At 57.3% G+C, this 115343-nt stretch carries 99 protein-coding genes, 1 tRNA gene, 1 pseudogene and 1 riboswitch (1 of these 102 running past the window's edge); of the genes and pseudogenes, 56 read left to right on the forward strand and 45 right to left on the reverse strand.

The features are described from left to right. The coding region (locus tag PH5382_RS20130) for a hypothetical protein (RefSeq protein ID WP_231751862.1) at positions 1-359 on the reverse strand (359 nt) is incomplete at its 3' end. Between PH5382_RS20130 and lepA the strand changes: the two genes are divergently transcribed. From lepA to PH5382_RS11875, 7 genes are all read left to right on the forward strand, one after another. Then, positions 315-2114 carry a translation elongation factor 4 gene (gene lepA, locus PH5382_RS11850; RefSeq protein ID WP_058334606.1) on the forward strand — a complete coding sequence of 600 codons (1800 nt, stop codon included), beginning with the start codon at positions 315-317 and terminating at the stop codon, positions 2112-2114. The genes PH5382_RS20130 and lepA overlap by 45 nt on opposite strands. Before the next feature lie 269 nt (positions 2115-2383). Beyond that, complete coding sequence (locus PH5382_RS11855; protein WP_058334607.1) at positions 2384-2698, forward strand: TraR/DksA family transcriptional regulator; 315 nt, start codon at positions 2384-2386, stop codon at positions 2696-2698. A 134-nt stretch (positions 2699-2832) separates the two neighbouring features. Continuing rightward, positions 2833-3366, forward strand: a complete 534-nt coding sequence (locus PH5382_RS11860; RefSeq protein WP_058334608.1) for a PhnA domain-containing protein — start codon at positions 2833-2835, stop codon at positions 3364-3366. A 103-nt stretch (positions 3367-3469) separates the two neighbouring features. Continuing rightward, positions 3470-4123, forward strand: coding sequence for a protein-L-isoaspartate O-methyltransferase family protein (locus tag PH5382_RS11865; protein WP_058334609.1), 654 nt, complete (start codon positions 3470-3472; stop codon positions 4121-4123). A 6-nt stretch (positions 4124-4129) separates the two neighbouring features. Further along, a complete protein-coding gene (locus tag PH5382_RS19750) occupies positions 4130-4318 on the forward strand; it encodes a hypothetical protein (RefSeq protein ID WP_156414895.1) in 189 nt (62 codons plus the stop codon). Further along, positions 4287-5690, forward strand: coding sequence for a TolC family outer membrane protein (locus PH5382_RS11870; protein WP_058334729.1), 1404 nt, complete (start codon positions 4287-4289; stop codon positions 5688-5690). The genes PH5382_RS19750 and PH5382_RS11870 overlap by 32 nt, the downstream gene beginning before the upstream one ends. Before the next feature lie 145 nt (positions 5691-5835). Continuing rightward, positions 5836-7011 (forward strand): hypothetical protein, encoded by a 1176-nt coding sequence (locus tag PH5382_RS11875; protein WP_156414896.1) that lies wholly within the window; start codon positions 5836-5838, stop codon positions 7009-7011. Positions 7012-7330: 319 nt separating this feature from the next. On the opposite strand, the gene PH5382_RS11880 is transcribed toward PH5382_RS11875, so the two are convergent. Both PH5382_RS11880 and PH5382_RS11885 read right to left on the reverse strand, forming a co-directional pair. Next, positions 7331-8794 carry a cobyric acid synthase gene (locus PH5382_RS11880; RefSeq protein ID WP_058334611.1) on the reverse strand — a complete coding sequence of 488 codons (1464 nt, stop codon included), beginning with the start codon at positions 8792-8794 and terminating at the stop codon, positions 7331-7333. 260 nt (positions 8795-9054) lie between these two features. Beyond that, complete coding sequence (locus PH5382_RS11885) at positions 9055-9372, reverse strand: DUF6280 family protein (RefSeq protein ID WP_008207990.1); 318 nt, start codon at positions 9370-9372, stop codon at positions 9055-9057. A gap of 218 nt (positions 9373-9590) precedes the next feature. Here PH5382_RS11885 and efp point away from each other — a divergent pair, with 218 nt between their 5' ends. Next, entirely contained in the window at positions 9591-10154 is a 564-nt protein-coding gene (efp, locus tag PH5382_RS11890; RefSeq protein ID WP_058334612.1) for an elongation factor P, read from the forward strand. A gap of 104 nt (positions 10155-10258) precedes the next feature. Here the strand turns inward: efp and PH5382_RS11895 are convergent, their stop codons facing one another. Next, the gene (locus PH5382_RS11895) at positions 10259-10828 is read right to left on the reverse strand and encodes an invasion associated locus B family protein (RefSeq protein ID WP_058334613.1); all 570 of its coding nucleotides are present in this window, start codon (positions 10826-10828) and stop codon (positions 10259-10261) included. A gap of 126 nt (positions 10829-10954) precedes the next feature. Between PH5382_RS11895 and PH5382_RS11900 the strand changes: the two genes are divergently transcribed. After that, positions 10955-11440 (forward strand): hypothetical protein, encoded by a 486-nt coding sequence (locus PH5382_RS11900; protein WP_058334614.1) that lies wholly within the window; start codon positions 10955-10957, stop codon positions 11438-11440. Positions 11441-11495: 55 nt separating this feature from the next. Here PH5382_RS11900 and PH5382_RS11905 read toward each other — a convergent pair whose 3' ends face one another. Continuing rightward, the gene (locus PH5382_RS11905; RefSeq protein ID WP_058334615.1) at positions 11496-12227 is read right to left on the reverse strand and encodes a CAF17-like 4Fe-4S cluster assembly/insertion protein YgfZ; all 732 of its coding nucleotides are present in this window, start codon (positions 12225-12227) and stop codon (positions 11496-11498) included. Positions 12228-12356: 129 nt separating this feature from the next. Between PH5382_RS11905 and PH5382_RS11910 the strand changes: the two genes are divergently transcribed. Then, entirely contained in the window at positions 12357-13052 is a 696-nt protein-coding gene (locus PH5382_RS11910; protein WP_058334616.1) for a TIGR04283 family arsenosugar biosynthesis glycosyltransferase, read from the forward strand. Positions 13053-13097: 45 nt separating this feature from the next. On the opposite strand, the gene PH5382_RS11915 is transcribed toward PH5382_RS11910, so the two are convergent. After that, positions 13098-14957 (reverse strand): ABC transporter ATP-binding protein, encoded by a 1860-nt coding sequence (locus PH5382_RS11915; protein ID WP_058334617.1) that lies wholly within the window; start codon positions 14955-14957, stop codon positions 13098-13100. Positions 14958-15224: 267 nt separating this feature from the next. On the opposite strand from PH5382_RS11915, the gene PH5382_RS11920 reads away from it, so the two are divergent. Then, positions 15225-16484 (forward strand): pyridoxal-phosphate-dependent aminotransferase family protein, encoded by a 1260-nt coding sequence (locus PH5382_RS11920; RefSeq protein WP_058334618.1) that lies wholly within the window; start codon positions 15225-15227, stop codon positions 16482-16484. A gap of 70 nt (positions 16485-16554) precedes the next feature. Here the strand turns inward: PH5382_RS11920 and PH5382_RS11925 are convergent, their stop codons facing one another. Both PH5382_RS11925 and PH5382_RS11930 read right to left on the reverse strand, forming a co-directional pair. After that, a complete protein-coding gene (locus tag PH5382_RS11925) occupies positions 16555-16773 on the reverse strand; it encodes a hypothetical protein (protein ID WP_058334619.1) in 219 nt (72 codons plus the stop codon). Between the two features lie 181 nt (positions 16774-16954). Next, positions 16955-18085, reverse strand: a complete 1131-nt coding sequence (locus PH5382_RS11930) for a pyridoxal phosphate-dependent aminotransferase (RefSeq protein WP_058334730.1) — start codon at positions 18083-18085, stop codon at positions 16955-16957. Between the two features lie 168 nt (positions 18086-18253). On the opposite strand from PH5382_RS11930, the gene PH5382_RS11935 reads away from it, so the two are divergent. Both PH5382_RS11935 and PH5382_RS11940 read left to right on the forward strand, forming a co-directional pair. Then, complete coding sequence (locus PH5382_RS11935; protein ID WP_058334620.1) at positions 18254-19339, forward strand: SMP-30/gluconolactonase/LRE family protein; 1086 nt, start codon at positions 18254-18256, stop codon at positions 19337-19339. A 145-nt stretch (positions 19340-19484) separates the two neighbouring features. Next, the gene (locus PH5382_RS11940) at positions 19485-20270 is read left to right on the forward strand and encodes a crotonase/enoyl-CoA hydratase family protein (RefSeq protein ID WP_058334621.1); all 786 of its coding nucleotides are present in this window, start codon (positions 19485-19487) and stop codon (positions 20268-20270) included. 152 nt (positions 20271-20422) lie between these two features. Here the strand turns inward: PH5382_RS11940 and PH5382_RS11945 are convergent, their stop codons facing one another. Beyond that, positions 20423-21382 carry an NAD(P)-dependent oxidoreductase gene (locus PH5382_RS11945; RefSeq protein ID WP_058334622.1) on the reverse strand — a complete coding sequence of 320 codons (960 nt, stop codon included), beginning with the start codon at positions 21380-21382 and terminating at the stop codon, positions 20423-20425. A 140-nt stretch (positions 21383-21522) separates the two neighbouring features. On the opposite strand from PH5382_RS11945, the gene PH5382_RS11950 reads away from it, so the two are divergent. Then, positions 21523-22428 carry a LysR substrate-binding domain-containing protein gene (locus PH5382_RS11950; protein ID WP_058334623.1) on the forward strand — a complete coding sequence of 302 codons (906 nt, stop codon included), beginning with the start codon at positions 21523-21525 and terminating at the stop codon, positions 22426-22428. A gap of 85 nt (positions 22429-22513) precedes the next feature. On the opposite strand, the gene PH5382_RS11955 is transcribed toward PH5382_RS11950, so the two are convergent. The 3 genes from PH5382_RS11955 to secG form a co-directional block, all read right to left on the reverse strand. Beyond that, entirely contained in the window at positions 22514-23410 is an 897-nt protein-coding gene (locus PH5382_RS11955) for a fructose bisphosphate aldolase (RefSeq protein ID WP_058334624.1), read from the reverse strand. Between the two features lie 237 nt (positions 23411-23647). Beyond that, positions 23648-25291: a CTP synthase gene (locus PH5382_RS11960; protein ID WP_058334625.1), complete on the reverse strand. Its 1644-nt coding sequence runs from the start codon at positions 25289-25291 to the stop codon at positions 23648-23650. A 165-nt stretch (positions 25292-25456) separates the two neighbouring features. After that, positions 25457-25831 (reverse strand): preprotein translocase subunit SecG, encoded by a 375-nt coding sequence (gene secG / locus PH5382_RS11965; protein ID WP_058334731.1) that lies wholly within the window; start codon positions 25829-25831, stop codon positions 25457-25459. Between the two features lie 206 nt (positions 25832-26037). On the opposite strand from secG, the gene nthA reads away from it, so the two are divergent. The 5 genes from nthA to PH5382_RS11990 all read left to right on the forward strand — a co-directional run bounded on the left by nthA (position 26038) and on the right by PH5382_RS11990 (position 29404). Next, positions 26038-26673: a nitrile hydratase subunit alpha gene (gene nthA / locus PH5382_RS11970; protein ID WP_058334626.1), complete on the forward strand. Its 636-nt coding sequence runs from the start codon at positions 26038-26040 to the stop codon at positions 26671-26673. Further along, entirely contained in the window at positions 26670-27371 is a 702-nt protein-coding gene (nthB, locus tag PH5382_RS11975) for a nitrile hydratase subunit beta (protein WP_058334627.1), read from the forward strand. The genes nthA and nthB overlap by 4 nt, the downstream gene beginning before the upstream one ends. Before the next feature lie 2 nt (positions 27372-27373). Further along, the gene (locus PH5382_RS11980) at positions 27374-27706 is read left to right on the forward strand and encodes a nitrile hydratase accessory protein (protein ID WP_058334628.1); all 333 of its coding nucleotides are present in this window, start codon (positions 27374-27376) and stop codon (positions 27704-27706) included. A 148-nt stretch (positions 27707-27854) separates the two neighbouring features. Then, complete coding sequence (locus PH5382_RS11985; protein WP_058334629.1) at positions 27855-29168, forward strand: adenylosuccinate synthase; 1314 nt, start codon at positions 27855-27857, stop codon at positions 29166-29168. After that, positions 29168-29404, forward strand: coding sequence for a DUF2842 domain-containing protein (locus PH5382_RS11990; RefSeq protein ID WP_058334630.1), 237 nt, complete (start codon positions 29168-29170; stop codon positions 29402-29404). The genes PH5382_RS11985 and PH5382_RS11990 overlap by 1 nt, the downstream gene beginning before the upstream one ends. A gap of 180 nt (positions 29405-29584) precedes the next feature. Here the strand turns inward: PH5382_RS11990 and PH5382_RS11995 are convergent, their stop codons facing one another. After that, on the reverse strand, positions 29585-32062 hold the full coding sequence (locus PH5382_RS11995) for a hypothetical protein (RefSeq protein WP_058334631.1): 2478 nt from the start codon (positions 32060-32062) through the stop codon (positions 29585-29587). Positions 32063-32201: 139 nt separating this feature from the next. Between PH5382_RS11995 and PH5382_RS12000 the strand changes: the two genes are divergently transcribed. Continuing rightward, positions 32202-32867 (forward strand): thiamine diphosphokinase, encoded by a 666-nt coding sequence (locus PH5382_RS12000; RefSeq protein ID WP_058334632.1) that lies wholly within the window; start codon positions 32202-32204, stop codon positions 32865-32867. Here the strand turns inward: PH5382_RS12000 and PH5382_RS12005 are convergent. From PH5382_RS12005 to PH5382_RS12015, 3 genes are all read right to left on the reverse strand, one after another. Beyond that, positions 32839-33819 carry a DMT family transporter gene (locus tag PH5382_RS12005; RefSeq protein ID WP_231751863.1) on the reverse strand — a complete coding sequence of 327 codons (981 nt, stop codon included), beginning with the start codon at positions 33817-33819 and terminating at the stop codon, positions 32839-32841. The genes PH5382_RS12000 and PH5382_RS12005 overlap by 29 nt on opposite strands. 94 nt (positions 33820-33913) lie before the next feature. Then, on the reverse strand, positions 33914-35287 hold the full coding sequence (locus PH5382_RS12010; RefSeq protein ID WP_058334634.1) for an L-serine ammonia-lyase: 1374 nt from the start codon (positions 35285-35287) through the stop codon (positions 33914-33916). After that, the gene (locus PH5382_RS12015) at positions 35287-35994 is read right to left on the reverse strand and encodes a glutathione S-transferase family protein (protein ID WP_058334732.1); all 708 of its coding nucleotides are present in this window, start codon (positions 35992-35994) and stop codon (positions 35287-35289) included. The genes PH5382_RS12010 and PH5382_RS12015 overlap by 1 nt, the downstream gene beginning before the upstream one ends. A 325-nt stretch (positions 35995-36319) precedes the next feature. On the opposite strand from PH5382_RS12015, the gene rpiA reads away from it, so the two are divergent. The 5 genes from rpiA to PH5382_RS12040 all read left to right on the forward strand — a co-directional run bounded on the left by rpiA (position 36320) and on the right by PH5382_RS12040 (position 42792). Beyond that, on the forward strand, positions 36320-37108 hold the full coding sequence (rpiA, locus tag PH5382_RS12020; RefSeq protein ID WP_058334635.1) for a ribose-5-phosphate isomerase RpiA: 789 nt from the start codon (positions 36320-36322) through the stop codon (positions 37106-37108). Positions 37109-37121: 13 nt separating this feature from the next. Beyond that, positions 37122-38477: a glutathione-disulfide reductase gene (gene gor, locus PH5382_RS12025; protein WP_058334636.1), complete on the forward strand. Its 1356-nt coding sequence runs from the start codon at positions 37122-37124 to the stop codon at positions 38475-38477. A gap of 73 nt (positions 38478-38550) precedes the next feature. Continuing rightward, entirely contained in the window at positions 38551-39708 is a 1158-nt protein-coding gene (gene hflK, locus PH5382_RS12030) for an FtsH protease activity modulator HflK (RefSeq protein ID WP_058334637.1), read from the forward strand. Beyond that, on the forward strand, positions 39708-40589 hold the full coding sequence (hflC, locus tag PH5382_RS12035) for a protease modulator HflC (protein ID WP_058334638.1): 882 nt from the start codon (positions 39708-39710) through the stop codon (positions 40587-40589). The genes hflK and hflC overlap by 1 nt, the downstream gene beginning before the upstream one ends. A gap of 766 nt (positions 40590-41355) precedes the next feature. Beyond that, complete coding sequence (locus tag PH5382_RS12040; protein ID WP_156414903.1) at positions 41356-42792, forward strand: Do family serine endopeptidase; 1437 nt, start codon at positions 41356-41358, stop codon at positions 42790-42792. An 826-nt stretch (positions 42793-43618) separates the two neighbouring features. On the opposite strand, the gene PH5382_RS12050 is transcribed toward PH5382_RS12040, so the two are convergent. From PH5382_RS12050 to PH5382_RS12060, 3 genes are all read right to left on the reverse strand, one after another. After that, a complete protein-coding gene (locus tag PH5382_RS12050; protein ID WP_058334640.1) occupies positions 43619-44287 on the reverse strand; it encodes a Crp/Fnr family transcriptional regulator in 669 nt (222 codons plus the stop codon). 175 nt (positions 44288-44462) lie between these two features. Further along, positions 44463-44909, reverse strand: coding sequence for a peptidoglycan-binding domain-containing protein (locus tag PH5382_RS12055; protein WP_231751864.1), 447 nt, complete (start codon positions 44907-44909; stop codon positions 44463-44465). Positions 44910-45024: 115 nt separating this feature from the next. Continuing rightward, complete coding sequence (locus PH5382_RS12060; protein ID WP_082645647.1) at positions 45025-45513, reverse strand: OB-fold nucleic acid binding domain-containing protein; 489 nt, start codon at positions 45511-45513, stop codon at positions 45025-45027. A gap of 232 nt (positions 45514-45745) precedes the next feature. On the opposite strand from PH5382_RS12060, the gene PH5382_RS12065 reads away from it, so the two are divergent. Both PH5382_RS12065 and PH5382_RS12070 read left to right on the forward strand, forming a co-directional pair. After that, positions 45746-46069 carry a 2Fe-2S iron-sulfur cluster-binding protein gene (locus PH5382_RS12065; RefSeq protein ID WP_058334642.1) on the forward strand — a complete coding sequence of 108 codons (324 nt, stop codon included), beginning with the start codon at positions 45746-45748 and terminating at the stop codon, positions 46067-46069. Then, positions 46069-46905: an FG-GAP repeat domain-containing protein gene (locus PH5382_RS12070; RefSeq protein WP_058334643.1), complete on the forward strand. Its 837-nt coding sequence runs from the start codon at positions 46069-46071 to the stop codon at positions 46903-46905. The genes PH5382_RS12065 and PH5382_RS12070 overlap by 1 nt, the downstream gene beginning before the upstream one ends. A 231-nt stretch (positions 46906-47136) precedes the next feature. On the opposite strand, the gene PH5382_RS12075 is transcribed toward PH5382_RS12070, so the two are convergent. From PH5382_RS12075 to purD, 3 genes are all read right to left on the reverse strand, one after another. After that, positions 47137-47754 carry a LuxR C-terminal-related transcriptional regulator gene (locus PH5382_RS12075; protein ID WP_058334644.1) on the reverse strand — a complete coding sequence of 206 codons (618 nt, stop codon included), beginning with the start codon at positions 47752-47754 and terminating at the stop codon, positions 47137-47139. A 98-nt stretch (positions 47755-47852) separates the two neighbouring features. Then, a complete protein-coding gene (locus tag PH5382_RS12080; RefSeq protein ID WP_058334645.1) occupies positions 47853-48734 on the reverse strand; it encodes a bestrophin family protein in 882 nt (293 codons plus the stop codon). 222 nt (positions 48735-48956) lie between these two features. Next, on the reverse strand, positions 48957-50222 hold the full coding sequence (gene purD / locus PH5382_RS12085) for a phosphoribosylamine--glycine ligase (RefSeq protein WP_058334735.1): 1266 nt from the start codon (positions 50220-50222) through the stop codon (positions 48957-48959). A 190-nt stretch (positions 50223-50412) separates the two neighbouring features. Between purD and xseA the strand changes: the two genes are divergently transcribed. Then, positions 50413-51960, forward strand: coding sequence for an exodeoxyribonuclease VII large subunit (gene xseA / locus PH5382_RS12090; RefSeq protein WP_058334646.1), 1548 nt, complete (start codon positions 50413-50415; stop codon positions 51958-51960). 35 nt (positions 51961-51995) lie between these two features. Here xseA and PH5382_RS12095 read toward each other — a convergent pair whose 3' ends face one another. Continuing rightward, a complete protein-coding gene (locus PH5382_RS12095) occupies positions 51996-52397 on the reverse strand; it encodes a hypothetical protein (RefSeq protein WP_058334647.1) in 402 nt (133 codons plus the stop codon). 50 nt (positions 52398-52447) lie between these two features. Continuing rightward, entirely contained in the window at positions 52448-53491 is a 1044-nt protein-coding gene (locus tag PH5382_RS12100) for an alkane 1-monooxygenase (protein ID WP_058334736.1), read from the reverse strand. Positions 53492-53622: 131 nt separating this feature from the next. Here PH5382_RS12100 and PH5382_RS12105 point away from each other — a divergent pair, with 131 nt between their 5' ends. The 4 genes from PH5382_RS12105 to PH5382_RS12120 all read left to right on the forward strand — a co-directional run bounded on the left by PH5382_RS12105 (position 53623) and on the right by PH5382_RS12120 (position 57139). Then, positions 53623-54270 (forward strand): lysoplasmalogenase, encoded by a 648-nt coding sequence (locus PH5382_RS12105; RefSeq protein WP_058334648.1) that lies wholly within the window; start codon positions 53623-53625, stop codon positions 54268-54270. 76 nt (positions 54271-54346) lie between these two features. Then, positions 54347-55498: a signal recognition particle-docking protein FtsY gene (gene ftsY, locus PH5382_RS12110; RefSeq protein WP_058334649.1), complete on the forward strand. Its 1152-nt coding sequence runs from the start codon at positions 54347-54349 to the stop codon at positions 55496-55498. Between the two features lie 46 nt (positions 55499-55544). Beyond that, a complete protein-coding gene (locus tag PH5382_RS12115) occupies positions 55545-56447 on the forward strand; it encodes an EamA family transporter (RefSeq protein ID WP_058334650.1) in 903 nt (300 codons plus the stop codon). Positions 56448-56503: 56 nt separating this feature from the next. Then, the gene (locus PH5382_RS12120) at positions 56504-57139 is read left to right on the forward strand and encodes an inner membrane-spanning protein YciB (RefSeq protein WP_058334651.1); all 636 of its coding nucleotides are present in this window, start codon (positions 56504-56506) and stop codon (positions 57137-57139) included. Between the two features lie 31 nt (positions 57140-57170). On the opposite strand, the gene PH5382_RS12125 is transcribed toward PH5382_RS12120, so the two are convergent. Beyond that, the gene (locus tag PH5382_RS12125) at positions 57171-57869 is read right to left on the reverse strand and encodes a glutathione S-transferase N-terminal domain-containing protein (RefSeq protein ID WP_058334652.1); all 699 of its coding nucleotides are present in this window, start codon (positions 57867-57869) and stop codon (positions 57171-57173) included. 160 nt (positions 57870-58029) lie between these two features. Here PH5382_RS12125 and PH5382_RS12130 point away from each other — a divergent pair, with 160 nt between their 5' ends. Then, positions 58030-59259 carry an MFS transporter gene (locus PH5382_RS12130; protein ID WP_156414897.1) on the forward strand — a complete coding sequence of 410 codons (1230 nt, stop codon included), beginning with the start codon at positions 58030-58032 and terminating at the stop codon, positions 59257-59259. 753 nt (positions 59260-60012) lie between these two features. Here the strand turns inward: PH5382_RS12130 and PH5382_RS12135 are convergent. Then, on the reverse strand, positions 60013-61872 hold the full coding sequence (locus tag PH5382_RS12135; RefSeq protein WP_058334654.1) for an amidohydrolase: 1860 nt from the start codon (positions 61870-61872) through the stop codon (positions 60013-60015). A 465-nt stretch (positions 61873-62337) separates the two neighbouring features. Here PH5382_RS12135 and PH5382_RS12140 point away from each other — a divergent pair, with 465 nt between their 5' ends. Further along, positions 62338-63252, forward strand: a complete 915-nt coding sequence (locus PH5382_RS12140) for a hypothetical protein (protein WP_058334655.1) — start codon at positions 62338-62340, stop codon at positions 63250-63252. A gap of 163 nt (positions 63253-63415) precedes the next feature. On the opposite strand, the gene PH5382_RS12145 is transcribed toward PH5382_RS12140, so the two are convergent. Beyond that, positions 63416-64348 (reverse strand): SMI1/KNR4 family protein, encoded by a 933-nt coding sequence (locus PH5382_RS12145; protein ID WP_058334656.1) that lies wholly within the window; start codon positions 64346-64348, stop codon positions 63416-63418. Further along, entirely contained in the window at positions 64332-64649 is a 318-nt protein-coding gene (locus tag PH5382_RS12150) for a hypothetical protein (RefSeq protein ID WP_058334657.1), read from the reverse strand. Before PH5382_RS12150 ends, PH5382_RS12145 begins: the two co-directional genes overlap by 17 nt. Positions 64650-64853: 204 nt before the next feature. Next, a riboswitch (SAM riboswitch) is annotated at positions 64854-64932 on the forward strand. Between the two features lie 60 nt (positions 64933-64992). Here PH5382_RS12150 and metZ point away from each other — a divergent pair. From metZ to PH5382_RS12205, 11 genes are all read left to right on the forward strand, one after another. Then, complete coding sequence (metZ, locus tag PH5382_RS12155; RefSeq protein ID WP_058334658.1) at positions 64993-66183, forward strand: O-succinylhomoserine sulfhydrylase; 1191 nt, start codon at positions 64993-64995, stop codon at positions 66181-66183. A 162-nt stretch (positions 66184-66345) separates the two neighbouring features. Beyond that, positions 66346-67449 (forward strand): GTP cyclohydrolase FolE2, encoded by a 1104-nt coding sequence (folE2, locus tag PH5382_RS12160; RefSeq protein ID WP_058334659.1) that lies wholly within the window; start codon positions 66346-66348, stop codon positions 67447-67449. Between the two features lie 111 nt (positions 67450-67560). Next, positions 67561-69009 (forward strand): TrkH family potassium uptake protein, encoded by a 1449-nt coding sequence (locus PH5382_RS12165; protein ID WP_058334660.1) that lies wholly within the window; start codon positions 67561-67563, stop codon positions 69007-69009. A gap of 160 nt (positions 69010-69169) precedes the next feature. Further along, positions 69170-70408, forward strand: coding sequence for an aspartate kinase (locus tag PH5382_RS12170; RefSeq protein ID WP_058334661.1), 1239 nt, complete (start codon positions 69170-69172; stop codon positions 70406-70408). A 44-nt stretch (positions 70409-70452) separates the two neighbouring features. Next, positions 70453-72693, forward strand: a complete 2241-nt coding sequence (gene ptsP / locus PH5382_RS12175) for a phosphoenolpyruvate--protein phosphotransferase (RefSeq protein ID WP_058334662.1) — start codon at positions 70453-70455, stop codon at positions 72691-72693. A 711-nt stretch (positions 72694-73404) separates the two neighbouring features. Next, a complete protein-coding gene (locus PH5382_RS12180) occupies positions 73405-75699 on the forward strand; it encodes a bifunctional salicylyl-CoA 5-hydroxylase/oxidoreductase (RefSeq protein ID WP_058334663.1) in 2295 nt (764 codons plus the stop codon). Further along, positions 75696-76451, forward strand: a complete 756-nt coding sequence (locus PH5382_RS12185; RefSeq protein WP_058334664.1) for an SDR family NAD(P)-dependent oxidoreductase — start codon at positions 75696-75698, stop codon at positions 76449-76451. The genes PH5382_RS12180 and PH5382_RS12185 overlap by 4 nt, the downstream gene beginning before the upstream one ends. Further along, positions 76448-76939, forward strand: a complete 492-nt coding sequence (locus tag PH5382_RS12190) for a MarR family winged helix-turn-helix transcriptional regulator (protein WP_231751865.1) — start codon at positions 76448-76450, stop codon at positions 76937-76939. Before PH5382_RS12185 ends, PH5382_RS12190 begins: the two co-directional genes overlap by 4 nt. Continuing rightward, positions 76936-77739 carry an enoyl-CoA hydratase family protein gene (locus tag PH5382_RS12195; RefSeq protein ID WP_058334665.1) on the forward strand — a complete coding sequence of 268 codons (804 nt, stop codon included), beginning with the start codon at positions 76936-76938 and terminating at the stop codon, positions 77737-77739. The genes PH5382_RS12190 and PH5382_RS12195 overlap by 4 nt, the downstream gene beginning before the upstream one ends. A 93-nt stretch (positions 77740-77832) precedes the next feature. Then, on the forward strand, positions 77833-79005 hold the full coding sequence (locus tag PH5382_RS12200; RefSeq protein WP_058334666.1) for an acyl-CoA dehydrogenase family protein: 1173 nt from the start codon (positions 77833-77835) through the stop codon (positions 79003-79005). Positions 79006-79007: 2 nt separating this feature from the next. Further along, a complete protein-coding gene (locus PH5382_RS12205) occupies positions 79008-80621 on the forward strand; it encodes an AMP-binding protein (protein WP_058334667.1) in 1614 nt (537 codons plus the stop codon). Positions 80622-80736: 115 nt separating this feature from the next. On the opposite strand, the gene PH5382_RS12210 is transcribed toward PH5382_RS12205, so the two are convergent. Beyond that, positions 80737-81321: an NAD(P)H-dependent oxidoreductase gene (locus tag PH5382_RS12210; protein WP_058334668.1), complete on the reverse strand. Its 585-nt coding sequence runs from the start codon at positions 81319-81321 to the stop codon at positions 80737-80739. Between the two features lie 141 nt (positions 81322-81462). On the opposite strand from PH5382_RS12210, the gene PH5382_RS12215 reads away from it, so the two are divergent. Next, entirely contained in the window at positions 81463-82041 is a 579-nt protein-coding gene (locus tag PH5382_RS12215; RefSeq protein WP_058334738.1) for a TetR/AcrR family transcriptional regulator, read from the forward strand. A 101-nt stretch (positions 82042-82142) separates the two neighbouring features. On the opposite strand, the gene PH5382_RS12220 is transcribed toward PH5382_RS12215, so the two are convergent. Further along, positions 82143-82850, reverse strand: a complete 708-nt coding sequence (locus PH5382_RS12220) for an SDR family oxidoreductase (RefSeq protein WP_058334669.1) — start codon at positions 82848-82850, stop codon at positions 82143-82145. A 120-nt stretch (positions 82851-82970) separates the two neighbouring features. On the opposite strand from PH5382_RS12220, the gene gcvA reads away from it, so the two are divergent. Both gcvA and PH5382_RS12230 read left to right on the forward strand, forming a co-directional pair. Beyond that, positions 82971-83843: a transcriptional regulator GcvA gene (gene gcvA, locus PH5382_RS12225; RefSeq protein WP_058334670.1), complete on the forward strand. Its 873-nt coding sequence runs from the start codon at positions 82971-82973 to the stop codon at positions 83841-83843. 172 nt (positions 83844-84015) lie between these two features. Beyond that, a complete protein-coding gene (locus PH5382_RS12230) occupies positions 84016-84858 on the forward strand; it encodes a fumarylacetoacetate hydrolase family protein (protein ID WP_058334671.1) in 843 nt (280 codons plus the stop codon). A gap of 28 nt (positions 84859-84886) precedes the next feature. On the opposite strand, the gene cobA is transcribed toward PH5382_RS12230, so the two are convergent. From cobA to PH5382_RS12280, 10 genes and pseudogenes are all read right to left on the reverse strand, one after another. Beyond that, on the reverse strand, positions 84887-85750 hold the full coding sequence (cobA, locus tag PH5382_RS12235; RefSeq protein ID WP_082645649.1) for a uroporphyrinogen-III C-methyltransferase: 864 nt from the start codon (positions 85748-85750) through the stop codon (positions 84887-84889). Further along, positions 85747-88446: a nitrate reductase gene (locus tag PH5382_RS12240; protein WP_058334672.1), complete on the reverse strand. Its 2700-nt coding sequence runs from the start codon at positions 88444-88446 to the stop codon at positions 85747-85749. The genes cobA and PH5382_RS12240 overlap by 4 nt, the downstream gene beginning before the upstream one ends. Continuing rightward, a complete protein-coding gene (nirD, locus tag PH5382_RS12245) occupies positions 88446-88778 on the reverse strand; it encodes a nitrite reductase small subunit NirD (RefSeq protein ID WP_058334673.1) in 333 nt (110 codons plus the stop codon). Before nirD ends, PH5382_RS12240 begins: the two co-directional genes overlap by 1 nt. Continuing rightward, complete coding sequence (gene nirB / locus PH5382_RS12250) at positions 88775-91216, reverse strand: nitrite reductase large subunit NirB (protein WP_058334674.1); 2442 nt, start codon at positions 91214-91216, stop codon at positions 88775-88777. The genes nirD and nirB overlap by 4 nt, the downstream gene beginning before the upstream one ends. Before the next feature lie 4 nt (positions 91217-91220). Next, positions 91221-92903: an ABC transporter ATP-binding protein gene (locus PH5382_RS12255; RefSeq protein WP_058334675.1), complete on the reverse strand. Its 1683-nt coding sequence runs from the start codon at positions 92901-92903 to the stop codon at positions 91221-91223. 5 nt (positions 92904-92908) lie between these two features. Further along, positions 92909-93988, reverse strand: a pseudogene (locus PH5382_RS12260) (ABC transporter permease). Between the two features lie 134 nt (positions 93989-94122). Beyond that, positions 94123-95490 (reverse strand): CmpA/NrtA family ABC transporter substrate-binding protein, encoded by a 1368-nt coding sequence (locus PH5382_RS12265; RefSeq protein WP_058334676.1) that lies wholly within the window; start codon positions 95488-95490, stop codon positions 94123-94125. 277 nt (positions 95491-95767) lie between these two features. After that, positions 95768-96946, reverse strand: coding sequence for a CmpA/NrtA family ABC transporter substrate-binding protein (locus PH5382_RS12270; RefSeq protein ID WP_058334677.1), 1179 nt, complete (start codon positions 96944-96946; stop codon positions 95768-95770). After that, positions 96943-97527, reverse strand: coding sequence for an ANTAR domain-containing response regulator (locus PH5382_RS12275; RefSeq protein WP_058334678.1), 585 nt, complete (start codon positions 97525-97527; stop codon positions 96943-96945). The genes PH5382_RS12270 and PH5382_RS12275 overlap by 4 nt, the downstream gene beginning before the upstream one ends. A 263-nt stretch (positions 97528-97790) precedes the next feature. Continuing rightward, positions 97791-98276 (reverse strand): DUF995 domain-containing protein, encoded by a 486-nt coding sequence (locus PH5382_RS12280; RefSeq protein WP_058334679.1) that lies wholly within the window; start codon positions 98274-98276, stop codon positions 97791-97793. A 580-nt stretch (positions 98277-98856) separates the two neighbouring features. Here PH5382_RS12280 and PH5382_RS12285 point away from each other — a divergent pair. Both PH5382_RS12285 and PH5382_RS12290 read left to right on the forward strand, forming a co-directional pair. Further along, a complete protein-coding gene (locus PH5382_RS12285; protein WP_058334680.1) occupies positions 98857-102387 on the forward strand; it encodes a glycosyltransferase in 3531 nt (1176 codons plus the stop codon). A gap of 50 nt (positions 102388-102437) precedes the next feature. Further along, entirely contained in the window at positions 102438-105011 is a 2574-nt protein-coding gene (locus PH5382_RS12290) for a DUF3131 domain-containing protein (RefSeq protein WP_231751866.1), read from the forward strand. Positions 105012-105027: 16 nt separating this feature from the next. On the opposite strand, the gene PH5382_RS12295 is transcribed toward PH5382_RS12290, so the two are convergent. Both PH5382_RS12295 and PH5382_RS12300 read right to left on the reverse strand, forming a co-directional pair. Beyond that, positions 105028-105669 carry a hypothetical protein gene (locus PH5382_RS12295; RefSeq protein ID WP_082645650.1) on the reverse strand — a complete coding sequence of 214 codons (642 nt, stop codon included), beginning with the start codon at positions 105667-105669 and terminating at the stop codon, positions 105028-105030. Between the two features lie 600 nt (positions 105670-106269). Next, positions 106270-106929, reverse strand: coding sequence for a glutathione S-transferase (locus PH5382_RS12300; protein WP_058334682.1), 660 nt, complete (start codon positions 106927-106929; stop codon positions 106270-106272). Between the two features lie 249 nt (positions 106930-107178). Between PH5382_RS12300 and PH5382_RS12305 the strand changes: the two genes are divergently transcribed. Both PH5382_RS12305 and PH5382_RS12310 read left to right on the forward strand, forming a co-directional pair. After that, positions 107179-107751 carry a histidine phosphatase family protein gene (locus tag PH5382_RS12305; RefSeq protein ID WP_058334683.1) on the forward strand — a complete coding sequence of 191 codons (573 nt, stop codon included), beginning with the start codon at positions 107179-107181 and terminating at the stop codon, positions 107749-107751. A 73-nt stretch (positions 107752-107824) separates the two neighbouring features. Then, a tRNA-Val gene (locus tag PH5382_RS12310) sits at positions 107825-107900 on the forward strand. Positions 107901-107965: 65 nt separating this feature from the next. On the opposite strand, the gene PH5382_RS12315 is transcribed toward PH5382_RS12310, so the two are convergent. Next, entirely contained in the window at positions 107966-108505 is a 540-nt protein-coding gene (locus PH5382_RS12315; RefSeq protein ID WP_058334684.1) for a tyrosine-type recombinase/integrase, read from the reverse strand. 6 nt (positions 108506-108511) lie between these two features. Continuing rightward, positions 108512-108730 (reverse strand): hypothetical protein, encoded by a 219-nt coding sequence (locus PH5382_RS12320; protein ID WP_058334685.1) that lies wholly within the window; start codon positions 108728-108730, stop codon positions 108512-108514. Between the two features lie 1515 nt (positions 108731-110245). On the opposite strand from PH5382_RS12320, the gene PH5382_RS12325 reads away from it, so the two are divergent. Next, complete coding sequence (locus PH5382_RS12325; RefSeq protein ID WP_156414898.1) at positions 110246-110479, forward strand: hypothetical protein; 234 nt, start codon at positions 110246-110248, stop codon at positions 110477-110479. 188 nt (positions 110480-110667) lie between these two features. Here the strand turns inward: PH5382_RS12325 and PH5382_RS12330 are convergent, their stop codons facing one another. Beyond that, entirely contained in the window at positions 110668-112302 is a 1635-nt protein-coding gene (locus PH5382_RS12330; RefSeq protein WP_231751867.1) for a putative bifunctional diguanylate cyclase/phosphodiesterase, read from the reverse strand. A gap of 561 nt (positions 112303-112863) precedes the next feature. Between PH5382_RS12330 and PH5382_RS12340 the strand changes: the two genes are divergently transcribed. From PH5382_RS12340 to PH5382_RS12350, 3 genes are all read left to right on the forward strand, one after another. Further along, positions 112864-113235 (forward strand): hypothetical protein, encoded by a 372-nt coding sequence (locus PH5382_RS12340; protein WP_156414900.1) that lies wholly within the window; start codon positions 112864-112866, stop codon positions 113233-113235. Positions 113236-113314: 79 nt separating this feature from the next. Continuing rightward, positions 113315-114433, forward strand: coding sequence for an ABC transporter substrate-binding protein (locus tag PH5382_RS12345; protein ID WP_058334690.1), 1119 nt, complete (start codon positions 113315-113317; stop codon positions 114431-114433). Continuing rightward, positions 114433-115343 carry the 5' portion of a FecCD family ABC transporter permease gene (locus tag PH5382_RS12350; RefSeq protein ID WP_058334691.1) on the forward strand. It continues 190 nt past the right edge of the window, so 911 of the gene's 1101 nt are visible here — the first part of the coding sequence; its start codon is at positions 114433-114435; its stop codon lies off the right edge, out of view. The genes PH5382_RS12345 and PH5382_RS12350 overlap by 1 nt, the downstream gene beginning before the upstream one ends.

A 115343-nucleotide genomic window follows, 5' to 3' on the forward strand; every position in this document is an offset into this window, starting at 1 on the left:
ATTCCGTCCGGGGAAAGGGGAAGTCCCCTCAGAAACCGATTTGTGCAACAAAGCCGGTCGTCGGGCGAATGGTCACTTTGAGATGTCCAAATTGAGAGGATAAGTTTTAGGCAGTTCAGAGTTACTTCGTCTGAAATTGCAGGAGAAGTGTTACGTTCAAAAAGGGAAAGTGCACGAAGGAACACCCTTCCCGTCATGGTTCCACGTTGCTTGCTGTCTAAAGAGCGAAACTTGAGAAGTTCTTCTTCAAATGAATAGCCCAAATTGGCTGTCCCTTCTTGACCAATCTCTGATTCCAAATCATACGCCTGAGCATGACTGATCTCGCCAAAATCCGCAATTTCTCCATCGTCGCCCATATCGACCATGGCAAATCCACCCTCGCAGACCGGCTCATCCAAGAGACCGGCACGGTGGAGGTGCGCGATATGAAGGCGCAGCTGCTTGATAGTATGGACATCGAGCGCGAGCGCGGCATCACCATCAAGGCCAACACGGTCCGGATTGATTACAAGGCGGACGATGGTGAGAATTATGTTCTCAACCTGATCGACACCCCCGGCCACGTCGATTTCGCCTATGAGGTCTCCCGCTCAATGCGTGCGGTTGAAGGCTCATTGCTGGTGGTCGACAGCACGCAAGGGGTTGAAGCGCAGACCCTGGCAAATGTCTATCACGCCATGGAGGCCGACCACGAGATCGTGCCGGTGCTGAACAAGATCGACCTTCCAGCTTCGGATTGTGATCGGGTTGCGGAACAGATCGAAGATGTTATTGGCATTGAGGCGACTGGCGCCATTCGGGTTTCGGCCAAGACCGGCGAAGGCATTCATGAGACACTCGAGGCCATCGTCAATGAATTGCCTGCCCCCAAAGGCACCCGCGATGCACCGCTGAAGGCGATGCTGGTGGACAGCTGGTATGATGCCTATCTTGGCGTGATCGTACTCGTGCGCATCATGGACGGCGTTCTAAAAAAGGGCGAACGGATCAAGATGCTCTCTAACGGTTCGGTGCACCATGTGGATCGCATCGGTGTTTTCCGTCCTGAGATGGAAGTGATTGATGAGCTGGGCCCCGGCGAGATCGGCTTCCTCACCGCTTCGATCAAGCAGGTGCGCGATACCCGTGTGGGCGATACAATCACCCATGAGAAAAAGGGCACCACCGACGCGCTACCGGGCTTTAAGCCCGCGCAGCCAGTGGTGTTCTGTGGGTTGTTCCCGGTCGACAGTGCCGAATTCGAAGACCTGCGCGATGCCATCGACAAGCTGGCGCTGAATGATGCGTCTTTCAGCTTTGAAATGGAGACTTCGGCGGCGCTGGGCTTTGGCTTCCGTTGTGGTTTCCTGGGTCTGTTGCACCTTGAGGTGATCCGGGACCGGGTGGAGCGCGAATATAACATCGAGCTGATCACCACAGCACCCTCGGTGGTCTATCATATCCACATGCGCGACGGCACCATGACCGAGCTGCACAACCCTGCCGACATGCCCGACTTGACCATCGTTGATCACCTGGAAGAGCCGCGCATCAAGGCGACCATTCTGGTGCCGGACGAATATCTTGGCGATGTGTTGAAGCTGTGCCAGGATCGTCGTGGCATCCAGCTGGACCTCACCTATGCAGGCAGCCGTGCCATGGCAGTTTACGATCTGCCGCTGAACGAGGTGGTGTTTGATTTTTATGACCGGTTGAAATCGGTGACCAAGGGATACGCGTCGTTTGACTATCAGATGACCGGCTATCAGACCGACAATCTGGTCAAGATGTCGGTGCTGGTGAATGACGAGCCGGTGGATGCGCTGTCGATGATGGTGCACCGCGACCGCGCCGAAGCCCGTGGCCGTGCCATGGTTGAAAAGCTGAAAGACCTGATCCCGCGCCACATGTTCAAGATCCCGATTCAGGCCGCCATCGGTGGCAAGGTGATCGCGCGCGAGACCCTGTCGGCTATGCGCAAGGATGTGACCGCCAAATGTTATGGTGGTGATGCCTCGCGTAAGAAGAAACTGCTGGAGAAGCAGAAAAAGGGGAAAAAGAAGATGCGCCAGTTCGGCAAAGTCGACATCCCGCAGGAAGCCTTTATTTCGGCCCTGAAAATGGACAGCTAAGCAGCGCAGAATTTTTGACACTTTCAAGACGGGGCTTCGGCCCCGTTTTTTGTTGCAAGGTTTTGCGGCTCCTCCCCGATGCTCTGGTCAGAAATGGGTGCGTTTGAGGCGGTCTTTCGGATTTGAGGCAGTTTTTCTTTGACCTCCGGGCTTTCTACCGTGAAATTTCCGCAACACTCCCCAAATCTCGCGAGTATGTTGATACGGGTCAATGACGTAGGCTGAACTTTGGGGATGGTGGTCTTAGGCCAAAAATTGGGAGGTAACGCATGGATTTTGCAGCGCGAAAGCAGTCACTCGAAGCCCGTCGCAAGGCGCTGACGGGGCATCTGCTGGAAGTCGAGCACGCGCTTGACGCTCCTATGTCAAAGGATTGGGAGGATCGATCCTCTGAGCGTCAGGGGGATGAGGTGCTTGAAACCTTGGGGCTCAACGAGTTGGAAGAGGTGCGCCAGATTGATGCTGCGCTGGCCCGGTTGAGTGACGGATCCTATGGCTATTGCCTGATCTGCGGCGACGCCATTGCGCCGAAACGACTGGACCTGCTGCCGGCCACTCCGTTTTGCAGCGGTTGCGCCCAATAAGGTGATCTCTTCTGGGCAGACTCTTTGGTTGAAAGAGGGGGCCTTTATGGGGTGGTTTTGGCGCGGCGCGACAGGCTTTTCATTCCTGTTGGAAGGGGCTAAGGCGAGGCAGTGCTGTTTTCTGGAGATCTGCCATGACCTGTGCCCTGTGTTCTGCCGATGCAGCGACCCGTTTTTTTGCCGTCAGCGGTGGCCCCGATGACGCCGGAGTCGAGATTTGTGCCACCTGTCAGGGCCAGATCGAAGGTGACCTTGAGCCGAACCACTGGCGTTGTCTGGCATCTTCCATGTGGTCGCAAGAGACCGCCGTGCAGGTGCTAGCGGCACGCCTTTTAGGGCGTCTTTCCGGTCCCGATGGGGGGCAGGACGGTGGGCAGCAGTGGGCGCGCGATCTTGCCGACCAGCTTTGGCTTGATGATGAGGCCCGGGCCTGGGCTGACAACCAGCCGCAGTCCGGAGGGCATGTCGATAGCAATGGCGCTGTGCTTGTTGCCGGAGATAATGTGGTGCTGATCAAGGATTTACCGGTCAAAGGCGCGGGGTTTACCGCCAAGCGCGGCACCGCGGTACGGGGAATTTCACTGGTGCAGGACAATCCCGAACATATCGAAGGGCGGGTCGAAGGGCAGCGCATTGTCATTTTGACCAAGTTTGTAAAAAAGAAATAGGCTCTGGTGCATCATGGCGCGCAAATCGCCATTGGCCCCGTTGCTGTGTCGGCGGGGATATGGCACAACCTTTCGTAACTGACTGAACAAAAGAGTTTAGCATATGACCGATTTCGCCGAACGCCGCCGTATGATGGTGGACACTCAGGTCCGCCCATCAGATGTGACAAAATATCCGATCATCGAGGCTTTGCTGGCTGTCCCGCGGGAAGAATTTGTTCCTGATGCACAGCGCGAAGGCGCCTATGCTGACCGCAACATGGATCTGGGTGGCAATCGCACTTTGATTGAGGCGCGCACACTGGCCAAGATGCTGGACGCACTGGATATTCAAAGCGATGAGCTGGTATTGGATGTCGGCTGCGGCCTTGGCTATTCGACGGCTGTCGCCGCGCGTCTGGCTGTCATGGTGATTGGCGTCGAAGAAGACGAGACCATGTCGGTGGATGCTCAGAGCCAGCTTTCCGAGGTCGGAGCAGACAATGCCATTGTGCATGTCGGGCCTTTGACTGACGGCGCGGCAGAGCACGGCCCCTATGATGTGATCCTGGTACAGGGCGGTGTCGAGGAGCTTCCGGACAGTCTTTTGGCCCAACTGAAAGATGGCGGGCGGATTGCTGTGATCTTCATGACGGGGGCTCTGGGCGAGGTGAAAATCGGCTATAAACGTGGTGAGCAGATCTCCTGGCGCTTTGCATTCAACGCGGGCGCTGCAGTGCTGCCGGGTTTTGCACGCAAACCAGAGTTTGCGCTTTAACCCGGTTTGGATGATACTCTTGGGACAGGAGTAGCAAGAATTTTGGCCCAGGACGCAAAGACCACGACGGAAAAAAACAATGGAATACTCGGGTCGCATTTTTCTTTGCGGCTTGATCCCCAACCTACCGCGGCTGGCGGCGCGGCAAACGATAAGGCTACCGATGCGAAAGAAATTTTCGGCGAGTTTGTTTAAAACGTTTGTATTTGCGGGCAGTGTTGCCCTTGCATTTGCCATGCCAAAGGGCGCGCAGGCAGACAACCTGTCGGACGCCCTGATCGGCGCCTATAAAAACAGCGGACTGTTGGAACAGAACCGCGCGCTGTTGCGGGCCACGGACGAGGATGTCGCCGCAACGGTTGCGCTGCTGCGGCCGGTGATCGATTGGACCATTACAGCCAGCAACAGCTATTCCAGCGTGACACCCGGTCTGCGTAGCAATCAGCTGTCGACAGGGCTCACCTTTGGTTTGTTGCTCTATGACGGTGGCGTGTCACGCATGCGCCAACTTGCAGCGCAGCAGGTGGTTCTGGCCACACGTCAATCCCTGCTCAACATTGAACAGCAGGTTCTGTTCTCGGCGGTGCAGGCCTATGTCAATGTGCTGCTCCAGCAAGATACAGTGCAGCTTCAAAGCAACAACCTGCGCCTATTGCAAGAAGAGTTGAAGGCCTCTCAGGATCGATTTGAGGTTGGCGAAGTGACGCGGACGGATGTTGCTCTGGCGCAAAGCCGGGTTGCTTCAGCACGTGCATCTCTGATTGAAAGCCGCGGTAACCTTCTGGAGGCAAAAGCCTCCTACGTAGAGGCGGTTGGCCATCCGATCGGCACCATTGCCGGACAGCCGCCTTTGCCCAAGCGGGCGTCTTCCTTGCAGGCCGCTGAAGCGGTGGCTGCGCGTAATCACCCCAGTCTTCTGGCGCAGCAACACACCGTAAAGGCTTCGGACTATTCGGTGCAGTCGGCACAAAAAGGTCTGGGTCCAACTGTTACTCTGAATGCCGAAGTCAGTGATACACTGGGTGTCAGCAATTCCGTTGATTTCGACAGTTCCGGTGCCAGCATCGTATTCCGGCAAAACCTCTATACAGGTGGATCAAAGGCTTCCGGTATACGGGCCAGTATTGCCAGCAGGGATGCGAACAAAGGCCAGTTGATTACAATCCAGCGCGCTGTGACCCAAGATGTCGCGGCTGCCTATGTTACACTGGAAGCGGCGGCCGCAAGCCTCGTGTCTTCGAACGAGAGCGTCAGGGCTGCAAGGGTGGCTTTTGATGGTATCCGCGAAGAGGCCACCCTTGGCGCTCGCACAACACTGGACGTGCTGCAGGCAGAGCAGGATCTTCTGGATGCGCAAACTGCGCGGGTTCAGGCGCGAGCGAGTCAGGCCTCGGCAGCCTATGCATTGTTGCAGGCACAGGGATTGCTGACGGCGGAACACCTTGGTCTGGCAGTAGAAATCTACGATCCCACACTATACTATAATTTGGTCAAAGACGCGCCTTCGCCGGTTAGCCGCCGGGGGAAAGATCTTGATCGCGTTCTCAGGGCTTTGGGAAAGAACTGAGAGCCTTGAGGCCGTGCTGAGGGTCCTTGGAGAGAGCCGAGGGCCTTCGAAGGTCTTGGGGAAGAATTGAAAATTCTCTCTAGTTGTTGTGTGAACGGGGGAGGGCGGCTAAACTTGTCTCAAAGGCTAGAGTGGTTGAAAAAATATGTCGGATCCCGTTACACAGGCTGAAATCGAAGATGTCCTGTCCTCCATTCGTCGTCTGGTGAGCGAGGACGGGCGTACAGCTCCGCGGCCACAACCGGTTCAGACTCCTCCTAAAGCGGCATCCCGACTGGTCCTGACCCCGGCACTTCGGGTCTCCGATCCGGAGCCCAATAGCCCGAAGGACTGTGCCGAAACCAGCCCCACTTTGCCAACTCCCACTGCTTCCAATGAGAGATCGTCTGACGCATCACATGCAGATGATAGCGATAAGGGGCGTGGTGGGCAGAGCGAGATGAAAGTGGCATTCGAACAGAATGACCCGGTTCACACGCCAGAGTTCCATCACATAGCGCCGGTGAGGACAGCGGAAAGCGCGAATCCGCCGCAAGCCCGCTCCGAGACCCTGGACACGCTGACCGCAGATTCGGGTGTTGACGGTTTCGAGAATGACTGCACTGCCGAGGATCATGGCGCAGGCGAAGCGGCAGAAGACAATCAGGAAACTAGTGTGAGCGAGGCGGGAGCATTGGACGCCGCGCCTTGGCATGACCCGGATGCGACCCTGTTTCATGCGGCAGCCGCCGGTGACCAAGGTGACATCGGTGAAGATGCAGCTGGCGATTTTCCATCTGACGCTCCGCATGAGGAGCAAGATTTATTGGAGCAGGAGGCGGCTGCGGGAGCGCGCGTGTCTGCCGTGGTCCAGAAAATTGCGGAACTGGAAGCCAAGGTCGCCAGATCCGAAGAGCAATGGGAGCCCGATGGCCGCTCGCAAGATCCCTATGCCGGGACCAATATCGAGACATTGGAATGGAAAGATCACCTTGAAGGTGTGACCGGCGATAGCTCGCAAGCAGAAAGCCCTGCCAGAGGTGATGAAGAAAAAGATCCAGATCAGAACCAGACCGACATGAAGGCTCAGGCCACGTCTTCGGGGCAGGGTGGTGATGCTCCGGACCTGGCGGCGGATGCCGTGACGGAGGCGACGATGGAACGTTTGGAAGAATTGTCTGCCGAAGATAGCTTTCTGGACGAAGACAGCCTGCGGGATCTGGTTGCGGAAATCGTCCGCTCGGAGCTACAGGGGGCTTTGGGTGAACGTATCACCCGTAACGTGCGCAAACTCGTGCGCCGTGAAATTCACCGCGCGCTTGCCGCTCAGGATCTTGCCTGAACGCCTCGATCGGGGTCCTCATCCAGAGGGTTTCGAGCTGAACTGATCTGTCGGCAAAGGTGACGGTTAGGCGATATGGGCTTGGCTGTGCCGCCTTGACTTGCTGCTGGACAGATTGCTTCTCCCCAACAGTCACCGTCTTCCCGAAGGCCTCTGACAAGGAGGCCTTGATTGACGACCACCGAGAAGAAACCCTGCGTAGGGCTGGTGCTTTAGGCTGTAGTGGTCGCAGGAGGGGGAGGCGGAGAATCCCGGCGTGTCTTGTGCGGCCTCTACCAGAGTGCCGCCTCACCAGTTGCAGTCACAATCAGACGAAGTTTCAAGTCTGCGGCGGCACCGGGGTAGACAGCGCGAGCAACTGATCCAGATCCATGTGGCGTTCAAGATGCTCGGCAAGGGCGTCCAGCGTATCTTCTACGCCCTGATCATATCCGGTTTGGCTTTCGACACCGAGGTCTGACAGAAAACTGGCGCGAAACGGATCGGAGCTAAACAGCCCGTGCAGATAGGACCCCATGACCCGGCCATCACCCGACACTGCGCCATCCATGCGATCACCGATGCGCAGCCAAGCGCGGGCGCAGTCCGGGCCTTCGGTGCGGCCCATATGGATTTCATAACCATCAACTGGTAGATCACCTTTGTCACTGCGGGCTTTGGTCAATGTCACGTGTTTGTCGCCGGACATCACAGTGTGCACATCCAAAAGGCCCAGCCCGTCTACTTTGCCGGGGCGGCCGTCGACGCCTTGGGGGTCGTCAATCGTTTTGCCAAGCATCTGATAGCCACCACAAAGCCCCAGCACGTGTCCGCCGCGCCGATGGTGGGCAAGAATATCGATGTCCCAGCCCTGTGCCCGCAGATAGGCAAGGTCACCGATGGTGGACTTGCTGCCGGGGATCAAGACCAGGTCTGCGTCGCCGGGTAAAGCACGCCCAGGGGGGACGATCTCCACCGTAACTTCGGGCTCTGCTGCCAATGGATCCAGGTCGTCAAAATTGGCCATGCGTTCCAGTTGCGGCACCACGATCTTGCAGGCACCGCCGCTGCGCGAAGCGATATCCATCATGTCTTCAGCCGGGAGTTTCCAGGCATCCCAAAACCAGGGGACTACACCAAGTGAGGGCCAGCCTGTACGACGGGCGATATCATCACGCCCGGCATCAAACAGGCTGATGTCACCTCTAAAACGATTGACGGCGAAACCGACGATCCGGTCCAGATCTTGTTCTTCCAGTACGGCTTTGGTGCCAACGATCTGCGCAATGACACCGCCGCGGTGAATGTCTCCGACCAGAACCACAGGTGCCTGTACCGCGCAGGCAAAGCCCATATTGGCAATATCGCCTTTGCGCAGATTGGTCTCCGCCGGCGAGCCCGCCCCCTCGATCAGCATCAAATCAACACCAGCGGCAAGCCGATAGTAGCTGTCACAGGCGGCCTCGAGCAGGCCTGATTTGTCGCGCATGAAGGATCCGGCGGCCTGGGTGCCGCGCCGCTTGCCCTGTACGATAATCTGAGCCCCGGTATCGGTTTCCGGCTTCAACAGGACGGGGTTCATATCCACATGCGGGGCAAGGCCGGCGGCGCGCGCCTGCAAGGCCTGTGCACGCCCGATTTCACCACCTTCGGGGGTAACGGCAGCATTGTTGGACATGTTTTGCGGCTTGAAGGGGGCCACTTTCAGACCACGTTTCAGATAGGCCCGCGCCAGTCCCGCCACCAGCATGGATTTTCCGACGTTGCTGCCGGTGCCTTGGATCATGAGCGCGCGTGCTACCATGGGATTTCTCTGTATGCCTCCGAATTGATTTGCTAGGAAATACTCTGATCGCCGATCTGAGACGACAGGAAAAGCCTCTTTGTCAGCATATCAATCCAGGCCGGAAGTGGTCGGGCAAAATCGCCTGAAAGCCATCAGGCCACGACATTATGCCGACAGAATGCCGACAGACAAAACGCTTCAATGGTTGTTGGCGCGCAAAAAAGAAAAGCGCGCCCCCCAGGACGCGCCTTACTTTTGGCAGTATCGTAAATTTGAGCCTAGGCCGCTTCAGCCTGGGCTGCATTGCGACGTTCGCTTTCTTCACGCGACAGCGCAACCGAGGTGCGCACACCACGGCCCACGAATTCCATCAATCCGCCGACAACCCGTTCGTTGGGGTCGATGCCAGCACAGCTGAGGACTTCGCGACCATCGCGTGAGCGGGCCCAGCGGGCTATTTGTTCGGGGCCGTTGCCATATTTTTTATCATCGGCAATAGCGTCATCCAGCGCGGCCAAGACTACAGCTGCAAAGAGCTTGCGTGCTCGGTTGCCCTGTTCATTGTTATACGCGGTGCCGTCAACGAAATCTCGCATCCCGTTTCCTTTGTTGTTCTTGCCATTGCAATTCTCGGCGTGGCGTTCCTTATGACGGAACTGTGACGATTCGGGTAGCCTGTATGTGCATAGCTTTCATGCAAATTTTGCATAGCTTCTACGCGTTTCCTACGACATATCGTTGTCTTGCCAGCTGAGACCACGACAGATATAGGGAGGTTTAACATATCATCAACCTTCCGAGATGGATTTTTCAGATGCCCAAGATCAATGGTAACGAGATCCGCCCAGGTAATGTCCTGGAGCACAACGGCGGACTTTGGGCCGCGGTTAAGGTCGATCACGTAAAGCCCGGTAAAGGTGGCGCTTTTGCACAGGTCGAACTGCGTAACCTGCGCAATGGCTCGAAACTGAACGAACGGTTCCGCAGCGCCGACAAAGTAGAACGCGTACGCCTGGAGCAAAAAGATCAGCAATTCCTCTACGAGAGTGATGGCATGCTAATCTTTATGGACACCGAAACCTATGAGCAGATTGAGCTGCCTGCGGAACTGCTGGGTGATCGTCGCCCGTTCCTGCAGGATGGCATGACAATTGTTGTCGAATTTTACGATGCCGAAGCGCTCCACGCGACGGTGCCGCAGAAAGTGACCTGCAAAATCGTTGAGACAGAACCGGTTGTGAAGGGGCAGACAGCTGCCAACTCCTTCAAGCCTGCGATCCTCGATAATGGCGTCAAAGTCATGGTGCCGCCTTTTGTGGGCCAGGATGAGATGATCGTGGTCAATACCGATACCATGGAATACTCCGAACGCGCCTGACCTCTGCGCTTTTGTCTGGATTGAAAAGCCCCGCTGACCTGATAGGTCGCGGGGCTTTTTTTGTTGGGCTCAGAGGTGCGGCATCAAACGGGATAAAGCCGGTCTTATTCAGGGGCCGGAATATGGGTGCTGTGACCACATTCATCCATCATTTTACCGTAGGCTGCGGTAAAGCCCCGGAGGGAAACCTGCAGGAGGGGCTTTCCGGCCTCAAAGGGGTGCACAAGGCGAATGTCGATGCTTTGCCCTGCCTTCATCCAGAGCAGCATGTTGACGGTATCCTGCCAGCGCGGTTCAACCTCTGCATGGGCAAAGCCTTCGGCATCGAGATAACCACTGGCGATGCCGTAAAAGGCGGCTTGCCCGTCAAAGACAAACCCGACGGCCTGACCGTTCTGAATAAGCGTACTGTGGCCGCGTATCGCGGATTCGTGCAGCAACGGCTCTGGGTAATCCGCAGGCGGGCCACCATCGAGATTGATGACCGAGAGGCGCAACGAGGGGAGCCCATCTCCTCCGGTGATAGCGGTGCAGGTCTTGGTGGTGTCTTCAGTGCTTTCCCGGATTTCGGTATGAACGCGCCAGGCGCCATATTCCCAATAGCTCTGGGCGCTGGCCGGCAGGCCAAAGGGGAGCATAACAATCGGTAGTAGCAAGGCAAGGCGGTGGCGCATGATGTCTCCGTTTTTTAGTATCGTATCTCGCTCGGGTTGCTTTTTTCGCTGAGTTTATTTCGAAAAAATGATTGTGCGTGTTAATGGATGGTCAACCTATGGTTTAAAATGGCGAGGAGTTTGATTATGACTGGAACGAGTACAGCAGAAATTATTAATTTCAACGAACCGATTGGAGTTTTTTCTTCCACAAAGGAAGTGAGACTCGATATCGGCACCCGTGCCGTCAAAGAAAACGTTCCTGCCGATCACAACAGTTGGGCGACCCGCTTGGTTGTCAAACGGGTAGATGGGCCAAGCGAAGGGCCGGTTCATACAGATCATGTCATTGGTTTGTTTTCTGAAACTGAGGCCGTGCGGCTGGATATTGGAACCAGAGCGATGAAAGAGGACGTGCCGGCTTCGCATGTATCCTGGGCGACAGTTCTGCAATTTCAGCGTCTTGACGGGCCCAACACGGGCAACCTGCGCTACGGCGATGTGGTTGGTGTCTTTTCAACCACCGAGGCGGTGCGGCTGGACATCGGTACCCGTGCCATGAAGGAAAACGTCCCTGCCGACCACGACAGCTGGGCAACCCAACTCAATATCCGCGAGGTCGCACCACTCTGATGTCCGGCCAGCCAAGTTTCCGGCGCGCCAAGTGATTTCTGTTTTAGGAGAGATATCAGCCTAGCGAAATATGGGCGCTTTCCGCCTGCATTTCTCCCTTGGCGCGATCAAACCGCAGATAAGCAATGGCCTTGCCACCGGCTTGGGTGAACAAAGTCCCCACGGGCTTGTCTGCGGCGGTGATCGCACTGCCGACCGGGGCTGCGCCTGTGATCTCGACCACGCGCAGACCTTTACGCAACTCCGTTTTGTGCTTCATGCGGGCGGTGACCTCCTGGCCGACATAGCAGCCCTTGCGAAAATCAACTCCGTTCAGCGCTTCGAACCCCATCTCGAGAATATAGCTGTCGGGACCTAACTCGATACCACTTTGAGGCACGCAATGGGCCACATGCAATGCGGCCCAGTCGCTGTCGTCTTCACCGCCATCCTGGCCAATCAGGCGCCATCCCAGATCAGAATTGCGCGGGTCTGCCAGCGCGCCTTCGGGAATTGGACCAGTGCCCCGTTTGACTGCCAGATCGGTGAGGCTGATCTCGACCTTGGCGCGCAGACGATACATTGTCAGGCGTTTGAGCAGGGCCTCGGCCAATTCCGCATCCACATCCAAGAGAACATCGGCACCATCTGCTGACAAAAAGAAATCCGCCAGGTATTTACCCTGCGGTGTCAGCATTGCAGCATAGACCAGCCCCTGATCAATCTTGTTGATGTCATTGGTGATCAGCCCCTGCAGAAAATCACGAGTGTCGGCTCCGGTCAGGCGAAGAATTTTACGCGCGCGCATATGTGGTCTCCCGAAGGCCCGTTTGGTTGGGGCTTGGTAAAAGTGATCTGTCTGGTCGTCCCAAGTGGGCATGGCCATTTGTTGCACCAGTGATATAGGAATGATGCCAGAGTTGAACAGGAAAACGCCATGCCCGCGCCTCTGAGTGTTGTGATCCCCACCTTGAATGCCGCAGCAGAGCTGCCGGAGTGCCTAGGGTCCCTCATGGAGGGGGTGTCAGAGGGGCTGATCCATGAGCTGATTATCAGCGATGGGGGATCGGAGGATGCCACGACAGAGATTGCAGCTGACGTGGGGGCCAGTCTAGTCACCGGGCCTGCGTCGCGTGGTGGGCAGCTGCGCCGGGGCTGTGCTGTGGCAAAAGGGGACTGGCTGCTGGTCTTGCACGCGGATACCCAGCTGTCGCCGGGCTGGGCCGCAGTGGTAGCGCAGCATCTTGAGGGGGCGGGCGATGAGGGGCGACAGCGCGCGCCTGCCTATTTCAACTTGCGATTCCGGGCAAAGGGGCTGGCCCCAAGTCTGGTGGCGGGCTGGGCCAATCTGCGGTCGCGTCTTTTTGGTTTGCCCTATGGCGATCAGGGACTGCTGATTTCACGTGCAGCCTATTTGGAGGCCGGTGCCTATCCGGATCAGCCCCTGATGGAGGATGTGGAGCTGGCAAAGCGTCTCAGCAACTTACAGGCGCTTGCGGTCGAAGCCCGAACAAGCGCGGCGCGCTATCAACGTGACGGCTGGCTGTGCCGAGGAGGGCGCAATTTGCTGACGCTGCTTCGCTTTCTTCTGGGAGCAGATCCCAAAACACTGGCGCGCAGCTATCACAAATAGCTGGAGTTCAAGGCTGGCAGTTGCTGGTCCCGGCTGAAACCACCCCTAGCTGAGCAGCCGACCAACCATGCGGCGCAACCAGCTAGGTTGTGCAGCACTGTTCTGCACCACAACAGCTGGGATTTGCGCTGCCATGCCCTGTGGATCAAGCAGCGTCTTGCCGTCCTGAAACTGCAACCGGTATAGATCAGCGTAGATGCCGCCGCGCTCCAGCAGCTCTTCGTGGGTGCCCTGATCCGCCACCTGACCCCGTTCCATCACCACAATTTTATCAGCGTTGCGCACCGTCGACAGCCTATGAGCAATCACCAGTGTTGTACGCCCGCCTGCAAGACGGTCCAGCGCCTGCTGCACGACTTTTTCTGACTGCGCATCCAGCGCCGAGGTGGCTTCATCCAGCAGCAGGACAGGGGTGTCGCGCAGCAAGGCACGGGCGATCACCACCCGTTGGCGCTGGCCACCAGACAGGGCAGAGCCACGCGGCCCCACCATTGTTTCCAGCCCATCCGGCAGCTTGCCGAGGAAATCGGAGACATGGGAGTCATCCAGTGCTTTTTGCAGCGCTTCCTCAGAGACATCCGTGCGCCCCAACACGATGTTTTCGCGTAGGGTTTCATCAAACAACAGCCCCTCTTGTGTCACCACAGAGAACAAGCCGCGCAGATCGTCAGTTGCAAGATCTCCGACCGCAGTCCCGCCCACCTGAACCGCGCCCATCTGCGGGTCCACCATGCGGGTCAACAGGTTGAAGATGGTTGATTTCCCCGCGCCTGACGCTCCCACCAGGGCCGTGGTTTTGCCGGCTTCGGCCTCCAGCGTCAGCCCGCGCAGAATTTCTGCTTCGCCGTAATTGAGACTGACGCCTTCCAGCTTGATACCGGGCAGCCCCTTGGGGGCGGGTTTGGGGTGTTCGGGTGATGTTAGCAGGATAGGGGCATCCATCAGCGCCTTGATCCGTTCCAGAGCGGCGGCGGCGGCCTGCCAGATCCCGGAGATATTGGCGAGACGACGCATTGGCTCAAACGACAGGCCGACCGAGGTAAAAAAGCTCATGAATTGACCGACGGTTTTCTCGCCTGCGATGATTTCAGAGCCACCATAGAGCAGCACAGCCATGAAACCGACACCCGCCATGATATCGGTCATGCCCGAGATTGACGATGTGCCAAAGGCAGCTTTGACCTCGGCACGGACAAATTGGTCAGTATGATCGCCGAAACGCTTTTGCTGGTAGTCTTCGAGCTTGTTGAGCTTGATTGGCACGATGCCGTGAAAAATCTCGTCCAGACGGGTGGCGAGGGCAGCGCCCAGATCGCGCGCCTCAGAGGCTTTGCGGCGGACGTATTTCTGCACCAGCGAGATTGGCAGCAGCAATCCCGGCACGCCGATCAGCAGAATCAGGGTCCAGCGCCAGTCAATACTGACAGCAACGCCAAGCACCGCAACCAGGGCCACGGCATCGCGCCCGGCGCCGGTGATCATCGACTGCCAAACATTGTTGATGGCGCTCACATCGGTCTGCACCCGCTGCAGCAGCAGGCCCGGCGCATGGGTCTGGTGAAACGATGGATCCTGCCGAATGAGACGCGCCAGCATGTCTTTGCGCAGATGCGCGGCCGAGGTCTGCGAGACTTTGCTCAACAGCACTTTCTGCGCAACACTGGAGACACCGCGCAGGGTGAAGATCCCCAAAAAGGCCAGACTTACCCAGACCAGTGCATTGGTGTTTCCGGCAACAAAGACCAGATCAAACATCGGCTGCATCATATAGCCGAGGGCACCCATGGTGGCGCCTTCGAGCAGCATGAAAACGACAGCAATGCCCAAAAGACCCATGTAATGGCGCAGATAGCCGCGCCAAAGCCAGCCCAATAGCTCGCGGGAAGAGGTGTGTTCATTGCTCATGTCGTGAAATTCCGGCTGGGAAAGCGTCGCAAATTCAGGGTCATTCTGCGCCTTCTCGTGACTTCGTGGAGGCCATTTAAGCAGCTCAGGGCGAGGGTGCAAGCTTTCTGCCCCCGTGGGGGAGGTCATGGAGTGCTCAGTGCGGTGTGGATTTGTCGATTTTCGGGAATTGACCTCGGGCAGAGGCGGGCTAGGGTTGCGCCGATGAAAGATTGGTTGAACAGGCGATCAGGTGATCGCGTGTAAACCCTGTGTGTGAGGCAAAAGATGAGCACGACATCAAACCCAACTGGTCGCCCAATTGGCACCCCCTCCGGTGGGCGACCCTATCTGGCCATTCCGGGACCTTCGGTGATTCCGGATCCGGTGTTGCAAGCCATGCACCGACCCTCGCCGAATATTTACGCCGGCGAATTGCTGGATCTAACCGACAGTTTGATCCCGGACCTAAAGGCGGTCGCGGGGACGCAGCATTTTGCGGCGATCTATATTTCCAATGGTCATGGCGCCTGGGAAGCTGCTCTGATGAATACGCTGCAGCCCGGTGACCGGGTGCTGGTGCCTGCGTCCGGCCGGTTCGCCCTGGGCTGGTCAGAAATGGCCGAAGCCTTGGGAATCGAGGTCGAGGTGCTGGATTTTGGCACCGCATCTGGTTGGGAACTGGGGCGCGTCGCAGAGCGTCTGGCAGCGGACCCCGCCCATCAGATCAAGGCGGTACTGGGGGTGCATGTTGATACCTCCAGCTCTATTCGTAATGATATTCCTGCCTTGCGCGCCGTTATGGATGAGGCACAGCACCCGGCTTTGCTGATGGCCGATTGCATCGCGTCTTTGGGCTGTGACCGGTTTGAAATGGACGCCTGGGGCGTTGATGTTATGGTCACGGCCTCGCAAAAGGGACTGATGACCCCTGCGGGGGTCAGTTTTGTGTTTTTCAATGATAAAGCTGCTGAGGCACGGGCGAGACTGCCGCGTGTGAGCCGCTATTGGGATTGGACGCCGCGGGCCAACCCGGAAGAGTTCTATCAATATTTTGGCGGCACCGCCCCAACGCATCATCTTTATGGTCTGCGGGCAGCGCTGGATCTTATTCACGGCGAAGGGCTGGAGGCGGTCTGGGCTCGTCATGCTCATCTGGCGCAGGTGATCTGGGCGGCCTGTTCCGCCTGGGGTGATATATCGGATCCTGCACAGGGATTGCGGATGAATGTCACTGATCCGGCGCTGCGGTCACATGCGGTGACAGCGCTGCATCTGCCTGCCCCGCGCGCCACTGAACTGCGCCGTTGGCTGGAAGACAACCTTGGCCTGACGCTTGGCATCGGTCTTGGGCTGGCACCGCCGGACAGTCCGGAATGGCATGGCCATTTCCGGCTTGGCCATATGGGGCATGTCAATGGTCACATGATCATGGGGCTGCTGGGAGGTATCGAGGCCGGGCTGACTGCGCTGAAGATCCCGCACGGTGAGGGTGCACTTCAGGCTGCAGCGCAGGTTCTGGGCGGCCCTACTGATCGTCAGGCTTGATCACAGGCCTGCTCATGTGTGACCGGGGCAGGCCTTGAAAACTGAGTGAAAGGCGAGGCTCGCCTGCCTTTCACACCGCACGGTGTTGCAGGCGAATTTCGAGCCGGTTGATCAGGTGGTTGAGAAACACCGCCAAGATCAGTACCGGCACCATGCCAAAGACCACCCAAAGGGCAAAGAAAACCCACATCAGGTTGATACCGGCAAAGGTGATGGCGGCGGAGAACAGATCTGGCACATCCGGCTGAGATTGGGTGTGCTTGCGATGGTTGTCCTTGTGATTGTCCATGATTGACCCTCCTGGTTTGACCCTTTCTTGGTGACTACCCAGAAGAGTCTAGCGCGCCAGAGGTGAAAGTCCGGTAAAACCCCCGCGAGCCGTTTGGCCTACGAGGGGTTTCCAACAGCAGATGCTGTCTTCTTTTGTGCCAGATTTCTGTGCCAGGCGGAGCTGTTCGGACTTGATCTAGTCAGACCTGTTCGGAAATAGTCTGGCCGGATCTTGCAGCGGAAAGTGCCTTTGGTAAAGCGTCGGCAAAGGCTGTGAGCGCGGCATCCGGCCCACAGCTGACGCGGATGCAGCGGTTTTGGGGGGCGGCAAAGGGCATACGGACAAAGACCCCCTGGGCCACCAGCGCATCCAGCACCGATTTGGCAAAGGCCCCATCTTGACCACAGTCAATTGCGACAAAGTTGGTGGCCGAGGGCAGCGCAGTGAGCCCGTTTTCAGCGGCGATCTTGGCAATGCGGTCACGCGCCGTCGAAATTTCACCCAGCACATGCGCCAGCCAGTCCTGATCAAGAACGGCGGCCAGCGCACCCGCCTGGGCGGCGCGGTTCATGCCAAAATGGTTGCGCACCTTGTTGAAGGCCGAGATCAGCCCGGCCTCGGCCAGGGCATAGCCGACGCGGGCGCCTGCCATGCCATAGGCCTTGGAAAAGGTACGCATGCGGATCACGCGGGGATCATTAATGTCGACTGGCGCGGCAGTGCCCTCGGGAGCGCATTCCACATAGGCCTCATCCAGCAGCAACAGCGTACCCTCTGGCAGCAGATCCAGTGCAGCGACGATATCGGCGCCTCTGTGCCAGCTGCCCATCGGGTTGTCCGGGTTGGCCAGATAGACCAGTTTGGCATCGACCTCTGCTGCCTTGGCAAACAATGATGCGGGGTCTTCATGGTCGTGTTTGTAGGGCACCATATGCAGGGTGCCGCCAAAACCGGCCACATGGTAGTTGAAGGTCGGGTAGGCCCCGGCCGAGGTAACAACTGCATCGCCCGGCCCAACCAATAGTCGCACCAGATAGCCAAGCAAGCCGTCGATGCCTTCGCCGACCATGATGTTGTGCGGCGCAACCCCGTGGAGGGTAGTGAGCGCCTGGATCAGCTCGTGGTTTTCAGCATCGCCATATTTCCAGATCTCGGTGCAGGCATCCTGCATGGCTTTGATCGCTTTGGGCGAAGGGCCAAAGATGTTTTCATTGGCACCAAGGCGCGCGGCAAAGGCGCCGCCGCGGGCGCGCTCCTGGGTTTCCGGGCCGACAAAGGGCACGGTGGAGGGCAGCGATTGGGCAAGCGGGGTGTAGCGTGGCGTTTTCATGCCTGCCAGATACCGCAAATGCGCCAAAGGCAGCAAGGGGGATGCGACAAAGGGATGAAACGGAGCGTTGCGATGGGGGGGAGGTGGGACGGAGTTGGCAAGGCTTGCATGGCACCGCATCCAAGAGCAGACTGCGGCAAAATTTGAGAAAAGCTGGGAGATTTGAGAATGAAAAAAATTCTGTTGGGGGGCGTCGTGCTGGGCCTGGGATATTTGCTGTTCTGGCCGGTCCCGGTGGAGCCTGAGGTCTATGAACCGCTTAAGGCGCCGGGGATGACCGGTGAGTTCGAAGACAATGACGCCATGGCCGCCCTGGAGCTGATCAAGCTGCCGGATGGCGCGATTGGTCCCGAGGATCTGGCGGTGATGCCAGATGGCACGATCTATACAACCGATCTGGCAGGTGGGCTTTACCGCATTGATGGCGCGCAACCGGAAAAGATCGAAGATCTGGGCGGGCGCCCACTGGGCCTGAAGGCTGGTCCTGACGGGACGCTTTATATTGCTGACAGCTATCGGGGTATTTTGCGCTGGACCGGGCCGGGGCAATTGGAAACCCTAGTGAGCGAGGTCGAGGGCGCGCCGCTTGTCTATGCAAACCAGCTGGATATCGCGCGCGATGGCACGGTCTATTTCTCCAACTCCTCTGATCGTTTTGATCCTGAAACAATGGGCGGCACCAAACCTACCTCGGTGCTGACAATCTGGGAACAATCCGATACCGGATATGTGGCGCGGCGTCTGCCGGACGGCACAGTCGAGAAGATCGCAACCGGGTTTGTCTATACCAATGGCGTGGCCCTGTCGCAGGAGGAAGACTTTCTTCTGATCAACGAGACGGGCCGCGCCCGGGTGCATCGCCTGTGGTTGACCGGCGACAAGGCGGGCGAGATGGAACTGTTTTTGGGCAATCTTCCGGGCTATCCAGACAATCTGGAGGCACAGGGCGATGGCACCTTCTGGCTTGCTTTTGCCAGCCCGCGTGTACCTGCCGAAGTGCTGATGCCCTATCCGTTTTTGCGCAAGGTGCTGTGGCGGCTGGGGCCCAAGGTGCGCCCGGCACCTATTCATCGCGGCATGGTGATGCAGTTCGACGAAAACGGCAATATCCTGCGTGACCTGCAGGACCCATCGGGGCGGCTGGGGGTGACCACCAGCGCGCTTATCGTCGGCGAAGATTTCTATGTGATGTCGCTGGATGGGCCGGGCTTTGGTCGCGGCTTTGCCAAGGATCTGCCAGAGGTGCGCCGGTGATACGCCAGTGATACGCTGACTTTTCCGACACCGATTGGGGGATATGACGCCGGGGAGGTTTCAGCTCTGCCCCGGCGTTATGCTGGAACGGGGCGGGCAATCGAGGCAGTCTTTCAGGCAAAGGTAAATTGCAGGAGGTGCCGAAATGGCGCGGGTATCCGTTGAGATCAAAGACCATATCGCTCATGTCACCCTGACACGGGGCGACAAGATGAACGCGCTGGATGATGCCATGGTCAAGGCGATCCTGGCCGCAGCAGAAGAGGTTGCGGCCTCGGATGCGCGGGTGGTGGTTCTGGTCGGCGAAGGCAAGAGTTTTTGCGCCGGGTTGGATCTCATGAGCTTCATGCAGATGGGCAAGGTCGACCCTGAGGCCTGGCTCATGGAGCGCAGCCATGCGGACGCCAATGAAATGCAGGAAGTCGCTATGGCCTGGCGCCGGTTGGAGATTCCTGTGATTGCCGCCCTTCAGGGCGCGGTTTATGGTGGTGGGTTGCAGATGGCGCTGGGCGCAGACATCCGTATTGCAGCACCTGATGCGAGGCTTGCTGTCATGGAGATGAAATGGGGCATTATCCCCGACATGGGCGGGATGGTGCTGTTGCCGAAACTGGTGCGATCGGATGTGTTGCGCCAGCTCACCTATACCGCCACACCAATTGACGGCGCACAGGCAGAGCACTGGGGTTTGGTGACCTCGCTGTCGGATGAGCCACTGGCAGCCGCACAGGCGCTGGCTGCAGAGATTGCAGGTAAGGGTCCCACGGCTATCCGGGCCGCCAAGCGGATGATTGAATATGCGGAATCCGGGGCCAGCCAGTCTGAGGTGCTGCTGCGCGAAAGCGCCGAGCAGGTGAAGCTGATCGGCAAGCCCGAACAGATGGAAGTGATTGCCGCGCAAATGCAAAAACGCGCCCCGGTTTTCAAATAGGCTCTTTAAATGGCGCGGTGGCGCTTTATATCAGAATGGACAGTCCTCCCTCCCAGACTGTTCTGACTTTTGCAACCCTTTCAAATGGTTGCAAAAGGAGATGGCGGCGCCAGTTTTCTGACGCCGCCAAAAATTTTGCGCTGAGCCAGCCGTTAGGCCGTTGTTTCTTTGCCTTGCGGGATCACTTCGTAACCCGGCTCCTCCGGCTCATCATCGGTCATTTCAGGCGGGAAACCGGGAGCGAGGATGGACAGGCCAGTTGCATCTTCAAGGCGGCGAATGATGTTGGGCGACAGTTCACGATCACCGTATCTGGCAATGCCATCCTCAAAGATCTGTACCATCATCGGGCTGATTTCCAGCGGCACGTTGTTGCGCTCGGCGATTTCCTGAAACAGGCCCACGTCCTTTTTCACCAGATCCATGGTGAAAGAGATGTCGCGGCTGCCGTTCAAAATGACCTGGCTTTCGGTGATATGCGAAAACGAATTGCCTGAGCTGATCTTGATCGCCTCGTAAGCGGTATTGAGATCCATGCCAGCGGCCTTGGCTGTCACCAATGCTTCGGCATTGGCGACCAGATGCACGGTGGCCAAATAGTTGGTCAGAACTTTCAGAACCGAGGCGGAGCCCAGTTCACCTGTGTGCAATACGCGCCGCCCCATGGTGGTGAGAAAGGGTAGGATGCGTTCAAATGTGGCCCGGTCACAGCCGGCAAAGATGGCGATATTGCCAGTATCCGCCCGGTGGCAGCCACCGGAAACCGGACAGTCTACCGCCGCGCCGCCTGCTGCGATGACCATGCCACCCAGACGTTTTGCTTCGGCCTCATCGGTGGTGGACATTTCCATCCAGATTTTGCCTTCACGCACCTCGGGCAGCATGTCCTGCATCACCGCGTCAGAGGCCGCAGGCGAGGGCAGGCAGGTGATCACCGCATCGCAGTCGCGCATCAGCTGCGCCGGGCTTTCGCCCGCTGTGGCACCCTTGGCGACAAACTGTGCAACCAGATCGGGGTTCAGGTCATGCACTGTCAGATCAATGCCATTGCGAAGCAAAGAGCCGGACAGTTTGGCGCCAACATTGCCAAGACCGATAAAGCCTACTTTCATGTGTGTTCTCCCATGTCGTCATTTTGTTCCGGGTATGGACCGGGCGCATTCAGGTTCTCTTTGAGCCAAGAAAGGGCGCGACGGGGTGAAAGTAAAATGATAAAAATTGGCAATAATGCCCAAAAATATTTGGTGATAATGTGGATGACCGGCTTTCCAACCTGACCTGGCTTCGAACTTTTGAGGCGGCGGCAAGACTGTTGAACTTTACCGAGACCGGGCGCGAACTGGGGCTGACGCAAACGGCCGTCAGTTTGCATATCCGCTCACTGGAAGCCCGGCTTGGCAGCAAATTGTTTTACCGTGCGGCGCGCCATCTGGAGCTGACAGAGATCGGTCAGGCCTACGCGCTGACGGTGCGTCAGGCGCTGGGGGATATTTCGCTGTCGACAAGCCGGTTGTTCGGGGCCGAGGCGGCACAGACGCTGACCGTGCGGGTGCCGGTTTCTACTTCGGCACTGTGGCTGGCGCATCTTTTGCCCGACTTTTCAGCCCGCCACCCTGGCATCAACATTCGGCTGGTTTCAAATATCTGGACTGAACCTGACCCACGCGATGATGTCGATGCGGATGTGGAAATCCGGCTGGGCCATGGCGATTGGCAGGGGGTGACGGCCACCCGTTTGTCGCAAGAGACGATCGTGCCGGTTTGTCGCGCAGGGGAAGTGCAACCTCAGACGGTGGGTGATTTGCTGGAGGGGCCGCTGATCCACATTCTGGGCTACGAGGATCACTGGGCGCGCTATTTCTCTGCCCATGGGTTGCCCTATGCCGCCCATGCCAATGAGCACGCGCGCTTTTCGGTGGATACGACGGTCGCAGCGCTACAACTGGTGGCCGGGGGCGGTGGCTATGCCACGGTACTGACCCGATTTGCCACTCTGGCAATCAAAAGCGGCATGGCGCTGGCAATTGCTGGACCCGCGATGCCGTTTCAGCAGTCTCATTACTTGATCCGGCGCGACGGTCGTGGACCGCTGCGGCCTGAATGTCAGCTGTTTGAAGCTTGGCTCGCCGAGTGTTTTGCCGCGCCGCAGGTTGATTGAGGAAGGCCGGTTGAGAGAGCACGAAAAAGGGCCGCCCAAATGGTGCGGCCCCGTTTTTGTCTGACACTTGCTACGGCTGTAAAAGTTACAGCGAAGCCTGATAGATCTTGTCGATGTTGGACCCAAGTGCGGCGTTATATTCGTCTTCGGACATCGCAACGTTCAGACCTTCGGTCAGCGCGCGACTGAAGGAGGCGATCATCTTGCTATTCTGGGACAGTTTCGCGCAGGCGTCATCTGTGCTGTAGCCACCAGACAGGGCCACAACGCGGACCACGGCAGGGTGGTCGGCGAGGGAATCATACAGGCCAGCCGCGGTGGGGATAGTCAGTTTCAGCGAAACCTTGGTGCCTTCGGGCAGCGCGTCGAGCTGGTCTTTCAGCTCTGCCTTGAGGAAGATTTCTGCCTCTGCTTTGGTCGGGGAGTTGATGTCCACCTCTGGTTCGATAATTGGCACCAGACCTGCGGCTGCGATCTGCTTGCCAACTTCGAACTGCTGGGCCACGACGTTCTTGATGCCTTGCGGATTTGCCTCTTTCACCACCGAACGCATTTTGGTGCCAAAGATGCCCTTTTCGACGGCACGTGCCAGCAATGCGTCGAGATCGGGCATCGGCTTCATCATCTGCACGCCGTCGGCTTCATCGGCCAGGCCCTTGTCGACCTTGAGAAAGGGGACGACACCGCATTTTTCCCAAAGGTATGTCGGGACAGGTGTTGCATCGATGGCATTGTCCATGGTTTTTTCAAACAGGATAGCGCCCAGGATTTTGCCGGAGCTGAACGCAGGCGCGCAGATGATGCGCGCCCGCATCTTCTGGATCTCACCAAACATTTCGTCATCGTTGGAAAACGCATCTTCGGTGACGCCATAGAGGCCCAAAGCCTTTGGGGTGGAGCCGCCGGATTGGTCCAGTGCTGCAATGAAGCCCGCGCCGTTTGCGATACGGTCAAACTGTTCCTGGTTGATCTCTTGCGCCATGATCCGGTCTCTCCGCGAAATATCGTTTCTATATCTGGCCTCGTCTATAGCGCGCCTGTCACAAGAAACAAGTTGTGTGGTCAGGCGCTTGCGCTAACGGAAGCGGGTTTTCCGCCGATGCCGGGCAAAGGCCCTGACCTAAGGTGCATATGATCAGTATTTGTTTCCCGACGCGGCAACAAAAAAACGAGCCCCAAGGGGACTCGTTTGTAGTCTTGTCGCAGGCCATGTCTGGTTTCAGACGAGCCGCGATGCATCCTTGGCGGCACGGACGAAATCCTTGAACAAAGGATGCGGCGCAAAGGGTTTCGATTTCAGCTCAGGATGGAACTGAACGCCGATGAACCAAGGGTGATCCGTCCATTCCACGATCTCGGGCAGGCGGCCATCCGGGGACATGCCGGAAAATTTTAGCCCGCAGGCCTCCAGTTGGTCTTTGTATTTGGTGTCGACCTCATAGCGATGACGGTGGCGTTCTTCGATATGAGTGCTGCCATAAACCTCGGCCACTTTGGAGCCTTCGGCCAGGGTGGCATCATAGGCGCCCAAGCGCATGGTGCCGCCTTTATCGTCATCAGCCTTGCGCTGGATTTTGTGATTGCCCTGCACCCATTCCTTGAGGTGATAGACAACGGGTTCAAAACGCTTTTCACCGGCTTCGTGGTCGAATTCTTCAGAACCCGCCTCGCTGATGCCTGCCACATTGCGGGCAGCTTCAATGACGGCCATCTGCATGCCAAGGCAGATGCCCAGATAGGGAACCTTATGCTCGCGGGCGTATTGCGCCGCCTTGATCTTGCCTTCGGTGCCGCGTTCGCCAAAACCACCGGGGACCAGAATTGCGTGGAAACCCTGCAGATGTGGCGTCGCGTCCTCGCGGTCGAACAATTCGGCATCGACCCATTCAATCTTGACCTTGACCCGATTGGCCATGCCGCCATGGGTCAGCGCCTCGGCGATGGATTTATAGGCGTCTTCCAACTGGGTGTATTTGCCAACGATGGCCACCCGGACTTCGCCTTCGGGGTTATAGATGCGATCCGCGACATCATCCCAGCGCGCCAGATTGGGCTTGGGGGCAGGGGCGATGCCAAAGGCATCCAGAACCGCCTGGTCCATACCTTCGCGATGGTAAGCAAGCGGTGCCTCGTAGATCGATTTCAAATCCTGCGCGGCAATCACGCTATCGGGGCGCACGTTGCAAAACAGTGCCAGCTTTTCGCGCTCTTTCTTTGGGATTGGCCCCTCGGACCGGCAAACCAGCAGGTCCGGTGCCAGACCGATGGAGCGCAGCTCCTTGACCGAGTGCTGGGTTGGTTTGGTTTTCAGCTCACCCGATGCTTTGATATAGGGCAGCAGAGTCAGGTGCATAAAGATACACTGGCCGCGCTCTTTGTCCTGGCTGAACTGGCGGATGGCTTCAAAGAAGGGCAGGCCTTCGATATCGCCGACGGTCCCGCCGATCTCGCAGAGCATGAAGTCGACCTCATCCTCACCGATCGAGATGAAGTCTTTGATTTCATTGGTCACATGCGGAATCACCTGGATGGTTTTACCCAGGTAGTCACCGCGGCGCTCTTTCTCGAGCACATTGGTGTAAACGCGCCCCGAGGAGATCGAGTCGGTCTTGCGCGCGGGCACACCGGTGAAACGCTCATAGTGACCCAGATCGAGATCGGTTTCGGCGCCATCATCGGTGACAAAGACCTCCCCGTGTTCAAACGGGCTCATGGTGCCGGGATCGACGTTCAGATAGGGGTCCAGTTTGCGCAGGCGGACCGAATAGCCACGGGCCTGCAAGAGAGCACCAAGAGCGGCGGATGCCAGACCCTTGCCCAGAGATGATACCACACCACCAGTAATGAAGATGAAACGCGCCATGAGTGTTCGGCTGCCCCCGTGAGAAGTCAGAATATAGCTGCCCTACGGTTTCGAAAAACCGGTGCATCACGGGGCTTCACATATATAGGATTCGCGCAGCATGCGCAAGAAAGAGAACCGCAAGATGCTGTTGCGGTCCCCTATAGGTGTTCTAGGTCTTGTAGATCAGTCGGCGCTGGGGACCAGCGGCGCATTGTCGCCTTCGGCTGGTGGCAACAAATCGCTGCCCAGCGGGGCAATCGGTGCGTCTGCGGCTTCACCACTCTCTGTGGCTGGCGCCGTGATCCGGTCCGTCACCGAAGAGCCTGCGGATCTCTGCGCAGCCAGAACGGTCAGGGTGATCGAGGTCACGATAAAGCAGGCGGCAAGCACCCAGGTGATCTTGCCCAATGCGGTTGCTGCAGAGCGGCCTGTCATGGCGCCACCGCCACCACCGCTGCTGCCCATGCCGAGCCCTCCGCCTTCGGAGCGCTGCAAAAGCACGACTGCAATCAGGCCAAGAGCCAAAAGAAGATGGATGATGAGAACAACGTTTTCCATAGGTTCCTGCGGCTGTTGGCTAAGTATCGGGCGGTAAATAGGCAAGAATGGCGACAGGGGCAAGGGCTCAGTTTGCATTGCCTGGATCAGCATCGGGATCTGCTTCGCATCGCGACCGTGACGTTGTGTCAAACCGAGGTTAAACTAGAGCCTGTCACGGTAAAAGTGACTGGACGCAGAGGCTGCCCTCGGGGCAGGCTCGCATCATGCCCCATGATCATTCAGACCACCCGCACGCCTTACTGCCGCCAGAGCCTGCTCTGCGCGTCAAAGCTTTGGAAACGATTCTCACGCGCAAGGGGCTGATTGACCCGGCAGCGCTGGATGAGATCATTGATACCTATCAAAACAAGATTGGCCCGCAAAATGGTGCCCGTGTGGTGGCCAGGGCCTGGAGCGACCCTGCATTCAAGGCCGCATTATTAGCGGATGCCGATCCGGTGCTAGCGGATCTTGGCTATTACGGACGGCAGGGCGAACATATGGTTGTGGTCGAAAATACGCCGCAGCAGCACAATATGGTCGTGTGCACCCTGTGCAGTTGTTACCCGTGGCCGCTGCTGGGTATCCCGCCGGGGTGGTATAAATCAGATGCCTATCGTGCTCGCGCTGTGCGGGAACCCCGTAAGGTACTGGCGGATTTTGGTGTCATGCTGCCCGCCGAATCTGCCGTGAGGGTTTGGGACTCCACCGCCGAAGTGCGCTATCTGGTATTGCCGATGCGTCCCGCAAGGACAGAAGATATGGATGAGGCGGCGCTGGCTGCGCTGGTGTCGCGTGATTCGATGATCGGCACAGCCTTGGCCCATGCACCGCAAAAAAAGAGCGGAGCCTCAGGATGAGCCGTCTTCATGACATGGGCGGGCGATTCGGCGATGGCGCTGTCGTCCCGGACGCCCCGGATGCGCCGGTCTTTGACACCGATTGGCATGCGCGTGCGCTGGCCGTGACGCTGGCCTGTGGATCACTCGGCAAGTGGAACATCGATGTGTCGCGCCACGCCCGCGAACGTCTCTCGCCCAAGGACTACACCCGGTTTTCCTACTATGAAAAATGGATCTCGGCCTTGGCGGATCTGCTGGTAGAAAACGGTGTGCTTACGCGTGAGGATCTGATGGGGCAGGGGGAGAATGAGCTTCACGCCCTGGCCACACACGTCCTAGCCACAAAGGCATTGAAGGCAGAGGCCGTCGCAGGTGTTCTGGCCAAGGGTGGCCCGGCCAATCGCGACAGTGATATTGCGGCACGCTTTGCCGTGGGCGACGCCGTTGTGACCCGTCACCCCGGTGGCAGCGCGCTGGTCAATGGTGGCCATACCCGGCTGCCCGGCTATGCAGTGGGTGCACGCGGTAGGGTGATGTTGTACCATGGTGCGCATGTGCTGCCGGACAGTAGTGCGCACGGTTTGGGCGAGGCCCCAGAACCGCTCTATGCCGTGGCTTTCAAGGCGTCAGAGCTGTGGTCTCATCCGGAACATCCTGACGATGAGGTGATTCTAGATCTGTGGCAAAGCTACCTGTTGCCGGATCAGGAGTGCTGACCATGACAGAGTGCATCAGCCACAGCGCGCCAGAGCCTGCCTTTTTGGAGCCCTGGCATGCGCAGGTCTTTGCTCTGACCGTGCATCTGAATGAAGCCGGACGTTTCAGCTGGGCCGATTGGGTGGAGCGATTCTCGACGACGCTGCGCCGCCACGGGCTGGCGCGGGATCTCGATGGTGGGGCGGATTATTTCAATGCCTGGCTAGAAACCCTGGAGGCGTTTCTGGTCGAAGCAGGTACTGCCAGCCCACGTGAGGTGGAACTGACCCAGCGTGACTGGGAAGAGGCCTACCTGCGTACGCCGCACGGCGAACCAGTGCATCTGGCAGGGTGATCCGGCTTAAGCATAGCTGGTCCGGGCGGTTGGGAACTCTTTGTAACGCTTCTGCGTCGATTTAGCGGTTCCCTCGCGAGCGCAGCATCGCTATACGGGGCTCTGGTTTAAACCAGCATACACTCAACCAGCATACAAAGGACCTGAGATGGCCAATGTCGTGGTAGTCGGCGCCCAGTGGGGCGATGAAGGAAAAGGCAAGATCGTTGACTGGCTCAGCGAACGTGCCGATGTGATTGCGCGTTTTCAGGGCGGTCACAATGCCGGCCATACGCTGGTTATCGACAGCAAAGTCTACAAGCTGCACGCGCTACCTTCGGGTGTTGTGCGCGGCGGCAAGCTGAGCGTGATCGGTAATGGCGTGGTGCTGGACCCCTGGCACCTGCTGAAAGAAATCGCAACCGTGCAGGCGCAGGGCGTTGATATCTCGCCTGAAACGCTGATGATCGCTGAAAATACCCCGCTGATTCTGCCGCTGCATGGCGAGCTGGATCGCGCCCGCGAAGAAGCCGCTTCCAAGGGCACCAAAATCGGCACCACCGGGCGCGGCATCGGTCCCGCCTATGAGGACAAGGTTGGCCGTCGTGCCATCCGGGTTGCGGATCTCGCCGATGAAGCAACTCTGGAGGCCCGCGTTGATCGCGCGCTGCAGCACCATGATCCGCTGCGCAAAGGTCTGGGCATCGAAGCCATTGACCGGGATGCACTGGTTGCCCAGTTGAAAGAAATCGCCCCTAAAATCCTGCCCTTTGCGGCTCCGGTTTGGAAAGTGCTGAACGAAAAGCGCAAAGCCGGTAAGCGAATCCTGTTTGAAGGTGCGCAGGGCGCGCTGCTGGACATTGATTTTGGCACCTATCCCTTTGTCACGTCTTCGAATGTTATCGCAGGTCAGGCGTCTACCGGTGTTGGCATTGGTCCGGGCTCCATCGATTATGTGCTTGGGATCGTCAAAGCCTATACCACCCGCGTCGGTGAAGGCCCCTTCCCGACAGAGCTGCTGGATGCAGAAGGTAATCCGGATGCTGATGGCGAACGTCTGGGCACTCGCGGTCACGAATTTGGCACCACCACTGGTCGGCAGCGCCGCTGTGGCTGGTTTGACGCCTGCCTCGTGCGCCAAACCTGTGCCACTTCCGGCATCACCGGTATTTCACTGACCAAGTTGGACGTCCTGGACGGGTTCGAAACCCTGAAGATCTGCACCGGCTATGATCTGGACGGGACCCGTCTCGATTATCTGCCCACGGCGGCGGATCAGCAGGCCCGCTGCACACCGATCTACGAAGAGATGCCCGGCTGGTCTGAGTCGACCGAAGGCGCACGCAGCTGGAATGATCTGCCTGCCAATGCCATCAAATACGTGAAACGCGTGGAAGAGCTGATCGAATGCCCGGTCGCGCTTTTGTCCACCAGCCCGGAGCGGGACGACACCATTCTGGTGACCGACCCCTTTGCAGACTGATGGCGGATAAACCGGGCCTCAGCTACAAGGCGCGCCGTCGTTGGGCGCTGATCATCCTGCTGGTCGGCATGCCTATCTATATCATCGCTGCGGTCAACGTGGTGAGCCTGTTTGAGCGCCCGCCAATTCTGGTGGAACTGGCGATTTATATTGTTCTGGGTGTGCTTTGGGTGCTGCCGTTCAAATTCGTCTTTCGTGGCGTTGGCAAAGAAGATCCTGATGCGACCGACTCCTAGAGAATCTGCAGATTAGAGTTGAAAAAGCCCGGTCGGAGACATCTCCTGCCGGGCTTTTTGTTTCCTCGACAGCGCCCACTTCAAGCGGGATAGCATCTCATGGGAGGTCGTGTCGGAACAAAAAACCCGCAGGTTGGAAACCTGCGGGCGATTGTAATTTTTTACGTCTTGCCGTGGCGACTAGCCTGCGGCCCGTTTGGCGGGGCGAAAGCCGATTTCTTCGGTTGCGGCAAAGCGGCCGTTTTCAGCGCGCTCGATCTTGCCATCACGCAGCAGCTGCCCAAAGGAACGCAGCCCGTCTTCTCGGTTGAAATCGCCATTGCCCATGCTGCGCACCTTGTTCATCAGTTGTGGACGCGAGAAATGATCCCGGCCTTCAACAAAGCTCATATAGGCGGCGGCGGCTTCCAGAAGCTCGTGCAGCTCGACGGCACCACGCTCCTGTGCGTAATCGGCAAAGGTCCCGGTGATATCCTTGGGCTTCGAGGTTGCCTCCTCTTCCAGGACTGAAATCCGGCGCGGGCGAACGGGTTTCGCCGATGTGGTCGCAACAGAGTCAATGCGTTGTTCTGCAACCAGTTTCAGAGGTGCGGGACGCGCCCCTTTGACCCGGGGGCGCGACGGGGTCGCGGAGCCGGATTCTGGTCGGCGCGGGCGCACGACATTGGCCAGATCTTCCCGATAAGGCTCTGATTCATCGCCGCTGGCTGTACCGCCACCTGTGGTGCGGTCGGCCTCGGCGGCGGCAACTGCGGCGCGCAGATGGCTATAGGTTTCACGCGAGGTGGCGTTATCCGGGTCTCCCAGTTTCGATTCCGCAGCCGCCAGCAGTCGCGACATGTCGCTGTCAGGAGAGGGCGTCGCAGGCCGGTTGTCGGCTGAAACGCTGTCTTTGCTGACAGAAAGTGTGCTGACAGGAGGTGTCTCGGTCGGTACTGGTGTGTCGTCTTGTGCGCTGGCCAGAAGGTCGGCCTCGACCTCGGCCAATTCGCGCAGCAGATCGGCTTCAGCGGCCTCATCCAGAGTGCTCTGGATCTGCGCGGTTTCAGGCTGAACTGTCTCCGGCTGACCTTCGGCATCACCCTCGAAGGCTGTTTCGTCTGCTTCAGTGATCTCTTGCAGGCCACCGGCTGCGATGGCCTTTTCCAGATCCGATCGCTTCATTTTTACGATGCGCGCGCGCGGCAGATCTGCCGGTGCTTCATCTTCAACCGGGCCTTCAGCAGCAGAAGTCGAGTCTGCCGGTGTTTCAGCATCTGGCGTGGCATCATCCTGAGCCGCCAGATCAGCCCCGGCTGGGCTTTCTGGCGTTTCAAGTGTTGTGGCCTTTTTCAAACGTGCAATGCGCGCAATGCGCTTCGGCTGCTCTTGATCTGCCTTTGGTGCGCCAGTTTCATTCAGGCCAGCGCCGCTCAGGGCAACGTCGCCCAGGCCAGTTTCTGCGCGGTCCTCAACGGGGGCCGGATCCCCGAACAGGATATTGTCGTCACCAAGCGGGCTCTCATCCAAATCGTCTTCATCGGTGTCGGAAGACAGCTCTGCGTTCAGGTCCAGAAGGTCGAGCGCCCGCGAAATCTCATCGTCATCCGCAAAGGAGCTTTCATAGGGCTCGTCTTCGTCGTCATCTTGCGACAGTTCAGCTGCCGCGGCTTCGACAAAGGCCTCGGCATGTTCGTCCTCGGAGAATTCATCCTGAGGCGTCTGAGCCACAACCGCGCGGATTCGCTGCAGTTTGGCCGCGATACTGTCCGCGGCCGGAACAGTGTCGGCTGCGTTATCCTCGGTTTGTGGTGCTGTCCTGGACGTCGTGGCGGAGTCAGTTGGAGTGAAGAGTTCGACTGCGCTGTCTTCTGGGCTGTCTGTCTGTGCAGCGGCCTTCTGTGCAACCGCTGCGGAAATTGCTGCGATGGTTTCCATATCGACAGTGGAAGCCTGAGTGGAAGCCTGGTCGGCAGTCCGGGCTGGGTCTTCTTCGGCAGTGTCTGCGATATCTTCGTTGATGACATCGATGTCTGCATCTACGAGCGCAGCGATTTCCTCAGCGCCCTCATCCGCTTTGGCCGGTGCTACATCTACTAAATCCTGTTTTGTACCGGCAGCGCTATCCGGCGTTACGGCTGCGGATTGGGGCTTATCGTCCTCAAAAATATCGACCGTGCTTGAAACCGTGCTTAAATCTGGGCCCAAGTCTGGAGACAGGTTCGTTGCCTGATCAGAAGTGCTCTCTGCGGCTGTCCTGTTCCCTTCGGTCTCTTTGACTGCGCGGGCGGTGGAGGTTTCAGAAACAGCGACCTCTGGCAGAGGCGCTTCCATCACAGGAGGTTTAGCTACAGTAGTCTCGGGCACAGTAGTCTCGGGCACAGAACCTTTTGGGATATCTTGTGCCAAGGCAGGTGCTGCTGCTGCGGCGGCGCGCAGATGGATGCCTTCGCTGCTGGTGCGGGCTTCGACCTGACGGGCAACTTCACGCTGGGCGATACGGGCCAGCATGTCGGCATCGGGTTGCGGCGGTTCAGCGCCAAAATAGCGATCATCAGACGCTAGATCCCGGAAATACTCGGCAATGACCTTCATCGTGCCGAAGGAATCTTCAAATCCTTCCAGCGGGCCAGAGAAGGGTCCATAGGAAACCGTCAGAAATTTTTTGTTTTGTACCATCGGTCCGCTCGTCCTCACCAAAGTAATTCCAATTTACAATATGGGCTAGCTCGTCAAATTCTGCTCGAATTCGTGCAATTGATCGTATCATTTTGTGTTTAGATTGTGGCTGGTTTCCAGATCTGCGAGTAATCTCGGCATGAATAAGCTGATTGTAGACGAAATGCGGCCAGTTACGCTGGTTGGCGGCGGGATACTCGCCGAAGATGACCTGAAACTGGCGCTTTCGCTGGCGCCGATCCTGCTGGCGGCGGATGGTGGTGCTGGGCATGCGCTGGCCCAGGGGCATGTGCCAAGCGCTGTAATCGGAGATTTTGATTCGATTTCTCCGCAAGTTTTTCGGCAGATCCCAGCAGACCGCCTGTTTCATATGCCCGAACAGGACAGTACTGATTTTGACAAGGCGATGCGTTCCATTCGTGCGCCTTTGATATTGGCAGTGGGGTTCCTGGGCGGTCGGGTGGACCACCAGCTGGCAGTTCTGAACGCTTTGGTTCAAGATCAGGGCACACCCTGCATATTACTGGGCGCGCATGAGGTGATTTTTCATATCCCGCCCCGTATTGGATTGCCGTTGCAGGCGGGGGACACTGTGTCGTTGTTTCCATTGCGGCCGGTAACGGCAGGCTCACAGGGGTTGGAATGGCCCATCAAGGGGTTGAACTTTATTCCCGGAGGCCAGATTGGGACCTCAAATCGCGCGACCGGCCCAGTTGAGCTGACGACAGAGGGGCCGGGATTGCTGGCCATGGTGCCACGTCGGCATTTCGAAGCGGTCATGCAGGCGTTTTTAGCGATGGTTTAGTGGGGGCTTGTGTTTGCTGCACGGCCCTGCGTTCGCGCATCACCGCATAGAGCCCGGCAGCGACTGTCAACGCGATGCCAAGGCTGGCCAGCGTATTGGGCAGCTCGTTGAAGACTAGCCAGCCTACCAAAGTGGCGATCGGGATCTCCAGATACTGCATGCTGGCCAGGGTCGAGGCTGGCGCGTAGCGAAGGCTCCAGGTCATCAGCAAGTGGGCGATGGTGCCGACGCCTCCGGCAAGCCCCAGCAAAACCCATGTGTCCTGCGGCGGCATCGCGCTGCTTAGACCGTTGATGTGAAGCTCATGCCCCAACCAAAACAACGGCAGCATCGCCACTGATGCGATCAGACCCGAAAGCGCTTGCAGCGGAATGGGGGCGGTCACTTTGGCGATCTTGCGGGTCACCAGCATGAAAAAGGCAAAGATAAAGGCCACCGCCAGCGGCCAGAGCGCATTGAGACCAACAACGGCAAAACTGGGCTGAATAACCAGTAGTGTTCCGACAAAGCCGACGACGCAAGCGGCAAGGCGGTGCAGCCCCACGGCCTCTCCCAGCACGTATTTCCCCAGCAGCAACATGATGAAGGGCATCACAAATGCGATGGCCACCGCATCCGCTAGCGGCAGATAACGCAGCGCGTTGAACATGGCCGTGATCCCGGCCATCTGCAAGACAGTGCGCAAAAACACCATCGGCAGGACCGCGCGCGGCACCCAGAGGGATTGTTTCATAACCAGTGCGACGGGCACCAGGATCAGGGCCTGCGCAGCAAAGCGGACAAAGACGATTTGGCCGACAGGCACACGGGTGGCCAATAGCTTGGCAACAGCATCCCCGAGTGGGATCAGGATGCAAAAGCCGAGCATCAGGGCAATGCCGAGAAGCGGGCGATCCTGCGTAGTCGAGGATGCCATGGGCGGAGTTACGGGCAGATTCACTGGCTGTGTCATGGCGCCACGCTAGGCGCGGCGCCAGACAGGTGCAAGCTATGGTTGCTCTTTGCCAGATGCTTTGGCGTGGCGTTAAACGGACGTCAGCGACAGATCAGCAATTGGGAACATTGACCGCCAATCCGCCGAGCGAGGTTTCCTTGTATTTCTCATGCATGTCGGCACCGGTTTGGCGCATGGTTTCGATCACGGCGTCCAGTGGCACAAAATGCTGGCCGTCGCCACGCAGCGCCAGCGAGGCGGCTGAAACCGCCTTGATGGCCCCCAGGCCGTTGCGTTCGATACAGGGCACCTGAACCAGGCCTTTGACCGGATCGCAGGTCATGCCGAGGTGATGTTCCAAGGCGATTTCGGCGGCATTCTCCACCTGTTCGGGGGTGCCGCCCATAACTGCGCACAGACCAGCCGCCGCCATGGCCGATGCGGAGCCGACTTCGGCCTGACAGCCTGCCTCGGCCCCGGAAATTGAGGCGTTAAACTTGACCAACCCGCCAATGGCTGCCGCCGTCAGCAGAAAATCCTCGACATGGCTTTCGGCCGCACCGGGCACGTGATCCAGATAGTAGCGCAGCACCGCCGGCAGCACCCCGGCCGCACCATTGGTAGGCGAGGTCACCACCTGACCACCGGCGGCGTTTTCTTCGTTTACGGCCATGGCGTAGACGCTCATCCAGTCATTGATGGTGTGCGGCGCCACCAAATTCATGCCGCGTTCGGCCATCAGGCTGTCATAGATGCCCTTGGCGCGGCGGCGCACGTTCAAGCCACCCGGCAGGATGCCGTCCCGTACCAGACCGCGTTCGATGCAATTGTTCATCACCTCCCAGATACGGGCGGTGCCCTTGGCAAAGCTCTGTTCGCAGCCGCGGGCCACCTCATTGGCGCGTTTCATCTGGGCGATGCTCTTGCCGCTTTTACTGGCCATTTCCAGCATCATCGCAGCCGAGGTGAAGGGGAAGGGCACAGGGGCGCCCTCATCGACATCCTTGCCGGCTGCCAGCTCTTCCTCAGTCAGCACAAAGCCACCCCCGATGGAATAAAACACCTGCTGCAGGATCACGTCGCCTTGGGCGTCCGTGGCCATCAGGATCATGCCATTGGCGTGACCTTCCAGCGCGTGATCGTAGTCAAAGACCATGTCCGCCTTGGGGTCAAAATGCAGCGCGTGCAGGCCTTCGGGCTGCATGGTGTGGGTCTTGGCCAGGTCCGCCAGAAAGGCCTCGGCCTTGGCGTCGTCATAGGTGTCGGGCAAAAAACCACCCAGCCCCAGAATGGTGGCGCGGTCGGTGGCATGGCCCACACCGGTAAAGGCCAGCGAGCCATGCAATGAGGCGCGCAGCCCGTGAAAATCAAAGGGCGAGGCGCGCATCATGTCTAGAAAGCGCGCAGCAGCAACCATAGGGCCCATGGTGTGGGACGAGGAGGGGCCAATGCCCACTTTGAACATGTCAAAAACGGAGAGGAACATCAGGTGGCTGATCCTTCTGGGGGATTTGCGAGGTGAGGGCGAGTGAAGGGCTGCTGTCCTAGACCTTCGGCGGCCTGGGCGCGGTGAGTGCTGGCGCGGGTTTCAGCCTTGGCGCAGAGCGCATGCAGCGCCGGATATCGGGTTAGATCCAACCAGGGGGCCTCCGGAGCTTCGGCGTAGAGTTTGCACCAGCGCAGTAGGCAGGCGAGATAGATATCCAATGCCGTGGCCTGATCGCCGCCCGCCAATTCGGGAGTGGTCTGAAGGCCTTCTTCGATGATGGTAAGATCCGTTTGGATCCGTTGTTGGAAAACGCGGCGGAGTTTGATTTGATCCTCTGGGTCCGGCCCGATGAATTTTTCGGGATAGAAGAACTGGCGCAGATCGATTTGCAGCGTGTTGGAACACCAGAACATCCATTTTAGAAAGGGCGCCCGAAGCGGAGTATCCTGCGGTGGGGCCAGCTTGCCATGACGATCGGCCAGCCAGAGCAAGATCGCGCCCGTCTCATGGAGAACGCCGTCAGGTGTTTCCAAGACAGGAATGGTGCCATTGGGATTCAAAGCAAGATAATCCGCCGACTGCTGTGCCTTGGCCCGACGATCAACCAGGCGGGTGTCATAGGGCAGGTCAAGTTCTTCCAGCGCCAGGCGAATCACCAGCGAGGCGTTGTCGGGAGCATAATGAAGGGTGTATCGCGTTTGCATGTTTGCAAAATAGAGCCTGACGCGGTTGACTTGCAGCCCCAAAGCGACGTTTCCGATAGGAAACGCGTAAATTTACCTATCGAGAGGCGATCAGCTCCCGTGCTGAAGCAGTAACAGGACTGGACGTCCTGCGCTGTCTTTGGTTCGGACCAGCCTGTTTAGACTGGCTTGTTAGGATTGGCGGCATAAACACGCAACTTGCCCGCAAATAGGGCCTTGCCAGGCCGTGGCAGCACGCTGTGTGGCGGATTAAGGCCAAATCAGCTCTCGCGCTGTGTTGTCATCTTTTCTATAAGGCTAGCGACCGACCAAAGGAGACGCGGGCATGACCGGGGAGTTGTCACCCATCGACAAGGCTAAATTCGTAGCTGCCAAACGTGCGGCTGGCATGGTCGAAGACGGAATGCGCGTGGGGCTGGGAACCGGATCAACTGCGGCTTGGCTGGTGCGTTGTCTCGGAGAGATGGTGCGCGAAGAGGGGCTGAAGATCACTGCCGTTCCCACGTCCACTCGGACAGCCGAACTGGCGCGCGAAGTTGGTATTCATGTGACATCACTGGACGACGCAAAATGGCTGGATTTGACGATTGATGGCGCTGACGAGTTTGATACGGATCTCAATCTGATCAAAGGCGGCGGCGGTGCCTTGCTGCAGGAAAAGATCGTGGCCACGGCCTCTGATCAAATGGTGGTGATCGCGGATGCTGGCAAAGAGGTGGAAAATCTCGGTGCGTTTCCACTGCCTGTCGAGGTCATTCCCTTTGGCTGGCAGACCAGTCAGGCTCTGATCGAGGAAACTCTTGTTTCTATGGATGTTTTGGGCCGTTCTGCCACCCTGCGGATGAATGGCGATGCGGCCTTTATGACCGATGAGGGGAACCATATTCTGGACCTGCATCTGAACCGGATCGGCAATGCACGTCAGCTAGCGCTGGTGCTGAACCAGATCCCCGGAGTGGTTGAAAACGGCTTGTTCATCGATATCTGTGACACCGTCATCATCGGCTATGGCGATGGCCGCGTCGAAGTACGTGATATTAATGAAGGCACGGTGGAAAAGGAAAAGCTGGATTTTGTCGAAAGTGACAACCTGTTTTCCGATTTGACCGACTGAGGGACAGTACAAGATGAGCTTTGACTACGATCTGTTTGTTATTGGTGGTGGATCTGGTGGCGTGCGCGCCGCACGGGTGGCCGCTCAGGAAGGTGCCAAGGTCGCCCTGGCCGAAGAAGACCGCTATGGCGGCACCTGCGTCATTCGCGGCTGTGTACCCAAAAAGCTGATGGTTTTTGCCAGCGAGTATTCCGCCATGGTGGGCGATGCCCAGGCCTATGGCTGGGACATTACCGCCGGAGCCTTTGATTGGGATAGCTTCAAGGGCAAATTGCACGCGGAACTCGACCGTCTCGAAGGCATCTATCGCGGTATTTTGAAAAACAACGGTGTCACCAGCTATGATGCGCGCGCCACTTTGGTCGACGCCCATACCGTTGCCCTGTCGGATGGCTCGCAAAAGACGGCGAAACATATCCTGATCGCAACTGGCGGCTGGCCCACAGTGCCGGAGTTCCCCGGCTCGGATCTGGCGATCACCTCAAACGAGATGTTCCATCTGGACAAGCTGCCCGAAGCGATCCTGATCGTCGGCGGCGGCTATATCGCGTCTGAGTTCGCAGGCATCATGAATGGGCTTGGCGTCAAGACCACGCAGTTCTATCGCGGCGCGCAGATCCTGCGTGGCTTTGACGAAGAGGCGCGCAATGTAGTCGCTGACGGCATGGTAGAAAATGGCGTTGATCTGCAGCTGGAAACCAATGTGGTTTCCATGGTTAAAGACGGCGACAAGATCCGCGTCACTGACACCAAAGGCCGCGAGACGCTGTTTGATCAGGTGATGTATGCCACTGGCCGTCATCCCAATGCCGACAATCTCGGCCTTGAAGCGCTGGGCATTGCGCGCGGCAAAAAAGGCGAGATCCTGGTGGATCAGTACAGCCAAACGGGCGTACCTTCGGTCTATGCCATTGGCGATGTTACTGATCGTGCCAATCTGACACCGGTTGCGATCCGCGAAGGCATGGCCTTTGTCGAGACCGTGTTTAAAGGCAACCCAACCAGCCCGGATCATGAGCTGATCCCAACGGCGATCTTTACCCAGCCGGAAATGGGCACTGTCGGCCTGTCCGAAGAAGACGCGGCAGCACAGGAGCCGATCGAGGTCTATGCCGCCTCTTTCAAGCCGATGCAGCAAAGCTTTGCCGGTCGCGCACAGAAGGTGTTGATGAAGCTGATCGTCAGCAAGGCAAATCGGCGTGTGCTGGGATGTCACATTGTGGCACCAGGTGCCGGTGAGATGATCCAGCTGGCGGGGATCGCCATCAAGATGGGCGCAACCAAGGAAGATTTCGATCGCACGGTTGCAGTGCATCCCACCATGTCGGAAGAATTGGTGACGATGAAGCAACCAAGCCGAACGACTTGAATTCAAAAGACAAGACCACAGGTTACTAGAGGATCATGCCGCATTGAGGCGGCAGAAATGGGATAGGAATTATATGGCGGGCAATAGCGGTGGCCCCTGGGGGGGCGGAGGCTCTTCTGGCGGCGGAGGCAACCGGGGAAACAATGGTGGCGGAAATAACGGTGGTGGCGGTGGTGGCCGACGCCCCGAAGACCCGCAGATCCCTGAAATTGACGAGCTGGTCAAAAAAGGCCAGGAGCAGCTGCGTGTCCTGATGGGCGGTCGTGGTGGCAATGGCCAAGGCGGTGGCCGTGGTGGTCAGGGTGGCGGTGGCGCCCCTCTGTTCACCAAGGGGACTATTGGTCTGGCGGCAATCGCCGGAGCCGTGCTTTGGGGCATGGCGAGCTTTTATTCGGTCAAAACCGAAGAACGCTCGGTCGAATTGTTCCTGGGGGAATATCTGGATACCGGCATGCCGGGTCTGAACTTTGCCCCCTGGCCGCTGGTCACCTATGAGGTAATTCCAGTTCTGGTTGAACAGACTGAAAACATTGGAGCCGGCTCGCGCGGTAGCGATGCAGGTCTGATGCTGACCGGGGATGAAAACATCATCGATGTGGATTTCCAGGTAGTCTGGAATATCAACGATCCGGCTCTGTATCTGTTCAACCTGCGGGACCCTCAGGCGACCATTCAGGCTGTCTCGGAATCGGCTATGCGCGAGATTATCGCGCAGTCGGAACTGGCACCGATCCTGAACCGGGACCGTGGTGCGATTACCGCCCGTCTGGAAGAGCTGGTCCAGTCAACGCTCGACAGCTACGACAGTGGCGTGAACGTCGTGCGGGTTAACTTTGACGGTGCCGATCCGCCAGAGCCGGTAAAAGACGCTTTCCGTGACGTGCAGTCTGCAGGTCAGGAACGTGACCGGTTGGAAAAACAAGCGGATGCCTATGCCAACCGAAAGCTGGCGGCTGCGCGAGGTCAATCAGCGCAAACGCTTGAAGAGGCCGAAGGCTACCGTGCCCAGGTCGTCAACGAGGCGCAGGGTGAGGCCAGCCGTTTTACAGCGGTTCTGACCGAGTACCAAAAGGCACCAGAGGTGACCCGCAAGCGTCTCTATCTGGAAACCATGGAAACGGTTCTGGGCAATGTCGACAAGGTGATCCTTGACCAGTCCACCGGCGACGGCGGGCAGGGTGTGGTTCCCTATCTGCCGCTCAATGAATTGCGCCGCTCGGGAGATAACTGATGAAAAAGACAACATTCCTTCTCCCAATCGTGGTTCTCTTCATTGTCGCACTGCTGTCTTCGGTCTTTATCGTGGACGAGCGTGAAAAAGCGCTGGTTCTGCGCTTTGGTCGTGTGGTTGCCGTCAAGGAAGACCCCGGTCTTGCTTTCAAGGCACCGCTGATCGACGAAGTGGTGACCTATGATGACCGTATCCTCAGTCTTGAGGTCGGCCCGCTGGAAATCACCCCGCTGGATGACCGTCGTCTGGTTGTAGATGCTTTTGCACGCTACAAAATTGTCGACGTCAAACAGTTCCGTCAGGCGGTTGGTGCTGGTGGCATCAACGGTGCGGAAACACGTCTGGACAAGATCATGCGGGCCGCAACCCGTGAGGTCCTGGGCTCTGTCAGCTCCAATGATATCCTGTCGTCAGACCGTGCCGCTTTGATGCTGCGGATCCGCAACGGGGCAATCAGCCAGGCCGAAGGCTTTGGTCTTGAGGTCGTTGATGTTCGCCTGAAGCGGACCGATCTGCCGCAGGCCAACCTGGAAGCCACCTTTGCGCGGATGCGGGCGGAACGTGAACGCGAAGCCGCTGATGAAATCGCTCGTGGTGACGAAGCCGCGCAGCGCGTGCGCGCCCAGGCGGACCGGACCGAAGTCGAGCTGGTCTCTGAGGCGGAACGCGAAGCTGAGGTGATCCGCGGTGAAGCCGATGCGCAGCGCAACGCCATCTTTGCCGAGGCCTATGGGCGTGACCCGGAATTCTTTGAATTCTATCGCAGCCTGAACGCCTATGAGGGTGCGCTGAAGGGCAACAACTCTTCGCTGGTCCTGTCACCTGACTCCGAGTTCTTCAACTATCTGAAGTCCTCAAGTGGTGTTGCAGCCGGACAATAGGCCTGAGCCAGAAAGCCGACTGCCGACCAAAGAAGCTTGGCGGTCGATGAGACAGAGCAAGGGGCTGACCGATGGGTCGGCCCCTTCTTTCGTTTTCGCAAGGCTCGTCCGGTCCCGGCAGCGGCGGGCTCGGTTGTTTGCCACCTGCGCCAAGGTCTTCTTGATGTTTGCCAAAAAGCTCTGCGCTTAAGCGCTTCTTTGCCACATGCAGTTTTCACGGCCGTTCTTGCGGCGATGGTGTTAGTTTTACAATCGAAGGGTTTGATGAGGTAAAGTGTTTGATGAAGCCGGTCTGGAGGCTTGCGCTGGAGACTGGCTTTAGACTGGCTTTGGCGGCGGTCCATCGGCTTGCTGGGCGCGCTCAGTGATGGTTCGGAGATGGTTCGGTGGGGGTTTGGCGGTCGATCCAAAGACCCCTCAGGAAGTTTCACGGTGTTTTGAATGGAGACACGGGTGTTGCGAAGGAAATTTCTCCCCCTACATTGGGGATAGGGTTTTATGCTGTGATAGGCACATCCGCCTGGAATCTCCGCTTTGCGGTGCACAGAACCGCGGACACCGCAGATACCGCAGACAGGGGGGAGCAAGAAAAATGGCGATGATTGGAAGGGCAAGATCAGGAATGGCGATGACAGGAATGGCAAAAGTGGGATCCGCAGGATCTGATTGGGCTGGCACTGGCCACAGGTCAGCGAGATCACAGGGGAAACCAAAGGCAATTGCACTGGCAAAACAGCAGCAGGCAGCAGATCGCAGTCTGGGTGGGATGGTCTGGTTGGCCTTTCTCAGCTTTGTGCTGGTCCTGGCGCAGACATTGTTTGCACAGGCGCGTCCCGAAAGCCTGGCGCCCCTGGCTGACAAGGTCAGCCCGGCGGTGGTGAATATTACCACGACAACCGTGATCGAAGGGCGCACCGGCCCGCAGGGCATCGTACCCGAAGGCTCCCCATTCGAGGATTTCTTCCGCGAATTTCAGGACCGCAATGGCGGCACCAATGGTGATCGCCCCCGGCGCTCTTCTGCATTGGGGTCGGGCTTTGTGATCTCGGAAGATGGCTACATCGTCACCAATAACCACGTCATCGAAGAGGCTGATGAGATCGAGATCGAATTCTTCCCCGGAGATGGCCAGCCTAAAAAGCTGCTACCGGCCAAGGTCATTGGAACCGATCCCAACACCGACATCGCTCTGTTGAAGGTTGAAGCACCGGCTGCGCTGAAATTTGTGACCTTTGGCGACAGCGATACCGCACGTGTCGGCGACTGGGTGGTGGCCATGGGCAACCCGCTTGGGCAGGGGTTTTCTTTGTCCGCAGGGATCGTTTCCGCTCGCAATCGTGAACTTTCAGGATCTTATGACGACTATATTCAGACCGATGCGGCGATCAACCGGGGCAACTCGGGCGGTCCGCTGTTCAACATGGATGGTGACGTTGTTGGTGTGAACACTGCAATCCTGTCGCCCAATGGTGGTTCGATCGGCATTGGTTTCTCGATGGCCTCCAATGTGGTGACCAAGGTTGTCGCGCAGCTCAAGGAGTATGGTGAAACCCGACGCGGCTGGCTGGGTGTCCGCATCCAGGATGTCAGCGAAGACGTGGCCGAAGCGATGGGGCTGGATCATGCCAAGGGCGCTCTGGTCACGGATGTACCGGACGGGCCTTCCAAGGAGGCAGGGCTTCAGGCTGGTGATGTGATCCTCAGCTTTGATGGAGCTGAGGTGAAGAACACCCGCAGCCTGGTGCGCACTGTCGGCAATACCGAAGTCGGTAAAACAGTCCGTGTCGTGGTTTACCGTGACGGCAAGACCGAAACCCTGAAGGTGACGCTGGGGCGGCGCGAAGAGGCTGAGCGTCAGCCCGAAGCCAGCGAGAGCGATGGCGACGCTGGCCCCAAAGTGACCGAGAAGGAAGTTCTGGGTCTGACAGTCGGGTTGCTGAACGACAAGCTGCGCCAGGAGCTGAACCTGTCGGATAGCATCGAGGGTCTTGTGATTCTGTCGGTCAACGAAGTCTCGGAAGCCTGGGAGAAGGGGCTGCGGGCTGGCGATGTCATCACCGAGGCCGGCCAGCAGAAAGTGACGACAATTTCCGACCTTGAGAGCCGGATTTCGGAGGCCAATGAGGCCGGTCGTAAATCTCTGTTGCTGCTTGTCCGCCGCAATGGTGAGCCACGGTTTGTCGCGCTTAACCTCGTGGAGTAGTTCACAGGCGTATTGACGCTTGGGTGATTTCACAGCGCTGTTAAAACCCAAGGGCTGTTAAAAATCAGGGAAGGTCGGGCTGGTGCCCGGCCTTTTTCGTTTGTTGTCTGAAGGGGGAAGAGGCGCGCGCCTGTGCGCAGGATCGGTCCAGCGGTGAAGGTGCGATTTCACAAAGGGAAAGAGCCATGTGCTGGCGGGCACATGGCTCTTTTATGGGACAGGCAGTCATCGGGATGGAATGATAATGTCTGCCGTAAGGGCTTCATGACATGCTGGGCAGTAGCCATCTGTGATCTGGTTCACAGCCGAGGCGAAAATGTTTAAATTTTTGCCCTTTCCGGTTCGGCGACTTTCCGGTTCGGCGACTTTGGCCTCAGGGCAAGGCTTGGTGCGTGCGGTTGGCCTGCCGAATTCGATGGTCTAAGCCTTCTTGAACAAGAGCTGGCGCGCAATCGGGGCACTGGCTGGCACCCGACAGGTCCGCAGTTAGCTTTTGTGGAGCCAGTCCTGCAAAAAGGCCTCTAGTGAGGGGCTGATGTCTTGTGTCTGGCTTTCGCAGGCAACACAGCGAGAGCCCAAAACCGTGCGCAAGTTGTAGTGGCGGTTCTTGCACATGCGACCCGTGAAGAAAAAATCCACGCCAGCTTTCAGGGCTCTGGGCCGGGTACGGGGATACTCCATCCACTCTGGATGGCCCGCAAGATGGGCCTTTCTTCTGCGCTGCCCTTCTTTGTGGTGTTCTGCCATGTTTACGTGCCGAAGCTGTTGGAGGTGGCATTGCAATGGTCTTTGCGACACAACCTCTCTGTTAAGCCATCTCGCTGGACTAAATGGATTCGGGTTCCGCCAAAAGCGCCAGCGCACCACGGTCGAGGATCTGCAAGCCGCCGCGGCTGATTTCGATCAGGCCGCTGCGCTTCCAATTCGAAAGCGATTTGGACACGGCCTCGCGGGTGGCGCCGACATATTCCGCCAGCTCCGCCTGCGACAGGGCTATGCGTCCATCGCCGTTGTCTGGGGCAAGATACAGCAATTTTCGTGCCAGCCGCACCGGCATCGGCAAAAACACCTGCTCGTTCAGCTGCATGTTCATCCAGCGCATGCGCTGACCCGCGAGCCGCAGCAAATCACCAGCCAGCTCCGGATGCTGCTGGATCTGGGCGAGGATGTCGCGATTGCGCAGGCGGCGCAGGCGGCTGGGTTCGGCAGCGGTGACGGTTGCGGTGCGCGGTCCGGGATCAAACAGCACGATCTCTCCGAAGACGGCTCCAGGGCGCATCAGGTCCAGGGTCAGCTTGCGCCCCGCAGCGGACAGGATAGAGAATTCCAGAGAGCCTTCAATGATGGCGTAAAAAGCATCGCCGGTATCGCCATGTTCAAACAGGACTTCCCCGTTGGAAAGCCGGATTTCGCTTGCCTGGCTGTTCAGCATCTGGCGCAGAGGGGCCGAGGCTCCGGAAAGGAATCCGGTCTCCGGCAGGCGGTCCTGTCGCATGATCTCGCGGGTCTCCGTTGTTTGTTTATTGGGTCTTGGGACCTCTTGGAGGCTTCGCTCCGGATAGTGGGGGCGGGCTACATTGGGCTTTTAGCAGAGCTTGACCCGGATTGGAAATTCTGTGGCGCGTGGTGCCTCACCCCTGGTGCCTCAGAGGAGCACCATGCGGCTCAAACTACTGGATGACGGCGATCAGGCCGAGCTGGCGTGCAGTATCCAGTGACAGTGCGCTGCTGTCCAAGCCGGCTTCTTTTTGATAGCGCCGCAACGAGATTCGGGTGCTCGCGTCCATCCGCCCGGTGATCGGCCCCTGATAGTATCCGCGCGCAGCAAGGGCGCGCTGGACAGAGGCAATGAAGCCGGGGGTCATCTGCTCTGGACAGGGGGTCTCTATCCAGCTGTCACTGCGCGGGCGGATGATGTCCTGGCGGGTGACTGTGCGGAAGGTTGCCGGTTTGAGGATGTTACCGGCGGCATCCCGCTCTGCGGGCCGGACGATCACCTGCTCTGTCACGGTTTCGATGACAGCCGGGCTGATGTTGCGGTGCCAACAGGTGCCTTCAGGCGCTCCGGGTGGTGCGGCCGGGATACCGGGAGGGGGCACGGTGGGCGGTGCGGGCATGCAGGCAACCAGACTAAGGAAGGCGAGCAATCGCAGAGAGACATATAGAAGAGGTCGCGGTCTGATCATGCTCGATTGCCCATGGCGGCGCGTTGGCCTGCAGTTTGGCGTGAGACTAGACCAGATCCTGAGGCGGCGCAAAGGTCGGATCCCCTGTACGCCCTTGTTCGCTGAGCAAAAGATCCAGCATTGGGGAAATATCCTCAATGTCCTCGGCAATCAGATGGGAAACGGAATGGGCGCGCTGCAACCGGCCTGTCACGCGCAGCAGGCGTCCGGCAATCACGGCACGGCGGAAACGGTCGTAGGACTTGCGCCAGACAATGATATTGACGATGCCGGTTTCATCTTCGAGGGTCAGAAAGATCACCCCCTTGGCGGTGCCCGGGCGTTGTCGCAGAATGACCAGCCCGGCTACCGTTATGCGGGCGTTTTCGGGCGGCTCCTGCAGGCGATTGGCAGGCAGGCAGGCAGGGGGGCGTGGCCAGGGCAGCGCAAGCGTAGGTTCAGGCGCAGAATTTGGTTGAGGCTTTGGCTGGGCCTGGGGCTTTGGGTGGTGCTTTGGGTGAGGCTTTGGGTGGTGCAGGGGGGGGCTGGTGCGCATCTGAGGGATCCGTTTTGTTCTTTTCAGCCTTTGTGATGGTCCTGAACACGCTTTGTATCGAGACTACTCACTGGAGGGGCTGGGGAGGGGCTGGCTCAAAATGATTGGAACAAATATAGAACATTTAGGCGGAAGGTCCAGTCGCGTCATGTCCTGCCGCAAATGGGGCTGGTGCAGCGGCGGGGGCTTGGCTACACAGTCAGGCGAGTACCGAGAAGGGGAAGAGCAGACTATGGCAAAGATCACCTACGTCGAACACAATGGCACCGAGCATGTTGTGGATGTGGCCAATGGCCTTACCGTGATGGAAGGGGCCCGCGACAATAACATTCCGGGCATCGAGGCGGATTGCGGCGGCGCCTGCGCCTGTTCCACCTGTCATGTCTACATCCACCCGGATTGGGTCGAAAAACTTCCCGCGAAAGACGACATGGAAGAAGACATGTTGGACTTCGCCTTTGAGCCCGACCCTGTGCGCTCGCGCCTGACCTGCCAGGTGAAAGTGACAGACGATCTGAATGGCTTGATTGTTCAAATGCCAGAAAAGCAGATCTGATGGCAATGCGACCCAAGGCGCGGCGGATTCTGTCTCGCCTTGGGTCACGTTCTATCCGCCGCGCAGGGCGTGACCTGTGTCTGCGGCTGGCGGTCATCGTTGCAGCTGCCCCGCTTGCTGCCGAGGCCGGGGAATTGGCGCGGGACAATACCATATCTGGTCAGTTTCCGAACTGGCCGGTCGAGATCCATTCTGCCCAATTCACACATCCAACAACCGATTACTCCCACGGTGTTTTAGGAGACGCTGTCGAGTGGTCTGGGCTTCGCTACAGCTTGGTCGGCAAGGACCAAGTAACATCAAAGATGGATGTCCGACTCCCGGAGGATCATGTCTTTGAAGACTTGGCGCCGCGACTGGTGGATCTAAATCTGGATGGTCATCCAGACGCAGTTATGGTGGTTGAAACCGATATGGCCCGTGGTGCTGCGCTGGCACTTTACGGGACCGATGGAAAGATTGCCGAGACGCCCCATATCGGGCGCACCAATCGTTGGCTGGCCCCAATTGGTGCAGGTGATCTGGATGGCGACGGGCGGGTTGAGCTTGCCTATATAGATCGCCCACATTTGGCCAAGACCATGCGGATTTGGCGTTTTGATGCAGGAAAACTCCGTGAGGTTGCAACGCAACAGGGGCTCACCAATCACCGGATTGGAGATGACTTTATTACCTCTGGTTTGCGGGTCTGCGCAAAGGGCCCCGAGCTGGTGACGGTGGATGGAAACTGGCGGCGCCTTGTCGCGAACCAGCTGCTGGATGAGCAAATCATCAGTCGCGATATTGGCGCTTTCACAGGGCTTGCTAGCCTGCAAGCGGCTCTGGACTGCCAATAGCAGAGACATCTATGTTCGGCGTGCAGCTGGTGATTTCAGCGACGAAGAACAAATGCCCGTGTTGTATCAAACGGTTTCGTTTTAAATTGCATCGCTTCAAAAACTGTGTCGCTTCAAATTGTGCGGTTCCAAAACTCTGCAGTTTCCTGAGGGGGAGCAGCACTTGATGTCTTGCAATACCCTGTAAGACTCACGCGACACCTCAGTTTTCAACCCGTAATTGATACGCGTTCAGGGGCTATTGCTGCGCACCACGTGGTCGCCGCCAATATCGCCAAGCGAAGAAAACAGACTGGCGGTATTGTTCACGCCCATCTTTTTCAGAAGCCGGGCGCGATGCACCTCAACGGTGCGATAGCTGAGGTTCAGGGAGCGTGCGATCTCTTTGCTGGTCTGGCCCTCACCAAGCAAGGAATAGACCTCGCGTTCGCGCTGGGTTAGCGGCAGATAAGGCCGCAGGCCGGACAGGTCGGCAAAGCTCCAGACAGCACGGTCCAGCGGCGCATCCGGGGTGAAAGTATGCCCTCGCACGCGGACCCAGAACAATTCACCACATTTGCGCCGCATCACCCGTTCGTCCCAGTAAGGGTTGCCTTGGCCAAGACTTTTATCGCCCCGGTTTTGGACGTTCTGGAATTCTTCTTCAGAGGGGTAGAGAAAGGCAAAAAGCTGATCCAGAAGCTCTTCGCGCTCATATCCGAACATGTCGCAAAAGCGCTGGTTGCACTCCCGCAGCACCCGGTTTTCGGTCACCACGATGCCAACGGGGGCAAAATCAAAGGCCAGACTGGCCAGATCACGCGCCTCGTAGAGCTGATCAAGCGATTCTTGGCAGGGCTGTCGTTCCATATTTTCTCCCAGGGCTGGCGCGACTGTAACCGCTGTCTGTCATTGTGAAAACAGATATGACCAGAGCGCCGGAGGCACATACGTGGCGTTTAGCCCTTTCAGCTCTGGTAGTACCCCTTTGGAGCTAAGGGTTTGGGCGCGTCTACACCGAGATGCGGCGCCAATGAGATCTCTACCGTGCGGCACATGGCATCCAGTGGCAGGCCGTTTACCGTCTCGCCAAAGGGGTGCGCCAATTCTTCCGTCACTTCGGCAAGGCCAAAAAACACATAGGCCACAATGGCAACAAAGAGCGGCGTCATCCACCCGGCGTCATCAAGCAGAGCAAAGGGGATGAGCAGGCAGTAGAGGTATGTGGTGCGAAACACCAACAGCGAATAGACATAGGGCAATGGCGTGGCTGCAATGCGTTCGCAGCCCGCCTGGGCCAGAGCAATTGAGCTGAGGCGTTCGGACAGGGCTTTGCGCGCAAAGCCATCCGGGGCAGCATTGGCTGCACGGGCATTGAGCGCGCTCAGGGCTGCACAGGGCGGATGCGGGGCATCGGAAAAGTCCACTCCGGACCAATCTTTTGCCGCCGAACTGTCGCTGATCTTGCGCAGATTGCCCCTGTGAAGATGCAAAAAACTCAGCGCCAGTCTCAGGACCTCATTGCGCGCCGCGTCTTCCGGCAGGAACATGACGCATTCGCGCCCCAAGGATCGCATGTCGGCGACCAGTTGCCCCCAGAGCCTGCGCCCTTCCCACCAGCGATCATAGGCGGCATTGTTTCGAAACCCCAGAAACAACGAGAGCGCGATGCCAAAAACGGCAAAGGGCGCTACATTGGTATGGGGCAGAGAGACAAGATTTCGATCTACCCAGACGATCAGCACAGCCAGCAGGGACACGCCGATGATCCGGGGCAGGATATGCGGCAGCACAGATCCCTGAGTGGCAAACAGGAGTTCAAAAAGGCCGGTTTTTTCGCGCAGAATCATCGAGTGGGTCCAATTCAAAAGAATGCTGCTGGCAAAAAAGCCAAAACCGCTTCACCGACCGCCTCCAAAGGCGGCCAAACCATGGGCGTTTCCGTCATTCCGGCAATGGAATGATACCCGGTGGAATGATCACTGGTGAATGCCAGCAGTCCCGGACACTCAGGGTACCTAGGGCTGCTGGCAGACCATCCTTCAAAACGGAAAAAAACCGTCGGCGCCAGATCAATCGAGGGCGCGCCAGCCGATGTCACGACGAAAGAACCCATCGGGCCAATCGATTTGATCTGTCATCGCATAGGCCCGGTCGCGGGCCTCTTTCAGGCTGTTGCCACGGGCGGTGACATTGAGAACGCGTCCCCCTGTGGCGACAATCTTGCCGTCCTTTGAGGCTGTGCCCGCATGAAAGACCATGTTGGCGCTGTCTTCGGGCAGGGCATCGAGCCCTTTGATCACACTGCCTTTTTCATATGCTCCAGGGTAGCCATTGGCGGCCATGACGACGGTGATGGCGTGATCATCGCCCCAGTTCACCTGCGCCTCAGCCAGGCGGCCTTCGGCGGCGGCCTGCATCAGATCCAGTGCTTGTGCTCCAAGCCGCATCATCAGCACCTGGCATTCCGGGTCACCAAAGCGCACGTTGTATTCTACCAAACGGGGCTGGCCGTCTTTGATCATCAAACCGGCATAAAGCACGCCCTGATAGGGCATGCCGCGTTCGGCCATGACTTTCATCGTCGGTTTGACGATCTCGTCCATTGCGCGGGCTTCGATCTCGGCCGTCAGCACTGGGGCCGGGGAATAGGCGCCCATACCGCCGGTGTTTGGACCGGTGTCGCCTTCGCCGACGCGCTTGTGGTCTTGGGCGGACCCGATCGACAGAACCTCTTCGCCGTCAACCAGCACAAAGAGCGATGCCTCTTCGCCTTCCATGAACTCTTCGATCACCACCTCGGCGCCGGCGCCGCCAAAGGCACCGCCAAACATGTCATCGATGGCGGCCAGCGCCTCGTCTTCGGTCATGGCGATGATCACGCCTTTGCCTGCCGCCAGCCCGTCAGCCTTGACCACGGTGGGGGCGCCATGTTTGCGAATATGGGCTTTGGCAGCCTCAGCATCGGTGAAATGGCCATAGCCTGCAGTGGGTGCTTGGGCTGCGTCGCAGACTTCCTTGGTGAAACTCTTGGAGGCTTCCAGCCGCGCGGCGGCCTCGGAGGGGCCAAAGACCAAAACCCCGGCGTCGCGCAGCCGGTCCGCAACCCCGGCGGCCAGTGGTGCTTCGGGGCCGACAATGACAAACCCGATGGCGTTTTCTTCAACAAAGACAGTGACAGCAGCCCCATCCATTATGTCCAGGCTGGCGCATTCCGCGATCTGAGCGATCCCGGCATTGCCCGGAGCCACGATCAGCTTGTCGCATTTGGGATTCTGCATCACTGCCCATGCCAGGGCGTGTTCGCGCCCACCACTGCCAAGGATAAGGATATTCATTGCGTCTTCTCCGATCTGTGGCCCAGCCGCGTCTTGCGACATGGAACCAGATGCGCCCATGGGCCCCAAAGCCATTTGCCGGGGCTTGCCTTGCTTGCGGCGGGTTCTATGCTGCGCGAGCCCGCAAAACAAGAACCTGCAATGAATGCGGGCTCAGAACGCCAACTTTGCCGCAGGAGAGACGTGCCCCGTGTCCGACCTTTTTGACGATTCCGTACCCGGCCAGCCCGCAGTCGGCCAGAACGCGCCTGAATTCAGCGTTTCCGAGATCTCCGGTGAGATAAAGCGCACGCTCGAAGGCACATTCGGCCGCATTCGCGTGCGCGGCGAAGTCGGGCGTGTGTTCAAGGCGCGATCGGGCCATCTGTACTACGATATCAAAGACGACCGGTCCGTGCTGGCCTGCACCACCTGGAAGGGGCAGATCTCCAGCCTGTCCGTGGTGCCCGAAGAGGGGCTGGAGGTGATTGTCACCGGCCGTCTCACGGCATTTGGGGCGCAGTCGAAATACAACATGAATGTGGATGAGGTTGCGGTCGCGGGCCAAGGCGCGCTGATGGCGCTGCTGGAAAAGCGCAAGAAACAGCTGGAGGCTGAGGGGCTTTTTGCGCTGGAGCGCAAGACGCCGCTGCCCTATCTGCCGCAGATCATCGGGGTTGTGACTTCGCCTTCGGGGGCTGTGATCCGTGACATTCTGCATCGTCTGCGCGAGCGGTTCCCGCGTAAAGTGCTGGTCTGGCCGGTGGCGGTGCAAGGGCCCAACTGCGCCCCCGAGGTTACCCGCGCGATCGAGGGGTTCAATCGGATGACACCGGGTGGTGCCTTGCCACGCCCGGATCTGATTATCGTGGCCCGCGGTGGCGGCGCCATCGAAGATCTCTGGGGCTTCAACGAAGAGGTGGTCGCCCGCGCAGCGGCGGCATCTGATATTCCTCTGATCTCGGCCGTTGGTCACGAAACAGACACGACGCTGATTGATTTCACCTCTGATAAGCGCGCCCCGACGCCGACAGCGGCGGCCGAACTGGCGGTTCCTGTGCGCTTGGACCTGATGGCCTGGGTCGAAGAACAGGGCGCACGCCTGATGCGCGGGTCCAGCCAGGCGGTGCAGCAGCGACGCCAGCGTCTGAACGATTTGTCCCGCGCCATGCCACGCCCGGAAAGCCTGCTGGATTCCCCACGTCAACGCTTTGACCGATGGTCCGAAAAGCTCCCTCAGGCCTTGATCACCGGCGTGCAAAACCGTCGGGTGGAGTTGGGGAGAAAGGCTGCCGGTCTGCGGCCTGCGACACTGCATAGCCTGGTTCAAAGACGTCGGGGAATGTTGGAAACGGCCTTAGCCAAGCTTTCTCCTTTCCCGATCGCACGTGAAGTCATGCGCCAGAAAGGCGATCTGGAAAAGCTGGCAATCCGGCTGCACGCAGCCCAGGACCTTCGGATAGAGCGTCAGCGCCAGCAGTTGGACGCCGCAGGACGACAGCTGGATATTCTCAGCTACAAGGCTACTCTGGCGCGTGGCTACGCGGTGGTGCGCAGCGGCGAGGACATCATCACGACCCGCGTAGCTGCCGCGTCCGCACAGGCATTGAGTATCGAATTTGCCGATGGTGCCTTTGATCTTGCCTCATCAGGGGCAGTATCAAAAGGGGCAGGCGACACTGCAACACCGCCAGCCGCCAAAACTGCCGACAAACCGGCACGGGAGGAAAAGGAGGGCGGTCAGGGTTCGCTGTTTTAGCGCGGCACAAGTCCCAGCTAAGCTCACTTCCCTCGTCAGACGCCGACATCCGGCCCAAGGCAAAGCATCTCTTCGTCTACATCACCAGATTCATAGAGCTCTGTTGCTTCGGGATCGTTGCGAAACCGGGCGCTAAGCCCCTTGGGGGTGAGCTCGAAGCTCCAGCATTGCGGGTCACTTCGGTCCTCATAGAGAAAACAGATCTGGCCGGCCTCTTCATACCAGCTGCCTTCCTGGCAGCGCCCGTCGAGAAAGGACCAGATCACCCGCCGTCCCGGCAGGTAGCGTTCAACTCCGTAGGCCGTGCCGTCAAAGCCGTAAAACAGTGTCTTGCCCTGGGTGTAGCGATCAAAATCCTCGGCACCCAACGGCTCTGCCGCCAGTGCCACAACGGGCGTCAACGCAAGAGAGGTCAATAGAATCATCAGATTTCGCATGACAGCAGTTTGCCAGAGCTGGGGCTTTTGGCCAAACTCTGTGTCCTGACCTACATCGGATTAGCGGTTTGCTGCGCGTGCGGGCCCTTTTGTAGATGCCTGAGTTCGCGCTCCATGACCCGATGCCACAGTGGCGGGATCAGGGCGATGACAGCCATGACCGGCAGGGAATGCGGCAGCAGTGGCATCTCTGATGTAAGCTGCAGACCGGGAAAACGGCGCTTTGGGTTTACATGGTGGTCGGAATGGCGCGGAGCGTTCAGCATCATCGCTGAGGAATACCAATGCGGCGCATTCCAGGAGTGCCGGGGGCCGACCGGTTCTGGCTTGCCATTTTCCCCCAAGGCGCGGTGCAGGCCGTAGTGCTGAACATAGTCGGCCAGAAAAACCTGTGCCTGCGCATAAATGGCGACACAGACACAGGCGATGAGCCCGAATATTCCAGCGGCCAGCGCGGCGGCCAGAAGTGTCAGCCCGGCAATCAGCGCATAGCCAAGATAGGGATGTGACAGCGGCGCGGGGCGGTGGGATTTTCGCGCGCGGGCTATGTTTTCAGCCGCAAGGCCTGCGCGAAATGATCCGATCCAGGCGCGCCAGAAGAACCGGTAGAACCCTTCGCCGCGTCGGGCCGTGTTTGGATCCTGTGCGGTTGCGACATGGCTGTGATGCACCTTGAGATGGGCCGAGACATGATGCCCAAGCAGCATCGAGCCATAGACCCAAACCCCCAGACGGCGCAGTGAGCGCCCTGGTTGGTGGATTAGCTCATGCGCATTTGGATGGCTGACCTGCCCCATGAACAACCCCAGCACAATCAGCAAGGCGAACCCCTGTATCCCGTCTAGGGCGCGGGCGGTGACCAGCACTGGCAAAAGGATCGCCAGATGCCCCAGGCCCAAGACCACCGACAGGGCATCGGCCAGCAGGGGGCTGTCTTTGGCAGGCAAACGCTGCTCGGACTGATCCAACACAAAGATGGCCATGGTCTGATAGGCGAGTGCCGCCAAGACAAGCCATGCAACATCGGCAGCCCAGAGGCAGCAGGTGGTCAACAAGGCCAGCGGTGAAAGGCTGGCAAGGGCAAACCAGATCATGGTGCGGTCCTGCATCGGGCGGTGACGGTCGGCGGGGAAATATACGGAAGCGGCCCCTGGGTCACCTTTGACGCAAGGGCGCGGGCAGGGCAAGCATTGGCCTTCGATGCATACACCAATGGGAGCTTTGCATGTCACTCGTCATGATCCTGGAAGGTATCGCTGCCGTATCAGCGCTGGGCTATCTCGGCTTTACCGCCCGTGAGGCAAGCGCGCTGCGCAGCCTGTTGAAAACCGGATCGGTTCTGTTGCTGGCACTGGCTGCCTGGAGTGCCGCAGCACCAATCTGGCTGGTGCTGGGCTTGGCTTTGTGCGGGCTCGGGGATTTCTGCTTGTCGCGCGACGGAGAGACAGCCTTCATGGGCGGAGTTGCCGCCTTCGCCGCTGGGCACCTAGCCTATGTTGTCTTGTTTTTTGGGGATGCAAGCAGTGTTCCGGCGCAGATCTGGGCATGGCCGCAGGTTCTGTTGACCACTGCCATTTTGGCGCTGGGCGGTATCATGATCCGGGTTCTTGCCCCGCGTGCGGGGGCGTTGAAACTCCCGGTTATCGGTTATATTCCGATCATTCTTGCCATGGGGATTGCAGCGCTCAGCCTGACGGACGCGGGCCTGATCTGGGTGCTGCCTGCAGCGCTGGCCTTTATGGCGTCAGATGTGGTTTTGGCCTTTGAGACCTTTGTGTTGGCCAAGGATCATCCGTGGCGCCGTTATACTCCCTATGTGGTCTGGCCACTGTATTGGGGCGCGCAGGCCGGGTTTTATCTGTCTTTTTCCTAGGCACGGTGTCGCATCCGCTTTGCAACTGGGCGAAATCCGCATTAGGTGAAGTGCAAACCCTTTTGCGGAGGCCCTGATGGCGTTTTTTTCAAAGCTCAAGGAGCGCTTGTTCAAATCTTCGTCCAAACTGGATGAAGGGCTGGATGCAATTGTAGAAGACGGAAGCGCGCAATCCGCCACCGACTCGCTGCAAACCACAGCCCCGGTTCAGGCTCCTGCGGAAACACCGGCACAGGCTCCGGCGCCTGAGGCCGCTTCAGAACCTGCTCCGGTTGCTGCTCCCTCACCAGCAGCTTCTCCATCAGGCTCCTCTGCAGCAGAGGAGCCGCAGGCCGCGAAACCTGCCGGCATTCTTGGCCGTCTCATGGGCCGCGATAGTGGTGCCGAGGCCCGCAGGGTACTGGATGACGATATGCTGGAGCAGCTCGAAGAGCTGCTGATTGCAGCTGATATGGGCGTTGACACGGCCTTGCGGGTAACCGCGAACATGGCCGAAGGGCGTTTGGGGAAGCGCCTGTCAGCCCGTGAAATCAAGGAATTGCTGGCGGCTGAGGTTGCGCGTGTGATGGAACAGGTGGCCAAGCCGATGCCAATCTACGCCCACCGCCCGCAGGTGGTTCTGGTGGTCGGGGTCAATGGCTCTGGCAAGACTACCACCATTGGCAAGCTCGCCAGCCAGTTCAAGGCCGCAGGCAAAAGCGTGGTGATTGCCGCAGGCGATACCTTCCGCGCGGCCGCAGTCGAACAACTGCAGGTCTGGGGCGACCGGGCAGGGGTGCCTGTTCTGACAGCGCCCGAAGGGTCAGACCCTGCAAGTCTGGCGTATGACGCCATGACCCAGGCCCAGGAAGACGGTGCCGATCTTTTGATGATCGACACCGCCGGGCGGTTGCAGAATCGCGCAGATCTGATGGAGGAGTTGGCCAAAATCATCCGCGTCATTCGCAAAAAGGATGAGACCGCGCCGCATAATACCCTGTTGGTTCTGGATGCCACCACCGGCCAGAACGCACTGAGCCAGGTCGAGACGTTTCAGAAACTGGCAGATGTATCGGGGCTGGTGATGACCAAGCTCGACGGCACCGCCAAGGGCGGCGTACTGGTGGCGCTGGCGGATAAATTTGGCCTGCCGATCCATGCTATTGGCGTTGGTGAGCAGATCGATGATCTGGCCCCCTTTGACCCAGAGGAATTTGCCGCAGCCCTGACCGGGCTGGATCGAAGTTGATAACGATTTCCAGGGTTCATTTTCCACTAATTCTGGGACTTTTTTCATGAGTGACTGGCTGATCTCCATGGAAGGCACCGAGGCTGGCCATCAGGCGGCCTTGTGGCTGGCCCTCATGGCCGCGTTATTGCACGCGGTTTTTGGAGCGCTGCAAAAGGGCAAACATGATCCCTGGTTGTCGCGTGGGGCAATTGACGCGTCATATGGGCTGATGGCGGCGCCCTTTGCGCTGTTTGTGGTGCCCTGGCCAGAACCCCATATGTGGCCGATCTTTGCCGTGGTCTGGGTTATTCATGTTGCCTACAAGGTCCTGCAGGCGCTGGCTTATACCAAGGGCAGCTATACGGTGGTCTATCCCGTGGTGCGCGGCACCGGGCCATTGTTTACCGTAATCGGCTCCTACTACCTGTTTGGCGAGGTCTTTTCGCTGGTTCAGTGGGCAGGGGTTGGCGTTCTGCTGGCCGGTATCTTTGGTCTTGCAGCCTATAACTACCGTTATCTGGAAACCCACCGCGAAACGCTGGGGCTGGCGATGTTTCTCGCGCTGGTGACCGGGCTGTTTGTGGCGCTTTATACCACCTATGACGCCTATGGTATTCGCGCCACCGCAGACCCTTTCACCTTTCTGGCCTGGTTTTTCATGATCGATGGCCTGGCGATGCCGCCCTATGCCTATCTGCGCTGGCGCCGCATGTCGGATCGTCCCGCTCTTGGGCCCTTGGCAATCAAGGGGCTGTTTGGTGGGCTGGTGGCCTTTGCTTCTTTTGGGGCGGTGATGCTGGCCACACGCCTGGACAAGGTCGGCGAGGCGGCCGTGCTGCGCGAGACATCGACCGTTTTTGCTGCTCTCATCGGCTGGTTGGTGCTGAAAGAAACCGTTGGTCCCCGGCGCATTGCCCTGATGGCTTTGATCGCGCTGGGCGCCGTGATAGTGGAAATGGGCGGCTGAGCTGCCGCTGACGCGCACAGGCCTGATGATGGGCGCAAGGACGAACAGGAGAGCCTATGACTGGTGAAACGACTGCTGGCGATAAGAGCTCTGGCAAGAAAATAAATCCGACATTGAAAATGGTGCTGGAGCTTGGCCCGGTGGTGCTGTTCTTCATCGGCTATCTGAAGCTGCGCGAAGAGGTTTTTCTGATCGCGGGGCAGGAATACCAGGGCTTTATCATCGTCACGGCGGCCTTCATTCCACTGATGATCCTGTCGACGCTGGCGCTGTGGAAGCTGACCGGGCATTTGTCCAAGATGCAGCTGGCGACGCTGGTTCTGGTGGTTTTCATGGGCGGGCTGTCAGTTTGGCTCAACGACGAGCGGTTTTTCAAAATGAAGCCGACGCTGATCTATTTGTTGTTTGGCGGCATTCTCGGTTTTGGTCTGCTGCGCGGGCAGAGTTACCTCAAGGTCGTCATGGAAGAGCTGATGCCGCTGGAGCAGGAAGGCTGGATGATCCTTACCCGCCGTATCTGCATGTTTTTCCTGGGCCTTGCTGTGGCCAACGAGGCGATCTGGCGTACGCAGACGACCGATACCTGGGTCTATTTCAAGACCTTTGGCCTGCCGGTGGCGATGTTTGCGTTTTTCATGTTCCAGGGACAAGTGTTTCAGAAACACGGGATACCGGATGAGGATGAGGCCTGAAAAACAGGCTGAACGAATAAGGAGGGCAGGGCTATTGCCCTGCCGCCGTTTTGCCAAAGATAACCTGTTGCGCGCGACTGTCGGACCGATCACCGCGTCGCTCAGCCTCTAGGCTGCGACCGGCAATCACGCCGGGGCGTTGCCATAACAGATCCAGCCAGCGCGCCATATGGGGTTTATCATCAAGGGTCTGTTCCTGCCCTTCCCAGAGCGAAGCCCAGGGCCAGATCGCCATATCTGCAATGGTAAAACTGTCTCCGGCGACATATTCGTTTTCGGCCAGCTGACGATCCAGCACCCCGTAAAGTCGCGTGACCTCGTTGCGATACCGGTCTTTTGCGTAGGCGATCGCCTCAGGCGCATATTTCAGGAAATGATGTGCCTGTCCGGCCATGGGGCCAAGACCGCCCATCTGCCACATCAGCCATTGATCCACGCAGAGCCGGCCGCGTTCGCTGCTGCCATAGAACTGCCCCGTCTTGCGCGCCAGATACTGCAGGATCGCACCGCTTTCAAAAAGCGAGATAGGCGCGCCATCAGGCCCCTGCGGATCAATGATGGCGGGCATCCGGTTGTTGGGTGCAATCGTCAGAAACTCTGGGGCAAACTGATCGCCTTTGGAGATATCAATGAGGTTGACCGCATAGGGCAGTTTCATTTCCTCAAGCGCGATGGAGATTTTCCAGCCATTTGGAGTCGGCCAATAAAAAAGCGAGAGGGGATCCTGCATGTTCTGTCCTCAAATCTGTTGAGCCTTGGACCAAAACACAGCAATAGCAGGTGAGGCAAGTCGCAGCCTTGACCTGCGGACAAAAATAGGAGAGCAGGCAGAACTTTGTTGCGTGACCCCTCCGTCCCAATTGTTCTCTGTTTCTAGCGATACCTTTCTCATGATCAAAACTGCCGATAAGCCCGTTCTGCCCGCCAAACCAATTGCCATGTTGGCTCTGCTTTGGCTGGTTGGCTGGACATTAAGGGTTCCAATTCTGTCCGCGCCTCCACTGGCTGCGGATATCGCGGATGCCTTTGGACTGGGGGAGGCGGGCATCGGTGCCCTGACCATGCTGCCTGTGGTCGCACTGGCCTTTGGGGCTATCCCTGCAGCCCTGATTATCGCGCGGTTTGGTCTACGTGGTGCCATTGTCGGAGGGGTACTGGTGATGACTGCGATGTCGGTTGCACGGGGATTTGTGCCAACATCGGCGACGTTGTTTCTTGTCTCAATTCTGATGGGGTTGGGAGTGGCTGTTTTTCAAACCGCTTTACCCGCAGCGACACAGGCCTGGGTGCCGTCGCATGTGGCACTGGGAAGCGCGGTTTATCTGAACGGCATGATGCTTGGGGAACTGTCGGGCGCAGGGCTGACGCTGCCGGTGGTTCTACCGCTAGCCGGAGGCGATTGGCGCGTGGCTCTGATGTTCTGGGCGATACCGATCCTGTGCATTGCAGTCTTGGTGGCCGTGGCCCGGCTGCCACGCGCTCAAGGTGTGTCCCAAGATGCGTTCCAAGCCGAATCTCATCGGGTCCCAACTGATCTTGCCCCGAAACAGACCGCTCTGCCGCGTTGGAACGACCTTAAGGTCTGGCAATACGGATTTCTCGCGGCCGGATCCATTGTCACCTTCTTTGTGATCAATGCCTATGCGGGATCTCTGTTGCGGTCTCGAGGCGAACATGAGGCCCTCGAAGGGCTGCTTCTTGCTTATAACTCCATGCCGCTCTTGGGGTCGTTTGCCGTGCTTGCGATGCCTAGATGGATCGGCGCATGCAGGCCAATTGCGGTCTCAGGTTTGTTGTCAGCTATTGGGCTTGCGGGCTTTGTCTTTCTGCAAGGTTGGGCGTCCTGGATTTCGGCGCTGGTCGCAGGATTTACGGTCACAATAGAAATGATCCTTTTGCTATCTCTGCCAGCGGTCATTGCCAGAGGGCAAGCGGTGACGCGTTTGAACGCCGGGATGACACTGATTGGCTTCCTTATCGCGTTTATCCTGCCGTTGATTGGCGGCCTGCTCGCCGATTGGCTGCTCTGGACGGAAATGGCGTTGATACCGTCGCTGATTTTTGCATTCGTCGTTTTGTCCGCTGTTGGGCGGGCTCGGCGATACCCGGTGTATGAATAGCCCAAGACACCTGTGTTTTACTCTCTTTGTCGTTCATTTTTGCCTGATATTTCAGTCGGCTGAGGATAAGGGGAGTTTGTCTATGCTTCGGCTAACAGTCGAGCGGTGCTGATTGTTCGGACAAACGGCCACGCTTGGCCAATGGGGCCTGAGCTGGAATACTGGCTGTAATCGGTAGATATGACACTGGCTTTTGGTCCGGTTTCGGGGCATAGCCTCACGGAACCCGAACATGAGTCTGCGCCAATTGCGTGGCAGATTTGGAGCCCTCGCATAGGCTTCCTTGGGCAAGCTAAAGGTTCTAAGCTTGCCTGAGATGAAAACTATCTTGAAATTTGCGATCTCAAGCGTGTGTGATTTGTAATCGTACAACTTTTCCTTTATATAATTATTTTTAAATGGAAAAATTTTGCAAACCACCCAAGGAATACCTTGGGGCATACTTGCGCCTGATTTTGAACCAAACTGATCGAATGTCGTTGGGTCGAATCGGGAAGGTGCTAACCTCAAAGACCGTTTCTCGTCGGGCGTTTGTTCGGGGCTGTTTAGGTAAATGTACTCGGTGTACTAGCGGAACGATTGAGCGCTGAAGGCTTTGCGCAGGGAACAGACTTTGCAAATTTTGGCGTTTTCACCGAAGCAGCAATTGGGCTGGATGCTACCAAAGCCCAGTCCGAGCCCAAAAGCGACATATACGATACACCCACCTGAGTAGTCTTCAAACCGTTACCGCGTACTGCAAAATTGAAGGGCTCAAGCCTGAAAAACTTGCCGCCCGTCCATCCACGTTTCAAGGACTTTGATCTTCTTGATCTCATCTGGGACGACGTCGCGCGGGTCCTGATCAAGTATTACCATATCCGCCAGTTTGCCTGGCTCCAAGCTACCGATTTCGTGGTCAGAGAAGAGCTGCCACGCTGCTTCAGAGGTCATGGCACGAATGGCGGAATCGACGGAGATCGTCTCCTCAGGGGCGAGGACATAGTCGGGTTCTTTCCAGGTGCGCCTGGTCACAGCCATCTCAATCATATGTAACGGATTTGGATCGGTCACCATGAAGTCAGAGTGTAGGGTGAATCCGACCCCGGCCTCTTCTACGCTTCGGCAGCGGTCAAGGAGTTGGGCTTTTTCTTCGCCGAAGACCTCGTCGCGCATGGCAACGCCCCAGAAATGAACGTGGCCGATGAGGAAACTTGCCGAAACGCCGAGATCCTTCATCCGCTTGATCTGTTCATCGTGAAGGATCGAGCAGTGCTCGATACGCGGGCGGACGCGGGACATGTCGATCCCCGCATCTCGCAGGGCCTCGCAGGTGTCGAGAATATTGTCGATGGCGGCATCGCCATTGCCGTGGATCGCGAGGTGCCAGCCCTTTTCCGCCCGTTCCAGCGCGGCGGCGGTCAACTCTTCGGGCTGCATATAGGCCAGGCCGCGGTTGTCGCTGTCCAGGTACGGTTCGCGTTGCAGGCCGGTAAAACCTTGGTTGGAGCCGTCGGCAACAAGCTTATAGCCAGTGATGCGCGCCAGCGCGTTTCCATTGCCCTGCATAATACCAGCTTCGTCCCAGACTTCAGCCCCAAGGGTATAGAACGGATAGGCCCGAATGCGTGCCTTCATGCGGCCCGATTGTGCGGCGGCAGCCATCACCTGCGCATCCGCAGGAGACTGCGCCAGCGCACCAAGGCTGAGTTCAGAGACTGTTGTCAGGCCAAATTTCGTCCATTTATCCAACAACCCGATCAGGCCGTCGACCGGGTTTACCGCCATCATGGCAGGGTAGTTTTCCACGATCTTGAGAAACGCGACATTGTTCTTCATTGTACCGGTCAGGTTACCATCTGCGTCACGCACAAACTCTCCACCCGGGGGATCCTCGACGTCGTTGGTCACGCCGGAGACTTCAAAAGCCTTGGAATTCGCATAGGCCAGGTGGCCGGAGGCATTAAGAACAAATATCGGGTGCACGGTCGAAATCGGGTCGAGGTCAGCGAAGGTTAGAGCGTCAGCTCCTTCCTGTACTGCCGGGTCAAAATTGCGGAACACCAACCATTCGCCAGCAGGTGTTTCTGCTGCCCGCCTCGCAATATGGTCGAGAACTTCGCCCACCGTCGAATAGCGGGCCATGCCGACGTAATCCATAATGGCATCGACGACCGACCCCGATACAACATGGGTATGTGCATCGATAAAACCTGGCAGCACTGTCTTGCCGTCCAGGTCTATGACGGTCGCATCTGCCCCTGCCACAGCGCGGACCTCACCATTGGTGCCCACCGCCAGAATCCGGTTTCCGCGCACAGCAATGGCTTCAGTTTCAGAGAAGTCGTCGTCTACAGTCAGTATCTTGCCGTTGGTGAATACAGTGGTGGTATGCTTGGATACTGCAGGCTGCGCGTTGCCATCACTGGGCAACAAGGCTGAAAGCCCTGCAACGGCCGCACCAGTCATGAGAAAGTCCCGTCGACCAAGACGCACCCAGTCGATCCCCCAGTTACAGGACCATCCGGTACCGCTGGTCGCTTTCTCTCTCAAATTACGCACGGTGTTGTTTACAGAGAAGAGCCCACCAAACGTACCACTACAACAAGGACAGCCGTAAAGTTCACGTTTCATGATGCCTTCCCCCAGAATTGCTAACGAGTGCGGACAAAAGGGTAGCCGCCGTCTTCACTGAGCTTGGCATATTGAAGCCTTCAAATAAACTCTGCGGATGGCAAAGAGTTGAAATTAGCCATAGTAAACATGGCAAGTCTGTCCGCCATGGAAAATGGCCTCTTCAAGGTCTGCTTTGCCAATACCCGACCCAAACGCCATGCCTGTTTTGGGCTGGGAGCTGACATCCGGCGACTCTATGGTTGATCTCCGACCAGTCGGCCCGCGTCGGTTCGTCGTCAACGGCAACTATGCGCAGGTTGTGACCTTTGCAAAGTCACGAATGCGGTGCCATTTTCGGGCCACACCAGATCTACACTGCTGCGATGCAGTACAGCAAACCCGCCGTTCGCTGCGGTTGCGAAGCCACAGACCCGGTTAACTCACGCTTTGCGGACTTTGCTGACATTAAAATTGCGAAACCCAATGGCTGCTTATAGTGTTCGGCAATGGATCGATGCGGATCTATTTGAAACAGAACCAATCATGAGTGAAAGCGTTCATTTTCATGAAGATTGCCTCAAGAGTTATTCAATGACCCAAACGCAAAAGCCAATCGTTCCAACTAAAGAAATGACCCTTTATCAGCGTCAACGGTGCGGGCAGAGATTCAAAGATCTAGCAATCAAGGGCCTCAACCCACTGATCAAAGGTACGGGTTGGAAGCGCAAATCAGCATGGATTTTTAAGGTAGAAGGTGAATGGTATCTGACGGCGTTTATAACTGGAGGCACGACACCTAATGGGATGCAAAATCTTCTGAAAGTTGAATTGGGGATCAAACCAATGGCGGTTGATCCAATCCACTGGCGTGCGCAGGGGTTGCATGACAATTTGCACAAACCGCCCTCCTTCCGATCAGATGCTGCGTGGAAGGTCCCGGCTTTGCCTATGGAAAACCACGAAAAATCCGACGGGCTGACAGACGTCGAAGATGCAAGTCGGATGATTTTTAATACGATTATTGGAATGGCGGAAACTGCGCGGCGGGAAGTCGCATCAAAACCATTCTCAAAGGTCGTTGCTGACCATCAAGATGCAGATAGATATAGGGCTCTGCGTTGGGCTAGCCTCATTGCCGAAGGTCAGAATACTCTCGCAATCGAAGAAATCGTCGCCCACTACGGTATAGATCAGGCAGGTGATGCTGCTGACATTCTAGCAGGCTACCAAAACGTCATCGACGGGACAGACACGATAGCTCACCGTAGATTAGTTTCTGATATTTACGGAAATCAGAAGGCCGAAGAGCCTGTTTTGAAGCTCTCGCAAAACCCCACTACGCCCAAGCCATCGTTATCAAAGTACTTGTTGTCCCGCTTAAACCCTCTCAGGAAGTAACTCTTCTGCAGACATTAATTTACCGCGCAGCATCGGTCACTAAGGGCTCACAGCGGACTTGCGGCACCAGCACACCAAATCGGTACTGAGGCAGGAGTCAAGGTTGGCTGAGCGGGACAAAGCAGACTTTTGAGGTGTCTATACGAAAAATTACCTTCAGCTCTCAACGAGCGAACAATTCGCTTTTAAGATAGTCGTGCAGATGCCTCTCCTCGCGAAAAGCCTGACCTTCGTCTTCGATCAATTGCAGCAAATGATCCAAAAAACACTCCCAGCTGCGCGAGACAACAAAACGTTCGTCTTCATCCCGCCCAAACACGATAACTTGGCCGCGTGTCCCTCTGTCGGCGGGATCAAGATCAATTCCAATGCAGTTATTGCCCCCGTCGTGGATTACTGGCAACCACTTGTTGTGAAAGTCTTTTATTCTGATTGCCCCTTCGGGAAGAGAACTCAGAAACTCAGCGCCAGTGTCGTGGTAGCACCGTTCTAGATCAATTGCCCCGTGACCAGAAATTCTGAACTTCAGAAAGTCCCAACCGAACGCTTCCTTCTCCATCCTGTTGAATAGCCTTGCCAAACGCCAAATCTCATCTTTAGCCTCACCAGATAATTTCAAGATTTCGCGATCCCTACCGGTTGTGTACGCCGAGGCGTAAAGATAGGGGCCGCCCATAGACGCTGGGCCGCATTCAAAATCCAACCAATGCCAACCGTATTTCGCATTTTCGAAAGGTGGGCGATCTATCGATTTGGTAACAACCTCAACAATCTCATTCACATAACGATCCGCTTGTGCCACGTCGGGAATTGACGGGTTCTTTGGCTTTATTGCTTCCACTGCTTCACGCAGGTACTTTTTCATCCAGTCTAGACTGACCAAGCTGTGGCCCAATATGCGGCCTCGCTGAGCTGGCACTTCCCCATCATAATTTTGATAGAGTTCACGGATTTCTGGAGGGAAAGTTTCACCAGATAGATGTTCGACCTCGCGAATGCAGTCAGGGCTCTCCTGAGCTTTAAAAACCGCAACATCTCCAGAGAAAACCTGATCGTACCAAGCCCCAATACGTTCGAGTTTATTCAATGGAGACATTGCGTTGACCTGCTTCTTCGTTTTTCCTTACGCAATGCGTAAGGCACTTCAGATGACTTGCCAAGAACGGTTGCTCTGGGCTCACTGCCGAACTTGAGGGCAAAAAGCCGCGTTTGACAGCTTGAATGTCCGTTTCCAGGAAGTCGAGGTGCGATTTGTGCATGTGCGGCAGCGAGAACCAACCTCGCTTCGCACCGGTCACTTTGGGCTGGAAGCTGTACTCTAGAAATTTTGGATTCAGGGTTGATGAGGTAACAAGAACGTATTTGGAAGATTTCAGACTTGCGTTGATGCGGTCCATTGCCGTACTGCAGAAAATCGTACAGTTCTCCTGTCTACAAAGAATCTTGCTTTGTAGTGTCAGAGTATGCCTTGGGAATTTAGGAATGCCTCCGAGGCATACCAATGCCGAGTTTTAGGGTTGAGAGTTGAGATGTCGTGATGAAGGGCTTTATTGATCGCACAAGCTTTTGATATTACGCAATTTTAATTTTCCAAAGAGTATTTCTTTGGGCGTGGTAGATTTGTAGCCGGATTGCGGGCCACGTTAAACATTCCGCTAAAGAGGTCAGGATGTGAAGGACCCCCTTTCGCTTGGCCGGACGGGGGTTTTTTGTTGCGCTACAGGCGCAGGAGGACATGAGATGAGTGAAACCTGGAACAACCGCACCAAGCTGGTGCACGGGGGCACGCGCCGCAGCCAGTATAACGAGGTGAGCGAAGCGATTTTTCTGACCCAGGGGTTTGTCTACGATACCGCAGAACAGGCTGAGGCCCGGTTCATTGAAACAGGCCCGGATGAGTTCATCTATGCCCGCTACGGCAACCCTACGGTGGCGATGTTCGAAGATCGCATCGCCATGCTGGAAGGCGCCGAAGACGCCTTTGCGACGGCCTCGGGGATGGCGGCGGTCAGCGGCGCGCTGACCTCAATCCTGAAGGCGGGCGATCACGTGGTCTCGGCCAAGGCGCTGTTTGGCTCCTGCCTTTATATTTTGGAAAATGTACTGACCCGCTATGGGGTTGAGGTTACATTTGTCGATGGCACCGATCTCGACCAGTGGCGTTCGGCGATGCGCCCGGACACTAAGGCGGTGTTCTTTGAAAGCATGTCCAACCCGACCCTAGAGGTGATCAATATTGCGGCGGTCTCCTGCATTGCGCATGAGTTCGGCGCAACCGTTGTGGTGGATAATGTCTTCTCGACGCCAGTGTTCTCCAAAGCGATTGAGCAGGGCGCTGATGTGGTGATCTATTCTGCGACCAAACATATCGACGGCCAGGGTCGGGTGCTGGGCGGCGTGGTACTGGGCACCAAAGACTACATTCGCGGCACACTCGAACCCTATATGAAACACACTGGCGGCAGCCTCAGCCCGTTTAATGCCTGGACCCTGCTTAAAGGTCTGGAAACGATTGATCTGCGGGTCAAGGCGCAGGCTGAAACCGCGTTGCAGATCGCCGAAGCGCTTGAGGGGCATGCCGTATTAGAGCGCATAATCTACCCGGGCCTGAAAGGGCATGCTCAGCACGCACTGGTTCAGAGCCAACTGGGCGGGCGGGGCGGCACTGTGTTGTCGCTTGATCTCAAGGGCGGTAAGGACGCAGCCTTCCGCTTTTTGAATGCGCTGACCATTCCGGTGATTTCCAACAATCTGGGGGATGCAAAATCCATTGCCACGCATCCGGCGACGACCACGCATCAGCGATTGTCTGATGAGCTCAAGGACGAATTGGGTATCACACCGGGGCTGGTACGTTTCTCTGTCGGGCTTGAGGATGGCAATGATCTTGTTGCCGATCTTAAGCAGGCTTTGGCTGCTGCGCAGGCTTAAGCGCGGCCAATGCTTCAGGATTTCCCCGGATTGGTCTCTTTCGTCTGATCCGGGCTGAAACCTGCCGTATTTGAGTGATCCGTTTTGAATTCTGCGCCGTAAAGGTCTAAACCAGTTGAACGCCGCCACTGCAGGGCGGCGCTATGCGGAGTGCATTGTGCCATGAACATCCCCACGCGTGATCTGTCCGAAGCCCCCGACCGCCAGGACGCCGAAGCGGCGCTGGCCCTGTTGCGCCAATGGGCCGATGCTGCGACCCCCACGGAGGTTGCCCAGCTCGACCCGGCTGTGGCGCGCCTGTTGCCTGACCGTGAGGTGGGCAATTACCCGGATCTGTCGCGTGACTACCCGCAAGATTTCAAATCTGACGAGACCTATCGCGCAACGCTGCCGGATTTGCAGAACGGGCCTGCCAGTCTGATCCGTGGCGCAAAGGAGCAGATCCAGCATGTGGGGATTTCCAATTTCCGCCTGCCGATCCGCTTTCACACCCGGGATGATGGTGATCTGACGCTGGAAACCTCGATCACCGGCTCTGTCAGCCTTGAGGCGGGCAAGAAGGGCATCAATATGTCCCGGATCATGCGGTCGTTTTACAAGCACGCGGAAAAAACCTTTAGTTTCGAGGTGATGGAAGCTGCGCTGAGCGACTATCTGACGGACTTGGATAGCATGGACGCCCGCATCCAGATGCGGTTTTCGTTCCCTGTACGGATTGAAAGCCTGCGTTCTGGCCTGTCTGGCTATCAGTATTACGACATCGCGCTTGAGCTGGTGCAGGCACAGGGCCAGCGCCACAAGATCATGCATCTTGACTATGTGTATTCCTCGACCTGCCCCTGTTCGCTGGAGCTGAGCGAACATGCCCGCCAGTCACGCGGCCAGCTGGCAACGCCGCATTCGCAACGCTCGGTGGCGCGCATTTCTGTGTCGGTCGATCCCAAAGCGGAGTGCCTGTGGTTTGAGGATCTGATTGGTCATTGTCGCAAGGCCGTGCCGACCGAAACCCAAGTCATGGTCAAACGCGAGGACGAGCAGGCCTTTGCCGAGCTCAACGCCGCCAATCCGATTTTTGTCGAAGATGCAGCCCGATTGTTCTGCGAGGCCCTGCAGAACGATGGTCGAATCAGCGATTTCCGCATCGTCGCCAGCCATCAGGAAAGCCTGCACAGTCATGATGCCATCAGCATTCTGACGCAGGGGCCGTTGTTTTCCAACACCAGCCTGGATCCACGCCTGTTCTCGACACTGATCCATCAGGGCTAGGGGAGCGGCGCAGCCTCGCGTGTGCGTGGTCCAGTGACCGGTCGTGCCATTGCTATTACGTCAGACGCCTTTGACTTGACAGTTTCGCCCCAGGAGGCCAACGCTCGCCCCATGTTGGATTTTCGACCTGTTGGATATGTGATCGGCCTGCTGGTTGTGATCCTGGGGGCCACGATGGTGTTCCCTTTTCTTGCTGACCTTTTGGAAGGGCGGGGCGAGTGGCCGGTGTTTCTGGAAAGCGCTGTGATCACCATGCTGGCAGGGGCGCTGCTGGCGCTGAGCTGTGCCAGTGGTGATCACCAGGGATTAACCATCCAACAGACCTTTTTGCTGACGACATTTGTCTGGGTGGCCCTGCCGATTTTTGGCGCGCTGCCCTTGATGCTTGGGGTGACGGATCTCAGTTTTACCGATGCGTTCTTTGAGGCAATGTCCGGCCTGACCACGACGGGATCGACAGTGATTTCCGGACTGGATGATCTGCCCAAGGGGCTGTTGTTGTGGCGCGGTATCCTGCAGTGGCTGGGCGGTATCGGGATCATTGTGGTCGCCATGGTGTTTTTGCCCGAATTGCGGGTGGGCGGTATGCAGATCTTCAAGTCGGAATCCTTTGACACCTTTGGGAAAATTCTCCCGCGGGCGCAGGCGATCGCCAAACAAATCTCGATGATCTACGTCGGCCTGACGTTGATATGCATGTTGGTTTACGTGCTGCTGGGCATGGGAGGATTTGACGCCCTGGTCCATGCAATGACGACGATCGCGACTGGGGGGTTTTCCAACTACGATGCCTCCTTTGGGGCCTTCAGCGGTCCGGCGGAATATGCCGCCTCTGTTTTTATGATCCTCGCGGCCTTGCCGTTTGTGCGCTATGTGCAGCTGGTGAATGGGCAGACGACACCGATGTTTCGCGACAGCCAGATCCGCGCGTTTCTGGGCACGTTGGCGATCCTGGTTCTGGTGACGGCCGCAGTGCTGTATTTCGGATTTCCGCATCATGCTGAATTGGCCGTGCGCCAGGCCCTGTTCAATATTACATCGATCATGTCCGGGACCGGCTATGCCAGTACGGACTACATGCAATGGGGCAGCTTTCTGGTGATGCTGTTCTTCTTTGTCGGTATGATCGGTGGCTGTGCGGGGTCGACCGCCTGTTCGGTCAAGATTTTCCGCTATCAGCTGCTCTTTGCCTCCATCCGGGTGCAGATTCAGCGGATCCGCTCCCCTCATGGGATCTTTGTGCCCCGCTTCGAAGGCCGCCCGGTGGGTCCGGATGTGCTCAGCTCGGTCATCTCGTTCTTCATGTTCTTTGTGGTGACGATGGGGATTGTTGCTTGGGCGCTTGCGCTGACCGGCCTGGATTTTGTCACAGCTGTCTCAGGGGCTGCCACGGCAATCGCCAATGTGGGGCCGGGGTTGGGGGACACCATTGGACCTGCTGGCAATTTCGCTTCGCTGAATGACGGTGCCAAATGGATCTTGAGCAGTGCGATGCTGATCGGGCGTTTGGAGCTGATGGCAGTTTATGCAATTCTCACGGTGCGCTTCTGGCGTGCCTGAGGTTGGGATAAGAGGCGGGCTGCGTGCGGACCGAGCTGCGGCAGATCGTCGGAGGGCACCATATAAGGTGTATCGCTACAATTCGCAGCCTTGCCCTTGAAACCGCTGTCGCCTAAGACGCCATGATCGGAAACAGCGAGCGCACGGAGACGATTTGCCCATGCCCGTTCTAGTAATGAAATTCGGTGGCACCTCTGTCGCCAACCTCGACCGGATCCGCCGCGCTGCAAAACGCGTCGGTGTCGAAGTAGCCAAGGGCTATGACGTCATCGTTATCGTGTCGGCAATGTCAGGCAAGACCAACGAGATGGTTGGCTGGGTCAACGAGACCTCACCATTGTTTGATGCCCGCGAATATGATGCGGTGGTATCGTCTGGTGAGAATGTAACGGCTGGCCTTATGGCGCTGACGCTGCAGGAAATGGATGTGCCCGCGCGCAGCTGGCAGGGCTGGCAGGTGCCGTTGAAAACCACCAGCGCCCATAGTCAGGCCCGGATCGAAGAGATCCCACCGGAAAACATCAATGCCAAGTTTGCCGAAGGCATGCGCGTCGCCGTGGTTGCCGGTTTTCAGGGCATCAGTCCCGAAGGGCGTATCACCACGCTTGGGCGCGGTGGGTCGGATACCACTGCTGTGGCCTTTGCCGCCGCCTTTGAGGCTGAGCGCTGTGATATCTACACGGACGTGGACGGGGTCTATACCACCGATCCGCGCATCTGCGACAAAGCCCGCAAGCTCGACAAGATCGCATTCGAAGAAATGCTGGAACTGGCCTCGCTGGGGGCCAAGGTGCTGCAGACCCGCTCGGTTGAGCTGGCAATGCGCTACAAGGTGAAACTGCGCGTTCTCTCTAGTTTTGAAGAACAGTCCGACGAGGCCGGAACCCTGGTCTGCGACGAGGAGGAAATCATGGAATCCAATGTTGTGGCCGGTGTGGCCTATTCCCGCGACGAAGCCAAGATGACCCTGATGTCGGTCGCTGACCGCCCAGGCATCGCCGCGATCATTTTTAATGCGCTGTCCGATGGCGGCGTCAATGTCGATATGATTGTGCAGAATATCTCGGAAGATGGCCGTACGGACATGACCTTTTCCTGCCCCACTGATCAGGTCAGCCGCGCCGAAAAGGCACTGCTGGGCATCAAGGAGCAGGGGGAGCTGAACTATGCTGAACTGGTGGCGGATAAAGATGTCGCCAAAGTCTCGGTTGTGGGAATTGGCATGCGCTCGCAATCGGGTGTTGCGGCCAAGATGTTCAAGGTGCTCTCGGATGAGGGTATCAACATTAAGGTTATTACAACCTCAGAGATCAAGATTTCCGTCCTTGTAGATCGGAAATACATGGAACTTGCGGTTCAAGCACTGCATGATGCCTTTGAACTGGACAAGGTGGCCTAAAGAATTGGGCCACCTGCCACAAAAAGAATATGTGAACAGGGCCCATGGTCGAAAGTACTGAATCTGAAAGCCGCAAGCTGCTTGGCCGCTTGCGTGAGGCCATGGCTGGGGAGAATCCCGGCCAGGCCCGCCTGGACAAGATTACCCATCTCATCGCTGATAGCATTGGGACTGAGGTCTGCTCGGTCTATCTGTTTCGCGATGATGACACGCTTGAGCTTTGTGCCACCGAAGGTCTGAATGTGGAATCCGTGCATCAGACGCGGATGCGGGTTGGCGAAGGTCTGGTCGGGCGCGTCGCCAAGTTTGGCAAGGTGGTGAACACGCCTGATGCGCCAAATGCCAAGGGCTTTCGCTATATGCCGGAAACCGGCGAAGAACGGTTTTCGTCTTTCCTCGGCATTCCGATCCAGCGTCTGGGCGAAATGCTCGGCGTGCTGGTCGTGCAATCCAAAGAGGCGCGGGAATTTTCTGCCGATGCGGTCTATGCGCTAGAAGTGGTCGCAATGGTTATCGCCGAGATGACCGAACTTGGCGCCTTTGTCGGCGAGGGGGCGGCGCTGTCACCGTTGCATCAACAGCCTGTCCTGTTGCCCGGTACCGCAGCCCAGGAGGGCGCAGCCGAAGGGCATGTCTGGCTGCATGAACCCCGTGTTGTCGTTACAAACCCGATTGCCGATGATCCCGAGCGCGAGTTGGAGCGTCTCAATGAAGCTGTGGAACAGCTTCGTGTCGGCGTCGACAAGATGCTCGAGATTTCGCAAAATGGCGACAAGGAACAGCTGCAAGTCCTTGAAGCCTATCGGATGTTTGCCAATTCCAAGGGCTGGATGCGGCGGATGGAGGAAGATATCTCGCGTGGTCTCAGCGCTGAGGCCGCCGTCGAGAAGGAGCAATCTCAGGCCCGGGCACGGATGTCCCAGGTCCAGGATTCTTATCTGCGTGAGCGGCTGAGCGATCTGGATGACCTGTCCAACCGCTTGCTGCGCATTCTGACAGGGCAGGGCGCGGAAACCGGTGCCGAGCTGCCTGATGACCCGATCCTTGTGGCGCGCAATATCGGCCCCGCCGAGCTGCTGGAATACGGTCGCAACCTCAAAGGCATCATTCTGGAAGAGGGGTCCGTGGGGTCTCACGCAGCCATTGTGGCACGCGCGCTGGCAATTCCGCTGGTGGTGAACACTAAACGGATCACCAATGAGGCGCTGAATGGCGACCATATCATGGTGGATGGCGAGCAGGGCGTGGTGCATCTACGCCCGGACGACAGTGTTGTCAGTGCATTTCGCGACAAAATCGCCATGTTGGCCCAGGCGCAGGAGCGCTATGTCTCGATCCGTGACAAGCCAGCGGTAACGCTGGATGGTCAGAAGATTGATCTGGTCATGAATGCCGGGTTGATGGCAGATCTGCCCTCGCTCGAAGGGTCTGGGGCCGAGGGTGTCGGCCTGTTTCGGACCGAATTGCAGTTCCTGGTGCGCAACCAGATGCCAAAACGGCAAGAATTGGTTGAGCTGTATAAACGGGTTCTGGACGCAGCCCATGGCAAGCGGGTTGTGTTTCGGACCCTGGATATCGGCTCAGACAAAGTCCTGCCCTATATGAAGCCCAACGATGAGCCGAATCCGGCCTTGGGCTGGCGTGCCATTCGGGTGGGTTTGGACAAGCCGGGTGTGATGCGGATGCAGTTGCAGGCCTTGATGCGTGCCGCCAATGGTCGTCCACTTACTGTGATGTTCCCCTTTGTTGCCCAGGCCGAAGAGTTTCGCGCCGCAAGAGAAGAAGTAAACAAGACGCTGGAGCGAGAGCGTATTCTGGGACATGTCCTGCCTGAAACCCTTGAAATCGGCGCGATGTTAGAAACCCCGTCTCTGGCATTTGCCCCTCAGAAATTCTTTGATGAAGTCGATTTTCTGTCTATTGGCGGCAATGATCTGAAGCAGTTCTTTTTTGCTGCAGACCGCGAAAACGAGCGGGTTCGCAAGCGGTATGACACGCTGAACGTCAGTTTTCTAAGCTTTATTGAACAGATTGTCGGTCGCTGTGAGACGTCCGGAACGCCTCTCAGCTTTTGTGGTGAAGATGCCGGTCGCCCCATCGAGGCGGCCTGTCTTGCGGCCATGGGAATGCGCACCTTGTCCATGCGGCCTGCATCAATTGGGCCCGTTAAGTCATTGTTAACGCGTATTGACCTTAATGATCTGAGATCAGTTATTTCAGAATCGCGCAATCAGGGCGACCAGTCCGTACGTACAGCGGTGATGCGCTATCTTCGCGAAATCTAACCCGGCCTGTGTGACCTTTGCCTGTGTGACCTTTGTCTGTGTGACCGCTCGCTGTCAGCTGGCTGTCAGGGGAAACTTTTAAGAACGCTCTTTTCTGGCATATGTTGTCATATGCCGTGCGAAACCTTACTGAATTCAGAGCGAAATGGGACCCGGCTTGGTTTGGGAGGGTTGTTTTTACTTGTGATATCTCGATAATTTGGGGGCAGAGATCCAATTTTTCGGCCCACTATTTACAATATTCAACTTTTTCGGGCAATTTTGCCGAATTTAGGAGAACTGTCTCACCCCATGTTGGCAGCTGTTTCTCTATATGAGGCACAATTTGAGAGTGTCGTCATACAGAATGGTTCCGTTGGTGCCTGAATTGGCTGTGGTCTTGGAGGTTTTTCGCCCTGATTCAACGCGGTTGATTAACCTTATCCCCAACTTGCTCACAGGGTTTCCTGGTTAGAAGAGCCTTTTAACAATTTGTTAGTAAATGATAAAACTTTCTCCATTTCAGCCTGTGGATAATTTCCCCACAGTGTTTAGCGGGTTTCGATCTTGAATTTCCAACAACGCAGTGCCTTGTCGAGGGGGAGCTACAATCTGATCTTTCGAATTACAGGGTATTCAGTAATTTCAGGTATGAAACTTTAAGCTTGAAGTTTTTTATGCGCCTCCTATCCTCACCCCAAGCACAGAAGTTTGTGAAAAAGGGAGAGGGCCATGAAGATCGCATGTTTGGGGGGTGGGCCAGCGGGGCTCTATTTCGCCATTTCGATGAAGCTGCGCCAGCCAGACACCGAGGTCACTGTCATTGAACAGAACAAGGCCGACGACACCTTTGGTTGGGGCGTTGTTTTGTCGGATGACGCGCTTGAGAATCTTTCAGTGAATGATCCGGAAAGTGCGGCTGAAATCAAAGACAGCTTTGCCTATTGGGATGACATTGCGGTGGTGCAGGATGGGGTGCGCACGGTCTCTGGTGGGCATGGATTTGCCGGTATTGGCCGTAAAAAGATGCTCTTGGTCCTACAGGAGCGGGCTCGTGCCCTGGGTGTGGTCCTGAAATTCGAAACTCACGCCAGACCAGCTTCCGAATACCAGCAGGACTATGATGTTGTCGTGGGGTGCGATGGCTTGAATTCGGCGGTGCGTCAGGAGTTTGCGGAGCATTTCAAACCCAATATCGATGTGCGGCCCTGCAAATTCATCTGGCTTGGTACACATCAGAAGTTTGACGATGCCTTCACCTTTGTTTTTGAAAAGACCCAGCATGGCTGGGTTTGGATTCACGCCTATCAGTTCGACGATGACACCGCGACGGTGATTGTCGAGTGTTCCGCCGAGACCTGGGACAATTGGGGCTTTGAGGATATGTCCAAAGAAGAGATCATTCGCACCTGCGAAGGGATCTTTGAGGATCACCTTGGCGGGCATGACCTGATCTCCAATGCCGACCACCTGCGTGGCTCTGCGGTGTGGATCAATTTTCCAAGGGTTCTGTGCGACAAGTGGCACCATGAAAATGTCGTGTTGCTGGGCGATGCCTCGGCAACGGCGCATTTCTCCATTGGGTCCGGCTCGCGGCTGGCCTTTGACAGCGCCATCGCCCTGGCAGAGCTGATTTCGACTGAACCCACACTGGAGCGTGCCTTTGAACGCTACCAGGAAGAGCGTCGGCTTGACGTGTTGCGATTGCAGTCCGCAGCGCGCAACTCGCTCGAATGGTTCGAGGATGTAGAGCGCTATCTTGGCATGGATCCGGTCCAGTTCAACTATTCTTTGCTGACCCGCAGCCAGCGGATCTCGCATGAAAACCTGCGTTTACGGGATGCAGACTGGCTTCAGTCAGCTGAAACGTGGTTCCAGCAAGCGGCGGGTGCGCCTAAGGATGCGCCGACACGTCCACCAATGTTTGCCCCCTATCAACTGCGTGACATGCGCCTGGAAAACCGCATCGTGGTCTCGCCGATGGCGCAGTACAAGGCGCAGGACGGCTGCCCGACGGATTGGCATCTGGTTCACTATGGGGAGCGCGCCAAGGGCGGCGCAGGGCTTGTCTATACTGAAATGACCTGTGTCAGCGCTGAGGGGCGGATCACCCCGGGTTGTCCGGGTCTTTATGCGCCCGAGCATGAGGCGGCCTGGACGCGGCTGGTTGATTTTGTGCACGGTGAAACGCAGGCCAAGATCTGTTGTCAGATTGGTCATTCCGGGCGCAAGGGCTCCACTCAGCTCGGCTGGGAAGTGATGGACGCACCGCTGAGCGAAGGCAATTGGGATCTGGTCTCGGCCTCCGCCTTGTCATGGTCGTCACAAAACGCGACTCCTCGGGAGATCACGTTGCAGGAAATGGCCGAGATCAAAGCGCAGTTCGTGGCCGCAACCGAGATGGCGGCCCGCTGTGGCTTTGACATGATCGAACTGCATGCGGCGCATGGCTACCTGATTTCCTCCTTCATTTCGCCGATTTCGAACATTCGGACTGATACCTATGGGGGCTCCCTGGAAAACCGGATGCGCTACCCGTTGGAGGTTTTTGAGGCAATGCGGGCGGTCTGGCCTGAAACCAAGCCGATGTCGGTGCGGATCTCTGCCAATGACTGGCTGGGCGAGGAGGGCGTAACCCCCGAAGAAGCTGTCGATATCGCCAAGGCCTTTGCGGCAGTTGGTGTGGATATCGTTGATGTGTCGGCGGGGCAAACCTCGGTCGAGGCGCAGCCTGTCTATGGGCGCATGTTCCAGACGCCGTTTTCGGATCGCATTCGCAACGATGCCGGCCTTGCGACCATGGCGGTGGGCAATATCTACGAGGCAGATCATGCCAATTCGATCTTGATGGCCGGACGCGCTGATTTGATCTGTGTTGGGCGCCCACATCTGGCGGATCCCTACTGGGCACTACATGAGGCGACCAAAATCGGTGATCGCGCTGGCCTGTGGCCACTTCCCTATCAGGCGGGGCGTGATCAGTCCTGGCGGCTTGCGGATCGTGATGCGGAGGTAATCCGCGCATGAGCCTTGCGGGTAAACACGTTGTTATCACTGGTGGCGGGTCCGGTTTGGGGGCAGAGCTTGCGCAGCAGTTCGCCGCACGAAACGCCAAAGTGACAATTCTTGGTCGCCGCCCTGAGCCATTGCAGGATGTGGCTTCGCAGATCGGCGCTGTGCCGCTTTCCTGTGACGTGACGGATCGGGCCAGTCTGGATCAGGCTTTAGCCCGCGCGGTTGCGGAAAATGGTGCGGTGGATATTGCAATTGCCAATGCCGGTGCGGCCCCGTCCATGCCGTTTGAAAAGATGAGCTCGCAGGATTTCAACGCAGCACTCGGGGTCAATTTACACGGCGTTTTCAATCTGTGGCAGGCCTGCCTGCCTGGGATGAAAGCGGCGGGTTGGGGGCGGCTGATCGCCATTGCCTCAACCGCTGGGCTGAAGGGATATCCATATGTGTCAGGGTATTGCGCTGCAAAACATGGTGTCATCGGCCTGACACGGGCTTTGGCGATTGAGCTGGCGAAGACCGGGGTGACAGTCAATGCGCTTTGTCCGGGTTTCATTGAAACACCGCTTTTGCAAAACTCGTTGCAGACCATCATCGCCAAAACCGGCATGACGCCGGAGCAGGCGGCTAAATCCTTGCGGCGCGGCAATCCGCAGGATCGTTTCATCCAGCCGACCGAGGTGGCCGAAGCTGCGCTATGGCTTGCCAGTGGTGGTGCCGGATCGGTCAATGGTGTGGCACTACCGATTTCGGGAGGGGAAATTTGAACCAGGATAGTTTGAGCCAAGAGGTTTCGGGACAAGAGAATACGTCAAAAGACCGCCTGCGGCTGTGGCTGCGGGTTTTGAAAGCCACGCGCACAGTAGAAAGCGCCATCCGTGAAAATCTGCGGCAGGAGTTTGCAACCACATTGCCACGGTTCGATGTGATGGCTGCCCTTACTCAGCATGACGAGGGGCTGAAGATGAGCGAGCTGTCGTCGGTGCTGAAGGTCTCCAACGGCAATGTGACGGGGATCATCGAACGGCTGGTCGAAGATGGCCATGTGCTGCGTGAAAAAGTTCCCGGTGACCGCCGGGCCAGCCGGGTACGGCTGACGTCGGCGGGAAGTGCAGAATTTGCCCGCCAGGCTGCGGCGCATGAAGCCTGGATCGACAAAATCTTTGCCGAGGTGACCCCAGACGCAGCCCAGAGCATGGCCGAGGCGCTGGATGGGGTGGCGCGGCGATTAGACAATAAGGACAGCGAGACATGACTAAAGTGGACACCAAGCATTTTCTGTGCCGGATCGAAGATGGGATTGCGACCGTCTCTCTGGACCGGCCGGAACGTAAGAACCCGCTGACCTTTGACAGCTACGCCGAGATGCGCGACTGGTTTCGTGATCTGCACTATGATGACGACGTCAAGGCGGTTGTCTTTGCCTCCAATGGGGGCAACTTTAGCTCTGGTGGTGATGTGCATGATATCATTGGCCCCCTGACCAAGATGAGCATGAAAGAGCTGCTGGCTTTTACCCGTATGACCGGCGATCTGGTCAAGGCGATCGTGAACTGCGGCAAGCCGGTGATTGCCGCCATTGACGGGATCTGCGTCGGGGCCGGCGCGATTATTGCCATGGCTTCGGATATCCGGATTGCCACGCCTGAGGCAAAGACAGCCTTTCTGTTTACGCGGGTCGGTCTGGCCGGTTGCGACATGGGCGCCTGTGCGATCCTGCCTCGCATCATCGGCCAGGGCCGCGCGGCAGAGCTGCTGTATACTGGCCGCTCCATGAGCGCCGCAGAGGGGGCTGCCTGGGGGTTTCACAACAAGTTGGTTGCAGCATCGGATCTGGAGGCAGAGGCGCAGTCCTGGGCCGAGCGGATCGCGGCAGGGCCAAATTTTGGCCACATGATGACCAAGACCATGCTGGCGCAGGAATGGTCGATGTCGATCGAGCAGGCCATCGAGGCCGAAGCTCAGGCACAGGCGATCTGCATGCAAACGGCAGATTTCGAGCGCGCCTATAAGGCCTTTGTAAATAAGGAAAACCCGATCTTTGAGGGCGACTGAGTCGCCAATTCAATCCGCCTAGAGAGAGGTTGCAAGCCTCCGGCAGAGATCGGGCGGGACTAATTCGGGTAAGATGACATAGGGAGATGACAGATGGCAGACCGGACGTTTCTAAGCTGGCCTTTCTTTGAAGACAGCCACCGCAAGATGGCCGACGAGCTGGATGACTGGGCCGCCTCTCATTTGGCCCAGGTCGACCATGCCGATGTGGATGCTGCGTGCCGCAGTCTTGTCGTCGCATTGGGAGAGGCCGGATGGGCGCAGCATAGCGGTGCCATGGTCGGCGAGCGTCTGGATGTACGCAGCCTTTGCCTGATCCGGGAAACCCTGGCGCGCCATGATGGTCTCGCGGATTTTGCCTTTGCAATGCAGGGGCTTGGCACCGGTGCGATTTCGCTCTTTGGATCCGAGGCGCAGCAGGCAGAGTGGCTACCGCTGACGCGCAGTGGCAAGGCGATTTCGGCCTTTGCCCTGACAGAGCCACAATCGGGGTCTGATGTGGCCAATTCGACCATGACAGCCACCCTGGACGGGGATCACTATGTGCTGAACGGGGAAAAGACCTGGATCTCCAACGGTGGCATTGCCGATATCTACACTCTGTTTGCCCGCACGGGAGACGCTCCGGGGGCCAAGGGGTTGTCTGCCTTTATCGTACCTGCGGGCCTTGCCGGGTTTGACGTGGTTGAGCGCCAAAATGTCATCGCGCCGCATCCGCTGGCGACCTTGCGGTTTGCCGACTGCCGTATTCCTAAATCGGCTTTGATTGGCGCATCGGGGCAGGGCTTCAAGATCGCGATGTCGGTGCTGGATGTGTTCCGCTCGACCGTGGCGGCAGCTGCACTTGGGTTTGCCCGTCGCGCGCTGGACGAAGCGCTGGAGCGGGTTTCGACCCGGCAGGTGCAGGGCGCGCCACTGTTTGAATTGCAGATGGTACAGGGGCACATCGCCGATATGGCGCTGGATGTGGATGCAGCAGCGCTGCTGGTCTACCGCGCTGCCTGGGCTAAGGACAGTGGCGCGGCGCGGGTCACGCGCGAGGCTGCCATGGCAAAGCTATTCTCCACCGATCAGGCGCAGCAGGTTATCGACAAGGCGGTACAGCTGCATGGCGGCGATGGTGTGCGACAGGGGCAAAAAGTTGAAGAGTTGTACCGCGATATCAGAGCGTTGCGCATCTACGAGGGTGCTTCGGATGTGCAGCGGGTGGTGATTGCGCGCCAGACGCTCGGTGCCTTTCAGAGCCAGAAACAGAAAGGATACTGAAGATGCTGGGCGTGAGCGCACATAGCGATACTTTTACCCGTGACAACCTGCCGCCGATGGCGCAATGGCCTGAGTTTTTGCTGGAAGGCTTTCACTATCCCGAGTTCCTGAATGTCGGCGTCGAGCTGACAGACGCCATGGTTGACAAGGGCTTTGGTGACCACACTGCACTGATCGGAAACGGGCGGCGGCGCACCTACAAGGAGCTCGCTGATTGGACCAACCGGCTGGCCCATGTGCTGAGCGAGGATCTGGGCGTGAAGCCGGGCAACCGTGTGTTGATCCGCTCTGCGAACAACCCGGCCATGGTAGCTTGCTGGCTGGCCGCCACCAAGGTGGGGGCCGTGGTGGTCAACACCATGCCGATGCTGCGCTCCGGTGAGCTGGGGCAAATTATCGATAAAGCAGAAATCAGCCATGCGCTCTGCGATACCCGCCTGATGGATGAGCTGGTTTCCTGTGCCAAGGATTCCAAGTTTCTGACCTCGGTGGTTGGGTTCGACGGAACCTCCAACCACGACGCCGAACTGGACCGGCTGGCGTTGGAAAAATCGGTTACTTATGAGGCGGTTGAGACAGGGCGCGATGATGTGGCGCTGCTGGGGTTTACCTCTGGCACTACAGGGTCGCCCAAGGCGACGATGCATTTTCACCGGGATCTGCTGATCATTGCCGATGGCTATGCGCGCGAAGTTCTTGATGTGCAGCCCGAGGACATCTTTGTTGGCTCACCGCCGCTGGCCTTTACCTTTGGTCTTGGGGGGCTGGCGATCTTTCCTTTGCGATTTGGTGCTGCGGCCACACTGCTGGAAAACGCATCTCCGCCAAACCTGATTGAGATCATTCAGAAATACAAGGCGACCGTGTGCTTTACAGCACCGACCGCCTACCGCGTCATGCTGCGTGCCATGGAGGAGGGGGCGGACCTGTCTTCTTTGCGGGCGGCGGTTTCCGCCGGAGAAACGCTGCCTTCACCGGTCTATGACGACTGGATTGCCAAGACAGGAAAACCGATGCTGGACGGTATCGGTGCCACAGAAATGTTGCATATTTTTGTCACCAACCGGTTTTCTGACCACCGTCCAGCCTGTACCGGCAAGCCCGTGAAGGGCTATCAGGTGCGAATTCTGGATGCGGATGGAAACGAGGCGCCGCGCGGCGAGATTGGCCGTTTGGCGGTCAAGGGACCAACAGGCTGCCGCTATTTGGCGGATGATCGGCAAGAGGGTTATGTTCAGGACGGATGGAACGTCACCGGTGACAGTTTCCGGATGGACGAAGGCGGCTATCTGCATTTTGCCGCCCGCAACGATGATATGATCATCTCGTCCGGCTACAATATTGCAGGCCCCGAAGTGGAGGCCGCTCTGCTTGCGCATGACGCGGTGGCGGAATGTGCTGTCATCGGGGCCCCCGATGAGGCGCGCGGAGAAATTGTCGAGGCGCATGTGGTACTGTCGACGGCGCATTTGCCATCAGATGCGCTGACCAAGCTATTGCAGGATCACGTCAAGGCCAGCATTGCCCCCTATAAATACCCGCGTTCGATCGTCTTTACCAAAGAGCTTCCCAAAACCGAGACTGGAAAGATCCAGCGTTTTCGCCTGAAGTCCTGATCTAAAGACCTGATACGGGACGCCTCAAAGGGGGAGTTGCGCGCTCTTTTTGGTCCGCTTTCTGGCCTGATCATGCTGGGCCAGAAAGGGAGGTCAGAAAGATACGGCAGCTGGCTCATGCAGCTTTGGCTGCCAGTTTTTGTGTTTTTGTCAGCCAGCTCTCTACGGCTTTCCGCTCAGGGTGTGAGGCCGGGGCGAAAAACGAGGTTTTCACCGGCTTCAGCCCAATAAAGCCAAGTATCTGTTTTTCCACCTGACGCAGCATGGCCTTTTTGTAAAACAGCGACATGGCCCAGCCGGGGGTATCGGCAGTCAGAAACACCCGGCCGCTGCGGCCCTTGAGCAGAGGCGCCGGAATGCCCATGGTGGTGTTGCGCGGATCGAACGCCTGTCCTGGCAGCAGCGCGCGGTCAAACAGCCCCTTCAGTTTGGCGGGCAACCCGCCCCACCACATTGGCGTAGTCATGACAAAATGCTCGCACCATTCCAGATCACGCACAAAACCCTGTAGGTCCGGCTCCAGAGGTTTGGTCTGGCTATAACCGCCAAAGCCATAATCACTGTCAAAATCCATCTCGTGCAGGTGACAAATGCGAACCTCGTGGCCGCTTGCCTCGGCGGTGCGGGCATAGGTAACGCCCAGCTGCTTGGACAGAGAGCTTTCGGCAGGGTGGCCGTTCAGAACATAGATGCGTGTCATGGGAATCTCCTAAATTGACCGTGGTCATTTAATCTTTGAAAAATTGACTGCGGTCAAACAAAAAATGACCGAGGTCAATTTATTGTGAAAAACACCGGTGAGGAAATTGACCAAACAGATTTGACGTGGCACCAAGCTGGCATGGCAAGACAGACACAAAAAAGAACTCTTGAGACCCGAGCACGGCTTGTTGCCGTGGCCAGTGATCTGGTGGCGCAAGGTGGCTACACAGCAATGCGCATCGAAGAGGTGGTGCAGGGGGCAGGGGTTGCGAAGGGCACTTTCTTCTCTCATTTCAAAGACAAAGACGCGCTGATGGACCTGTTGATCGGGGCCAGGATCGACGCCTACCTTGACGAGCTAGAAGCGGCCGAACCGCCGCAAACCATAGAGGATCTGGTCAAGCTGCAGCTGCCGCTTTTGCAGTTCATGACCAGTGAACGCTATGTGTTCGATGTCATCCTGCGTCTTTCAGGCGCTGCTGCGGTCTCAGACGTGGGGCCGATTGCCATGACCTTTGAGCGCTATATCGCAATCGCCCGGCGCTGGTTTGAAGTCGGCACATTTCGCACTGATGTTTCAGCTGATCTTCTGGCTGAAGGGATGCAGGCCTTTGTCGCCCAGGCACTGGCCCTGAATTTCTGCGCGCTGCATGGAGACCAAACCCTGTCTCAGCGGTTGGTCCCCTATCTGCGGGCCTGGCTGCAGCCCGGCGAATAGGCTTGGGAGATTTGCGTAAGACGGACGTGCCGGGGGTGCTGTCGTCGCAGCTGCGGGCGACGACAGATCATGCATGGTACAGTGGGTCGATCAATGTCTTCCTAGACAGACCGGGTGATGCCACCATCCACCCGGATATTCTGACCAGTGATGTAGCCGCCGCCTTCACCGGCGAGAAATGCCACCACTGACGCAATCTCCTTGAGCGAGTCGCCATAGCGCCCCATTGGCACTCTGGCGCGGAATTCTTCTTTTTCCGGCAGGCTGTCGATGAAGCCGGGCAAGACGTTGTTCATGCGAACATTGTCTGCTGCATATTTGTCAGCAAACAGCTTGCTATAGGCCGCAAGCCCGGCACGCATCACGCCAGAGGTCGGAAAGACCGGGTCGGGTTCAAAGGCGGCAAAGGTCGAAATGTTGATGATGCTGCCGGATTTTTGCGCGACCATGATTGGGGCGACCAGCCGTGTGGCCCGTACTGCATTGAGAAAATAGACATCCATACCAGTGTGCCAGTCTTCATCGCTCAGCTCCAGGATGGATGCGCGAGGGCCATGACCGGCAGAATTCACCAGGACATCGACACGTCCCCAAGTCTGCATCGTGAGGTCGACAAGGGCTTTCAGATCCTCGTTGGACTGGTTGGAGCCGGTGACACCAATGCCTTCGAGCTCTTTTGCCAGGGCCTCTCCCTTGCCGGAAGAAGACAGGATAGCCACTTTGTAGCCGTCTTCGGCCAGTTTGCGCGCACTGTCGGCGCCCATTCCACTGCCGCCTGCGATGATGATTGCGACTTTTTGCTCTGACATGATGGTCTCCGGATTTCTGGGTGTTGGCTCTGGAACGCAGGATCGGGCACAACACCGGCTTTGACCAATCAGAATTTCTGTCTTATGACTGTAGAAATTCTATAGCCTATCGGGGCCTGTATGAAACAACTCCCTCCTTTGAATGCGCTCAAGGCTTTTGAATCTGCTGGGCGGCATCTGAATTTTCGCCTGGCAGCACAGGAGCTGGGGGTCAGCCAGGGAGCAGTTGCCCAGCAGGTGCGCGCACTGGAAGCCCGGTTGCAGATCCAGCTGTTTCATCGCCAGCCTCGCGGGGTGAGCTTAACAGATGAAGGGCGCAAATACCTGACGCCAGTGCGGCGCGCCTTTGAGATGATCACCAAGGCGACCGAGGCGTTAAAGCCTCAGAATTCCGTAGTAACAATCAGTTCGACGCCGTCATTTGCGACCAAATGGCTGGTTCCGCGGTTGGGGCAATTGTCTTCGGATTTTCCGCAGCTCAGGGTGCGGCTTGATGCGTCCAATACCCTGGCCAATTTCCAGAACGATGGCGTGGATATTGCCATTCGCCAAGGCGAGCCTCCCTTTGGGCCTGGCTTGATTGCGCAACCGCTGCTGTCTTCCAAAGTCATTGCTGTCTGTCATCCGTCTTTGACTCTTGGTGAAAGGGCCCTGAGAAAGCCAGTAGATATTGTGCAGCATGTTCTGTTGCAGGATGCACATGGGTTCTGGCCATTGATGCTGGAACAGATATTTTCAGATCACGAGATCCCGGAAATGCGGGTGGTGAATTTCAGCCAGACGGCCTTGGCCATCGATGCGGCAATTGACGGCCAAGGCGTGGCCCTGACCAACCGCGCCTTTGTCGAAAAGGAGTTGCGGCAGGGCAGTTTGTGTCAACCATTTGATCTGACCGTGGAAAACAATCTGGGCTATTTTGTCGTGGCCCCACGGCGGCCGCGCAACGCTGAGGTGGTTCAGATGCTGCGCGATTGGCTTCAAAACCAAGTTTAGCCGGATCTTGCAGGGCAAAATAGCCGCAGCAAAGGGGTTTGTATTTGTTTGTCGCACGGATTTGCGTCAGGTTGAGGGCCGTTCCTTTTTGTCAATCCGGATCGCGGATTGATCACGTGCCAGTTCTCAATGCCGTCGTTTGGCTGATCTGAAGTCTTGGGAGAATACCACCATGAAACTACTACGTTTTGGCCCGGCAGGCGCCGAAAAACCCGGCCTTTTGGATGACGGGGGCACTATACGCGATCTTAGCTCTGTGATTGATGATTTTGCAGGTGCTACGCTGGCCGATACCAAGCTGGCTGAGCTGCGCGCGATTGACCCCGAAACCCTGCCAGCCGTGGCACCAGATGTGCGGCTGGGCGCCTGCGTCGGGCAGGTAGGGAAATTCATCTGTATCGGCCTGAACTATGCCGATCATGCCGCCGAGGCTGGAATGGATCTGCCGCAGGAGCCTGTGGTCTTTTTCAAAGCAACATCAGCCATTTGCGGTGCCAACGATGACATCGAAATTCCGCGCGGATCGATCAAAACCGATTGGGAGGTCGAGCTCGGCGTGGTTATCGGCAAAACCGCCAAATATGTCGACCGGGACAGGGCTTTGGATCATGTCGCGGGTTACTGTGTGGTCAATGACCTCAGCGAACGCGATTTTCAGCTGCATCGATCGGGGCAGTGGGTCAAAGGTAAATCCTGCGACACCTTCGGCCCCATCGGCCCCTGGCTGGTGACCCGGGATGAGGTCGCCAATCCGCAAGACCTTGAGATGTATCTGGAGGTCAACGGCAAGCGCTATCAGAATGGCTCGACCCGCACGATGCATTTTGATGTGGCCACAGTGATCTCGCATCTGTCACAATTCATGAGCCTGCAACCGGGGGATGTGATTTCCACCGGAACCCCGCCCGGTGTTGGCATGGGCCAAAAGCCAGAATGCTATCTGAAAGCCGGAGACAGGGTCGAGCTGGGCGTAGAGGGCCTTGGCGTGCAGGTGCAAAAGATGGTGGCGGGCTAGGGGCCAACTGCGCGATGGCTGGTTCTGTCTAGCTTGCCATCGCGTTCAGCTGGATCTGTTGTTTGGGCCAGGTCACGATAAGCGTGGCGCATCCTGAGATTGAGTGTTGCTCCAGCGTGCCCTGTAGGGATCTGAGGTCACAGCCCAAAATCCGCTCGGAGCGTTTCGACACATCCACCGCAATTGTGACGGGCGTGCTTGGCGGCATTCCCAGCTCGATCAGCCCGTCGCGCACCCGCGCAGCCTGACGCACTGACATATAAAACGCCAAAGTAGTGCCCGGCTGGGCATGACGGGCGCAGTCCGGAAGCGGGTCATCTTCCTGACAGCGGCCTGTTGTCAGCACGAGAGTATCCGCAATGCCGCGTTCGGTCAGTGGCATCCCGGTTCGCGAGGCGGCTGCAAGGGCGGCGGTGATGCCGGGAACAATCTCTATGTCGATGCCCTCTACACGGGCTGCTTCGAGTTCTTCTCGGGCGCGACCAAAAATGCTTGGATCCCCGGATTTCAGGCGGACAACTCGGCGTCCCTTCAGGGCTTCGGAAACGATGACGGCGTTTATGCGATCCTGCGGCCAGGCATGGGCGCCCACGTGTTTTCCGACAAAAACCAACTCGGCAGTGCCGCGGGCGATATCCAGAACCTCTTTGTCGACTAGGCGGTCATAAAAGACCACATCTGCCTGTTGCAGGTGTTTGACTGCCCGCAGTGTCAGCAGATCCGCAGCACCCGGACCTGCGCCGACCAGCGAAATCGACCCTTTGGCCCTAGTGCTACCAGATTTTTCCGGGACTATGGCATTCTTGAAGGATTGCCTCATCGCTCTGCTGCGCAAGCCAAAATTGATGATGGTCTGGCTGGCGATACGGCCAAAATCCGGAAGCACTTTCATGAGCACAGCTCCTCTTTCTCAGTTTTCTTGTCACGGACAGTTGTGATCAGCGCGGCTATTTCCGGCTGACAAGAGCCACAATTCGTGCCCGCCGAAAGGGCGGCCCCGATCTGTTCTACTGTCATCAGACCTTTGGTCGCGATGGCGTCGGAAATTGTGTTCATGCCGATCCCGAAACAGGAACACAGGATAGGTCCGGGGTCAGGTTGATCCGCCGGGGTCACCCCGGTCAAGATCTGTGGGGCGGCAGTTCCAGGCAGGCCAACGAGGTAGTCCCGCATCACCGCCACCGGTTCCGGCGCGACAAACAAAGCCGCCTGAACCTCGCCGTTTTGATGCAAAGCCAGCCGTGTCAGGCCGCGGCGTTTATCGGTCAACTGCTGTAGTTCCGCATCGGGCAGCTCAAACAGCGCCCGCGCGTAGGTTTCCCAATCGTTGATCTCCGTGAGCCCTGCGAGTTCGGCCCGATACCCCGTTTTGGTGCGCGCCTGTGCCCAATAGGCGCAGGTGCGATCTGACTGCTGGATCGTGTCATAGTTGGGTCCAAGTTGCATGGCTTGGTTCGAAACGGCAAAGCCATACCAGGCTGCCTGCAGTCGTTGGGCTGTGACCTGACTGGCCTTGCTGTCGGGCTGGCCCGAAACGGGGTCCACGACGGGCTTCACAAGGGCATTGATGCGCGCAGTTGGGGCGGTTTCACCGGTCCAGTGCATGGGCGCAAATATGTTGCCGGGTTGAACATCCGTGGTGATACGGGCGCGCAGGATGGCTTGGCCCTGCGGATTGCTCAGCTTTACCAGATCGGCGGGCTGTAGCCCTAATGCCTTGGCATCACTGGGGTTGATATCGACATAGGGTTCGGCCAGATGCGCCGACAGGCGTGGGGACCGGGCGCTGCGGGTCATGGTATGCCATTGGTCACGAATGCGCCCGGTGTTCAGCCTGAGCGATGTACCCGGAGGCAGACGTGTCTGTCCCAGGGGGATTGGGTCGGGCTGGCTGTGGTGTACTGGCAGCATACGCGCATTGCCGTTGGGGTGGTTGAATTGGCCATCGGCATAAAACCGTCCCCCGGAGCGTTTTATACTGATGGGCCAACGCGTCGGTGCCAAGTCTGCATAGTCCTGATCGGACAGGTCCTGCAGGCCCGAAATATCAAAGTTGCGTCCAAAGGTTCCAGCAATTTCTGATAGGGCGGCGTGCTCGCGAAAAATCTCGGCTGGGGATGTGTAGTCGAATGCAGAGGGCCAGCCCATGCGGTGACCGACCTCTGCCAGGATCGCCCAATCCGGTCTCGCTTGGCCGGGCGCGGGTAAGATCGCCCGCTGGCGGCTTATCGTGCGGTCTGAGTTGGTGACTGTGCCGTCTTTTTCCGCCCAAGCGGTCGCGGGCAGCACAACATCGGCAAGCCGGGCGGTATCTGTTGCAGCTGTGATGTCGCTGACGACGGTGAAATCACAACCCACCAGCGCGGCGCGTACCATATCTGGATCAGGAAGAGTCACGGCCGGATTGGTGTGAATGATCCAAATGGCCTTGATGCGACCGTCATTTACGGCGCGAAACATATCGACGGCTTTTAGGCCCGGGCGGTCAGGAACCCCGGGTGCGTTCCAGAAACCGCTCACCGCTGTTCGGTGAGTTTCGTTTTCCAGATCCAGATGACAGGCGAGCATATTGGCAAGACCTCCGACTTCGCGCCCGCCCATGGCATTTGGCTGGCCGGTGACGGAAAACGGCCCGCATCCCGGTTTGCCTACCCTGCCTGTCGCCAGATGGCAGTTGAGGATCGCATTCACCTTGTCGGTTCCGTTGCTGGACTGATTCACCCCCTGACTGAAAACCGTGACGACCTTGTCAGTTTTGGCCCAAAGGGTGCAAAATTCCGCAAGCGTGGCCTCGTCCAGTCCAGTGGCAGAGGCATCCGATGCCCGTGCCGCGGCGATGGCGTCTTGCACACCGTCCACATTTGAAAGGTAGTCGGCGTCGAGGCAATCTTGTTGCTCAAGCGTTGTCAGCAGCCGGTTGAACAGGGCCACATCACTGCCAGCGCGCAGGGCTAGGTGCATGTCGGCGGCGTCACAGCTGGCCGTCCGGCGTGGGTCGATCACCACCAGTTTGGTGCCGCGTGTCTTGCGGGCGGCCAGAATGCGTTGGAACAAGACCGGATGGCACCAAGCGAGGTTGGAGCCGACCAGAACGATCAGATCGGCCTGTTCCAGATCTTCATAGGTGCCCGGCACCGTGTCAGAGCCAAAGGCGCGGCGATGGCCTGCCACGGTCGACGCCATGCACAGGCGAGAATTGGTGTCGATATTGGCCGTGCCCATGAAGCCCTTGGTGAGCTTGTTGGCGACATAGTAGTCCTCGGTCAGCAACTGCCCGGAGACATACAGCGCCACCGAGTCCGGTCCATGATCAGCAATGGTTTGACTGAATGTGTCGGCAACCTTGCTTAGCGCGCTGTCCCAATCGCTAGGTTTACCGGCGATTTGCGGTGTCAGCAGACGGCCTTGCGGGCCAGTGGTTTCTGCCAGGGCCGAGCCTTTGGAACACAACCGCCCAAAATTTGCCGGATGATCCGGATCGCCCCGGACGGACAGCCCCCCCTGACCGTCAGGGCGCAGCAGCACACCACAGCCCACCCCACAATAGGGGCAGGTCGAACGGGTTTCGGGCAGTGCGCTGCCATCCATCACGCGGCGCTCCGATTTCTGATGCTGTCTGCGTCAATCAGAATGCGGCCCTCTTTGATGCAGATCGGGTAGGTGTCGATCTTGCCGTCATCTGCGCCCTGGGCCTCGCCGGTGTTTAAATCAAAGACCCAGTTGTGCAGAGGGCATGTCACCTTCTGGCCATGGACAATACCTTCGGACAGCGGGCCACCTTTATGGGGGCAGCTGTCGGAGGCCGCAAAGACCTCGTCCAGGCCTGTGCGGAACAGGGCGATACAGCCCACGGGTGTTTTGGCGATGCGTGCGCCGCGCAGCGGAATATCTGCGACGGCACCTATGTCGATCCAGTTCATTCAGCCGCCTCCAGGTTCAGATTTGCAATGGGTGCATATTGCGCCCGGGTCTTGCTGTTCTGGGCGTGCTCGGCCCAGGGATCTTTGCGGTAGATCGACTGCGATAGCTCAAAGGCGTCAATCAGGCGGCGGCGTTCATCCAGATCATCGACCACCCGCTCACGCACCCAGTCGAGCCCAACTTTTGCAACCCATTTAAAGGCGCGATCCAGATATTTTGCGTTCTCCCGGTAGAGCTGGACAAAGGCCATAGTGATGTCGATGGCTTCTTGTTCGGTCTCCACATCGACCAGCCGCTCGGTTTCTTTGACCTCCATTCCGGCAGCGCCCGCGACGCTGACCTGAAAGCCGCTGTCGACACAAATGATGCCAAGATCCTTGCAGGTGGCTTCGGCGCAGTTGCGCGGACAGCCCGAGACGCCAAGTTTGACCTTATGCGGTGTCCAGCTGCCCCAGAGGATCTGCTCCAGCTTGATGCCCAGCCCGGTGCTGTCCTGCGTGCCAAAGCGGCAGTGATCGGTGCCGACACAGGTTTTCACCGTGCGCAGCCCTTTGGAATAGGCGTGCCCCGAGACCAGACCAGCGCTGTTCAGATCGGCCCAGATCGCGGGCAGGTCCTCGCCTTTGACACCCAGCAAATCGATCCGCTGACCGCCCGTAACCTTGACGGTAGGCACATTGTATTTGTCGGCGGCGTCGGCAATCGCGCGCAGCTCTAGCGGGTTGGTGATACCGCCCCACATACGGGGCACAACGCTATAGGTGCCGTCCTTTTGGATATTGGCGTGTTTGCGTTCATTGACGAACCTGCTTTGCGGATCGTCCTGATATTCCAGCGGCCAATCCGCCAGCAGGTAGAAATTCACCGCCGGACGGCAGGTCGGGCAGCCATTTGGTGTGCTCCAGCCCAATTCCTGCCAGACGGCGGGTTGCGACTTCAGTTCCTGCGATTTGATCAATCGGCGCAGATCTTCATGGCTCAGCTCGGTGCAGCCGCAAACGGGTTGTGCCACCGGCGTAGCATAGGCATCGCCCAGGCTCGCCTGTAGCAATTGCTCCACCAGTCCGGTGCAGGTGCCACAAGAGGCGCTGGCTTTGGTCTGTGTCTTGATTGCGGCTAGATCGGTTGCGCCGCCGCTGATGGCGTCGGTGATGGTGCCTTTGCAAATGCCGTTGCAGCCGCAAATTTCCGCATCAAGCGGCAATGCTGCAACGGCTGACAGAGGGTCCACAGAGGCGCCCCCCTGATAGGCTGGTCCAAAGATCAGCGTCTCTCGCATCTCTTCGATATCGGTGCCGTCCTTGATCAGGCCAAAAAACCAGTTGCCGTCGGTGGTATCGCCATACATCACCGCACCGACCAGCCTGTCGTCTTCGATGACCAGACGTTTGTAGATGCCGCGTGCGGGATCGCGAAAGATGATATCTTCGCGCCCCTCAGCTTCGGCAAAATCTCCGGCGCTGAAAAGATCGCAGCCCGTGACCTTGAGCTTGGTTGCCAGTTCTTTGACCTGAAAGACATCGGGGGCATCCATCAGACCCTTGGCGACAATCTTTGCCTGATCATAGAGCGGGGCCACCAGCCCAAACAGGTGACCGTCAAATTCCACACATTCACCGACGGCGTAGATATCGGGATCTGAAGTGAGCATCTGCGCGTTCACCTCAACGCCGCGTGCTACGTCCAGCGCTGCATCCGTCGCAAGCCGGGTCTCGGGGCGAATACCCACCGCCATGACAACCAGATCAGCGTCGAGTATTTCGCCGCTTTCCAGTAGCACCGCCTCGGCCTTGGTTTGCCCCAGAATGGCCTTGGTAGAAGCCTGGGTTTTCACCTCGATCCCGCGGGCCTCAAGATCCTTGCGCAGCAAATAGCCAGCCGCTGGGTCCAGCTGACGTTCCATCAGGTGGCCCATGAGGTGTAGCACGGTGACATCCATGCCGCGCTCTTTCAGTCCGGCCGCCGCTTCAAGACCAAGAAGACCACCGCCGATGACCACAGCCTTGCCGCCCTCCGCCGAAGCTTTGATCATTGCGTTGGTGTCGTCCAGATCGCGGTAGGTGACCACGCCGGGCAGATCTTTGCCCGCGACAGGAATAATAAACGGGGCAGAGCCAGTGGCGATGATCAACTTGTCATAGGCCACCTCGCCGTTTTCGCCACGCACCACCTTGCGGTCGCGATCAATGGCGGTGACGTGCTCGCCAAAGCGGCAGGTTACTGCGTTTTGCGCATACCAGTCAGTGCTATGGGTGACGATTTCTTCATAGGTTTTGTCGCCGGACAAAACTGGGCTGAGCATGATGCGGTTGTAGTTGCCGCGACTCTCGGCATTAAAAAGTGTGATGTCATAGGCCTCTGGTGCCTGTTCAACCAAGTGTTCGATCACCCGGCCAGAGGCCATGCCTGCGCCGATGATGACAAGTTTCTGTGTCATGGGGTTACTCCGCTGCAATGGCGTTTGAGGTGGGGCGGGATTTCGGGTTTTTGCCGTGTTCGTATTCTTCGAGGAAATCCAGAACCTCTTGCCGGTAGGTGTAATAGTCGGGATGCTCCAGCAGAGCCTTGCGGCTGCGCGGGCGGGGCAGATCGACGGTGGTGATTTTGCCAATTGTGGCCTGTGGACCATTGGTCATCATTACCACGCGGTCCGCGAGCAAGATGGCCTCGTCGACATCGTGGGTGACGCAGATGGCGGTCACTTTGGTGCGTGACCAGACCTCCATCAGAACCTCCTGCAGCTCCCATCTGGTCAGGCTGTCGAGCATGCCAAAGGGTTCATCTAGCAGCAGAAGTTTCGGCGACAAGGCAAAGGCGCGGGCAATGCCGACCCGTTGCTTCATGCCGTTGGACATCGAATGCGCCGGGCGATCCATGGCGTCGGCCAACCCGACGCGTTCAAGGTAGTATTCCACGACATCCTGACGTTCCGCCTGCGAGGCGCGGGGATAGACCTTGTTCACCCCGATGGATACGTTTTCCTTGGCGGTAAGCCAAGGAAACAGGTTTGGCGACTGGAACACAACGGCGCGCTCGGGATCAGCGCCTTCGACATGGCGACGGTCAAGTTTGATCGCGCCTTTGGAAATCTCGTTCAGCCCTGCGGCCATGGTCAGGACGGTGGATTTGCCGCAGCCAGAGTGACCAATCAGCGAAATGAACTCGCCTCGGTCGATTTTCAGATTGAAGTCTTCGACAACCGTCAACGGTCCCTTGGGGGTGGGATAGACCTTGTGTAATTGACTGAAATCCACATACCGCTCGTCCGCGAGCCCTTTCTGGGCGTCACTCAGGGCTGTTGGCAGCCCATGCACCGGGGTTACTTTGGGCAAAAGCCGACTGCCTTCGACCTTGGCCTCGATGCCAACATCCATCAGGTATTTGGTGACTTCGCCACGGATCTTCTTGAACTGCGCATCATGGTTCATCTCGCTGCGCTCGCGGGGGCGGGGGATATCCACTGCAAAGGCTTCGCCCAGGGTGCCATCGGGATTGAGCGGAACAATGCGGTCCGCCAGCAGGATCGCCTCGTCCACATCATTGGTAATCAGGATGCAGGTCTTGCGATCGCGCTCCCAGATTTCGAGGATTTCATCCGCGAGATTGGCCCGCGACAATGCATCTAGCGCGGAAAGCGGCTCATCCAGCAGCAGCATTTCCGGATCCATCGCCAGCGCACGCGCTACTGAAACCCGTTGCCGCATCCCACCAGACAGTTCCGCCGGACGGCGCGCTGCGGCATGGGACAGGCCAACCATTGCGATGTAGTGATCGGCCTTTACCTGCTTTTCGGCCTTCGAGAGTTTGGGGAAAACCGCTTCAACTGCCAGCATCACATTGCCAAGCACAGTAAGCCAGGGCATCAGCGAATAGCTTTGAAATACCAGACCACGTTCAGGGCCGGGGCCCGTGATGGGCTTTCCCTTGAAGCGGAGGGTGCCGGAGCAAGGCTGATCCAGCCCGGCGATCATGTTCATCAGGGTTGATTTTCCGCTGCCGGAAAAGCCCAGGATCGCCAGGAATTCACCTTCTTCAACGTCGAGATTGATGTCCTTCAGAACCTCTGCGCGGGAGGTGCCCTGGCCAAAGCCCTTGTTCACATTTTCGAATGTCAAAAAGCTCATTGCGATCACCGGTTACTGGAGAAGGTGAAAAGGGACTGCAGCGCGAACATCACCCGATCCAACAGGAAGCCGATGATGCCGATGGTCAGCACTGCGACGATGATCTTTGCCAAAGAACTGCTGGAGCCGTTCTGGAATTCATCCCAGACGAATTTTCCCAAGCCTGGATTCTGTGCCAGCATTTCAGCGGCGATCAGCACCATCCAGCCCACCCCGAGGCTAAGTCGCAGACCGGTGAAGATAAGCGGCAGGGATGACGGCAGAACCAGCTTGGTGATCATGTTATATGCGTTCATTTTCAACACTTTGGAAACGCTAATCAGATCTTTGTCGATCGCGCTGACACCCAGGGAGGTGTTGATCAGGGTTGGCCACAAAGAGCAGAGCGTTACGGTAATGGCCGAAACAAGAAACGACTTTGAGAACATCCCATCGTTGGTTGCATAGACTGCTGATACCACCATGGTGACGATCGGCAGCCAGGCCAGTGGGGAGACCGGTTTGAAAATCTGCACCAGCGGGTTGATGGCGGCGTTCGCTGTCGGTGATAGACCGGCGATAATGCCAAGTGGGATCGCCACCACAGCAGCCAGCAAAAAGCCGAAGAAGACCGTTTTGATCGAGGTCCAGATCTGGGTGTAATAGCTGGGCGCGCCTGTATAGGGGATGTGTTTGACCCGGTCAGCCTGTCCCTGTTCCACCAGCCTTGCGTTTCGCTTGTCGAGGCGTTCGTAAAAGGCAACCTCCTTGGCCTGTTTTGCCCGGGCATCCTGATGTAGGTTGACCGCTTCTTCCCAGACCTGCGCCGGACCGGGGATGGCACCCAGCGAGGTTTGAACTTTGGGGGCCAGCGTGGCCCAGAGTAACAGGAAGGCCACAATGGAGATCAGTGGGACCACCAGAAGACGCCAGATTTCTTTCATCTGTGCGCGCGGATTGTCCCCCGCAGAGGCGCGCAGCACGGGGGTCATCCAGGCCAGACCCAGACCCTAAACCCAGGCACCGGCCTTGTTGACCCAGGTAAAAAGCCGAGCCCGCCGATCCGCGAGGCTGAGGGAAGACGATGAAGGGTCGATGGCGGTCATGGGAGTGTCCTCATGGGAAATGTAGTGCCAAGGCGAGCGAGAGATCTGTCGTCCTAAGGAAGGGCCAGTGCCGTTGGCATCTTGGGCCTGCCGTTCCAGGTGACATGGAACGGCAGGAGAGAGCAGGGCTTGGATCAGCCTTGAACTTCGGTGCCGACAACCGTCTGTCCGGCTTTCAGGCCAATCGGCAGACTGTCGAGATAGGCATTGGGCGCCGCGCCGTCATATGGAATGGCGTCGATGATATCGGCAGCTGGGGTCGGGGCTTTGTAGCCATCGCTGTCCCAGGGGAAATCCGCTTCATTGGCCCGACCTTCTTTGACCAGCAATCGGGCGGCCTCTAGATAAATCTCGGGCTTGTAGACGGATTTGGCGACCTCATCGTACCAGCTGTCTGGCTTGGCTTCGGCGATTTGACCCCAGCGGCGCATCTGGGTGAGATACCACACGGCGTCGGAATAGTAGGGATAGGTCGCGTGGTGGCGGAAAAAGACGTTGAAGTCCGGCACCGCGCGGGTGTCGCCGCGCTCGTATTCAAAGGTGCCAGTCATCGAATTGGCGATGACGTCATAGTCGGCACCGACATACTCCGGCCGCGACAGGATCTCGACGGCCTCGGGGCGGTTGGCGTTGTCGTTTTCATCCAACCAAATGGCGGCCCGGATCAGGGCTTTGACCAGCGCCAACGTCGTGTTGGGGTTTTGCTCGGCAAACTCCTGGGTGATGCCAAAGACTTTTTCCGGGTTGTTCTTCCACAGTTCATAGTCGGTGATCACTGGCACGCCGATGCCTTTGGCCACCGCCTGCTGGTTCCAGGGTTCGCCAACGCAATAGCCATTGATGGTGCCCGCTTCGAGCGTTGATGGCATCTGGGGCGGGGGTGTGACGCTCAGAAAGACATCTGCATCTATCTGGCCGGTGACGTTCTGCGGGCTGTAGTAGCCTGGGTTGATACCGCCCGCTGCCAGCCAGTAGCGCAGCTCGTAGTTATGAGTGGAGACGGGAAAGACCATGCCCATATTGAAGGGTTTGCCTTCGTCTTTGAAGCTGTCGATCACTGGTTGCAGATGAGAGGCAGAAATCGGGTGTTCTATCTCGCCGCTATCAGTGACCGGCAGGCCGGGTTTCATCATCTCCCAAACTTCGTTTGACACGGTGATCGCATTGCCATTCAGATCCATGGAAAACGGTGTGATAATATGGGCCTCTGTGCCATATCCGATTGTTGCGGCCAGTGGCTGACCAGCCAGCATATGCGCGCCATCCAAGGTGCCGTCGATCACGCCATCCAGCAGAACTTTCCAGTTGGCCTGTGCTTCGAGGGTGACAAACAGCCCTTCGTCATCAAAGAAACCCTGTTCATAGGCCACGGCCAGCGGTGCCATGTCCGTTAGCTTGATAAAGCCAAAGGTTAGCACGTCCTTTTCCAGATCAAGCATTTCGGCAAGCGCCGGAGATGTCAGTGCAGTTGTGGTTGCGAGGGCAAAAATCAGTTTTTTCATGGAGAAGGATCCCTGTGTTTGCTGAATTGTGTTTGCTGTGTTCGATGGAGAGTGGCGAACAGAAAAAAGCCGCTGACGCGCTTCGCCACATAGGGGCGAAGGGTCGAGCGGCTTTGCTCATTGAACCCGGACTTCGGGGGAATTCGTTAGGTCGGCGCCATTGCCTGCCTGAGATCAGATTGCGTAAAATTATCCGGGGGGCCAAGCTTTTCTTTGCGTTTTGCAGGAGATTTTGCTGCAATGCGGCATCAAGCGTGGAGTTCCGCCTGAATTTTCATCACGAGGTATCGCTGGGGTCAAAAACTTGGCGGTCAAAAAAGCGATTGGGCAGCAGGCTGAGCGTTCCTGCCTTGGAGGCAACCGGGGTTTCGACCTCTAGCGCGCCTTCGAATTTCAACGATGCACCGGGCAGATCCGCTTGGGTGCCCTTTAAAGCCTCGCGATAAAGGTCGCTGCGAAACACCTGTCTGCCTGCAGCGGCGGCGGTCTTGCGATCAAAGCCATTGCGCGAGGCGATTTGCTGGGCAATCCACTGTGCTTGACTGCGCCAGGGAAAACCGGCGGCGCCGTTGTGAAACTCCAGAAAACCAGGAACGGCGCGTTGACGGCCCTGTGGGGTGATCGTCAGGTTGCCGGACAAAGCGCGTTCCAGAATTTCCGGTGGCAGATCAAGATAGCGACGTGAGGACATTAGCTCGGCCGCGAGCAGGCGCGAGGAGGGATCAGCCAACCATCTGCCGGCGCGCCATATGGCCCGGATTAGGCGCGCTGCCAGCGCAGCATTTTCTTCTGGCCAGTCGCGGCGCACCGCCAGAACTTTTTCCGGCGCAAAGGACCAGATCGCCTGGCTGGGAAGCAATAAAGATCCCACCCCCTGTTCCACAGCAATCGAGCCCCAGGGCTCACCTACACAAAACGCGTCGATTTCTCCGGCGCTGATGGCATCTGCCATCAGCGAAGGTGGCACGGTGCGAATGTCGACTGCATTCGGGGCGGCAAAGCCCAGAGCATTGAGCCAATAATACAGCAACTCAGCATGCATCGAGAACGGGAAGGGCACGCCGATCCGCAGTGGGGCATTTGATGCGGATAGCAAGGCGTGGCCTGCAGCTCTGGCGTCGTCGAAGGTGAACCCATGCCCTTGATCGGTAATTTTTGCGGCCAGTTCCGTGCTGACACCGATGACATTGCCATTGATGGACAGCACCGACAGAACCGAGAACTCGCAGCCCGCACCGGCCATGCCGAGGGCTGTGGCGACTGGCAGCGGCGACAGCATATGGGCGGCGTCCACCTGGCCAAACGCAAGCATGTCGCGCAGCAAGGACCATGAAGGCGCAGGCCGCAAATCCAGCGTCAGCTTTTCTTCGGCGGCGAACCCCATTTCTTGGGCGACGATCAAAGGTGCGGCATCTACCAGCGGTACAAAGCCAACAGGAAGGACGGTATGTGTCATGACAAGAGGCTAACTGATGTAATCAACGACTGCGCCACCTCTGCGACCCGCTTGTTCTGGTCCATCGCAGCTTTGCGTAGCAGGGCGTAGGCGTCGTCTTCGCTCATTTGGCGGGCCTTCATGATCATTCCTTTTGCCCGGTCGATGACTTTGCGCTCTTCGAGTGCGCGCTTGGTTTCAGCAAGTTCTGTGCGCATGCGTTGAAACACCCGAAATCGGGCGATGGCTGCATCCAATACCGATTTGAGCCGGGCGGGCTGCAGCCCATCGACGACATAAGCAGAGACCCCGGCCTCCACCGCTGCGGTTGACAGCCCATCTGGGCTGCGGTCGACAAACATCGCAACAGGCCGTTCTTGCGGACCTGAGGCCAGAGCAAGCTCTTCAAGTGTGTCGCGCGACGGATTTTCGATATCGATCAGAACGACGTCCGGGGCACGAGCTTTGATCTGGCGTGCAAGGCCAGTCGGTTCGGAAATGACATGGATGTCAAAACTGCCTGCCTCTCGGAGACCGTCAACGATGAGGCGGGCCCGGTCGCGGTCGGCTTCGACAACAATGATGGAGAGTGCATTCGACATGCGCGGATTGCGGCAGGCTAGCTTTGAAATGTACAGATCGGGGTTGGGCAAGCTGTGGCTTTATGCATTTTCGCGCAAGCCGATGCGCAAATTATAGGCGGCCTGCCCGTCCTTCTTGCGGTTTTTCACCGGTTTTGATCCAGATACAACACGTCAGGATGGGTCAAATGACGAAAGCCATCCGATCGTGACGGGATGGCTTTTGGCAGGAACCTGTGTTCAATACCGTTGCTACAGAGACGCTATATCTTTGCGAAGAAAGATCAAAAGCCGAGCTTTGAGCGTGTCTCCAGAATTTGGGACTGAAACTTGTAGCCGCGAACTAGCCCTGCGTTGCGATCCACGGGCCACCAGTCATCATCGCCCGGCCAGCTGCGCCAGAGTTGCCCCCAGCGGTCAACGACATGAGAGATGCAGGTGGAACCACCAGGGCTTGCGCCTGCGGTCCTGGTGCTTGGCCAATACCAAGTCAGATCCTGACAGAGATTGCCGTTTGCATCGATGCTCCAAGTGCCGGCGCCGAGGCTATCGCTGCTTTCCTTGCACCAGGCTCTGGCCTGGCCCGAGGGTGAGAAGTAGATGCCACCTCCGCAGCCGCTGTCCCACAGATCCGTCTTGCCAGCGTAGGCCTTGGTGATCTTTGAACTGGGGGCGGGTTTTGCGCCACTTGGAATTGGATCCGCAAGCGCCACGGTAGGGGCTACGACCGTAGCCATCGCGGCAAAGACAATAGCGGTAAGCGCACGCATGGTGCTTCTCCATTTTTACTCAAACTTAATTATTATGAGAATCTTCAGCGAAGAGGGTCAAGTCAATTTGTCGAGACAAACTGTTTCCCAAAATGAACTGACCGCTTGGTTCTGACATCCGTCTGGCTTTCGCGCCCTGTTGGCATCTGGCGGTTATCTGCGATGCCCCGAGAGAATCTTTCGACATGGTTTACGCGGCGTTCACGCGGCGCAGGATCGGCGTTCGGAGCTGAATTTGTGAACAATCCCTCTCCTATTGAAGGATCGTATTCCGTTTTGCGGAAGAAACGGATCAAATTTAGGGAATACACGTGTTAAATTTGAATGAAAATTGACAGAAGTGCCCGCGACGTCAGAATTACCAGAGTTATGCAGCAATTTGATCCGCGATTTGATCCGTGACTGGCACCCAATGGTGGGGGGTGTCACCACAAGACCCTAATTGGGGTCTGACTGGGATGGTCAAATTGCACTTGGGGTGAGGTGCGCTCGTGAGCCGAGCAATTGAACTCTCATGTGTTGTTTCCACACGTGAGAAAAAGACAGCGGTTTTTCTTTTGGCCAGTGTGGAGTGGGTCCTATGAAGCGATATACGTTTCATAACGAAAGGCTCGTGTCGGCTGACCGGGTGTCCAAGGTATTTGACGACCCAGCGCGTGGCCGTTCCAAGCGGTTGTTCAGAATCTGCGTGGGGCTGCTTATCCTTCTTGTCGTTTGGATCGGGCTGTTTCTCAAAGATACCCCTATTTGGTCGTCGCTGGCGGCGGTCTTCGATCCGGTCCGTGCGGTTGAGGTTCAGGCAAAAGGTGTTCTGAATCTGCAGGGTGCCCACGCGGCCCATAGCCCACAGCATGCGCATGCCCACCACGGGCATGCGGCTCATGGTGCCCTCGCTCATGGTGTCCTCAGTGGCACGCAGGAGAGCCAGGCCGAAGCTATGTCACAGTCGCATGTACTTGCCACGACGAAGACCTCTGTAGAAGAGGCGGCGGCCTGCAACAGTTTTGAACAACCGGTGTTTTCTGCCATGGCAGATACGGCTCTCAGACCGCAGCTGTTTGCCCACCTGCCCATCGCTTTGGAATGGTCTCACCTCTCGTTGGCGGATGACTGCGCCCGTCCCAGTGTGCTGATCCCTGAGTGGATTACGATTGAAGGCCAGGTTCAGGCTCCGGCTGTGACCCTGGTCAGTCAGGACACCCGTGTGGCTGTGACAGAATATGCGGCGCGCTCGGAGCAGAAAATCAACCTGCTCCCTTCGGTTCTTCTTGATCCGGCAAAAGACAGCACTGCCTTTGTTGACAGCCTGCTGACAGAAAGCCAGGGCGGCGCAGTGGTGGCGGCATTGGCGCAAACGGTCGGGCAGCTGCACGCGCAGGGCGCTTGTCTGGATTTCAATACCCTGAAGCCAGAAGAGATTGCCCGGCTTACACCGTTCTTTGTCCAGTTGACCAATGCATTTCGCACTCAGGGTTTGACCTCATGCATTGTGTTGAGTGGGGGGCAGCCGCTTTGGGAAGATCAGGATCTGATCCAGAGTTTTGACCAAGTTATTCTGAAGATGTTTCAGCTGCCTTGGATCGGCTCTGCGCCGATGCCTCTGGCCTCAGATCAATGGTTCAAAGACACTCTGACCCAGGCCCTTACCAAGATCGGGCCAGAGAAGATCGTGGTGGCGCTGGGCAATTTCGCGGTTGATTGGTCTTCGGGGGCGGCTTTGCCGGAAACACTGCCCTATGCTGCCGCAATGCAGCGCATTTCGCAGGCCGGTGCAGAACTTCGTTTCAGTGCCAAGACATCCAACAGTTTCAGCAGCTATCGCGATGCGGCGGGAAAGCTGCATAAAATCTGGATGCTGGATGCGGCTTCAGCCCATAACCAACTGGTGATCCTGCGTCAGCTTGGGGTCGCCAATGTTGCCGTCTGGTCGCTGGGGCAAGAGGATCCCGGCCTTTGGACCGTGTTGGCAGGTGAACAGGAAAACAAACCTGTTCTGAGCACCCAGCTGGCATCGGTGCCGGTTGATCACTATGTCGACTATTCCGGCGAGGGCGCTTTTTTGCGGATCAAGCAGCGGCCGCGCGTAGGGCTGCGCCAGACCAGCTTTGATCCCCAGACCGGGCGCTTGGTTGACCAAACTTATGGCGTGTTACCGCAGCCCTATAGTGTTGAACGCTATGGCAAGCCAGATCCGACCAAGCTTGTTCTGACCTTTGATGATGGCCCGCACCCGGAGTATACCGCCGAAATCCTCGACATTCTGCGCGAAAGCCAGACGCCAAGTTCGTTTTTTGTGGTGGGGCAAAGCATAATGAATGCGCCGGATCTACTGCAGCGGATGCTGGACGAGGGCCATGAGATCGGTGCGCATAGCTTTTCGCATCCACGGATGGATCAGATCAGCGAAACCCGTCAGGAGATCGAATTCTCATTTCTGAACCGCATCGTGGCTGGTGTCATTGGCCGTGGCACCGTGCTCTATCGGGAGCCCTTTTTGCGCAGCGGCGGGCCGATCAGTGCCGCACGTGTTGCTTCGCTGGATGCGGCAGAGTCGCGCGGTGTCGTCATTGCGGGCATGGATATCGTCCCTAAGGATTGGGAAGGCTGGAGCAGCGACAAGATCGCAAGCTATGTCATCGATCAGGTCGAGCAGGGCGCGGGCAATGTCATTTTGCTGCATGATGGCGGCGAGGATCGCAGCGCCACTGTTGCGGCCCTGCCGGTGATCATCGAGACCCTGCGCGCCAAAGGTTATGACTTCACTACATTGGCGGATTTGCTTGGCAGCAACCGCGGCGCCCTGATGCCCATCGTCGAAGGTGCCTATCCGGTGTTTGACCGGATTACCTTTTCCACTATCTCCACGCTGCAGGACGCGATTGTGGTGATCTTCTGGGTGGTGCTGTGCATTGGCGTGCTGCGTTCTGTCGGGATCTTGGTGATGGCGCTGCTGAACCGGCGCAACAAGAAGATCGAAATGGATGACGAACCTAAGGTGGCAGTGATCATCCCGGCCTTTAACGAGCAGGACGTGATCGGAAAATGTATCGAAAGCGTGCGCGCCTGTACCTACGGAAATCTGGACATCATTGTCATTGATGATGGCTCCACCGACAATACTGTCAACGAGGTGATGAAGTTCAAACATCGCCACGAGGTTCACCTTATCTCGCAGCCCAATCAGGGCAAATGGAGCGCTTTGAACCGCGCGATCATGAGCGTGGACGCCGATTATGTCGTCTGTATTGATGCTGACACTCAGATCAAACAGGATGCCATTGACCATCTGGTGAAGCATTTTGATGATCCCAAAGTAGGGGCCGTCGCGGGCAAGATTATGGTGGGCAACCGTGTCAACCTGCTGACCCGGCTGCAGGCTTATGAATATGCCACCTCGCAGAATGTGGATCGCAAGGCCTTTGATCTGATAAACGGGATCTTGGTTGTTCCTGGGGCCATCGGTGCCTGGCGGGTCGAAGCGCTCGAAAAGGCCGGGCTCTATTGCGAGGAAACCCTGACAGAAGATACGGATCTGACCATTCAGGTAAACCGGGCCGGCTACAAGATCGTCTATGAAAAACAGGCCCGCGGCTATACCGAAGCTCCCGAACGGGTGGGGCAGTTGTTGAACCAGCGTCTGCGCTGGTCGCTGGGCATGTTCCAAAGTGCGTGGAAGCACAAGCGGGCCATTTGGGAGGGTCGTTCCATCGGGTTGATCTCCATCCCTGACATGTTTGTCTTTGGCTACCTATTCCCACTGCTGGCACCGATTGCGGATCTGTTTATCGTCACCATGCTCTATTCGCATTTTGCCGGTGGCTGGACAGGTGATGTTGGCAGCTCGCTTGGACCTGAACAGACGCAGTTCCTCTGGGCCTATCTGACCCTGCCTGCGCTGGAATTCATGATTGCCTTCTTTGCCATCACCACGGACCGCGAAGAAAGCAACTGGTCATTGTTGCTTTTCCCGCTACAGCGTGTGTTCTATCGTCCGGTGCTGTATTTCTCGGTGATGCGGGCGATCCTGCGGGCGGTGACAGGCCGTCTGGCCAACTGGAATTCGCTCAAACGGCAGGGACGTGACTATCAATTGGCGACACAGAACCTATGAAACGCAGAACGTTTTTGAAATCAGCAGTTGCCAGTCTGGCTCTGCTTCCGATGCGCACAGCTGCGGCCCTTGCAGCGCCTGCCGTCCAGCAGAGCTTTGTGGTGCTTTCGGATGTGAGCGAAGAGGTCTCGTTTTCACACCTGATTACGGTTCTGGATGCGCTGACAGAGCGCAACATTCCCGTTATCTGCGCCGTCTCGCCATTTGATGCCGCACAAAGCCCGCTTGGCCCTGCGAGCAAGATGGCGCAGCTGCTGGCCGGGTATCTGTTGGCGGGTGGCAATATAGAAATAGCCCCCTATGTGCCTGAATTGGCGCGTCAGTCTGCGCATTTTCAAGCGCGATCCGCCTTTGAGGCAGGGCAGTCGCTGCAAAGCATGCTGGCGCCTTTGCAGACAACGGGCGCGGCCTCTACTCCTCTTCAGACGATCATTTGCGACGAGACGGCAAACCCAACCGCGCCCACAGGGGTGCGGTCTGCAGGGATTTATAATGTTCTTGTGTTGCCAAAGTTTCTAGCCCCTGAGGTTAAGGGGCCAGAGTTTCACAGACCGGTGCAATCGCAAACCTGGGAGAACGGAACCGTTCGATTGTTTGGCGGCCAACGGGTCTCGCTGAGCTCTTATAAGGCCCTGCCTGCAGCGGGCGATCCTACCCCCACGCAGCGGCTGTTTTGTTTGTCGGCACAGGAGTTTTCCCGGAGTTCGCCCAAGGAGCTCGAGGTTGCGGCAAATCAGTTCTGCGAGGATCTTTTACTGGCGGAATTGGATGGTGATCTGTCTTTGCAGCCGCTTTCGGACCTGCAACTGCGTAATGATTATGGGTTTCGCCGCCATATCAGCTGGGTATTGGTCAACCCCGGATCCGATGAAGGCGCTTTGGCAGCGCCGTTTGCTGAGTTCCAAGCTGCACTGCGCGCCCAAGGGACAGCGTTCACGCAGGTGGCCGCCCCGTTGGATGGTGAAACGGAGGCCGGTCAACCGAAGTCGCGTCTCTCTCAGTCTCAACAGGGGTATTGGGTGCCGTCTGACAGATCTGATGCTGTCGCAGCGCAGGACGACACCTGGCCTGGGATGATCCCGGTCGAAATCGCGACCAGTCCAACGACCGCTGCCGTCACAGTCAGGACCACGCGGCCATTGGGCCCCGGGGTAGGAGTTGCCTTCAACCCTCTGCAGTCGCAAAGAACCGGATTTGATCGCAACGGGTTTCTGCTTTTGTCGCGGGTGGATATTCGCACGGAAGCGGACCTGCGAATCTTGCAGGATCTCAAGGGGGGCACGGATGATCTGGTGATCTTCATTCACCCGCAGAGCCTTGGCTTTGCGCCCGTGCGCAGGGCGCTGCTGGCAGGGATGTCTGATCTTCGCGATGATGGCGTGACACGGGTTTTGCAGCTGGATCAGTTTGCGCGGTTTCGTTTCGCCTCTGATCCTATTTCCGCGCGGCGCAGAAAAGCTGAATCGGTTCAACCGGAGCTGGCTAGTTCGCGAAAACCGCTGTCGTCGTCGGCGCGTGCGGCCTTGTTGGATGATGCGCGCGTCGCCTGGCGCTATTTCGAGAGGTTCACCAACAAAACAACGGGGTTATGCCCCGCGACGGTGAATTCTTCGCCCGGCGGGCGCCTGCATGAAACCGTAACGATGTGGGATGTCGGGAGCCATATCAACGGCTTGATTGCCGCCACCCAGATTGGCCTGTTGGATCGCAAAGCTTTCGAAACCCGCATTCGGAAAATACTGCCAAATATTGCCGGGCGCGTGTCGCAGGGCAGGCGTTTGCCGCAGGGCTGGATCCGCACGGATCGTCATCGTTGGGGCAACAAGAATTTTGATGGCAGTGATGGCGGGCGCCTGTTGGCGTCCTTGGACAATCTGCGCCGGTTTGGCGGCTTTGAGGATCGTCTGGATGAACTGGTCGGATCCTGGAATCTGCAGGAGATCGTCGTGGATGGGCGGATCCATTCCGTCATCAATGAAAAACTGGTCTCGTCATATGTCTCCCACAGCGCGCATTATTCAGCCATCGCTTTTCGCAGATGGGGCATTGCAGCCGCCTCGCCTTATGAGGTGTTTCAGGGGGAATCCAGAACGGATGATCAGATGGCCCTTCTCGAGATGGCGTCGGATATCGGGCCAATCGGTGCAGAGCCTCTGTTGCTCGAAGCGATGGAGCTGGGCATATCACCGGAAAGCGCCTATCTGGCCGATGTTCTCTATTCCGCACAACTGGAAGAATACCGAGAAACTGGACAGTTGACCTGTGTTTCAGAAGGTCCAATCGACCGGAGCCCCTGGTTTACCTATCAGGGATTGCAGCTGGATGCAGCGACGCGCACCTGGGCCACAGATACTGTCGGCAAAGAACCAGAATACCGAACCCCGGAATTTCGTGAAAACCATCTTGTGGTCAGCAGTAAATCGGCCTTTCTCTGGGCGGCGCATCAGCCGCATGACTATTCCGATATTCTGCTGCGCCATGTGCGGGAGAAATCGAAAACCGAAAATGGGTTTTCGTCATCCATATTTGTCAAAACAGGTCGCGCAACCGAAGCCTACACTGATCTGAATACCAATGGTGTCATCCTGCAGGCCATCGCTCACCGCCTTGGGGCGGCAGGCTGAGCCGTCTGTAATGCCCTCACAAAGTGGCGCAGGTGCTGGTAGAAATTTCACCCGGATGAACCTCATAGCCTCTTTGAGGATTCAGGATCACGTTCTGAATGCCGGTAATACTGTACATGCAGCGATCAGAATGAGCTTCACCTACCGATCTACCGCCGACATAGATGTCCAGCCAGTCATGGCCCTGATAGCCGCTATGGCAAGGACCGTATTGCGGTGTATTCCCGTCACCGCACAGATCTTCGACGATGGCGTATTTGCGCAGTTTTTCGATATAGAACCGCGTCCCCGCCGGATAATCCATAACACTGCGTGTGCCGGTCTTGATATGGCCCACAGCCAGGGTCACCGGGTCGTCATAGGTTCCGGTTCCACCGGCACTTCGGTGAATGACCGGGCGGGCGATTTGCGCTGAACCCCGTGGGGTATTGTCCCAATAGCTATAGCCAGTCAGATAGACGTTCATGCTTTGTTCTGAAGGTTCCGGTTTGGCGCGGGTGCTGTCTGCTCCTGAATAAGTCGAGGTTTCCAGGCTCGTCAGAAGGCGGGTGCTGTAATCGGCATCACGTCTGGTTACCTGTTCCGTTTCGACACTACAGGCCGAAAGGCCACAGGCCACAGCAGTTGCAACACTAATTAAGCGGGTACTTTTGAACATTTTATTTACTCCGGTGTGGGCAGCACATTGCAAGAGGAGTTGATGAGTGACTCCTGTGCCTGCCAATCTGGCGGAATAGGGTTTATTGCTGGATAAGAAATTTTGATGCGATTTATTAAAATGAATGAAAAATTTAGATCAAATTGAATTGTTTCTCTGAAATTTTGAGGGCTGGCTATCAGGATTTTGAAATTGCAGTATATTTTTAAAAAGCCGCTGGTTTTGTTTCTATAGATGTCGCACGATTCAGTTTAAATTTTAGACGTCTCGCGTTTTTCGAAATTTTTGAGATCATCCGCCTTGGGTATCCGAAGGTCAGGTTGAGAGAAGTTCTGTTTCGGATTGAACGTGTCGTAAACAGGCGTTGCAGGATCTTGAGAGCGGAATGAAAACAAAACAGAAGCAGGTAAAATCAGTTCTTCAGGTATCTGATGCTTCGGTTTTCGGACTTGGATTGAATAAGTAGATCAGGGGGAAATTTCCTGCAAAAAACACGTCCGAAAAGAAACACTGTCAAAAACAGATTCGGGTCCTATCACATGCTGCGGATAGCCTCGGTCAATGCGCAAGCAGGAGAGGTGCCTGTGTTTACGCCATCAGTCAGGACAACGGTGGCTCAGCCCCAGTTTGAGACGGAAAAAGCACGGCAGGCTGGTCCGGACACCACTGTGGGTATTTCGGCATGATCCGCTCGAAGGTGTGTGAGGTGAGAAACCTGTTCAGCCAAGCCTGCAGGTCCGGCCAGGGCTGCTGGTCAAACCAGGGTTTGTCTATAAAGGCAAATTGGCGGACAAAAGGTAAGATGGCAAAGTCCGCGATCGAAGGGGTCGTAAAAATCCAGTGGCCGATCTGTTCGTTCAAATCGGCGAGGAACTCCCCTGCGAGTTCTCGTTGTTGCACCGGATCCGCTTCAGGATAGCGGTTGGCGTATTTGGTGCGATCCAGAGCAGTCTTGAACGGCCCATCCGCGCGTGCAATCCACTCCCAGCCGTGCTCTGGCATCGCCAGCCAGTTTTCCGGGTCTTTTTGCTGTAATGCCCAGATCATGATGTCCAGACTCTCGTCAATCGCCTTGTTGTGGGCCTTGTCCTGGTAGGTGAGGCAAGGAACCGTGCCGCTTTGCGAAGCCTGAAGGAAGGCAGCGGGCTTGTCGCGCAGAACCACTTCGCGCAGTTCCACGCTTAGACCAGCAGAGACCAGGGCAAGTCGGGCCCGCATTGCATAGGGGCAGCGCCGAAAAGAGTAGAGGATGGGTCTCATGTTTGTTGGCCTTTGACGGTCTCCGGGCAAGATATGTGCAAGCGGGGCCGGGAACAAGGCCGGGAACAAGGCCGGGCACAGGTCGGCCCGGAACAAGCCGACCTGTGCGAACGGGCAGCAGGGCAGGGCGGAGGGCAGAGTTCCGGGAGGGTAGGATACGGAGCGGGCTTTTCTTCCGCTTGGTGGGGGGGTACGAATTGCTGCGAGCGAATTGTTGAACCGTAAGCATTGTCAAAGGACGCATCCCTAATGACCGTTTTTCCAAAGATCTGGTTTCTGCGTCACGGCCAAACCGAATGGAACGCCGAGCGGCGTATTCAGGGGCAGTTGGAGTCGCGCTTGAGCGCACTTGGCAAATCGCATGCGCAGCAGCAGGCGGCGCTGATGACTCCGATCCTGCAGCAAAACCCTGCCTGCTATGTTTCACCATTGGGGCGGGCGCAGCAGACTGCCAAGATTGCCCTTGCAGGGGAGGCCTTTGAGACGGACGCGCGTCTCGCTGAAGCGCATGCTGGTGCCCTGCAGGGGATGACCCTGGATGAGGTCGCCGAGCGCTTTCCTGAGATTTCAGCCGCCAATCCAAGGCATCTAGATCTGTTCTGTGCGGCACCCAATGGCGAAGGATTTGACAGTTTTTATACGCGCATTCATGCCTTTATGGAAGATCTCCGGGAACCTTCCGTGGTGGTGGCTCATGGATTGCTGGGGCAGGTGATGCGAGGCATCGCTCTGGGGCTGACGCGGCAGAAGATGGCGGAGCTGTCAAATGAGCAGGGCTGTATCTACCTCCTCGAAGGTGGTCGCGAGATGGTTTTGAAGTAATGTGATTTTTTTCAAGAAAATGTTTGAAACCCTCTTGCACCCGTTCGGATCTTTGTCTAAATCCCCGCATATCGGGTGATTAGCTCAGTTGGTAGAGCGCTTCGTTTACACCGAAGATGTCGGGAGTTCGAGCCTCTCATCACCCACCAAAATTTTCAAAAGCTTAGAGTTGCTTTGCAAAGTGCTCCAAGGTTCAGTGAACCTGAGATGAGTATCAGCGCGCCTCCCGAATCTGGACGAAATCAAGGATCTCAGCCGCATACTGTAGGCAGTCCGGGGCGAAACGTGCATAGGCCTGATAGGTGATCGCGACTTTTGAGTGTCCGAGGTGCTGAGCCACCTTCTCCAGCGACACGCCATTTGATACCATGGCGACTGCGCTAGAATGGCGGATTGTATGCAGCGTCACTCTGTCAAGCTTGGCGCGACGACGGTAGGCGTCTTCAAACCCCTTGCGATTATTCTTCACCTTGCCCCCAGCATATTCGATCAGATAGTCACTGAGGGCGGCGTCATGCGCAGTTCGGAGCGCGGCCCGGATCCCGGCATTCATCAGGACGATGGCGCGGCCTTTTCGGGTCTTGTCGTCATCAAGGCGCAGGTTGATAATCCCGCGCTGGAAGTCTACCCGATCCCAGGTGAGATCCAGAACAGCTCCGAACCGACCCGCTGTGGCGAACAGCAAGTGAATTGCCAGCGCAATGTGTGGAGATGCAGCAGCGTCGATCAGGGCCGCAATTTCTTCCTTTTTCAAGAAACTCTATATGGGCGTGGGTTTTGCAGGGCGCTCGATAGATGGTGCCCTATCGAAGATCCGCTCGTTCACGGCAAAGCGCATTGCGCTGCGAAGATGTCCCAGCTCTGTGTGGATGCACCGATCGTTCAATTCCAGATAGGCGCGTTCTTCTGGCGAGAGGGGAAAGTCTTTGCGGGTTTTGGTCTTGCCCAATTTACTTTCAAGTTGGTCATTGATGCCCATGGGCCACTCCTTTCATAGCTTCCGCCAGCGCCACGCCTCAAAAATCAAGATCCAAATCCTGTCGGGGTGGCCGAGCGATCAGGAGATCGAACTTTTGTGTTGGCGGGGCCGCCGCGCGATATTGGACTGGAGTGATAAAGTCGAACCCCTGTCGGGACGTTCCCCGACATCGATGCCTGATAGGTCGTAAAGCAAGAGGCACCGTCATCGTGCGGGGCCTTTTCGATTCTGGTCGTCGGCGTTTTCTGGACTGGAGTCCGCTATGCGGAGAAACCGAAATTTGCAAAGACGCCATATATCAGCTTAGGCGTGGGGCAGTCCAAGCGATCACCCCTCAAAAAGCAGTCGTTCATCACACTTCAGCATGGGCCCAATCTGAGGCTAAACCCCGTATGCTTCCACATCGGCAGACTGCCGAACAGGTGGAGGAGCGCGCCTCAATCCTGCAAGGCAAAACCAGTCGGCCAGTGCGGTTTGAGATCACTGAAGGCACACGGGCTTCGCTTATAGCATGGCACGATGTGCTGGAACACAGACGCGCTGAGTTTCTTTGGCCAGGGCGCCTTCATGACCGGCCTCACATTGGAACGCGCTAATACGCGCGGCTAGTTCATCAGTGGGTTGCTTCATTCTGCCTTGAACCAAGCGCCGATGGCACCCATTCGATGCAGCGCACAGAGGTGGCTTAGATTTAACACAAGACCGGAAATTTAACGCAAGACCGGAAGCCTGCGTGCGGTTCAAAAGCGCCTTAACGTTCAGATCTTGAAGGCTTGGGTTGGACGCTCCTTCAAGGCATCTACCATCGCGGCGAGGAGGTCTTTTTGCCGTTCTGGCGGGCGGAAGCGGATATTCATGGTTTTTGTCTGCGTATTCACATGGATCAAAGAAGTGACACCTATGCCGCACTGACAGGACATGGAACAGGCTCTAAGATCGGATCACACACGGTAAGGCTGTGTGTAGTCGGCGGCGCTTGGGTCGAGTTCCCGGCCCAAGGTGAGGGGGCGGCAGAAGAAGAGCATCGGCATTCCCCTATAGAACAGATCTGTTCGCCTGTTGGGCGGGGCGTTTCCTTTGGGGAAGCAGGGAGAGGCAATGTGCTCATCTGATGGTAGCGTTTCATCACCGTGTGGGCGTTGACGCGCGGTTCCTCCATGGGCCGACAGGGTGTCATGTCACGGGGGTAAAGGGTGACGCCACGCAACGGATGGGGCTGTTTGTTCGTCGCGCGGGTTCTTTGTCGTTGACACGGTGCATTTTTCTGAGGCAAAGCACCCTGCGGTTGCTAGAGTGTTGGTCCGAGTGTCAAAGTTCTACTCTGGTTGAGACGCAAATGCGTCCAATGATCCTGCTCATGAAGGCAACTATTCTAGTATTTTAGTTCTCACGTTTTGTTGTCAGTTTCGGAAACGGCCATCAGCTTGATTGTTGTGGGTTGGTTGGGATCGACTATGGTGATCGTTTTGTGTGAGGTCACTCGAGGCTTGGAAGATCAAATGCGAGGCGTGAGCCGTGGAAATTTTGGTGTTTGTATTTAAGCTGGCTGTGCTGTTGTTGCCCTTGTTTTTGTTTGGTTTTTTCGGATTCTGGAAATGGCGCAAACATTATGGTGGCGGGACGATTCTGGGATACTTTAGTCGATATGTGATAAAGAAGAGAGACACTGATGATGAGTTTCCAGTGTATGCGCTGAAGGTTGGATTATTTTTGGCGTGGATTATGTTTTCTGCGCCGATACTTTTTTGAGGGCTGAAAAATGAGCAACGGTGCTGATGAACTTCATCGGGGCAGGCGCTGTTATGAGCCCGTAGCGCGAGATCGTTGTCCAAAGAACCTTTGGGGCATATGCTGAAGATTGTTTGCGTCTGCCCCAAGCACCGATCTGAAGGTGTCTCAGAATTTCAAAGAAGAATCCCGTTGGATGATATTTTCGTTCAGACCGTACCTGTTTGAAGGGGCGACGTGGTGGCTTTGGAGAGGGTAACGAGAGCCGGAATTGCATCTGGTTGCAAGGGGTTTGAGAACAGGAAGCCCTGAACTTCGTCGATGCTGATCGTCGAAAGGGCCTCATATTGCTCACGCGTTTCGATCCCCTCAATAATGATTGTATGGCCAAGTGTTTTAGCCATCGCCGCAACGGCGCGCACGATTTCCAAACTACGTGGACGACTTGAAACATCTATGACGAGAGACCGGTCCAGTTTCATCGACGTGTACGGAAGGCGCGACAATTGCGAAAGGTTCGAGTAGCCAGTTCCAAAATCGTCAATGGCTATTTTGAGACCAGCCTGCCGAAGGGCCATCATCTGTTCCTGTGTCGTCTCAAAATCACCCATTGCCATGGTTTCGGTAATTTCAACCTCGATCAGATCGGGGTGAACTTCGTATTTTTCCAACACACCAAGAAGGCGTCGTACCAGATTCGGATCGGTAAATTCAGCTGGAGACACATTGACCGAAACACTTATTGAATGGCCTTGGTCCTGCCATGCGCGACATTGCCGGACAGCCTGTTCGAAAACAACGGCCCCAAGCAGTGGCATCAGGCCTGCCTGCTCTGCAATGGGAATGAAAATTGCGGGAGAAATCGGTCCTCGGGTAGGGTGGTTCCAGCGTGCAAGGGCTTCTACAGCGTTGCAAGTCAGATCGGGCGTGGCAAAACGAGGCTGGAAGGCAAGACAGATCTCATCGTTTTCGATTGCGTGTCTGAGGGCGTTCTCGACGTCTCTCCGATCCTGCCATTGTGATCGCAGGACGGAGGTTACGCAAACCACCCGGCCACGGCCTGTACGTTTGGCCTCATACATTGCCAGATCTGCCATATTGAGCAGATCTTCCGGCGTGTTGGCATCTTTGGGATAGCGGGCAAGGCCGATGCTGGCGCCAACATGGACTTCGGCACCGTCAATCTCAAAAGGCTGCTCAAGACTGGTCAGAATGGCTGCAGCAAGTTCTTCGGCGTTTCCGGAGGATTGCGGAAGAAGGGCGACAAACTCGTCGCCAGAGAAGCGAGCGAGAACCGTATCACGCGGTGGCTCGTTACACAGTTCTCCCATCGTGGTCATGCAGGTTTCCAGATCTTCCAGGCGCTTTCCAAGCGCTTCGGCGATACGGCCGCTGCTGCGGCGTAAAAGCTCATCCCCAACCTCATGCCCATGCATGTCGTTGATCCGTTTGAAGCCATCAAGATCTATGAACAGGACTGAGAATGAGGCGATGCCAGGCGTTTTTGCAAGCTGGTCGAGAAGGTGGAAGACGACCGCACGGTTGGGGAGGCCGGTAACGTCATCGGCGTAGGCAAGGACGTTCATCCGAAGGATATTGTTGTTCAAACGCTTTGCCATCTTGCTGAAACTATCGGCAAGGCCGCCGACTTCACAGGCGCAGTCGACGTTCACGGGGGTGTTGAAGTCTCCGGCAACGAGAGCCTCTGTGCTGCGACGCAGGGCCAGAATTTGAGAGGTCAGTTTTTTAGCCGCGAGAAAGGTAATCAACGCGGGCATCAGGACAGAAAGCCCGATGCTCAGGGTGAGCTTCCAGCCCGCAAGACCGGTCTCGATAACCTGCAAAAGACCAAAAATCGCGAGGGCTCCAGTCAAGGCGCCCATCAAGCCAAATCGTACCGGAATACTATTCAGGCCTTCGCCTTTTCTCTTCACCGCTTTGACCTTTCAACACGATACGCACCTGACTAGTATTGTGGGGAATTCGCTCATTTTCCGTTAATATTTCGTGTTGAAAAAATGGGTAATTCCTAAAATTGCTACGGTTGGCGCCTCATGTGCTACAGAATTTTTGCTACAGAGTTTTTGAATTCGAACATGCCCGCAGTGGCGTACCTAAACACTGAGCAGGGATTGCAGGTCACATCTTTTGCCTGCTCAAATCTCTTGGCCAAAACGCCAGCAATGGGCTGCTTCAATCTGTTCACCGTATTCACAGCCTTGGACGCCAAAACGCGAGGGGGCCACAAGCGAGATGGGTTTTCGGAAGGGCTGAGCTGTCTTTTGGAGCCGAGGCTTGTTTTGATCACAAGCCGTGCTGCGTATTTGACGCCCATATTCAGTCTGTTGAATGCCAGAGACGAACGTGCGAATAAGGCGGCGTTCCAGCAATGAACCGGAGAAAACGTGCAGCAGTCCCTACGTCATAAGATCGGAATGATTCTTCCGGCGCTGACCTGGCTGTTCGTGCAGTTCTCCATGTCTGGTATCATGGTCGGTACGCCGGCGACGGCCACGCAAATCGAGATCTGCTCGCCCTTTGGTGTTCAGCAGATCATGATCGATCTTGAAACCGGTGAACCCGTCGAACCCATGGTTGGCGGTGGCTGTGATTGGTGCCAGTCCTTTGGCGTGTTTGCCGATACAACGGACCGCACAAACGTAAACTGGGTTCTTCATAAGCCCGGTTTTCAGCTCTTGCTGTCTGCCCCGCCGACCAGGCACACCCCGCTGCGTCTCGTCGCAGGATTTCAGAGCCGCGCGCCGCCCGTTCTTTGAGTTTTCACAACACCTGACTGAAATTCGAACCGCTCCTTCGGGCGTGGTTACGGACCTTGTGTGAACCAAAGGAAAAACAATGTTCAATACACTTTCACGCGGCTTTGCCGCCGCCGCTTTTGCGGCTAGCTTCGCCCTGCCAGCCTGGGCTGAAAACATTACCATCACCGACACGATGAACCGTGTGGTCGAGATTCCGGAAGATCCGCAGCGTATTCTGCTGGGGTTCTATTTCGAGGACTTCATGGCCGTAGCGGGCCCCGAGGGCTATGATCGCGTTGTCGCCATTTCCAAAGACACCTGGGCCGGCTGGCGCAATCTGCAATGGCAGACCTACGCCGCCGCACTCCCGCGTTTGGAAGAACTCGCTGACGTGGGCGAAGTCGATTCCGGCACCTTTTCGCTAGAGGCTGCCGTTGCTGCAAAACCCGATGTCGCGTTGTTGGCATCCTGGCAATACAAGGCTTTGGGGGACGTCGCAGACCGGATCGAAGCCGCAGGCATTCCCGTTGTTGTGCTCGATTACAATGCGCAGACCGTCGAAAAACACGTGCAATCCACGCAGATTCTGGGACAAATCATTGGCGCCGAAGAGCGCGCAGATACTCTGGCTGGTGAATATGCCGCCGCAGTCGCCGATGTTGAAAAGCGTCTGGCTGCGTTGCCTGAAGGCGCGGCTCCCAAAGTCTACGTAGAACTGGCGCGCAAAGGCCGCGATACGGTTGATAACTCATACTCCGGTACCCAATGGGGCAGCGTCATTGATCAGCTCAAAGCCAACAACATCGCCAACGGTCAGATCAGCAACTGGGGCAAACTGAGCCCGGAGTATGTGCTGACGCAGAACCCGCAGGTCATTTTGCTGGCCGGCTCCGGCTGGGCAGGCCGCGATGAAGCCGTTGTTATGGGCCCTGGCGTAGACACGGCACTGACCCATGAACGGATGCAGGCCTATCTGGGGCGTCCCGGCTGGGAAAGCCTCGATGCGGTAAAGAACGGCCAGATTTATGGCATCTATCATGGCGGCAATCGCACGCTTTATGACTACGCCTTTTTGCAGTTCCTCGCCAAAGCCATGTATCCTGAGGCTTTTGCCGATGTTGATCCGCAAGCCGCACTGGATCGTTTCTTTGCGACCTATATGCCGGTCAAATTTCAGGGCACCTATATGACGCAACTGCCCGGCGCAGGCGACTGATGGCAAGCCTTTCCGGCGCGTCGAAACCACAAACGTCAGGGGCGGCATCTGCTGCCCCTGACAGCACCTCGGCTCCAAACAGTTATCCTGCATTGGTTGCGCGCAGGATGATCCGGCTTGGCGCCACGATTGTGCTGCTCTGCGGTCTGGTTGTGGCTGACATTCTGACTGGTCCTGCCATGCTATCCGTAGCTGATGTGCTGCGTACTTTGTTCACTCCAGCGCAGGCAGACGCGCTGACACGGGTGATCATATTCGATATCCGCCTGCCGATGACCTGTATGGCCATTCTGGTCGGGATGTCGCTGGGCACGGCGGGGGTGCATATGCAGACCGTTCTGGGAAACCCCCTGGCAAGTCCCTATACTTTGGGCTTTTCCGCAGCTGCCGGTTTTGGCGCCGCATTGGCCATTCTGACGGGGGTGTCCTTGCCACTGGTGCCCTGGCTCACAATCCCGCTGGCCGCCTTTGTCATGTGTGCCGCAGCTGCGGCAGTGGTCTTTGCTTTTGCCCGCATGCGCGGGATGAGCCCAGAAATCATGGTGCTGGCAGGCATTGCTACCTTGTTTTTGTTCCAGTCAGCACAGTCTCTGGTGCAATACATGGCCTCCCCTGAAGTGCTGCAATCCATTGTGTTCTGGCTGTTTGGTTCCCTGCTGAAGGCAAGTTGGATGAACGTGCCGATTGTTGCGGTGATCTTTACCCTGTGCAGCCTGGCCGTGTTGCCCAATCTCTGGCAGCTTACCGCACTGCGCCTTGGGGATGCCCGCGCTGCGGCCATCGGTGTCGATGTGCAGGCCTTGCGGATCAAACTGTTTGGCCTGGTCGTTTTGCTGACGGCGGGCGCTGTCGCCTTTGTCGGGACCATCGGCTTTATTGGTCTGGTTGCCCCGCATATCGCGCGTATGCT

Source organism: Phaeobacter sp. CECT 5382 (assembly GCF_001457775.1).
In the GTDB taxonomy this organism is placed as follows: domain Bacteria; phylum Pseudomonadota; class Alphaproteobacteria; order Rhodobacterales; family Rhodobacteraceae; genus Pseudophaeobacter.

What these genes read in the sequence shown, in the direction of transcription:
- lepA (WP_058334606.1), top strand. Translation starts at nt 315, where the DNA reads ATGACTGATCTCGCCAAAATCCGCAATTTCTCCATCGTCGCCCATATC.
- PH5382_RS11855 (WP_058334607.1), top strand. Translation starts at nt 2,384, where the DNA reads ATGGATTTTGCAGCGCGAAAGCAGTCACTCGAAGCCCGTCGCAAGGCG.
- PH5382_RS11860 (WP_058334608.1), top strand. Translation starts at nt 2,833, where the DNA reads ATGACCTGTGCCCTGTGTTCTGCCGATGCAGCGACCCGTTTTTTTGCC.
- PH5382_RS11865 (WP_058334609.1), top strand. Translation starts at nt 3,470, where the DNA reads ATGACCGATTTCGCCGAACGCCGCCGTATGATGGTGGACACTCAGGTC.
- PH5382_RS11870 (WP_058334729.1), top strand. Translation starts at nt 4,287, where the DNA reads ATGCGAAAGAAATTTTCGGCGAGTTTGTTTAAAACGTTTGTATTTGCG.
- PH5382_RS11875 (WP_156414896.1), top strand. Translation starts at nt 5,836, where the DNA reads ATGTCGGATCCCGTTACACAGGCTGAAATCGAAGATGTCCTGTCCTCC.
- PH5382_RS11880 (WP_058334611.1), bottom strand. Translation starts at nt 8,794, where the DNA reads ATGGTAGCACGCGCGCTCATGATCCAAGGCACCGGCAGCAACGTCGGA.
- PH5382_RS11885 (WP_008207990.1), bottom strand. Translation starts at nt 9,372, where the DNA reads ATGCGAGATTTCGTTGACGGCACCGCGTATAACAATGAACAGGGCAAC.
- efp (WP_058334612.1), top strand. Translation starts at nt 9,591, where the DNA reads ATGCCCAAGATCAATGGTAACGAGATCCGCCCAGGTAATGTCCTGGAG.
- PH5382_RS11895 (WP_058334613.1), bottom strand. Translation starts at nt 10,828, where the DNA reads ATGCGCCACCGCCTTGCCTTGCTACTACCGATTGTTATGCTCCCCTTT.
- PH5382_RS11900 (WP_058334614.1), top strand. Translation starts at nt 10,955, where the DNA reads ATGACTGGAACGAGTACAGCAGAAATTATTAATTTCAACGAACCGATT.
- PH5382_RS11905 (WP_058334615.1), bottom strand. Translation starts at nt 12,227, where the DNA reads ATGCGCGCGCGTAAAATTCTTCGCCTGACCGGAGCCGACACTCGTGAT.
- PH5382_RS11910 (WP_058334616.1), top strand. Translation starts at nt 12,357, where the DNA reads ATGCCCGCGCCTCTGAGTGTTGTGATCCCCACCTTGAATGCCGCAGCA.
- PH5382_RS11915 (WP_058334617.1), bottom strand. Translation starts at nt 14,957, where the DNA reads ATGAGCAATGAACACACCTCTTCCCGCGAGCTATTGGGCTGGCTTTGG.
- PH5382_RS11920 (WP_058334618.1), top strand. Translation starts at nt 15,225, where the DNA reads ATGAGCACGACATCAAACCCAACTGGTCGCCCAATTGGCACCCCCTCC.
- PH5382_RS11925 (WP_058334619.1), bottom strand. Translation starts at nt 16,773, where the DNA reads ATGGACAATCACAAGGACAACCATCGCAAGCACACCCAATCTCAGCCG.
- PH5382_RS11930 (WP_058334730.1), bottom strand. Translation starts at nt 18,085, where the DNA reads ATGAAAACGCCACGCTACACCCCGCTTGCCCAATCGCTGCCCTCCACC.
- PH5382_RS11935 (WP_058334620.1), top strand. Translation starts at nt 18,254, where the DNA reads ATGAAAAAAATTCTGTTGGGGGGCGTCGTGCTGGGCCTGGGATATTTG.
- PH5382_RS11940 (WP_058334621.1), top strand. Translation starts at nt 19,485, where the DNA reads ATGGCGCGGGTATCCGTTGAGATCAAAGACCATATCGCTCATGTCACC.
- PH5382_RS11945 (WP_058334622.1), bottom strand. Translation starts at nt 21,382, where the DNA reads ATGAAAGTAGGCTTTATCGGTCTTGGCAATGTTGGCGCCAAACTGTCC.
- PH5382_RS11955 (WP_058334624.1), bottom strand. Translation starts at nt 23,410, where the DNA reads ATGGCGCAAGAGATCAACCAGGAACAGTTTGACCGTATCGCAAACGGC.
- PH5382_RS11960 (WP_058334625.1), bottom strand. Translation starts at nt 25,291, where the DNA reads ATGGCGCGTTTCATCTTCATTACTGGTGGTGTGGTATCATCTCTGGGC.
- secG (WP_058334731.1), bottom strand. Translation starts at nt 25,831, where the DNA reads ATGGAAAACGTTGTTCTCATCATCCATCTTCTTTTGGCTCTTGGCCTG.
- nthA (WP_058334626.1), top strand. Translation starts at nt 26,038, where the DNA reads ATGCCCCATGATCATTCAGACCACCCGCACGCCTTACTGCCGCCAGAG.
- nthB (WP_058334627.1), top strand. Translation starts at nt 26,670, where the DNA reads ATGAGCCGTCTTCATGACATGGGCGGGCGATTCGGCGATGGCGCTGTC.
- PH5382_RS11980 (WP_058334628.1), top strand. Translation starts at nt 27,374, where the DNA reads ATGACAGAGTGCATCAGCCACAGCGCGCCAGAGCCTGCCTTTTTGGAG.
- PH5382_RS11985 (WP_058334629.1), top strand. Translation starts at nt 27,855, where the DNA reads ATGGCCAATGTCGTGGTAGTCGGCGCCCAGTGGGGCGATGAAGGAAAA.
- PH5382_RS11990 (WP_058334630.1), top strand. Translation starts at nt 29,168, where the DNA reads ATGGCGGATAAACCGGGCCTCAGCTACAAGGCGCGCCGTCGTTGGGCG.
- PH5382_RS11995 (WP_058334631.1), bottom strand. Translation starts at nt 32,062, where the DNA reads ATGGTACAAAACAAAAAATTTCTGACGGTTTCCTATGGACCCTTCTCT.
- PH5382_RS12000 (WP_058334632.1), top strand. Translation starts at nt 32,202, where the DNA reads ATGAATAAGCTGATTGTAGACGAAATGCGGCCAGTTACGCTGGTTGGC.
- PH5382_RS12005 (WP_231751863.1), bottom strand. Translation starts at nt 33,819, where the DNA reads ATGACACAGCCAGTGAATCTGCCCGTAACTCCGCCCATGGCATCCTCG.
- PH5382_RS12010 (WP_058334634.1), bottom strand. Translation starts at nt 35,287, where the DNA reads ATGTTCCTCTCCGTTTTTGACATGTTCAAAGTGGGCATTGGCCCCTCC.
- PH5382_RS12015 (WP_058334732.1), bottom strand. Translation starts at nt 35,994, where the DNA reads ATGCAAACGCGATACACCCTTCATTATGCTCCCGACAACGCCTCGCTG.
- rpiA (WP_058334635.1), top strand. Translation starts at nt 36,320, where the DNA reads ATGACCGGGGAGTTGTCACCCATCGACAAGGCTAAATTCGTAGCTGCC.
- gor (WP_058334636.1), top strand. Translation starts at nt 37,122, where the DNA reads ATGAGCTTTGACTACGATCTGTTTGTTATTGGTGGTGGATCTGGTGGC.
- hflK (WP_058334637.1), top strand. Translation starts at nt 38,551, where the DNA reads ATGGCGGGCAATAGCGGTGGCCCCTGGGGGGGCGGAGGCTCTTCTGGC.
- hflC (WP_058334638.1), top strand. Translation starts at nt 39,708, where the DNA reads ATGAAAAAGACAACATTCCTTCTCCCAATCGTGGTTCTCTTCATTGTC.
- PH5382_RS12040 (WP_156414903.1), top strand. Translation starts at nt 41,356, where the DNA reads ATGGTCTGGTTGGCCTTTCTCAGCTTTGTGCTGGTCCTGGCGCAGACA.
- PH5382_RS12050 (WP_058334640.1), bottom strand. Translation starts at nt 44,287, where the DNA reads ATGCGACAGGACCGCCTGCCGGAGACCGGATTCCTTTCCGGAGCCTCG.
- PH5382_RS12055 (WP_231751864.1), bottom strand. Translation starts at nt 44,909, where the DNA reads ATGCCCGCACCGCCCACCGTGCCCCCTCCCGGTATCCCGGCCGCACCA.
- PH5382_RS12060 (WP_082645647.1), bottom strand. Translation starts at nt 45,513, where the DNA reads ATGCGCACCAGCCCCCCCCTGCACCACCCAAAGCCTCACCCAAAGCAC.
- PH5382_RS12065 (WP_058334642.1), top strand. Translation starts at nt 45,746, where the DNA reads ATGGCAAAGATCACCTACGTCGAACACAATGGCACCGAGCATGTTGTG.
- PH5382_RS12070 (WP_058334643.1), top strand. Translation starts at nt 46,069, where the DNA reads ATGGCAATGCGACCCAAGGCGCGGCGGATTCTGTCTCGCCTTGGGTCA.
- PH5382_RS12075 (WP_058334644.1), bottom strand. Translation starts at nt 47,754, where the DNA reads ATGGAACGACAGCCCTGCCAAGAATCGCTTGATCAGCTCTACGAGGCG.
- PH5382_RS12080 (WP_058334645.1), bottom strand. Translation starts at nt 48,734, where the DNA reads ATGATTCTGCGCGAAAAAACCGGCCTTTTTGAACTCCTGTTTGCCACT.
- purD (WP_058334735.1), bottom strand. Translation starts at nt 50,222, where the DNA reads ATGAATATCCTTATCCTTGGCAGTGGTGGGCGCGAACACGCCCTGGCA.
- PH5382_RS12095 (WP_058334647.1), bottom strand. Translation starts at nt 52,397, where the DNA reads ATGCGAAATCTGATGATTCTATTGACCTCTCTTGCGTTGACGCCCGTT.
- PH5382_RS12100 (WP_058334736.1), bottom strand. Translation starts at nt 53,491, where the DNA reads ATGATCTGGTTTGCCCTTGCCAGCCTTTCACCGCTGGCCTTGTTGACC.
- PH5382_RS12105 (WP_058334648.1), top strand. Translation starts at nt 53,623, where the DNA reads ATGTCACTCGTCATGATCCTGGAAGGTATCGCTGCCGTATCAGCGCTG.
- ftsY (WP_058334649.1), top strand. Translation starts at nt 54,347, where the DNA reads ATGGCGTTTTTTTCAAAGCTCAAGGAGCGCTTGTTCAAATCTTCGTCC.
- PH5382_RS12115 (WP_058334650.1), top strand. Translation starts at nt 55,545, where the DNA reads ATGAGTGACTGGCTGATCTCCATGGAAGGCACCGAGGCTGGCCATCAG.
- PH5382_RS12120 (WP_058334651.1), top strand. Translation starts at nt 56,504, where the DNA reads ATGACTGGTGAAACGACTGCTGGCGATAAGAGCTCTGGCAAGAAAATA.
- PH5382_RS12125 (WP_058334652.1), bottom strand. Translation starts at nt 57,869, where the DNA reads ATGCAGGATCCCCTCTCGCTTTTTTATTGGCCGACTCCAAATGGCTGG.
- PH5382_RS12130 (WP_156414897.1), top strand. Translation starts at nt 58,030, where the DNA reads ATGATCAAAACTGCCGATAAGCCCGTTCTGCCCGCCAAACCAATTGCC.
- PH5382_RS12135 (WP_058334654.1), bottom strand. Translation starts at nt 61,872, where the DNA reads ATGAAACGTGAACTTTACGGCTGTCCTTGTTGTAGTGGTACGTTTGGT.
- PH5382_RS12140 (WP_058334655.1), top strand. Translation starts at nt 62,338, where the DNA reads ATGGCTGCTTATAGTGTTCGGCAATGGATCGATGCGGATCTATTTGAA.
- PH5382_RS12145 (WP_058334656.1), bottom strand. Translation starts at nt 64,348, where the DNA reads ATGTCTCCATTGAATAAACTCGAACGTATTGGGGCTTGGTACGATCAG.
- PH5382_RS12150 (WP_058334657.1), bottom strand. Translation starts at nt 64,649, where the DNA reads ATGGACCGCATCAACGCAAGTCTGAAATCTTCCAAATACGTTCTTGTT.
- metZ (WP_058334658.1), top strand. Translation starts at nt 64,993, where the DNA reads ATGAGTGAAACCTGGAACAACCGCACCAAGCTGGTGCACGGGGGCACG.
- folE2 (WP_058334659.1), top strand. Translation starts at nt 66,346, where the DNA reads ATGAACATCCCCACGCGTGATCTGTCCGAAGCCCCCGACCGCCAGGAC.
- PH5382_RS12165 (WP_058334660.1), top strand. Translation starts at nt 67,561, where the DNA reads ATGTTGGATTTTCGACCTGTTGGATATGTGATCGGCCTGCTGGTTGTG.
- PH5382_RS12170 (WP_058334661.1), top strand. Translation starts at nt 69,170, where the DNA reads ATGCCCGTTCTAGTAATGAAATTCGGTGGCACCTCTGTCGCCAACCTC.
- ptsP (WP_058334662.1), top strand. Translation starts at nt 70,453, where the DNA reads ATGGTCGAAAGTACTGAATCTGAAAGCCGCAAGCTGCTTGGCCGCTTG.
- PH5382_RS12180 (WP_058334663.1), top strand. Translation starts at nt 73,405, where the DNA reads ATGAAGATCGCATGTTTGGGGGGTGGGCCAGCGGGGCTCTATTTCGCC.
- PH5382_RS12185 (WP_058334664.1), top strand. Translation starts at nt 75,696, where the DNA reads ATGAGCCTTGCGGGTAAACACGTTGTTATCACTGGTGGCGGGTCCGGT.
- PH5382_RS12195 (WP_058334665.1), top strand. Translation starts at nt 76,936, where the DNA reads ATGACTAAAGTGGACACCAAGCATTTTCTGTGCCGGATCGAAGATGGG.
- PH5382_RS12200 (WP_058334666.1), top strand. Translation starts at nt 77,833, where the DNA reads ATGGCAGACCGGACGTTTCTAAGCTGGCCTTTCTTTGAAGACAGCCAC.
- PH5382_RS12205 (WP_058334667.1), top strand. Translation starts at nt 79,008, where the DNA reads ATGCTGGGCGTGAGCGCACATAGCGATACTTTTACCCGTGACAACCTG.
- PH5382_RS12210 (WP_058334668.1), bottom strand. Translation starts at nt 81,321, where the DNA reads ATGACACGCATCTATGTTCTGAACGGCCACCCTGCCGAAAGCTCTCTG.
- PH5382_RS12215 (WP_058334738.1), top strand. Translation starts at nt 81,463, where the DNA reads ATGGCAAGACAGACACAAAAAAGAACTCTTGAGACCCGAGCACGGCTT.
- PH5382_RS12220 (WP_058334669.1), bottom strand. Translation starts at nt 82,850, where the DNA reads ATGTCAGAGCAAAAAGTCGCAATCATCATCGCAGGCGGCAGTGGAATG.
- gcvA (WP_058334670.1), top strand. Translation starts at nt 82,971, where the DNA reads ATGAAACAACTCCCTCCTTTGAATGCGCTCAAGGCTTTTGAATCTGCT.
- PH5382_RS12230 (WP_058334671.1), top strand. Translation starts at nt 84,016, where the DNA reads ATGAAACTACTACGTTTTGGCCCGGCAGGCGCCGAAAAACCCGGCCTT.
- cobA (WP_082645649.1), bottom strand. Translation starts at nt 85,750, where the DNA reads ATGAAAGTGCTTCCGGATTTTGGCCGTATCGCCAGCCAGACCATCATC.
- PH5382_RS12240 (WP_058334672.1), bottom strand. Translation starts at nt 88,446, where the DNA reads ATGGATGGCAGCGCACTGCCCGAAACCCGTTCGACCTGCCCCTATTGT.
- nirD (WP_058334673.1), bottom strand. Translation starts at nt 88,778, where the DNA reads ATGAACTGGATCGACATAGGTGCCGTCGCAGATATTCCGCTGCGCGGC.
- nirB (WP_058334674.1), bottom strand. Translation starts at nt 91,216, where the DNA reads ATGACACAGAAACTTGTCATCATCGGCGCAGGCATGGCCTCTGGCCGG.
- PH5382_RS12255 (WP_058334675.1), bottom strand. Translation starts at nt 92,903, where the DNA reads ATGAGCTTTTTGACATTCGAAAATGTGAACAAGGGCTTTGGCCAGGGC.
- PH5382_RS12265 (WP_058334676.1), bottom strand. Translation starts at nt 95,490, where the DNA reads ATGAAAAAACTGATTTTTGCCCTCGCAACCACAACTGCACTGACATCT.
- PH5382_RS12270 (WP_058334677.1), bottom strand. Translation starts at nt 96,946, where the DNA reads ATGACACATACCGTCCTTCCTGTTGGCTTTGTACCGCTGGTAGATGCC.
- PH5382_RS12275 (WP_058334678.1), bottom strand. Translation starts at nt 97,527, where the DNA reads ATGTCGAATGCACTCTCCATCATTGTTGTCGAAGCCGACCGCGACCGG.
- PH5382_RS12280 (WP_058334679.1), bottom strand. Translation starts at nt 98,276, where the DNA reads ATGCGTGCGCTTACCGCTATTGTCTTTGCCGCGATGGCTACGGTCGTA.
- PH5382_RS12285 (WP_058334680.1), top strand. Translation starts at nt 98,857, where the DNA reads ATGAAGCGATATACGTTTCATAACGAAAGGCTCGTGTCGGCTGACCGG.
- PH5382_RS12290 (WP_231751866.1), top strand. Translation starts at nt 102,438, where the DNA reads ATGCGCACAGCTGCGGCCCTTGCAGCGCCTGCCGTCCAGCAGAGCTTT.
- PH5382_RS12295 (WP_082645650.1), bottom strand. Translation starts at nt 105,669, where the DNA reads ATGTTCAAAAGTACCCGCTTAATTAGTGTTGCAACTGCTGTGGCCTGT.
- PH5382_RS12300 (WP_058334682.1), bottom strand. Translation starts at nt 106,929, where the DNA reads ATGAGACCCATCCTCTACTCTTTTCGGCGCTGCCCCTATGCAATGCGG.
- PH5382_RS12305 (WP_058334683.1), top strand. Translation starts at nt 107,179, where the DNA reads ATGACCGTTTTTCCAAAGATCTGGTTTCTGCGTCACGGCCAAACCGAA.
- PH5382_RS12320 (WP_058334685.1), bottom strand. Translation starts at nt 108,730, where the DNA reads ATGGGCATCAATGACCAACTTGAAAGTAAATTGGGCAAGACCAAAACC.
- PH5382_RS12345 (WP_058334690.1), top strand. Translation starts at nt 113,315, where the DNA reads ATGTTCAATACACTTTCACGCGGCTTTGCCGCCGCCGCTTTTGCGGCT.